General features: G+C 64.9%; 117 protein-coding genes, 1 pseudogene and 1 riboswitch (2 of these 119 cut by a window edge). Of the genes and pseudogenes, 61 read left to right on the top strand and 57 right to left on the bottom strand.

The features are described from left to right. From JYK05_RS21275 to JYK05_RS21290, 4 genes are all read left to right on the top strand, one after another. Positions 1-194: the 3' end of a FadR/GntR family transcriptional regulator gene (locus JYK05_RS21275; protein WP_206470456.1), read on the top strand. It extends 559 nt beyond the left edge of the window; the window shows 194 of its 753 coding nt (coding positions 560-753); the start codon falls outside the window, past its left edge; its stop codon occupies positions 192-194. Between the two features lie 395 nt (positions 195-589). Continuing rightward, positions 590-1,699 (top strand): sugar ABC transporter substrate-binding protein, encoded by a 1,110-nt coding sequence (locus JYK05_RS21280; protein ID WP_175943513.1) that lies wholly within the window; start codon positions 590-592, stop codon positions 1,697-1,699. Beyond that, positions 1,699-2,709 carry an ABC transporter permease gene (locus JYK05_RS21285; protein ID WP_206470457.1) on the top strand — a complete coding sequence of 337 codons (1,011 nt, stop codon included), beginning with the start codon at positions 1,699-1,701 and terminating at the stop codon, positions 2,707-2,709. The genes JYK05_RS21280 and JYK05_RS21285 overlap by 1 nt, the downstream gene beginning before the upstream one ends. Further along, complete coding sequence (locus JYK05_RS21290; RefSeq protein WP_206470458.1) at positions 2,709-3,506, top strand: ATP-binding cassette domain-containing protein; 798 nt, start codon at positions 2,709-2,711, stop codon at positions 3,504-3,506. Before JYK05_RS21285 ends, JYK05_RS21290 begins: the two co-directional genes overlap by 1 nt. 105 nt (positions 3,507-3,611) lie before the next feature. Here JYK05_RS21290 and JYK05_RS21295 read toward each other — a convergent pair whose 3' ends face one another. The 4 genes from JYK05_RS21295 to JYK05_RS21310 all read right to left on the bottom strand — a co-directional run bounded on the left by JYK05_RS21295 (position 3,612) and on the right by JYK05_RS21310 (position 8,071). Next, positions 3,612-5,354 (bottom strand): tannase/feruloyl esterase family alpha/beta hydrolase, encoded by a 1,743-nt coding sequence (locus JYK05_RS21295; protein WP_206470459.1) that lies wholly within the window; start codon positions 5,352-5,354, stop codon positions 3,612-3,614. Between the two features lie 433 nt (positions 5,355-5,787). Beyond that, entirely contained in the window at positions 5,788-6,465 is a 678-nt protein-coding gene (locus JYK05_RS21300; RefSeq protein WP_206470460.1) for an H-NS family nucleoid-associated regulatory protein, read from the bottom strand. Between the two features lie 148 nt (positions 6,466-6,613). Continuing rightward, positions 6,614-7,015 (bottom strand): hypothetical protein, encoded by a 402-nt coding sequence (locus tag JYK05_RS21305; protein ID WP_206470512.1) that lies wholly within the window; start codon positions 7,013-7,015, stop codon positions 6,614-6,616. A 90-nt stretch (positions 7,016-7,105) separates the two neighbouring features. Further along, positions 7,106-8,071: an NAD-dependent epimerase/dehydratase family protein gene (locus JYK05_RS21310; RefSeq protein WP_206470461.1), complete on the bottom strand. Its 966-nt coding sequence runs from the start codon at positions 8,069-8,071 to the stop codon at positions 7,106-7,108. A gap of 93 nt (positions 8,072-8,164) precedes the next feature. On the opposite strand from JYK05_RS21310, the gene JYK05_RS21315 reads away from it, so the two are divergent. From JYK05_RS21315 to JYK05_RS21325, 3 genes are all read left to right on the top strand, one after another. Beyond that, positions 8,165-9,058, top strand: coding sequence for a LysR family transcriptional regulator (locus JYK05_RS21315; protein WP_175943526.1), 894 nt, complete (start codon positions 8,165-8,167; stop codon positions 9,056-9,058). An 88-nt stretch (positions 9,059-9,146) separates the two neighbouring features. Further along, a complete protein-coding gene (locus JYK05_RS21320) occupies positions 9,147-9,971 on the top strand; it encodes an oxaloacetate decarboxylase (RefSeq protein ID WP_206470462.1) in 825 nt (274 codons plus the stop codon). Between the two features lie 17 nt (positions 9,972-9,988). Further along, positions 9,989-10,387 (top strand): RidA family protein, encoded by a 399-nt coding sequence (locus tag JYK05_RS21325; protein ID WP_206470463.1) that lies wholly within the window; start codon positions 9,989-9,991, stop codon positions 10,385-10,387. A gap of 17 nt (positions 10,388-10,404) precedes the next feature. On the opposite strand, the gene JYK05_RS21330 is transcribed toward JYK05_RS21325, so the two are convergent. Continuing rightward, on the bottom strand, positions 10,405-11,532 hold the full coding sequence (locus tag JYK05_RS21330) for a YbdK family carboxylate-amine ligase (RefSeq protein WP_206470464.1): 1,128 nt from the start codon (positions 11,530-11,532) through the stop codon (positions 10,405-10,407). Positions 11,533-11,765: 233 nt separating this feature from the next. Between JYK05_RS21330 and JYK05_RS21335 the strand changes: the two genes are divergently transcribed. Then, positions 11,766-12,251, top strand: a complete 486-nt coding sequence (locus tag JYK05_RS21335; protein ID WP_206470465.1) for an SLATT domain-containing protein — start codon at positions 11,766-11,768, stop codon at positions 12,249-12,251. Between the two features lie 12 nt (positions 12,252-12,263). On the opposite strand, the gene JYK05_RS21340 is transcribed toward JYK05_RS21335, so the two are convergent. Together JYK05_RS21340 and JYK05_RS21345 are read right to left on the bottom strand one after the other, a co-directional pair. Then, complete coding sequence (locus tag JYK05_RS21340; RefSeq protein ID WP_206470466.1) at positions 12,264-13,676, bottom strand: cytochrome-c peroxidase; 1,413 nt, start codon at positions 13,674-13,676, stop codon at positions 12,264-12,266. 117 nt (positions 13,677-13,793) lie between these two features. Then, positions 13,794-15,470 carry a phospholipase C gene (locus tag JYK05_RS21345; RefSeq protein WP_206470467.1) on the bottom strand — a complete coding sequence of 559 codons (1,677 nt, stop codon included), beginning with the start codon at positions 15,468-15,470 and terminating at the stop codon, positions 13,794-13,796. Positions 15,471-15,938: 468 nt separating this feature from the next. Here JYK05_RS21345 and JYK05_RS21350 point away from each other — a divergent pair, with 468 nt between their 5' ends. Continuing rightward, positions 15,939-17,045 (top strand): sensor domain-containing diguanylate cyclase, encoded by a 1,107-nt coding sequence (locus tag JYK05_RS21350; RefSeq protein WP_206470468.1) that lies wholly within the window; start codon positions 15,939-15,941, stop codon positions 17,043-17,045. A 379-nt stretch (positions 17,046-17,424) separates the two neighbouring features. Here the strand turns inward: JYK05_RS21350 and JYK05_RS21355 are convergent. The 4 genes and pseudogenes from JYK05_RS21355 to JYK05_RS21370 form a co-directional block, all read right to left on the bottom strand. Further along, positions 17,425-17,541, bottom strand: a pseudogene (locus JYK05_RS21355) (substrate-binding domain-containing protein); the annotation flags it as partial. Positions 17,542-17,921: 380 nt separating this feature from the next. Beyond that, entirely contained in the window at positions 17,922-18,233 is a 312-nt protein-coding gene (locus tag JYK05_RS21360; protein WP_175943541.1) for a hypothetical protein, read from the bottom strand. A gap of 67 nt (positions 18,234-18,300) precedes the next feature. Further along, complete coding sequence (locus JYK05_RS21365) at positions 18,301-19,314, bottom strand: NAD(P)-dependent alcohol dehydrogenase (protein ID WP_206470469.1); 1,014 nt, start codon at positions 19,312-19,314, stop codon at positions 18,301-18,303. A gap of 103 nt (positions 19,315-19,417) precedes the next feature. Then, entirely contained in the window at positions 19,418-20,422 is a 1,005-nt protein-coding gene (locus tag JYK05_RS21370) for an aldo/keto reductase (protein WP_175943545.1), read from the bottom strand. Between the two features lie 127 nt (positions 20,423-20,549). On the opposite strand from JYK05_RS21370, the gene JYK05_RS21375 reads away from it, so the two are divergent. From JYK05_RS21375 to JYK05_RS21385, 3 genes are all read left to right on the top strand, one after another. Then, positions 20,550-21,461 (top strand): LysR family transcriptional regulator, encoded by a 912-nt coding sequence (locus JYK05_RS21375; protein ID WP_206470470.1) that lies wholly within the window; start codon positions 20,550-20,552, stop codon positions 21,459-21,461. Positions 21,462-21,814: 353 nt separating this feature from the next. Further along, the gene (locus JYK05_RS21380) at positions 21,815-22,888 is read left to right on the top strand and encodes a glycoside hydrolase family protein (RefSeq protein WP_241270078.1); all 1,074 of its coding nucleotides are present in this window, start codon (positions 21,815-21,817) and stop codon (positions 22,886-22,888) included. A gap of 207 nt (positions 22,889-23,095) precedes the next feature. Beyond that, complete coding sequence (locus tag JYK05_RS21385) at positions 23,096-24,670, top strand: catalase (RefSeq protein ID WP_206470471.1); 1,575 nt, start codon at positions 23,096-23,098, stop codon at positions 24,668-24,670. Positions 24,671-24,722: 52 nt separating this feature from the next. Here JYK05_RS21385 and JYK05_RS21390 read toward each other — a convergent pair whose 3' ends face one another. Then, complete coding sequence (locus JYK05_RS21390) at positions 24,723-25,052, bottom strand: GlpM family protein (protein ID WP_175943551.1); 330 nt, start codon at positions 25,050-25,052, stop codon at positions 24,723-24,725. A gap of 78 nt (positions 25,053-25,130) precedes the next feature. Then, the gene (locus JYK05_RS21395; protein ID WP_206470472.1) at positions 25,131-26,309 is read right to left on the bottom strand and encodes a diguanylate cyclase; all 1,179 of its coding nucleotides are present in this window, start codon (positions 26,307-26,309) and stop codon (positions 25,131-25,133) included. A gap of 152 nt (positions 26,310-26,461) precedes the next feature. Here JYK05_RS21395 and JYK05_RS21400 point away from each other — a divergent pair, with 152 nt between their 5' ends. After that, positions 26,462-27,379 (top strand): LysR family transcriptional regulator, encoded by a 918-nt coding sequence (locus JYK05_RS21400; protein ID WP_175943555.1) that lies wholly within the window; start codon positions 26,462-26,464, stop codon positions 27,377-27,379. A gap of 6 nt (positions 27,380-27,385) precedes the next feature. Here JYK05_RS21400 and JYK05_RS21405 read toward each other — a convergent pair whose 3' ends face one another. The 10 genes from JYK05_RS21405 to JYK05_RS21450 all read right to left on the bottom strand — a co-directional run bounded on the left by JYK05_RS21405 (position 27,386) and on the right by JYK05_RS21450 (position 40,285). Next, a complete protein-coding gene (locus tag JYK05_RS21405; protein WP_175943557.1) occupies positions 27,386-28,084 on the bottom strand; it encodes a sterol desaturase family protein in 699 nt (232 codons plus the stop codon). Between the two features lie 79 nt (positions 28,085-28,163). Further along, positions 28,164-29,540, bottom strand: a complete 1,377-nt coding sequence (locus JYK05_RS21410) for an MFS transporter (protein WP_206470473.1) — start codon at positions 29,538-29,540, stop codon at positions 28,164-28,166. Positions 29,541-29,635: 95 nt separating this feature from the next. After that, on the bottom strand, positions 29,636-31,375 hold the full coding sequence (locus tag JYK05_RS21415) for a GMC family oxidoreductase (protein ID WP_206470474.1): 1,740 nt from the start codon (positions 31,373-31,375) through the stop codon (positions 29,636-29,638). Positions 31,376-31,399: 24 nt separating this feature from the next. Continuing rightward, positions 31,400-32,206: an enoyl-CoA hydratase/isomerase family protein gene (locus tag JYK05_RS21420; protein WP_206470475.1), complete on the bottom strand. Its 807-nt coding sequence runs from the start codon at positions 32,204-32,206 to the stop codon at positions 31,400-31,402. A 5-nt stretch (positions 32,207-32,211) separates the two neighbouring features. Next, positions 32,212-33,804, bottom strand: a complete 1,593-nt coding sequence (locus tag JYK05_RS21425; protein ID WP_206470476.1) for an AMP-binding protein — start codon at positions 33,802-33,804, stop codon at positions 32,212-32,214. After that, positions 33,797-34,309 (bottom strand): (2Fe-2S)-binding protein, encoded by a 513-nt coding sequence (locus JYK05_RS21430; protein WP_371826476.1) that lies wholly within the window; start codon positions 34,307-34,309, stop codon positions 33,797-33,799. Before JYK05_RS21430 ends, JYK05_RS21425 begins: the two co-directional genes overlap by 8 nt. A 20-nt stretch (positions 34,310-34,329) precedes the next feature. After that, complete coding sequence (locus JYK05_RS21435) at positions 34,330-35,151, bottom strand: xanthine dehydrogenase family protein subunit M (protein ID WP_206470478.1); 822 nt, start codon at positions 35,149-35,151, stop codon at positions 34,330-34,332. Then, positions 35,148-38,180, bottom strand: a complete 3,033-nt coding sequence (locus JYK05_RS21440) for a molybdopterin cofactor-binding domain-containing protein (protein WP_206470479.1) — start codon at positions 38,178-38,180, stop codon at positions 35,148-35,150. Before JYK05_RS21440 ends, JYK05_RS21435 begins: the two co-directional genes overlap by 4 nt. 4 nt (positions 38,181-38,184) lie before the next feature. Continuing rightward, positions 38,185-38,799: a UbiX family flavin prenyltransferase gene (locus JYK05_RS21445; protein WP_206470480.1), complete on the bottom strand. Its 615-nt coding sequence runs from the start codon at positions 38,797-38,799 to the stop codon at positions 38,185-38,187. Next, positions 38,792-40,285: a UbiD family decarboxylase gene (locus JYK05_RS21450; protein ID WP_206470481.1), complete on the bottom strand. Its 1,494-nt coding sequence runs from the start codon at positions 40,283-40,285 to the stop codon at positions 38,792-38,794. Before JYK05_RS21450 ends, JYK05_RS21445 begins: the two co-directional genes overlap by 8 nt. Positions 40,286-40,576: 291 nt before the next feature. On the opposite strand from JYK05_RS21450, the gene JYK05_RS21455 reads away from it, so the two are divergent. The 4 genes from JYK05_RS21455 to JYK05_RS21470 all read left to right on the top strand — a co-directional run bounded on the left by JYK05_RS21455 (position 40,577) and on the right by JYK05_RS21470 (position 44,832). Further along, complete coding sequence (locus JYK05_RS21455; RefSeq protein ID WP_206470482.1) at positions 40,577-41,500, top strand: LysR family transcriptional regulator; 924 nt, start codon at positions 40,577-40,579, stop codon at positions 41,498-41,500. Between the two features lie 13 nt (positions 41,501-41,513). Next, a complete protein-coding gene (locus JYK05_RS21460) occupies positions 41,514-42,953 on the top strand; it encodes an aldehyde dehydrogenase family protein (RefSeq protein ID WP_206470483.1) in 1,440 nt (479 codons plus the stop codon). A gap of 403 nt (positions 42,954-43,356) precedes the next feature. Next, positions 43,357-43,737 (top strand): hypothetical protein, encoded by a 381-nt coding sequence (locus JYK05_RS21465; RefSeq protein ID WP_175943582.1) that lies wholly within the window; start codon positions 43,357-43,359, stop codon positions 43,735-43,737. Between the two features lie 159 nt (positions 43,738-43,896). Next, entirely contained in the window at positions 43,897-44,832 is a 936-nt protein-coding gene (locus tag JYK05_RS21470) for a sensor domain-containing diguanylate cyclase (RefSeq protein WP_175943584.1), read from the top strand. Between the two features lie 15 nt (positions 44,833-44,847). On the opposite strand, the gene JYK05_RS21475 is transcribed toward JYK05_RS21470, so the two are convergent. The 5 genes from JYK05_RS21475 to JYK05_RS21495 form a co-directional block, all read right to left on the bottom strand. Further along, on the bottom strand, positions 44,848-45,774 hold the full coding sequence (locus tag JYK05_RS21475; RefSeq protein WP_206470484.1) for an NAD(P)-dependent oxidoreductase: 927 nt from the start codon (positions 45,772-45,774) through the stop codon (positions 44,848-44,850). 26 nt (positions 45,775-45,800) lie between these two features. Further along, positions 45,801-47,036 (bottom strand): alpha-hydroxy acid oxidase, encoded by a 1,236-nt coding sequence (locus JYK05_RS21480; protein WP_206470485.1) that lies wholly within the window; start codon positions 47,034-47,036, stop codon positions 45,801-45,803. A 24-nt stretch (positions 47,037-47,060) separates the two neighbouring features. Then, a complete protein-coding gene (locus JYK05_RS21485) occupies positions 47,061-48,365 on the bottom strand; it encodes an MFS transporter (protein WP_206470486.1) in 1,305 nt (434 codons plus the stop codon). Positions 48,366-48,432: 67 nt separating this feature from the next. After that, positions 48,433-49,356 (bottom strand): dihydrodipicolinate synthase family protein, encoded by a 924-nt coding sequence (locus tag JYK05_RS21490; protein ID WP_175943592.1) that lies wholly within the window; start codon positions 49,354-49,356, stop codon positions 48,433-48,435. 57 nt (positions 49,357-49,413) lie between these two features. Next, positions 49,414-50,988 carry a UxaA family hydrolase gene (locus JYK05_RS21495; RefSeq protein ID WP_206470487.1) on the bottom strand — a complete coding sequence of 525 codons (1,575 nt, stop codon included), beginning with the start codon at positions 50,986-50,988 and terminating at the stop codon, positions 49,414-49,416. A gap of 163 nt (positions 50,989-51,151) precedes the next feature. Between JYK05_RS21495 and JYK05_RS21500 the strand changes: the two genes are divergently transcribed. Both JYK05_RS21500 and JYK05_RS21505 read left to right on the top strand, forming a co-directional pair. Continuing rightward, the gene (locus tag JYK05_RS21500; protein WP_241270080.1) at positions 51,152-52,057 is read left to right on the top strand and encodes a LysR family transcriptional regulator; all 906 of its coding nucleotides are present in this window, start codon (positions 51,152-51,154) and stop codon (positions 52,055-52,057) included. Between the two features lie 67 nt (positions 52,058-52,124). Then, a complete protein-coding gene (locus JYK05_RS21505; RefSeq protein WP_241270081.1) occupies positions 52,125-52,607 on the top strand; it encodes a GNAT family N-acetyltransferase in 483 nt (160 codons plus the stop codon). 22 nt (positions 52,608-52,629) lie between these two features. On the opposite strand, the gene JYK05_RS21510 is transcribed toward JYK05_RS21505, so the two are convergent. Beyond that, positions 52,630-53,046 (bottom strand): organic hydroperoxide resistance protein, encoded by a 417-nt coding sequence (locus tag JYK05_RS21510; protein WP_206470488.1) that lies wholly within the window; start codon positions 53,044-53,046, stop codon positions 52,630-52,632. 277 nt (positions 53,047-53,323) lie between these two features. On the opposite strand from JYK05_RS21510, the gene JYK05_RS21515 reads away from it, so the two are divergent. Together JYK05_RS21515 and JYK05_RS21520 are read left to right on the top strand one after the other, a co-directional pair. After that, a complete protein-coding gene (locus JYK05_RS21515) occupies positions 53,324-54,031 on the top strand; it encodes an SDR family NAD(P)-dependent oxidoreductase (RefSeq protein ID WP_206470489.1) in 708 nt (235 codons plus the stop codon). Between the two features lie 24 nt (positions 54,032-54,055). Next, complete coding sequence (locus tag JYK05_RS21520; RefSeq protein ID WP_206469697.1) at positions 54,056-54,292, top strand: 4-oxalocrotonate tautomerase family protein; 237 nt, start codon at positions 54,056-54,058, stop codon at positions 54,290-54,292. Positions 54,293-54,296: 4 nt separating this feature from the next. Here the strand turns inward: JYK05_RS21520 and JYK05_RS21525 are convergent, their stop codons facing one another. Together JYK05_RS21525 and JYK05_RS21530 are read right to left on the bottom strand one after the other, a co-directional pair. Next, complete coding sequence (locus tag JYK05_RS21525; protein WP_206469699.1) at positions 54,297-55,229, bottom strand: LysR family transcriptional regulator; 933 nt, start codon at positions 55,227-55,229, stop codon at positions 54,297-54,299. A 33-nt stretch (positions 55,230-55,262) separates the two neighbouring features. Continuing rightward, positions 55,263-55,721, bottom strand: coding sequence for a MarR family winged helix-turn-helix transcriptional regulator (locus tag JYK05_RS21530; protein ID WP_206469701.1), 459 nt, complete (start codon positions 55,719-55,721; stop codon positions 55,263-55,265). 157 nt (positions 55,722-55,878) lie between these two features. Continuing rightward, a riboswitch (FMN riboswitch) is annotated at positions 55,879-56,045 on the top strand. A 70-nt stretch (positions 56,046-56,115) separates the two neighbouring features. Between JYK05_RS21530 and JYK05_RS21535 the strand changes: the two genes are divergently transcribed. Further along, positions 56,116-56,616, top strand: a complete 501-nt coding sequence (locus JYK05_RS21535) for a 6,7-dimethyl-8-ribityllumazine synthase (RefSeq protein WP_206469703.1) — start codon at positions 56,116-56,118, stop codon at positions 56,614-56,616. A gap of 180 nt (positions 56,617-56,796) precedes the next feature. Next, the gene (locus JYK05_RS21540) at positions 56,797-57,225 is read left to right on the top strand and encodes a diacylglycerol kinase (RefSeq protein ID WP_206469705.1); all 429 of its coding nucleotides are present in this window, start codon (positions 56,797-56,799) and stop codon (positions 57,223-57,225) included. Between the two features lie 17 nt (positions 57,226-57,242). Here JYK05_RS21540 and JYK05_RS26605 read toward each other — a convergent pair whose 3' ends face one another. Next, on the bottom strand, positions 57,243-57,659 hold the full coding sequence (locus tag JYK05_RS26605) for a rubredoxin (protein ID WP_175943612.1): 417 nt from the start codon (positions 57,657-57,659) through the stop codon (positions 57,243-57,245). A 142-nt stretch (positions 57,660-57,801) separates the two neighbouring features. Here JYK05_RS26605 and JYK05_RS21550 point away from each other — a divergent pair, with 142 nt between their 5' ends. Beyond that, complete coding sequence (locus JYK05_RS21550; protein ID WP_206469707.1) at positions 57,802-58,389, top strand: TetR/AcrR family transcriptional regulator; 588 nt, start codon at positions 57,802-57,804, stop codon at positions 58,387-58,389. A gap of 7 nt (positions 58,390-58,396) precedes the next feature. Here JYK05_RS21550 and JYK05_RS21555 read toward each other — a convergent pair whose 3' ends face one another. Continuing rightward, entirely contained in the window at positions 58,397-58,732 is a 336-nt protein-coding gene (locus JYK05_RS21555) for a hypothetical protein (RefSeq protein WP_175943616.1), read from the bottom strand. A gap of 146 nt (positions 58,733-58,878) precedes the next feature. Here JYK05_RS21555 and JYK05_RS21560 point away from each other — a divergent pair, with 146 nt between their 5' ends. The 3 genes from JYK05_RS21560 (at position 58,879) to JYK05_RS21570 (ending at position 60,226) form a co-directional block, all read left to right on the top strand. Next, a complete protein-coding gene (locus JYK05_RS21560) occupies positions 58,879-59,358 on the top strand; it encodes a DUF2244 domain-containing protein (RefSeq protein WP_206469708.1) in 480 nt (159 codons plus the stop codon). Positions 59,359-59,398: 40 nt separating this feature from the next. Beyond that, the gene (locus JYK05_RS21565) at positions 59,399-59,887 is read left to right on the top strand and encodes a hypothetical protein (RefSeq protein ID WP_175943620.1); all 489 of its coding nucleotides are present in this window, start codon (positions 59,399-59,401) and stop codon (positions 59,885-59,887) included. A gap of 105 nt (positions 59,888-59,992) precedes the next feature. Then, entirely contained in the window at positions 59,993-60,226 is a 234-nt protein-coding gene (locus JYK05_RS21570; protein WP_241270023.1) for a DUF2934 domain-containing protein, read from the top strand. A 37-nt stretch (positions 60,227-60,263) separates the two neighbouring features. Here JYK05_RS21570 and JYK05_RS21575 read toward each other — a convergent pair whose 3' ends face one another. Beyond that, positions 60,264-60,491 carry a hypothetical protein gene (locus JYK05_RS21575; RefSeq protein WP_206469710.1) on the bottom strand — a complete coding sequence of 76 codons (228 nt, stop codon included), beginning with the start codon at positions 60,489-60,491 and terminating at the stop codon, positions 60,264-60,266. Positions 60,492-60,662: 171 nt separating this feature from the next. Here JYK05_RS21575 and JYK05_RS21580 point away from each other — a divergent pair, with 171 nt between their 5' ends. Beyond that, entirely contained in the window at positions 60,663-61,562 is a 900-nt protein-coding gene (locus JYK05_RS21580; protein ID WP_206469712.1) for a LysR substrate-binding domain-containing protein, read from the top strand. Positions 61,563-61,577: 15 nt separating this feature from the next. Here the strand turns inward: JYK05_RS21580 and JYK05_RS21585 are convergent, their stop codons facing one another. From JYK05_RS21585 to JYK05_RS21600, 4 genes are all read right to left on the bottom strand, one after another. Next, a complete protein-coding gene (locus JYK05_RS21585; protein WP_206469714.1) occupies positions 61,578-63,689 on the bottom strand; it encodes a phosphocholine-specific phospholipase C in 2,112 nt (703 codons plus the stop codon). A gap of 29 nt (positions 63,690-63,718) precedes the next feature. Continuing rightward, the gene (locus JYK05_RS21590) at positions 63,719-64,036 is read right to left on the bottom strand and encodes a hypothetical protein (protein ID WP_206469716.1); all 318 of its coding nucleotides are present in this window, start codon (positions 64,034-64,036) and stop codon (positions 63,719-63,721) included. Positions 64,037-64,156: 120 nt separating this feature from the next. Next, entirely contained in the window at positions 64,157-64,891 is a 735-nt protein-coding gene (locus JYK05_RS21595) for a DUF421 domain-containing protein (protein WP_206469718.1), read from the bottom strand. Beyond that, on the bottom strand, positions 64,891-65,598 hold the full coding sequence (locus tag JYK05_RS21600) for a YetF domain-containing protein (protein ID WP_241270024.1): 708 nt from the start codon (positions 65,596-65,598) through the stop codon (positions 64,891-64,893). The genes JYK05_RS21595 and JYK05_RS21600 overlap by 1 nt, the downstream gene beginning before the upstream one ends. A gap of 145 nt (positions 65,599-65,743) precedes the next feature. On the opposite strand from JYK05_RS21600, the gene JYK05_RS21605 reads away from it, so the two are divergent. The 4 genes from JYK05_RS21605 to JYK05_RS21620 all read left to right on the top strand — a co-directional run bounded on the left by JYK05_RS21605 (position 65,744) and on the right by JYK05_RS21620 (position 70,586). Next, entirely contained in the window at positions 65,744-66,967 is a 1,224-nt protein-coding gene (locus tag JYK05_RS21605; RefSeq protein ID WP_175943634.1) for a DUF2252 domain-containing protein, read from the top strand. A 66-nt stretch (positions 66,968-67,033) separates the two neighbouring features. Then, positions 67,034-67,597 (top strand): DUF3005 domain-containing protein, encoded by a 564-nt coding sequence (locus JYK05_RS21610; RefSeq protein WP_175943637.1) that lies wholly within the window; start codon positions 67,034-67,036, stop codon positions 67,595-67,597. Positions 67,598-67,650: 53 nt separating this feature from the next. Next, the gene (locus tag JYK05_RS21615; RefSeq protein WP_206469721.1) at positions 67,651-67,890 is read left to right on the top strand and encodes a DUF3460 family protein; all 240 of its coding nucleotides are present in this window, start codon (positions 67,651-67,653) and stop codon (positions 67,888-67,890) included. Between the two features lie 317 nt (positions 67,891-68,207). Further along, complete coding sequence (locus JYK05_RS21620; protein ID WP_371826460.1) at positions 68,208-70,586, top strand: PAS domain S-box protein; 2,379 nt, start codon at positions 68,208-68,210, stop codon at positions 70,584-70,586. A 47-nt stretch (positions 70,587-70,633) separates the two neighbouring features. Here JYK05_RS21620 and JYK05_RS21625 read toward each other — a convergent pair whose 3' ends face one another. Beyond that, a complete protein-coding gene (locus JYK05_RS21625; RefSeq protein WP_175943641.1) occupies positions 70,634-71,041 on the bottom strand; it encodes an Hsp20/alpha crystallin family protein in 408 nt (135 codons plus the stop codon). 43 nt (positions 71,042-71,084) lie between these two features. Beyond that, positions 71,085-71,525 (bottom strand): Hsp20/alpha crystallin family protein, encoded by a 441-nt coding sequence (locus JYK05_RS21630; protein WP_175943642.1) that lies wholly within the window; start codon positions 71,523-71,525, stop codon positions 71,085-71,087. A gap of 231 nt (positions 71,526-71,756) precedes the next feature. Here JYK05_RS21630 and JYK05_RS21635 point away from each other — a divergent pair, with 231 nt between their 5' ends. The 8 genes from JYK05_RS21635 (at position 71,757) to JYK05_RS21670 (ending at position 78,839) form a co-directional block, all read left to right on the top strand. Next, positions 71,757-72,140 carry a hypothetical protein gene (locus JYK05_RS21635; protein ID WP_175943644.1) on the top strand — a complete coding sequence of 128 codons (384 nt, stop codon included), beginning with the start codon at positions 71,757-71,759 and terminating at the stop codon, positions 72,138-72,140. Positions 72,141-72,285: 145 nt separating this feature from the next. Further along, positions 72,286-72,726, top strand: a complete 441-nt coding sequence (locus JYK05_RS21640; RefSeq protein ID WP_241270025.1) for a YsnF/AvaK domain-containing protein — start codon at positions 72,286-72,288, stop codon at positions 72,724-72,726. Positions 72,727-72,810: 84 nt separating this feature from the next. After that, positions 72,811-73,692 carry a YsnF/AvaK domain-containing protein gene (locus JYK05_RS21645; RefSeq protein ID WP_206469725.1) on the top strand — a complete coding sequence of 294 codons (882 nt, stop codon included), beginning with the start codon at positions 72,811-72,813 and terminating at the stop codon, positions 73,690-73,692. 237 nt (positions 73,693-73,929) lie between these two features. Further along, positions 73,930-74,133 carry a cold-shock protein gene (locus JYK05_RS21650; RefSeq protein ID WP_159834819.1) on the top strand — a complete coding sequence of 68 codons (204 nt, stop codon included), beginning with the start codon at positions 73,930-73,932 and terminating at the stop codon, positions 74,131-74,133. Between the two features lie 245 nt (positions 74,134-74,378). After that, a complete protein-coding gene (locus JYK05_RS21655) occupies positions 74,379-74,597 on the top strand; it encodes a hypothetical protein (protein WP_206469727.1) in 219 nt (72 codons plus the stop codon). A 255-nt stretch (positions 74,598-74,852) separates the two neighbouring features. Next, positions 74,853-77,276, top strand: a complete 2,424-nt coding sequence (locus tag JYK05_RS21660) for an EAL domain-containing protein (protein ID WP_175943652.1) — start codon at positions 74,853-74,855, stop codon at positions 77,274-77,276. Between the two features lie 13 nt (positions 77,277-77,289). Then, the gene (locus JYK05_RS21665) at positions 77,290-78,024 is read left to right on the top strand and encodes a TenA family transcriptional regulator (RefSeq protein WP_206469728.1); all 735 of its coding nucleotides are present in this window, start codon (positions 77,290-77,292) and stop codon (positions 78,022-78,024) included. Between the two features lie 86 nt (positions 78,025-78,110). Next, positions 78,111-78,839, top strand: a complete 729-nt coding sequence (locus JYK05_RS21670; RefSeq protein WP_175943656.1) for an OmpW family protein — start codon at positions 78,111-78,113, stop codon at positions 78,837-78,839. A 43-nt stretch (positions 78,840-78,882) separates the two neighbouring features. Here the strand turns inward: JYK05_RS21670 and JYK05_RS21675 are convergent, their stop codons facing one another. From JYK05_RS21675 to JYK05_RS21695, 5 genes are read right to left on the bottom strand one after another with little or no spacing between them, the layout of a single operon-like run. Further along, positions 78,883-79,164, bottom strand: a complete 282-nt coding sequence (locus JYK05_RS21675; protein WP_206469729.1) for a DUF3072 domain-containing protein — start codon at positions 79,162-79,164, stop codon at positions 78,883-78,885. Positions 79,165-79,223: 59 nt separating this feature from the next. Next, entirely contained in the window at positions 79,224-80,609 is a 1,386-nt protein-coding gene (locus JYK05_RS21680; RefSeq protein WP_206469730.1) for a hypothetical protein, read from the bottom strand. Next, complete coding sequence (locus tag JYK05_RS21685; RefSeq protein WP_241270026.1) at positions 80,606-81,607, bottom strand: alpha/beta fold hydrolase; 1,002 nt, start codon at positions 81,605-81,607, stop codon at positions 80,606-80,608. The genes JYK05_RS21680 and JYK05_RS21685 overlap by 4 nt, the downstream gene beginning before the upstream one ends. A gap of 22 nt (positions 81,608-81,629) precedes the next feature. Next, on the bottom strand, positions 81,630-82,496 hold the full coding sequence (locus tag JYK05_RS21690) for an MBL fold metallo-hydrolase (RefSeq protein ID WP_206469731.1): 867 nt from the start codon (positions 82,494-82,496) through the stop codon (positions 81,630-81,632). Positions 82,497-82,533: 37 nt separating this feature from the next. Then, positions 82,534-82,725, bottom strand: a complete 192-nt coding sequence (locus JYK05_RS21695) for a hypothetical protein (RefSeq protein WP_206469732.1) — start codon at positions 82,723-82,725, stop codon at positions 82,534-82,536. A 284-nt stretch (positions 82,726-83,009) separates the two neighbouring features. Here JYK05_RS21695 and JYK05_RS21700 point away from each other — a divergent pair, with 284 nt between their 5' ends. From JYK05_RS21700 to JYK05_RS21720, 5 genes are all read left to right on the top strand, one after another. Beyond that, on the top strand, positions 83,010-83,759 hold the full coding sequence (locus tag JYK05_RS21700; RefSeq protein ID WP_206470517.1) for an OBAP family protein: 750 nt from the start codon (positions 83,010-83,012) through the stop codon (positions 83,757-83,759). A gap of 36 nt (positions 83,760-83,795) precedes the next feature. Next, positions 83,796-84,050 carry a hypothetical protein gene (locus JYK05_RS21705; RefSeq protein ID WP_206469733.1) on the top strand — a complete coding sequence of 85 codons (255 nt, stop codon included), beginning with the start codon at positions 83,796-83,798 and terminating at the stop codon, positions 84,048-84,050. A 49-nt stretch (positions 84,051-84,099) separates the two neighbouring features. Further along, on the top strand, positions 84,100-84,321 hold the full coding sequence (locus JYK05_RS21710; protein ID WP_175943669.1) for a DUF2795 domain-containing protein: 222 nt from the start codon (positions 84,100-84,102) through the stop codon (positions 84,319-84,321). Positions 84,322-84,392: 71 nt separating this feature from the next. Continuing rightward, complete coding sequence (locus JYK05_RS21715; RefSeq protein WP_206469734.1) at positions 84,393-84,854, top strand: DUF3597 domain-containing protein; 462 nt, start codon at positions 84,393-84,395, stop codon at positions 84,852-84,854. A gap of 101 nt (positions 84,855-84,955) precedes the next feature. After that, positions 84,956-85,255, top strand: a complete 300-nt coding sequence (locus JYK05_RS21720; RefSeq protein ID WP_241270027.1) for a DUF6723 family protein — start codon at positions 84,956-84,958, stop codon at positions 85,253-85,255. Positions 85,256-85,280: 25 nt separating this feature from the next. Here JYK05_RS21720 and JYK05_RS21725 read toward each other — a convergent pair whose 3' ends face one another. The 4 genes from JYK05_RS21725 to JYK05_RS21740 form a co-directional block, all read right to left on the bottom strand. After that, positions 85,281-85,988, bottom strand: a complete 708-nt coding sequence (locus JYK05_RS21725; RefSeq protein WP_206469735.1) for an MgtC/SapB family protein — start codon at positions 85,986-85,988, stop codon at positions 85,281-85,283. Between the two features lie 332 nt (positions 85,989-86,320). Next, entirely contained in the window at positions 86,321-87,460 is a 1,140-nt protein-coding gene (locus JYK05_RS21730; protein ID WP_206469737.1) for an L-dopachrome tautomerase-related protein, read from the bottom strand. Positions 87,461-87,477: 17 nt separating this feature from the next. After that, positions 87,478-88,503, bottom strand: coding sequence for an SDR family oxidoreductase (locus tag JYK05_RS21735; protein ID WP_206469738.1), 1,026 nt, complete (start codon positions 88,501-88,503; stop codon positions 87,478-87,480). A gap of 74 nt (positions 88,504-88,577) precedes the next feature. Further along, positions 88,578-89,483, bottom strand: a complete 906-nt coding sequence (locus JYK05_RS21740; protein ID WP_206469739.1) for a LysR substrate-binding domain-containing protein — start codon at positions 89,481-89,483, stop codon at positions 88,578-88,580. 100 nt (positions 89,484-89,583) lie between these two features. Here JYK05_RS21740 and JYK05_RS21745 point away from each other — a divergent pair, with 100 nt between their 5' ends. The 4 genes from JYK05_RS21745 to JYK05_RS21760 all read left to right on the top strand — a co-directional run bounded on the left by JYK05_RS21745 (position 89,584) and on the right by JYK05_RS21760 (position 93,288). Continuing rightward, positions 89,584-90,732, top strand: coding sequence for an FAD-binding oxidoreductase (locus JYK05_RS21745; protein ID WP_206469740.1), 1,149 nt, complete (start codon positions 89,584-89,586; stop codon positions 90,730-90,732). Continuing rightward, on the top strand, positions 90,725-91,018 hold the full coding sequence (locus tag JYK05_RS21750; protein ID WP_175943684.1) for a (2Fe-2S)-binding protein: 294 nt from the start codon (positions 90,725-90,727) through the stop codon (positions 91,016-91,018). The genes JYK05_RS21745 and JYK05_RS21750 overlap by 8 nt, the downstream gene beginning before the upstream one ends. Continuing rightward, on the top strand, positions 91,015-92,463 hold the full coding sequence (locus JYK05_RS21755; protein WP_206469741.1) for an NAD(P)/FAD-dependent oxidoreductase: 1,449 nt from the start codon (positions 91,015-91,017) through the stop codon (positions 92,461-92,463). The genes JYK05_RS21750 and JYK05_RS21755 overlap by 4 nt, the downstream gene beginning before the upstream one ends. Positions 92,464-92,535: 72 nt before the next feature. Beyond that, positions 92,536-93,288, top strand: a complete 753-nt coding sequence (locus tag JYK05_RS21760; protein ID WP_371826477.1) for an ABC transporter substrate-binding protein — start codon at positions 92,536-92,538, stop codon at positions 93,286-93,288. Positions 93,289-93,312: 24 nt separating this feature from the next. On the opposite strand, the gene JYK05_RS21765 is transcribed toward JYK05_RS21760, so the two are convergent. Continuing rightward, on the bottom strand, positions 93,313-93,726 hold the full coding sequence (locus tag JYK05_RS21765) for an NUDIX domain-containing protein (RefSeq protein WP_206469745.1): 414 nt from the start codon (positions 93,724-93,726) through the stop codon (positions 93,313-93,315). Positions 93,727-93,905: 179 nt separating this feature from the next. Here JYK05_RS21765 and glpD point away from each other — a divergent pair, with 179 nt between their 5' ends. Then, positions 93,906-95,453 carry a glycerol-3-phosphate dehydrogenase gene (glpD, locus tag JYK05_RS21770; protein ID WP_206469747.1) on the top strand — a complete coding sequence of 516 codons (1,548 nt, stop codon included), beginning with the start codon at positions 93,906-93,908 and terminating at the stop codon, positions 95,451-95,453. Here the strand turns inward: glpD and JYK05_RS21775 are convergent. Both JYK05_RS21775 and JYK05_RS21780 read right to left on the bottom strand, forming a co-directional pair. Continuing rightward, complete coding sequence (locus tag JYK05_RS21775; RefSeq protein WP_206469749.1) at positions 95,393-95,857, bottom strand: hypothetical protein; 465 nt, start codon at positions 95,855-95,857, stop codon at positions 95,393-95,395. The two genes, glpD and JYK05_RS21775, sit on opposite strands and share 61 nt — an antisense overlap. A gap of 26 nt (positions 95,858-95,883) precedes the next feature. Further along, on the bottom strand, positions 95,884-96,051 hold the full coding sequence (locus tag JYK05_RS21780; RefSeq protein ID WP_241270028.1) for a zinc ribbon-containing protein: 168 nt from the start codon (positions 96,049-96,051) through the stop codon (positions 95,884-95,886). 138 nt (positions 96,052-96,189) lie between these two features. Between JYK05_RS21780 and JYK05_RS21785 the strand changes: the two genes are divergently transcribed. The 3 genes from JYK05_RS21785 (at position 96,190) to JYK05_RS21795 (ending at position 98,222) form a co-directional block, all read left to right on the top strand. Next, positions 96,190-96,696 (top strand): ferritin-like domain-containing protein, encoded by a 507-nt coding sequence (locus tag JYK05_RS21785; RefSeq protein ID WP_175943696.1) that lies wholly within the window; start codon positions 96,190-96,192, stop codon positions 96,694-96,696. A 281-nt stretch (positions 96,697-96,977) separates the two neighbouring features. Beyond that, on the top strand, positions 96,978-97,853 hold the full coding sequence (locus JYK05_RS21790) for a manganese catalase family protein (RefSeq protein ID WP_175943699.1): 876 nt from the start codon (positions 96,978-96,980) through the stop codon (positions 97,851-97,853). A 114-nt stretch (positions 97,854-97,967) separates the two neighbouring features. Continuing rightward, a complete protein-coding gene (locus JYK05_RS21795; protein WP_175943701.1) occupies positions 97,968-98,222 on the top strand; it encodes a DUF378 domain-containing protein in 255 nt (84 codons plus the stop codon). A 51-nt stretch (positions 98,223-98,273) separates the two neighbouring features. Here the strand turns inward: JYK05_RS21795 and JYK05_RS21800 are convergent, their stop codons facing one another. Further along, positions 98,274-99,503 carry a phosphatidylserine decarboxylase family protein gene (locus JYK05_RS21800; RefSeq protein WP_206469751.1) on the bottom strand — a complete coding sequence of 410 codons (1,230 nt, stop codon included), beginning with the start codon at positions 99,501-99,503 and terminating at the stop codon, positions 98,274-98,276. A gap of 70 nt (positions 99,504-99,573) precedes the next feature. Then, positions 99,574-100,920 (bottom strand): MmgE/PrpD family protein, encoded by a 1,347-nt coding sequence (locus tag JYK05_RS21805; RefSeq protein ID WP_206469755.1) that lies wholly within the window; start codon positions 100,918-100,920, stop codon positions 99,574-99,576. A gap of 191 nt (positions 100,921-101,111) precedes the next feature. Between JYK05_RS21805 and JYK05_RS21810 the strand changes: the two genes are divergently transcribed. Both JYK05_RS21810 and JYK05_RS21815 read left to right on the top strand, forming a co-directional pair. Then, the gene (locus tag JYK05_RS21810; RefSeq protein ID WP_241270029.1) at positions 101,112-101,708 is read left to right on the top strand and encodes a hypothetical protein; all 597 of its coding nucleotides are present in this window, start codon (positions 101,112-101,114) and stop codon (positions 101,706-101,708) included. Between the two features lie 69 nt (positions 101,709-101,777). After that, positions 101,778-102,362, top strand: a complete 585-nt coding sequence (locus JYK05_RS21815) for a hemerythrin domain-containing protein (protein WP_206470519.1) — start codon at positions 101,778-101,780, stop codon at positions 102,360-102,362. Between the two features lie 121 nt (positions 102,363-102,483). Here the strand turns inward: JYK05_RS21815 and JYK05_RS21820 are convergent, their stop codons facing one another. The 3 genes from JYK05_RS21820 to JYK05_RS21830 form a co-directional block, all read right to left on the bottom strand. Then, a complete protein-coding gene (locus tag JYK05_RS21820; protein WP_206469757.1) occupies positions 102,484-102,981 on the bottom strand; it encodes a ferritin-like domain-containing protein in 498 nt (165 codons plus the stop codon). A gap of 84 nt (positions 102,982-103,065) precedes the next feature. Beyond that, on the bottom strand, positions 103,066-103,911 hold the full coding sequence (nadE, locus tag JYK05_RS21825) for an ammonia-dependent NAD(+) synthetase (protein ID WP_175943709.1): 846 nt from the start codon (positions 103,909-103,911) through the stop codon (positions 103,066-103,068). A gap of 22 nt (positions 103,912-103,933) precedes the next feature. Next, entirely contained in the window at positions 103,934-104,434 is a 501-nt protein-coding gene (locus JYK05_RS21830; RefSeq protein ID WP_206469759.1) for a CinA family protein, read from the bottom strand. 165 nt (positions 104,435-104,599) lie between these two features. Here JYK05_RS21830 and coxB point away from each other — a divergent pair, with 165 nt between their 5' ends. The 6 genes in view from coxB to JYK05_RS21860 are tightly spaced (at most 25 nt apart) and all read left to right on the top strand, a layout consistent with a single transcriptional unit that may run on beyond the window. Further along, positions 104,600-105,556 (top strand): cytochrome c oxidase subunit II, encoded by a 957-nt coding sequence (coxB, locus tag JYK05_RS21835; RefSeq protein WP_206469766.1) that lies wholly within the window; start codon positions 104,600-104,602, stop codon positions 105,554-105,556. Continuing rightward, positions 105,553-107,514, top strand: a complete 1,962-nt coding sequence (gene ctaD, locus JYK05_RS21840) for a cytochrome c oxidase subunit I (protein ID WP_206469768.1) — start codon at positions 105,553-105,555, stop codon at positions 107,512-107,514. Before coxB ends, ctaD begins: the two co-directional genes overlap by 4 nt. Next, a complete protein-coding gene (locus JYK05_RS21845; protein WP_206469770.1) occupies positions 107,511-108,155 on the top strand; it encodes a cytochrome c oxidase subunit 3 in 645 nt (214 codons plus the stop codon). The genes ctaD and JYK05_RS21845 overlap by 4 nt, the downstream gene beginning before the upstream one ends. A 9-nt stretch (positions 108,156-108,164) precedes the next feature. Then, a complete protein-coding gene (locus JYK05_RS21850) occupies positions 108,165-108,491 on the top strand; it encodes a hypothetical protein (protein ID WP_175943719.1) in 327 nt (108 codons plus the stop codon). Continuing rightward, positions 108,470-109,468 (top strand): cytochrome c oxidase assembly protein, encoded by a 999-nt coding sequence (locus JYK05_RS21855; protein ID WP_206469772.1) that lies wholly within the window; start codon positions 108,470-108,472, stop codon positions 109,466-109,468. The genes JYK05_RS21850 and JYK05_RS21855 overlap by 22 nt, the downstream gene beginning before the upstream one ends. Before the next feature lie 25 nt (positions 109,469-109,493). Further along, positions 109,494-109,981, top strand: partial view of a cytochrome c gene (locus JYK05_RS21860; protein ID WP_206469774.1) — the beginning only. It continues 811 nt past the right edge of the window; the window shows 488 of its 1,299 coding nt (coding positions 1-488); its start codon is at positions 109,494-109,496; its stop codon lies off the right edge, out of view.

Consider the following 109,981-nt stretch of genomic DNA (forward strand, 5'->3'; position numbering starts at 1 on the left):
TGACGAACGAAGTGCGCGAGCAAGGCGAATGGGGACGCCTGAAGCGCAAGTCGCTCACGCCCGAGCGTCGCAGTCAGTACGAGGCGCAACACCGCGCCATCGTCGATGCGCTTCGGGATCGCGACGCCGAGCTGGCTTGCGAGCTACTGACCGCGCACCTGCTTCAGATTCGCGAGAACCTTTTCGGACGTTAGCGCAGGTCCTCGCCGCCGCCCGCATCGCCACGCTTTTCGCGGACTCATTCACCGCATGAGTCCGTGCGTGCGTTTCATCGGGAAAGCTCTAATCGAAGCGCCGAAAATACCTGCATATAGTGGCTCTGTTCTTTTTCCCGCCTGTGCGCTGCATAAACCAGAATATGAGACAACCGCGCGATTCAGTGCGTCATGCCCGCCGCGATTCCCGTTTCTGAGCGCCAAGACGCGAATAAATAAGCCTTCACAGCTTCATCGAAACGCATCGAAAGAAAATCATCATCGACGTCTTTCCAATGTGAAAGCCGCTCTGAAGTGATTAGCAAGCGATCACCCATTATCTGGACGCAATCGACGACACGTCGACTCGCATCGATCAAGAAACGGAGGTGGACATGACGCAGAACCGGGACGACAAGACGAAAGACGATAACAACGGCATCAGCACCGCGCGGCGCGGCCTGATGCAGGGCGCGGGGCTCGGCGCGGCGCTCTCGCTGCTGGGCGGCGTCACGGGCGCCGGCGGACTCATTTCGAGCGCTCAGGCTGCCGAATCCGCATTTCCGCAGCACAAGAAGTGGAAGATCGTGTTCGTCAATCACGTCACCACGAATCCGTTTTTCGTGCCGACGCAATACGGCATACAGGACGCATGCTCGCTCTTCGGCATGGACTATCAGTGGACCGGCTCCGCCACGTCCGATGCCGGCGAAATGGTGCGCGCGGTGAACTCCGCGATCGCCGCGAAAGCCGATGCCATCGCCGTGCCGATCGTCGATCCGACTGCCTTCGACAAGCCGATACAGGCCGCGCTCGATGCCGGCATTCCGGTGTTCGCCTATAACGCCGACGCACCGCGCGGCAAGACGAGTCCGCGTCTCGCGTATATCGGGCAGGAGCTGTATCTCTCCGGTTATCAGATGGGCGAGCGCATTGCGAGTCTCGTCGATAGCGGCATGGTGGCGCTTTTCATCTCGACGCCGGGTCAGTTGAACATTCAGCCGCGTCTGGACGGCGCGAGCGACGCCATCAAGAAGTCCGGCAAGAAGATCGACATTCAGACCGTGGCGACGGGCGCGACGGTCAACGAAGAACTGTCCAAGATCAAGTCGTTCTATCTGGGACACCAGAACCTCAAAGGCATGTTCGCCGTCGATGCAGGCAGCACGCAAGGCGTCGCGCAAGTAATGAAGGAATCGAACCTGCCGTCGAAGGGCGTGCATGGCGGCGGCTTCGACCTGTTGCCGCAAACCGTCCAGCTGATTCACGAAGGCTTCCTCGATTTCACCATCGACCAGCAGCCGTATGTGCAGGGCTTCTATACCGTGGTGGAAGCGTTCACGTTCCTCGCGTCGGGCGGACTCGTCGGACCGGCGAACATCAACACGGGTCTCAAGTTCGTGACCAAGGCGACCGTCGAGCCGTACCTGAATACGTCGACGCGTTATGAAGGCAAGACCACCAAGCCGCAAATCGTTCCGATGAGCGGCGCGATCAAGTCCTGATGAATACGCTGAACGAGCCGGGCAAAACACACGGCGCCGCGCCGGTCGCGAGACCGCGCGGCGCGCTCTTCGCCCAATGGGCGCCCGAGTTGCGGATACTGCTCGTCGCGGTGCTGCTCGCCGCGTACTTTCAGATCGTCAATCACGACTTCCTGCTCTCCAACGCGAGTCTCGTCAACCTGTCGCAGTTCATCGCGCCGGTGGCGATCATCGCGCTGGGCGAGATCATGCTGATGATCGGCGGCGATATCGATCTGTCGGCGGGCATGGTGTTCGCGTTCGCGCCGTTCATGATGGTCTTCGCCAACGATGCCGGCGCGCCGATGTGGCTTGCGGTTATCGCGGGCCTCGTCGCGGCGGCCATCATCGGCTTCGTGAACGGCGCGGTGACCGTGTATCTGCGCCTGCCCTCCTTCGTCACGACGCTCGGCACGCTGTTCCTCATCAACGGCATCACGCTCACGGTGTCGCGCGGCACGCCGGTCGCGACGCCCGGCTCGCCGGAGTTCGCCGCCGTCATGGGCGCGTGGGGCTACAGCGAGATCATCTGGACGGTCGGGCTCGCGATCATCATGCATGTGCTGTTGCGGCACACCCGCTGGGGCCTGCATACGCAGGCGGCGGGCGCGAACCCGCTCGGCGCGGGCGAAGCGGGCATTCTCGTGAACCGGCTGCGTCTGGGTAACTTCGTACTCGCGGCGGTGCTCGCGGGCCTTACGGGCATACTCGAAGGCTTTCGCATCACGTCGATCGATCCGCAGGCGGGCGGCAATCAGATCATGTTCCTCGCGGTCGCGGCTGCCGTGATCGGCGGCACGCCGCTGACGGGCGGCTCGGGCACGATCGTCGGCGGCGTGATCGGCGCGGCGGTGCTCGGCATTCTGAACGACGGCTTCACGCTCATCGGCATCAACGCGTTCACGTTCAACATCATTCTCGGCGCCGCGATTCTCGCCGCGATGATCTTCAACATTCACGTCGGGCGCATTCGCCGCAAGGGAGCACGGTAATGGCTGAAGCGCAGACCGCCGCGCCCGATCTGGCCTTGCGCGGCGACAACCTCGTGAAACGCTTCGGCGCGGTGACCGCGCTCGACGGCGTCTCGCTTACGCTCGGCAAGGGCGAAATTCTCGGCGTGCTCGGCGACAACGGCGCGGGCAAGTCCACGCTCGTCAAGATTCTTACGGGCTTTCATCAGCAGACGAGCGGCACGCTGCACGTGCACGGAGAGGAAACGCTGATCCGTTCCGTCGATCATGCGCGCTCGCTCGGCATCGAATGCGTGTATCAGGACCTCGCGCTCGCCAATTCGCTCAGCATCTACCACAACATGTTTCTGAACCGCGAGATCGTGCGGCGCGGGCCGCTCAGTCTCATGCGGCTCGTGGATCACAAGCAGATGCGCGAGCGCGCGGCGCAATGTCTCGATGATATCGGCGTGCATGTGCCGTCCGTCGATTTGCCGGTGGAGCGTCTGTCGGGCGGTCAGCGTCAGGCGATCGCCGTGGCCCGCGCCGTCAATTCGAACGCGCGCATTCTGCTGCTCGACGAACCGCTCGCCGCGATGGGCGCGCGCGAAGCGGGACTCATCATCGACCTCGTGCTGCGGCTGAAGGAGAAAGGCGGGCTGTCGATCATCATGATCATGCACAACTACGCGCAGACGCTCGACATCGCGGATCGCATCATGTTGATGCAGCGCGGGCGCGTCACGTATGAGCAGCGCAGCGCGAATACGTCGGTGGCCGAGCTGATGGATATCGTGCGGCGTGAATATCGCGCGATGCGCGCGGCCACCGCGCATTGAACGCGCTTGGCCGATGCCCGAGCGTTACTCAACTTCCCCGCCCCGCCGATAAAACCGATGCCGCGAGCATGATGCAAGCCCGCGGCACCGGCCATCAACACGCCATTACTGCGCCGCGCACGTGAAGCTCGACGCGACGTTCACATCGCCCGAACCGTTATAGCGCGGGAAGGTCGGGTACTCGCACAGCGGGCGCGTGCGGCCCGGCACGCCGGTCTTGTCCGCGACCACTTGCGCAGGCGGCGTCACGCCCTTCTCGACCCAGTTCTCGAGCGTCGTCAGCGAGTCCCATCCCGCGTTGAAGATGCTGCTGGTCGAGTGCCCGTAGCCCGGAATCTCATAATAGCGCACGAAATTGCTGACCGTGGACGCGCCCATCGTCTGACGCAAACGCTGGTAATACTGCTCGGTGGCCTGCGTGCTCACCAGTGCATCGGCCATGCCGTGCGCCATCAGGATCTTGCCGCCCTTCGCATTGAACGCGGACAGGTCCGTCTTGTTCACGTCCTGCTCGGCCGTCAGCGCGCTGATGCGTGCCTGATACGCGCCCGGGTTTTGCGGATCGACCGTGAGCGAGTTGACGCTCGGATCGCGCGCCACGAAGTAGCGAATCCACTGGTCCCAGAAGACGCTGAAGTAAGGCGCGGTGGCAGGCATCGGGCTCGCCGGCTGCAGCAGATTCAAGGCGAGGGCGATGACGGTCGGCTGCACCGCCGATGCATTCACGACGCCCAGGTCCGCGCCCCACACGTTGAAGCCGGGATACTGCGTCTCTCCGCTGCCGAGCTGATAGTTGAATGTGATCGGCGTCGCGTACACCTTCAGCGCCGCGATCTGCGCATCGGAGAGGCAGGTGTCGCCCGTGTCCGCGCCGTTTGCGCATCTGAGCGGCGTGCCGTTCACCGTCGCGGTCGCCGGATCGAAGCTCGCATTGCAGGCGGCCACGTTGCTGATGAGACCGTCGGCCACGCCGTCGAGCGCATCGCAGGCGGACACCGCGGCATTGAGCAGCACCTTGCGCTTCGCCTGATTCGGATACGCGCCCGGCTGCGCGAGTGCGCGCGTGATGCGGCCGAATTGCAGGTCGAGGCTCGCCGCATTCCATGCCGGATATAGGACGATGGAGCCGTCCCAGTCTTGCGGCCAACGCTGCACGACCGCCAGCGCCTCGCGTCCGCCGGACGAGCCGCCGGCGAAGTAGGCGCGCTTGGGCTTGTCCACCGCATAACGCTTGCCGATCAGATAGACCGCTGCATCGCGCGTCTTCTTGAGCGCATCGCCGGAGAAGTTCGCGACGGCTTCGTCGTTGGTGCCGAACGAACCGTCGCGGCTGCCGAGCGCGCCGGCCTGATGGCCCGAATCGCTCGCGAATACCGCATAGCCGCGAGCGAGCGGCGCGGGCTGTGTCGTCGGGCCGGCCGGGACGTTGCCCGTCACGGCCGGTACGGTGCCATCGTAGCCGCCACCGCCGAACATCATCGCCTTGCTGTTCCACTGCGTCGGCATCGCGACCTGGAAGTTGATCTTCGGCGCGGTCTGATCGACGGGCGCAATCGATCCGCTCACGAGGCAATACTCGGGCGTCGCCGCGACGCCCGTTCCCGAAGCGGGCACGATCGCGGCGGCCGCGACGGTCGCGCCCGTCGTCGGCAACCCGATCGCGTTCGCAGGCACGCTCATTCCCGCGAGTTGCGCACAACTGAGCGCAGCGGTCGGCGGCGTGCCGTTATTGTTATCGTCGTTTCCGCCATGACACGCGGCAAGCGCCAGCGCGGCAAACGGTGCAGCCGCCACCGCTGCCTTGTTGACGTATCGAATAATGCGAGGCCTGCAGAATGCTTCGGGCATGTCTCCTTCCTCCTGGCAATTGAATCGCTCTCGTGAACGGCTCTTGTGAACGGCTTTGTCGTGCCGCGTCGTGCGGTGCGCTTTTTTGCGTCCGCGTAAGAATCGTTGACGGCGGCGCGATGGAAGTCAAGCGGGGCGTGTACCAACGCGTGGGATGGCAATCAATTCAATAAGACTTACTGCTTCGGCGGAAATAGGAGAGAGTTGCGAAGGTAGGCTTTACCTCGTCGATGAATGGCTCATCGACCCGCGTTTGCTTTGGATTGACTTTGCGATTGGCGGAAGGCCGTATGCGTCCCTTGCGCTCGCATGGGTTGGCGAATTGAGCCGATGATTCATCGCTCGCCATCGAAGGCGAGCGAGTAGCACGCTTCTTTGCCGTGCTTAAAGATGCGCCGGAGTCATTGACATGACGAACCGGCGCTTGCGTGACTTAACTGGCTTCAGCTGCATTCGCGCTGCCATTCTGCGCGGCCTCTGAGACCGAAGCGCGCTTGGCGGAAGCCTTCTTTGCAGCCTTCTTTGTCGCCGTTTTTTTGGTCGCGGCCTTTTTCGTTGCGGCTTTTTTGGTTGCGGTCTTTCTCTCTGACGCGCCGTTCGCCGCTGTTGCATCGATCAGAAATTTGGTCCTGTCTTTCGCGGACGCGAGCCACGCCGGCGCCTTGCCTCGGCCACTCCATTCCGCGCCTGACCTCGGATCGCGATACTTCGCGGGCTGCTTGCCGCGTACGTAATTGCCGAGAGGCTTTGCCGACTTCGCATCGGCGGACGAGGCCGTGCTCGCGCCAGCGTCGATGAGGAACCTGTTGCGGTTCTTCGCGTTTGCAATCCATCCGGGCGCGCGGCCGTGACCGCTCCATGTCGCCCCGGTCTTCGGATCGCGATATTTCGCATTCGACGCGCCGCCTTTCTGCGACCCGGTGCTCGCGCCGCGTTTCGTACTAGTGTTCTTGCCGGCAGCGTCCGCACGCAAGTCGTCGACAGTCAAACCATATTCATCCATCAACGAATGAATTCGGGCGATCACGCCGGCCGACTCTTTCTTCGCTATTGCTTCGGCTTGCGCCTGTAGCTTGGCTATCTTCGTCTGAATGTCTTTGAGCGTTGCCATAGGACTCCCCTTTTCGATTGCAATGCCCGCACTATGCCATATGCGTTGCCTGCGAAACACATTCATCGCGTGACACAATGGCCGACATCGATCGAATCAAACGCAATTTGACGATTTTTGCGGGGCGAATTAAGCGGCTAAACGCACGCTAGCCGAAGATACGCGCCCAAATGTCACGAATGCGGCGAGCGCGATCCTCGAATAGAAATGAAGCGATGAGCGCGAAGATTCCTGATACCACGCCCGTCAGAATATGTTCGACGTACGGATTGGAGTAATGACTTGCGTGTGAATACGCGTCGCCTAACGCAGTCAGCAGGCCGACCAGCAACGCATTGCCATATCGATTTCCATAGAGTTTCGTCGCCGGCGTGAAAGTCAGCAGCACCGCGAGCAATCCGGTCAGGAGACCGGTTTTGAATGCGATAGTCCAGTGCGCGAGACTCATCACATTGCTCCAGCTACCCGGCATGCAGGTCATGCATGCACTCGTCGGCTGCCAGAAACGCTGCACGAACAATCGGACGCGACGCTTCCACTCGGTTGACATGATCATTGCCCTCGGCAATCGCGACGCCGGATGACTCACGTTACGACGACGAGCGGCTATGCGCAATCCCTGTCTGCTTACGCCTCTCGTTCAAGACTCAACGCAGCCCAGACCCAGAAGCGTCGCTTTGATTGCATCGTCGAGCGGCGTATGCGGCTCATGACCGAGCGCATCGAGCAGCCGTGTGTTGATCATGCGCACCGGCGTTCGCCATAAATAACGCATTTCGCGCATTTCGCGAAAGGTCACGTTGAATGGCGATGCAAGCGTCAGCAGCCACCACGGAAAGGCGCCGATCGCAGGCGCTCGCCCGGTCTGTCGCGCGATCACGCGCTGAATGGCTGCGGCGAATTGCGTGCCGTCCTCATCCCAGTGGCCGCCCATATGAAAGCGCGCGAAACGATCCAGCGTATCGCGGCGCTCGAGCAGTTCGACCATGGTGCGCGCCACGTCCGGCAGATACGACCATGCGTGTCCGACACCGGCCGTCCCCGGATAGACGATCTTTTCGACCGGCTTTCCCGGCTTGACGAGCCCTTGCGAGAACCAGTTGTTACCCGCTTTCGGCCCGAAGAAATCGCCCGCGCGCACAATCAACGTCTGCACGCCGTCGCGGCTTGCACGTTCGAGCCGCGCTTCCATCTCCACGCGAATCGCGCCTTTCTTCGTGAGCGGATGTTGCGGCGCATCTTCGGCGATAACGGGAAACGCGTCCGGTCCGAAGTTGTACACCGTGCCCGGCAGCACGATCGTCGCGCGCTCGGTCTTCGCTGCCGCGATCGTGTTGTCGAGCATCGGCAGCACGAGATCGGCCCAGCGCCGGTAGCCGGGCGGGTTCACCGCATGCACGATGACCGTCGCTCCCTTCGCCGCGCGCGTCACGTCGGCGCGATTCATCGCATTGCCGTGCATCCATTCGATGCCGTCCGTCTGCTCGCTTGCCGCAGCGGAACGCCGCAAGCCGCGCACGTGCCAGCCTGCATCGCGCAACTGCCGCGCAACCTCGCCGCCGATGCCGCCGGTTGCGCCAAGCACCAAAGCCGTTTTCCGAGTCATGCCACGCTCCTTGTTATGTCGATTGGATGATTCTGCGCGAGACACGGCTGCAATAGAATTGCCTAACTACGTAGAGCGGATATACAAATTTGCATGGCCGACAACATAGGATGGGAACTGTATCGCACGCTATTAGCGGTGCTTCAGGAAGGGTCGCTGTCGGCGGCGGCGCGCGCATTGGGCATCACGCAGCCGACCGCTGGCCGTCACATCGAGGCGCTCGAACGGGCGTTGAACGTGAGCCTCTTCACGCGTTCGCAAACCGGCTTGCAGCCGACGGACGTCGCGCTCGCCCTGCGCGTTCATGCGGAGGCGATGCAGAGCACGGCTCTATCGCTGGAACGCGCAGCCAGTGGTCACGGCAATGGCGGCGACGTGCGAGGCGTGGTGCGCGTATCGGCGAGCGATGTGGTGGGCGTCGAAGTACTGCCGCCCATCATCGCCGCGCTGCGGCAACGGAATCCGCATCTCGTCGTAGAACTGGTGCTGTCCAATCGCGTGCAGGACCTGCTCAGGCGCGAAGCCGATATCGCCGTGCGCATGGTGCGGCCGAAGCAGACGCAACTCGTCGCGCGGCGTATCGGCAGCATCGAACTCGGGCTGCATGCGCATCGTGACTATCTTGCGATGCATGGCACGCCCAGGAACGCGGCGGCGCTGTGGAAACACGCGATCATCGGCTACGATCAATGGACGGCCTTTGTCCGCGAGGCGAGCAAGGCCTTTCCCGGCTACTCGCGCGGCGCGCTTTCGCTACGCACCGACAGCGATGTCGCGCAATTCGCGCTGATCCGCGCGGGCGCGGGCATCGGCGTGTGTCAGGTGCCGCTCGCCCGCCGCGACGCGGCGCTCGTCCGCGTGCTGCCCAAGCTCGTCGCGCTACAACTGGAAACGTGGGTGACCATGCACGAGGACCTGCGCGCGTCGCCGCCTTGCCGCGCGACCTTCGATGCGCTCGTGCAAGGGCTTCTGGACTATGTACGGTGATGCAGCCATGCTTCGGGCGCGCGTGAAACGACTCGGCGCGGGCCGGTGAGACAATCGTCGGCAGAAGCATCAACCATCGGAGAACGTCATGTCACGCAGCGTCGCAGAGAAACGCGCGGCCTTTCGCGCATTGCATGAGTCGGGTTGCTTCATGTTGCCGAACCCTTGGGACGCGGGCAGCGCGCGTTATCTCGCGAGCCTCGGCTTTCAGGCGCTCGCGACGACGAGTTCCGGCTTTGCCTGGTCCACTGGACACGCCGACAATCACGTCACGCGCGATCTCGTCCTCGCGCATTTGCGCGCGATGGTGGACGCCACCGATCTGCCCGTGAACGCCGACTTCGAGAACGGCTTCGGCGCGACGCCGGCCGACGTTGCCGCAAGCGTCGAGCTGGCGGTCGCGACCGGCGTGGCCGGCTTGTCGATCGAAGATTCCACCGGCGACGCATCCGCGCCGCTCTTTCCGCTCGACGTCGCCGTCGCGCGACTGCAAGCGGCCCGCCGCGCCATCGATGCGAATGGCGGCAACACGCTCTTGATCGGCCGCGCGGAAAACTTCTTTGCCGGAACGCCCGATCTGAGCGACACGCTCGCGCGCCTCACGGCCTACGCGGCAGCAGGCGCCGACTGCCTCTACGCGCCCGGCATCCACACTCGCGAGCAAATCGAGGCCGTGGTCGCCGCCGTCGCGCCCAAACCCGTCAACGTGCTCATCGGCGGACCGTCGGCCTTCACGCTGAGCGATCTCGCCGCGCTCGGCGTGCGGCGCGTGAGCGTCGGCGGCGCGCTGGCGCGGGCCGCGTGGGGCGGTTTCATGCGCGCGGCCGCGACGCTTGCCGACGGACGCTTCGACGGCTTCGAAGGCGCGGCATCCGGCGCCCAACTCAACGCGCTGTTCTCAGGCAACGCGTGACTTCGAAGGAGCCCGTCATGGCTCGTGAAATCATTCGCGTGGAACCGCTTTCCAGTTGGCTCGAACGAAGGAAGGCGCCGGTATCGGTCGTCACGCGTCATCGCGACACCGTGTATGTCTCCGGTCTTCCGCCCTTCGATCCCGAGACCGGCGACGTGCTCGATGCGCCTATCGAGCAACAGACGCAACGCGTGCTGGAGCAATTGAAGCTATGCGTGGAGACGGCGGGATCGTCGCTCGATCAGGTGTTGAAGTGCACTGTCTACTGCACGTCGGTGGAGATGTTTTCCGTCGTGAATGAAGTCTATGCGCGCTTCTTCGGGCATGAGCCGCCGGCGCGCATCTTCGTGAATGTGCCCGCGTGGCCGGGACGCTTCGACATCGAGATCGACTGCGTGGCGGCGGTGTCACGGTAGGCCAGCAAGAGCCGCGATCATTCCGGCGTCTGCGCGCCGCGCCAAACGCGGCATTGCTGGCGCACGACTTCGTGCAGCGAATCGTGCGCGCCGTAGATGCGGCGCAGCCACATCGCATCGGTCATTCCCTGCGTCACGGTGCGCCTGATCGCGTCGAGCGCTTCATCAGCGGCGAGCGCGTGGCCGTGCGGCGCGATGGCGTCGAGCGTGGCGAGAATGTCTTCGCGAAGCGGGCGACGATTTCCTGTCTCCGGATTCACGCATACGCCATCCAGTCCGAAGCGGCACGCCATGAACCGGTTCGCCCGATAGACTTCATAGTCGCGCTCGGTCAGGCGCAGAGGCAAATCGGTCAGCAGATAGCGCGCGAGCGACTGAATATACCCGGCAATGGCCGCGGCCCATTCGACGCGCAGCGGCGTATCCATCACGCGCACTTCGATGGTCCCGTATCCCGGACTCGGACGAATGTCCCAATAGAAGTCTTTCAGGCTTTTGACGAGACCCGTGTGCGTCATGCGCTCGAAGTACGCTTCGAACTCACTCCATTTCGTCACGAAAGGCGCTTGTCCTGACAATGGAAACGGCGCGACGGAATTCAGGCGGGCGCATTGAAACTGCGTGTCGCTGCCCTGCACGAACGGAGAAGACGCGGCGAGCGCAATGAAATGCGGCACGTAACGCGAAAGCGAATGCAACAGAACGAGTGCCGAGTCGGGGTCTGGGCAGCCGACATGCACGTGCTGACCGAAAATCGTGAATTGCTGATAGAGCGCGCCATAAAGCCCCATCAGATATTCCGAGCGCTCGCGTCCGTCGGAACGCTGGTCGTACCAGTTCTGGAAGAAATTCGTTCCGCCGCCGCACACGCCGACATTGAGAAAGTCGCCTGCCCGAACGAGCGTATCGCGAAGCACCTGCAATTCGCTTTTCGCCTGATCGTAGTTCTTGCAGATGCCCGTCGACAACTCGATCATGCCTTCGGTCGTTTCCGGATTGATCGCGCCCTCGAAGCGCTCTTCTCTCACGCGATTCAGGAGTTCCGTCGTCGCCTTCGTCAGGTTGTAGTCGTGCGTATTCACGACCTGAACTTCCAGTTCGACTCCAATCGTAAAAGGCTCTGACGATGCAAATGGCTGGAGCATGGAGTGTCCTGTTTCGCGGGAGACGAGACGAAGCGGCGAGTTCATTCTACGCGACGAGCAGGGCTTGGCGATGAGACGGCATGCGTCCCGTTCGGATTGAAATCGAACGATCGATCGTAATGCGCACAGAGTTTCGATAAGAAAGGCGTTGCGGTGCCAGCCTCTTTGTCCGAGACACGGTGTGTCTTATTCAGCAGGCATATTCACTATCAAGATCTCAATGCTTTTTGAACATGCCCACTACTATTAAGCACCCGCCCTACGACCCGCCGCACGACCCCGAATCGCTCGTTCTCACCTGGATAAGACGCGCCCGCGAAGCGCAAATACGTCACTATGCGATGGCCGACCGCCTGAGTGCCTGCGCGCGGCACCTTGGGCTAGCGGTCATCGCCATCACCGCGCTTACAGGCACATCGGCGTTCGTGTCGCTCGTGACGCTGGCCGTGTCGCCGGGATTGCGCGTGGTCGTCGGACTCACGAGCATGAGCGCTGCGGTGCTCGCCTCATTGCAGACGTTTCTGCGCTATAGCGAGCGCGCGGAGTTGCATCGCAAAGCCGGCGCGCGCTATGGCGCGGTGCGCCGGCGACTCGAGACCATTCACGTCGACGGTGCGCGCGAAGAAGCGATGTTCAGCATCGACGTCGTGCGCGACGAGCTCGACGACATCGCGCAAAACGCGCCGCATGTGCCGGGGCGTGTGATGCGAACCCCTTAGCGACCGCGCTGTTCAAGGCTTGTACCCATCGTTCAGCGTGTGCAGAAACGCGACGATATCGTGGATATCCTCTTGCGTCATCGCGGGCGTATCGCCGGGCTTGCGATCGAACGGCGCGTCCTTGTCGTCCACGTTCGCGTGGAATTGCGGCGGCAAGTCGTCGTACTTGCGCACCTCGCCCTTGGCGTCCTTCGGATAGAACTTTTGCGGCGCGGTGTTGCGCTCGTTATAGAACGCCATCACGTCGTCCAGTGAACGATAGATGCCGTTATGAAAGAACGCGTGCCGCGTCGCGACGTTGCGCAGCGTGGGCGTGAGGAACATGCCGCAATACTGCGTCTGTTCGCGCAGGTCTTCGCGGAACGGGCCGCACACGCCCATGTCGTAAAACGTCGGATCGCGATTGATCGCGAGCGCGTTGTTGCGTGGCACGCCCAGCGATTCGTATTGGAAGTCGGTGAACATCGGCGGCAGACCGTCGGGGCTCGGCTTCGACACATGACAGCCCGCGCAATTCGCCTTGTCCGGATCGTTGAAGAGGCGCAGTCCGTGCAGTTCCGCCTGCGTCAGCCGCGCCTTGCCTTCGAGCCAGTAGTCGTATTTGCTCGTGTACGGATGAAACGCCTGCTCTTCCACCTGATAACGGGCCACGGCGAACATCGCCTCGGATACCGCCAGATCGCCGCTATCGAAAATGCGCGGCCCGAAGAGCTTCTCGAAGTCCCCCTTGTACGACGTATGCGCGAGCTTGTCCGCGACTTGCACGAGGCTCGCGTTCGCCATTTCGACCGGGTTGACCATCGGCCCGCTCGCTTGCGCCTGCAACGTATCCGCGCGGCCGTCCCAGAAGAGGCCGCCTTGCGGCACCATCGCCGGGGCGGCGGGCGCCACGCCCGCGCTTTTCTGCGCGCGCGTCGTGCCGTTCGCCTGCGCGGCGAGTTTCGCGAGATCCGGCGCTTCGTCGGCATCGCCCTGATCGGGGCCGATGCTGAATGCCGGCTGCCGATACAGATACATGAGCGACGGCGGCGGCCGGTATCCCGGCAGCGTCAGATGCGGCCCGCCCTGTTGCACGGCGAGATCGTTCGGCGGGCCGAACGCATGCGCCGGATCGTGGCACGAGGCGCACGACTGCTGGCCCGACGCCGAAAGACCGCGGTCGAAGAAGATGCGCTTGCCGAGTTGCGCGACGGCGCTCAGCTGCACCGTCGGCGGACGTTGCAACACGACAGGATGCGCGTTCGCGCCGGTCAGATTCTCGACGATATCGCCGATAGCCGCGGGCACGCGCGACGGCGCGACGACGGCATACGCGCCGAACGCGCCCGCCGCGACGATGAGCAGAGCGGCCACGCGAAGCGCGCGGCGCTTCCGGTTCGGTAGATCACTGGACTGGCCGAGAGCCGGATCGACGGTAGTGGACATGAACTGAAGAATACGAAAGCTTCGATGAAAACGCGTTGTCGCCGACAAGCGGCGACAACGAAAAGGTGAAAGGCGCACGCACGCACGGACGCGCCGTGAGTGCGTGCATGGCCAGGCTTAGATGGCCGGCACGGAAGCCACCGGCGAGCCGAGGTTCGGATCGACGAAGAGCTTCGCGTTGTTGCCCTTGCCGCTGAAGTCGAACATGCCCATGATGCTGCCCGCGGTCGCATCGAATGAGCCGCCGCCCAGACGCGCCGAGCCAAGCCAGTTGTCTTCGATAAAGCGCACCACGGAAGCCTGGCTGATCGGCGTGTGATCGACGTAGTTCACCTTCGCCCACGGCGAGATCACGAGGAACGGAATGCGCGTACCCGGACCGCAGCGGCCATTCACCGCGCCGCCGTTCACGCCGATCGGCGCCGCGCCCGAGCCGCACTTGCCCGCGCCGTTCAGCTGGTCGGCCTGCGCGTCGAACGAAGACGCGGTGGGCGTGGCGTACGCGTGGTCGTACCAGCCGTCCGAGTCGTCCCATGCGACGATCACGGCGGTGCTGTTCCAGTCCGGCTGCTGCTGCAGGAAGTTCACCACCTTCGCCGTGAACGCCTGTTCGTCGAGGGGGTCCGAATAGCCCGCGTGGCCGTCCTGGAACGCGGGCGCCTTCACGAAGCTCACCGACGGATAGTTGCCCGCCTTCACCGCCGCGAAGAAGTCGTCGCTGTCGTACTGATGGTTCGCGGGCTCCGGCGTCTTGCCGTCCGCTTCCACGGACGAGCCGATGGCCGCCGTCGAGCTCGGGCGCAAGTGCTGCGGATTGGCCGTCGACGCGTAGTACTGGAACCAGTTGTGATGCGGGATATAGTCGGCCGTCGCCTGTCCGACCACCGGCGATACCGTGCTGCGCTTGCAGCCGGTCGTGCCGTTGCCGTTCACGGTCGCGAGGTTGAAGCCGCCCATGAAGCCGCCCCACGTGATGTTCTTCGCGTTGAGCAGATCGCCGATGTTCTTCGAGGTCATCATCGCCTGATCGGTCGTGCTCGAGCAGATGTCGTAGCCGGGATCGACGTCGTTGATCATCGAGTAGCCGCCCTGACCGTCCGCGACATAGTACGAACCGGAGGCCGTCGTCATATTGAACACGGGCTTGCTCGCCTTGACGATCTGCATGCCGTTGTTCTGGCCCGACACCACTTCGAGCGCGCCCGGCGTCGACGGGCCGTAGGTGTCGGTGTAGGCGTTGTCGCTCATCGCAAATTTCTGCGCGTAGTTCCAGAGCGCGGCGACGGTGTTGCCGTCGAAATAGCCCATCACCTGACCGGCCGTGCCGAACGAACCCGCGCCGCCGCTCGAACCCTTACCCGTGTACTTCGGGAACAGGTCCGCCGCGCCGTTGTTGTAGGCCTGCTGCTCGGCGGTGTACGCGTGATTCTGGTCGGCAGTGGCCGCCTGCGTGCGGTCGAGGCGGAACGGATTGGCCGCCGCTGCGCCGTTCAGCGTATTCGTGAAGTTCGGGTTGGCGGTGAGCAGCGTCCCGCTCAAGCCGTTGACTGCCGGGGTGCCCGCCGCCGCCGTGAAGGCCGGTTCGCCGGCCGGATTCGTGGCGTTCGGATAGGTCGCGAAGTAGTGATCGAACGAGACGTTCTCGTTGAAGATCACGACGAGATGCTTGATGGGCGTCGCCGTGGCGAGCTTGTTCTGCGCGCTTTGCGGGGTGTCGTTATGGTCGCTGCCGCAGGCGTACATGCCGATTGCGGCGGCGGCCGATGCGCCAACCATGAGGGCTCGACGAAACATGAAGGGGACTCCGGTGTCGTTTTGATAGTGGTTCGTTCGTTCGCGCTTCCAGGCGCCGCGAAAGCGAGAGCGCGCGCTGAGCACGCGCGACGGATTTAAGCATTCGCTGATGGCCTCATTAAGACAGTGCGCTTGCGACGGACTTACCTTGAGTTGACGATTCGTCGCGGCGGACTTTCGAAAGCGTTACGCGCCGACGCGCATGGACAAAAAATGAGCGGCATCGTGCGGGTAAATGCGCGGTTCGTCGTGCTAAAGCATCGCATCCACGCGACGTAAACCAGCTATCGCCTCGCGTGCGCCGCGCGGCCGGCCCTTTCGCTCGCTCATTCTTCACGCCCATGCTTCGTCACCTTCGATCGTTCACCCGCTGCATCGTCGCCCGTCGCGGCGATGCGCCGGGCATGCTCGGACGCGGACTTGGTTTCGCGCATCGCGCGGGCGTTGCATCGACCGAGGGCCGCCGCCATGACCTTCGCTGATGCGTCCGATCTCGCGCCCGACGAGCGGCCGGCGACGCATCGCCGCGGCGTCGGCTTTGTCCGGCGGGCGTACGGGCTGCGCTGCATCGGCCTGGCGATGGGCTTCGTGCTCGTGCAGACGGTGCTGTGGATGCAGCATGCATCGGCCGGCGCGCGACTGTTCGTGCTGGCGTATTGCTTCGGCTGGCCGCACCTCGCGTTTCTCCTCGCGCGCGCCGGCGCCTACCCGGACCGCAGCGAGCGACGCAATATCTACGTGGACAACCTCGCGGGCGCGATGATCGTCGTCGCGATGAAGTTCGCGTGGCTGCCGTCCACGCTCGTCCTCCTGATGTTCATGATGAACAACGTGGCGGCGGGCGGCGCGCGCTTGCTCGCGCGCGGGTCGCTCTTTTGTCTCGCGGGATTCGCGCTCGGCGCGCTCGTGTTCGGCGTCGGCTTCGACTGGGGCAGCGTGTCGGCGAGCACCATCGCGAGCGCGCCGATGCTGATCGTCTATCCGTTGTCGCTCGGCATCGTCACGCACCGCACGGCGATCAAGCTCGCCGACCGTTCCCGCGCGCTCAAGCATCTCAACGAACGCGACGTGCTCACCGGCCTACTGAACCGGGCGACGCTCGCGCGGCGTCTGGACGACACGCTCGCGCGGGCGCGGGCGGACGGCACGCGCGTGAGCGTGCTGTTCATCGATCTCGACGAATTCAAGGTGGTGAACGATTCGCTCGGCCATCACCACGGCGACGAACTGCTGGCCACGGTCGCGGCGCGGCTCATGGCGACGGCAGGCGTCACCGAGCAGATCGGGCGATACGGCGGCGACGAATTCGTGATGGTATCGACGCTGCCCGCGCTCGAAGCGGTGAAGTCGCTGGCCGCGCGGCTCATCGACGCGGTGAACGCGCCGGTGCGGCTCGGCAGCGACACTGTCGTTCCGCGTCTGAGCGTGGGCATCAGTACGTGTCCCGAAGACGGCGACGCAGCGCAGCCGCTTCTGAACAAGGCCGACGCGGCGATGTATGCGGCCAAGCACGGAGGAAGGAACCGGTGGGTCGTATTCGAGGAAGGGTTGGCCGAGGCCGAGGTGTACGGGTAGATCGGCGGCTGATATTCGTGGGCATCAGCACCTGCCCCGAAGACGGCAATGAAGCAAAGCCGCTTCTACGAAAGGCCGACGCCGCGATGTATGCGGCCAAGCACGGGGGAAGGAACCGGTGGGTCCTGTTCGAGGAAGGGTTGGCTGAGGCGGGGGTGTACGGGTAGATCGACGGCTTGCCCGTGCAAGGACTCACTCTTTGAAGTTCACCGCCAGACGGCGCGTGCGTCGCGGTCAGCAACGCGTTTGCTTCACAGCCCCGCCGTCCGCGCACTCTGCGTGGACGGCGCGTGCAGCTTGCTTGCACCGGCGAATCGCGCTTGGTCGCATGCAGCGACTGCCCGTGCTTCCAAGAAACCGCGCCGCTATCAACGCGGCTTCATTGCGCGACGGAATCGAGCCCGGTCTTCCGTACGGTCGGCTGCGCGGCGGGCGACGCGAGGAACCGCAGCAGCGCCCGCGCTTCGTCCGGATGCTTTGCGCCGACCGGAATGCCGGGGTCGCGAACGGCGACTATCGAACATCGCGAGCGTATCGACGGATGAGTTAAACGGAATGCGGCTCGCGATCCTTCGATACGTCCCGGCATAACGCGTCGCGCGATTGGCCCCAGCGCCGGTCGCGTCAAGTCGATGCGGCAAACGAGTGGAACTGCGAGTTGGGCAAAGCGCGCTTGCTCGCAGCGAGTCGAGCATCGGATAGAGGACGATGGTCATCGATCTCATATCGAGCGACGCGACTCCGGCAACAGCTTGCATGCAGCGCCTTGCGCGGCGGGGAACTTGCAACGTCAAGGCGTCGGCTCGGAGGCGACAAGCGCGAAGCCCGGCATCGACTATGCATGCTTGCTCGACCAATCCGCGCCGCCGCCACGCCCTACTTCCCACTTGCCCCCGACGCCCCGCCCGCCTTCCCATGCTGCCGCGCTGTCTCATCACGCTTCAGTTCCGCCGGGGGCGTGCCGGTCTGGGTCGCGCCGCCCTGGCCGCCCTGCGGACTCGCGCCTTGCCCGCTCTGTCCCGACTGCCCGCCGCGCACGCCGAGCCCTTCGTTGCGCTGCTGATTGCCCGGCGTCGCCTGCGCGAGCAGCAGGGCGGAGCCGCCCGCGTCGTTCGCCGAGGCGGGCGTCGCGGCGATTACCGCAGTCGTGAGCAACAGACCCAATGCCGCTGTGTACTTGCCAGTCATTGCAATCTCCTTCGATTATTCGACCAGCATCCGTGCAATGCGCATGCCACGGGCGGCATTGAGGCTCTTACCACTCGACGCAAATCTTCCCCAGATGCGCCGCGCTTTGCTGATAGCGGAACGCATCCGCGAGCGCATCGAAGTCGAAAGTCTTGTCGATGACGGGCCGTACCCCGCTCTGTTCGAGCGCGCGCACATACTCCTGCTGTTGCCGCCGGCTGCCGACGATTAGCCCCTGCAAGCGCGCCTGCCGCGCCATCAAGAGCGACGTCGGCACGGTGCCTTCGCGCCCCGTCAGGACGCCGATCAATGAGATATGCCCGCCCACGCGCACCGCCTCGATGGACTGGGCGAGCGTTCCCGGCCCGCCTACTTCGATCACATGATCGACGCCTCGTCCGCCAGTCAGCTCGAGCACTTGCGCCGCCCATTTCTCGTGCTCGCGGTAGTTGACGACCTCGTCCGCGCCGAGCACCTTCACGCGCTCCAGCTTCTCGTCGGACGACGACGTGACGATGACTCGCGCGCCCATCATCTTGCCAATCTGCAACGCCGCGATCGACACGCCGCCGGTGCCGAGCGCGAGCACGGTATCGCCCGCCTTCAGCGCGCCGTCCGCGACGAGCGCGCGCCACGCGGTGAGGCCCGCTGTCGTGATGGTCGCGGCTTCGGCGTGACGCCAGCCGCGCGGCGCGTGAGTGAAAGCGGTCGCCGCGCGCACCACATGCATCGCCGCCATGCCGTCGATGCCGTCGCCCGGTGTGCCCGCGAAGTTGCCCACCTCGGCTTGCGCGGCGCCGTCGATCCATTGCGGGAAGAAGCACGACACCACAGGGTCGCCGACAGCGAACTCGGTCACGCCCTCGCCGAGCGCCTCGACGACGCCCGCGCCGTCCGCCATCGGCACGCGGCCATCGGCGGTCGGGCTCTTGCCGCTCACCACGAGCAGGTCGTGGAAGTTGAGCGATGTCGCGTGTATCGCAACGCGAATCTGTCCCGGCCCCGGCTGGCCCGGATCGGCGATATCGCGAATCTCGAGCTTGTCCAGTCCGCCCGGCGCGCGGACGACGAATGCCTTCATCAGAATCTCCTTGGCCGCGCTGCGGCAGTGAATCGGTCGCGCGCCAAGAAGCGCGCGCGACTCACGCCGCAACTCGTGGACCCGCTCGTTCTTGCGCGCGCGGTCAGCCTCTCTCGCTATCGAGATGCGCCATCTGCACGGCCGCATAGCGGTCTCCGGCGGCGGCGCCCTTCGGCACCGCGGCCTCGATGGCGGCGATATCGTCCGCGTTCAGCGAAACATCGAGCGCGCCCAGCGATTCGACGAGCCGCTCCCGCGTGCGCGCGCCGATGACCGGCACGATGTCCTCGCCCTGCGCAAGCACCCACGCAATCGCGATCTGCGCCACGCTCACGCCCTTCTGCTGCGCAATCTGCGCGAGCGCATCGACGAGCGCGAGGTTGCGCTCGACGTTGCCCTCCTGAAACCGCGGGCTGTGCGCGCGCCAGTCGCCCGCTTGCGCCGATGCCTTCGTCCAGTGGCCGCTGATAAGGCCGCGCGACAGCACGCCGTACGCCGTGATGCCGATGCCGAGTTCCCGGCACGCCGGCAGGATCGCGTCTTCGATGCCGCGCGAAATCAGCGAGTATTCGATTTGCAGATCGCAAACCGGATGCACGGCCGCAGCTTTGCGGATGGTCGCCGCGCCCACTTCGGACAGTCCGACGTGGCGCACATAGCCCGCCTGGATCATGTCCGCGATCGCGCCTACGGTGTCTTCGATCGGCACCTTGGGATCGAGCCGCGCGGGGCGGTAAATGTCGATATGGTCGACTTGCAGGCGCTGCAACGTGTAGGCGAGAAAGTTCTTCACCGCATTGGGCCGCGCGTCGTAGTCGGTCCAGTTGCCCGCCGGGTCACGCATGCCGCCGAACTTTACGCTGATGATCGCCGAATCGCGGCGCGACGGCGGCGCGCTCTTCAGCGCCTCGGCGATCAGCAATTCGTTGTGGCCCATGCCGTAGAAATCGCCGGTATCGAGCAGCGTGACGCCTGCTTCGAGCGCGGCGTGAATCGTCGCGATGCTTTCCGCGCGGTCGGACGGGCCGTACATGCCGGACATGCCCATGCAGCCGAGTCCGATGGCGGATGACTGCGGTCCCGTATTGCCAAGTTGACGCACTTTCATGTTGATTCTCCCAACGAGATAGTCAGACGATGGAGCCCGCGAACCCGGGCTTGCGATGCATTATCCGAGCAAACCCCGCGTGCGATAATCCGCCTCAATGCGAATGGGCTGTGCGCCGAGGCGAACAATGAGCGAACCGGATCTGTCGGACCTGCATGCGTATCTCGCCGTGGCGCGCTCGCGCGGCTTCCGTCAGGCGGCGCTATTGCGCGGCGTGTCCGCTTCGTCTCTGAGCGACGCCATTCGCCGTCTCGAAGCGCGGCTCGGCGTACGACTCCTTAATCGCACCACGCGCAGCGTGACGCCGACGGAAGCAGGGCAGCGTCTGATCGAGCGGCTCACGCCCGCGTTCGCGGAGATCGCCGGCGCGCTCGACGCCGTCAACGTCTTTCGCGACAGTCCCACCGGCACGCTGCGTCTCAATGTGCCGACCATCGCCTCGCGGGAAATACTTCCGTCCATCATTCCGCGCTTTCTTGCCGCGCATCCGGGCATCTCGCTCGAAATCAGCGCAACCGACAACTTCATCGACGTGCTCGCCGCGGGCTTCGACGCCGGCATCCGCTACGACGAAAGCATCGAGCGCGACATGATCGCGGTGCCGATCGGTCCGCGCACGCAACGCTTCGTCGCGGCCGCCGCGCCTGCCTATCTCGAAGCGCATGGCGAGCCGAAGCATCCGCGCGAGCTCGTGAACCATGCGTGCATCGGGCATCGCTTCGAAAGCGGCGTGCTCGCGTCGTGGGAATTCAAGCGCGGCGGCAAGACGGTGCGCATCACGCCGCGCGGGCCGCTTGCCACGACGTCGATCGAACTGAGCCGCAGCGCCGCGCTCGCCGGACTCGGCTTGACCTATACCTTCGAAGAATTCGTCCGCGCGGAGATCGAGCGCGGCACGTTGGTTCCCGTGCTCAAGCCGTGGTGGCAGAGTTTTCCGGGGCCGTCCCTCTACTACCCGAGCCGCGCGCACATGCCGGGGCCACTGCGCGCGTTCGTCGATTTTCTTCGGGCCGAGAACGCCGCGCTAGCCGACAAGTAAGTAATACCGCCATCCGGAAACACGCGCGGTAGATTCTTTAGACAAAAGCTAAAGTCGGTCAGGCAGGGGTCGTTAAACAAGCAAGAAGAGCAACAACTGGTTACAAACACGGTAAGTTCTTCCTAAATCGATTTCCGCTGCAAACGTTTGCACGATGCGCTTCCGTAACGGAAGCGCATGAAAGCGCGCGTGCCGCGTCGAATCAGATCATCAGCTTTACCCGCCCGCAGGGATACGCGGGACACAGGCCCGTTGCCGACCCGCCCTCGACTGGCGCTCCGGACAGCACGCCTCTCCTTAACGATGCACGCTTGTCTATCAGTAGTACTTACCATACTAACCAACAAGAAATCATGACCCAGACCACCACACGACGCCTCTTCGCGCGCAAGGCCGCCCTCGCCGCCGCCATCACCACGGGATTGCTGCTTGCCGCTTGCGGCGGTGGCAGCGCCGCCGACTCCGCCTTCGATGCAGCCGCTACCGCGAAGGCCTCGACCGTGCCGGGCAGCATTTTCTACGGCATCAACGGGCACAATAACGAAGGCGGCGCGTACGACATCTCGACGCCCACGCTTCAGCTTCAGCAGGTAAAAGACCTCGGCGCCACGCTCTACCGCAACGAGGTGTACAACCTCGGCTCGGCGACCAAGCTCGCCGGCATCGCGAAGACGGCAGCAGCGGCAGGCGTCACGGTTTATCCGGTGTTGCTCATCGGCGTGAGCAGCTTCACGAACGAAACCGATGCCTACAACGCCGGCTTCACGCTCGGCAAGCAAACGGCGACGGCGTACAAGTACCCGTACTACGAAGTCAGCAACGAGCTCGACAGCAGCCTTCTGACCGGCAATGTGGACGGCGTATATCCGCAGCAGTTCGTCAACGCCAAGTTCCAGATTGCGCGCGGTATCGTGCGCGGCATGATCGCGGGCATCAAGTCGGTGGATACGAACGGCAAGATCATCATCGGCGGCGGCGCGTGGATGCACTACGGCTTCGACCAGATGCTGTGGAACGGCACGCAGCCGGACGGCACGTCGGGCTATCCGAAGGTGACGTGGGACATCACCGCATGGCACTGGTATTCGGATCAGGGCGACATCACGCATGCTTGCGGCGGCACCGGCTGTCACGACATCCTCGCGACGCTGCAACAGTTCGGCAAGCCGATCTGGATCAACGAATTCGGCGTGCGGCCGTGGCTGGGCACGGACGACCAGATCGCGGCGTACCTCGTGGGCAACAAGATGATGGCGCAGTTCGTCTCGATCGCCTCGAAGTACAACATCCAGTCGATCCAGGCGTATCAGCTGTATGACGATCCCGTGGGCGGCGAAGGCAACTACGGTGTCTTGAAGAACGACGGCAAGACCACCAAGGCGGCCTACAGTGCGTTCAAGAACTTCGTGGCGGCAAACCCGAAGTAAGCGGCACGCGGGCAGATCGACATGGCGATCTGCCCGCTCAACTCGACGAATGCTGGACGCGAACTCGCTTAACATAGACGCGCGTCGTCCTGTAACCGCACCGGCCACCGGTATGCGCGTTGCTACGACGAGACGAACCGGCGGACAAGAACGTGCCGCCGGCTCGACCACTCACCTGTGACTCTGGCACAGAGCAAGGAGCGCGCTATGAGCGACAAGGCATTTCTCACCACGCGACAGGGACATCCTGTTCCCGACAATCAGAGCATGCGCACCGTCGGCGAACGCGGCCCGGCGACGCTGGAAAATTATCCATTCATCGAAAAGATTACTCACTTCGATCGCGAACGCATTCCCGAGCGCGTCGTGCATGCGCGCGGCACCGCGGCTCACGGCTATTTCGAGCCGTACGGCAAGATTGGCAATGAACCGGCTTGCAAGTACACGCGCGCCAAGGTCCTGACGCAAACCGGCGTCAAGACGCCCGTTTTTCTGCGCTTTTCCACGGTGATCGGCGGCAAGGAGTCGCCCGAGACGGCACGCGATCCGCGCGGCTTCGCCATCAAGTTCTATACGGAAGACGGCAACTGGGACCTCGTCGGTAATAACCTCAAGATTTTCTTCATCCGCGATGCGATCAAGTTCCCCGACATGATCCACGCGTTCAAACCTGATCCTGTCTCGAACCGGCAGGAACCGTGGCGCTTCTACGATTTCATCGCGCATCATCCGGAATCGCTGCACATGGTGACGTGGGTCAAGAGTCCGTGGGGCATTCCCGCCGACTACCGCCACATGCAGGGTTCGAGCGTCAACACGTACAAGCTCGTGAACGATCAGGGCGAAGCCGTGCTCGTCAAGTTCTCGTTCGAGCCAAAAGCGGGCGTGAGGAATCTGACCTCGCAGCAGGCGTCCGACATTCAGGCGAAGGACGTGGGCCATGCCACGCGCGACCTGTACGACGCGATCGAACGCGGCGAGTATCCCGAGTGGGAAATGTGCGTGCAGATCATGTCGGACGACGAGCATCCCGAACTCGACTTCGATCCGCTCGACGACACGAAACGCTGGCCCGAGGACAAGTTCCCGCTCTTGCCGGTGGGACGTCTCGTACTCGACCAGAATCCGAAGAACGTGTTCGCCGAAACGGAGCAGTCCGCGTTCGGCACCGGCGTGCTGGTGGACGGCATCGACTTCTCCGACGACAAGATGCTGCAAGGACGCACGCTCTCCTATTCGGATACGCAGCGGTATCGCGTCGGCCCGAACTATCTGCAACTGCCGGTCAATGCGCCGAAGAACGGCGCGCGCACGAATCAGCGCGACGGGCAGATGGCGTACTACGTCGATCAGGCGGGCGAGAATCCGCACGTCAACTATGAGCCGAGCATGATGGGTGGCCTGAAAGAAGCGCCGAAGAAGGAGCACGACTACCACCAGTGGGTCGAAGGGCATCTCGGACGCTATCAGACGTCGCGCACGCAGGACGACTACAAGCAGGCCGGCGAGCGGTATCGCACGTTCGAGGATTGGGAGCGCGATGACCTGATCGCGAACCTCGTCGAAGACATGAAGGCGTGCCCGAAGCCGATCGCGCTGCGCATGGTGTGGCACTTCTGGCACTGCGATCCGGACTACGGAACGCGCGTCGCGCAGGGCGCGGGCATCGACCTCGAAGAAGCCAAGAAGCTGCCGCCGTTGGAAGGCAAGCCGCTTCCCGGCGGAGGCCGTGAAACGCCGGCTTACACGACTAACGAGCCGGAAGAAGAAGCGGCGCGTTGATCGAGGGACGGTTCGGGGCGCATACTGCAAGCGCTTCGAACCGTGCGCATGGCTAGAAGAATCGCGGCGCGAGAAAGATGGTCAGCGCCGCGATCAGCCATGCGGCGAGTCCGCCGAGTATCGCGAGCCGGTAGTCCACAAAATGCACGAGCACGTAACACGTTCCGAGGAACACGAGGTAGGCGGGAATCGTTTGCGCGCCCGAGAGGCATGCGGTTCTGAACCCGCCCGCATCTCCCTTCGCGCCTACCGCGAGCAGCGCGATGATCGCGAAGGTGGGCGCAAGCGGCAGAATGCCAGGCAGCACGTTGCCCCGTTTGGATGCCATCGCGATCAGCGCGGTGACGAGACCGCCGAGCAGACCCTTCCACAATACGTCCATCGAATTTCCGTTGATGCAGGTGCGAAGCGGGGATTATAGGGAGAGTGGGACGGGCGTGGGCGCTCGACCACCTTCCGCTCAAACCACCCCCTCATCACACCGCGCCTCGCCCCACTGCGCGAGCCGCCCCACTTCCACCCGATTCCCGCCGCCCGCCTTCGCCGCATACAAGGCCCGGTCCGCCGCGCCGAGCACATCGGCGAGCGCGCTCTCGGGCGTGCCGGACCGCGCGAGGCCGATGCTCACCGTCGCCCGCAATTCCGCGCCGTTCGCGCCGCGAGAGGTCGTCGCGGCGAAGCGTCTGACGACGTCCTCCGCGAGCTCTTTCGCGCGATCCCCGTGAGGCCCGGCCAGCACCGCAGCGAACTCTTCGCCGCCGATGCGCGCGAGAACCGCTTCCGGTCCCAGCACGCTTCGCGCGACGAGCGCGAACGTCTTCAGCACTTCGTCGCCGGCCTGATGGCCGTATCGGTCATTGATGGTCTTGAAGTGGTCGAGGTCGATGGCGAGCACCGACACGTCGCGCCCGGCGGCCGCGCGCGCGCCGTCTTCGAAGAACGAGCGGCGATTGCCGAGTCCGGTCAGATAGTCGGTCTGCGATTGCCGCAAAAGCTGCGCGTGAGCTTCGTCGCGGACGAGCCGCAGCAGCGTCATCGGCAAGAGGACGGAATAGAGAATGCCCTCGTACATCGTGATCTTGGCGATCAGCATCAAAAGCGGCGTGCCGAGCGCCGCCATCCACGGGAGAACGCACGCGCGCGCGGCGTAGAGGAGCGCATGCACGCCGCACACGATCACGGCGATGCGCCGCGCCTGTCCCCAGTGCATGCGGTCGCTGCGGAGCAGTTCGCGCGAGGTCATCGCGGCCGCGGCGGCGATGGGCAGGGCGCTCGCAAAGCTCCACACGGTCTCCTGCCAGCGCGCGCCGCCGATCGCCCACGCGAGCGCCTGCACGGCGAGCAGGCCGATGGAGAATGCGCGATAACGCCGCCCGTTCAACGCCGCGACGCCGCGCAGGATCAACAGATAGCCCGCCTCGATGACGAGGTTGCTCAACGCCGAGCCGAGCACGCCCGGCACCGCGTGCCGGAACGACGCCGCCGCGCAGCCGATGGCGAGCGTGCCGTAGCCCGCCGCGAGGATCTTGAGTTCCCTGCTGCGTCCGGGGTTCGTGCGATGTTCCCAAAACGTCATCCCGCAACTGACGAGAAGCGTTCCGACGACTAGGACATAGAAGGTGATGAGGTCGACACGCATGCGCTCGCTTGCCTGATATCTGCTGGAAATGACGATTCCATACGAGGGAGTTAACGGCTCGACGCATCGAATGCTGAAGGGCGCGTTGAACCGCGAAGCGCCGCCCGGCGGTACCATGTCCGTTTCGCCGCACGGCTGCGCACGCCTGTCACATGGAACTGAAGCAGATCCAGTACTTCATCGCGCTATTCGAAGAAGGCACCGTCACGCGGGCGGCCAAGCGCCTCAATATCGCACAGCCCGCGCTGAGCATGCAGATCGCGAAGCTCGAAGCCGAGCTGCGGCAGACGCTCTTCGAACGCGGGCCGCACGGCATGGCGCCGACCGAAGCCGCGCGCCTCATGTACCGGCTCTACACGCCGATCATGCGCGACATCGGCCACGCGCGCGAGCAACTGAGCCGGCGCGATGTCATCGTGACGGGGCGCGTGTCGCTCGGGATGGTGTCGTCGGAAGCGCAGAGCGTCTTGCCCGAATCGCTCGCGCGCTTCGACGCCCTCTTTCCGCAAGTGGAGGTATCGGTGGCGGACGGCTTCAGCGCGCAACTCATCGACGCGGTGGAATCCGGCCGGCTCGATGCCGCGATCATCAACAAGCCGCGCGGCCGTCTCGCGTTGGATGTCGAGCCGCTGCTCGTCGAAGAAATGGTGCTCGTGACGAGCGCGGCGCACGGGCCGGATCTGCCGGAGACGATCGACCTCGTCGCGCAGTCCGACATCGAACTCGTGCTGCCCACGCGTCGCAACGGCCTGCGCGGCGCGCTCGACGCCGCGCTGATGGCGGCTGACATCGTCATCAAGCCGAAGTTCGAAATCGACCTTCTCAGCACGATCGTGCAGTTCGTCGAGCAGAGCGGCGTCGCGACGATCCTGCCGCGCGTCGTCGTGCAGTCGAAAGTGGACGAAGGGCGGCTCTGCGTGCGCACCATCGACAAGCCGCCCATCGTGCGTCAAATCATTCAGGTCACGCATCCGAAGCGGCCCATCGGGCCGGCGGCGCAGGCGCTCATCGCCATCATCACCGAGGAGATCCGGCGCGTGACCACGGGCGCGCCGGCTCCTTCTGCATGATGCGAATTAGCCGCGGCGCGCGGTCGTTGGCACCGTGCGCGGCGCATCGCTGCGCGTGCCGAACAGCGTGTCGCAGATCGGGAAGGTGAGATTGAAGTTCTGCGTCGCCATCTGCTCGGGATCGTGATGCGTCACGTGCAGCCGGCGCACCGTGTTGACGAACGGCACGCGGTCGAGAAACGGACTATCCGTGACGTGCGAGAGCGTGTGCAAGCCTTCGTACATCAGGTAGTACGCCGCCATCGTCAGAAGCGCGATATAGCCCGCGTTGCGCGTGAACACGAAGCCGATCAGCAACGCGAGCGGCGCGGCCGCGAGCACGAACGCGACCGGCGCGAACGGCGGAAACAGCAGCGCGCGCCAGTGCTTGTGGCCTTTGTACTCCAGCGTCACATGCGTGAAGAAGCGATGATGCACCGCGCAGTGGCGCTTGTAGACCATGCTGAAGTACTTCGTCGGCCGATGCAGCACATAACGGTGCGCGGCCCATTCCGCCCAGTTGCCGAAGAGAAAGAGCGGCACGACCGCGAGCCATTCCGCAAGCGTCGGCGCGTGAAGCTGCATGGCGCAATACACGATCACCGCCGTCGTAAAGACGAGCGTGAAGCCCAGATGCATCTCTCCGCGATACCACTTCGGCGTCGCATCCACGTATTCGTCGCGAAACTTGTACGAGCGCGCGCGAACGTCCTCGTCATATTTCATGATGAGCGTCTCCAGTGTTTCTATCAGAGGATGCGGGCGCGTGCGTCGCGCGCCCGCAAGGACATGCTTCAGGACGGATTCAGGACGGATTGCGCGCCGCGCTGTTGTCCAGCTTGCCGAGCGTTTCCGGCACGACGAACGCGCCGACGAGGAAGATGATGCTGATGGCGCCGACGAAAATCGCGAGCGTCGACGGCAATTGGCTCGCGTCCTTCGCGACGAGCGAAACGAAGGTCGGCATCATTCCGCCGATGGCAAAGCCGATGTTCCATGAGAGACCGGTGCCGGTCGCGCGGATCGCGGTCGGGAAGCGTTCATTCAGGAAGATCAGAATCGGCGCATAGCCCGCGCTGCCGAGTGCGGAGAGCAGCACCGCGTAGACGCCGATCATCGTGATGCTCTGCGCCGTCGGCAGCAACAGGAAAAGCCCCGGCAGCGCGACCAGCCGGATGAGGCCGATCCACACGAACGCGCTCTTGCGACCGATGAACGTGGAGAGATGCCCCGCCGCGATCGATGCGATCACTACCGCTACGCTGCAGATCATCAGGATCGCGGCGGCCGCGCCGTTCGGCGCATGGCTCACGACCTTGAGGAACGTCGGCAGATAGCCCGAAGTGAGGTAATAGCCGCTGCCGCCGCCGATCGTGAGCAGCAGGTTCACGAACAACACCCCGCGATACTCGCGCGAAAAGAGCGTGCGAATGGGCGAGCGCACGACTTCGACGGGTCCCGTCTTGACTTGCGCCGCCGCCTTGGCCGCTTTCTCCGCCGCGAGCTTCTTCCAGAGCGGCGATTCTTCGAGGCTGTTGAACACGAAGAGGCCCAGCACCGAACTCACGATGCCGGTGAAGAACATGCAGCGCCAGCCCCACACATCGAAGAGTTCGCCCGGAAAGATGGACGACATCGCCAGATACGTGAGCGAGGCGAGCAACGCGCCGAGCCCCGCGCCGCCGCCGCCGATCAGCCCGGACACCGCGCCGCGATACTTCGGCGCGACCGATTCGGTGCCGATGGTGTGCGTCGATGCCACGACGCCGCCGACGAACACGCCCTGCACGAGACGCAGCAGCAGGAACAGGATCGGCGCGATAAGGCCGGCCTGCGCGACGGTCGGCAGCACGCCGAACGCCGCCGTCGAGATGCCGACGCCGACCACCGCGAAGATCATCGCGCCCTTGCGGCCGTGGCGGTCCGCGTACGAGCCGAACAGCGCGGAGCCGAGCGGACGCATGAGCAGCGTCACCGCGAACGACGCATACACCGCCGCAAGCGATAACATCGCGTGTTCGGAGGGAAAGAAAAGACGCCCGACCACCGGCGCGACGTACAACAACACGAAGAGGTCGAACAGATCGAGCGCCCAGCCCATGCACGAGGCCACCACCGCGCCCATGATCTGCCGCTGATTCACCGGAAGCGCGGCGGCCCCGTCTTGTGCAGCTACGGACATGTGTATCTCCTGGTTTGTCACTGGGCGGTCTTTCGATCGCCCCGGTTTCGCAGGCACGTTTCTTATTGCGTGCTCTTGTCGAGGTTAAAAAATCGTTAGTGGGCGGCGGCGAGCGGCGGCGAACCCGAGACGTCGAGTGCCGCGCGTTCGCGCCGCGCCGCGACCATCGCGTCGGCGATCTTCTCGGCGATCATGATGGTCGGTATGTTCGTATTGGCCGATGGCAGCTTCGGCATCAGCGACGCATCCACCACGCGCAAGCCTCGCGCGCCATGCACTCGCCCTTGCCCATCCGTGACGGCATCGCGGTCGTTTGCGCCGCCCATGCGGCAGGTGCCGCTCGCGTGCCACACGCCGAACACGTTCGCGCGAATGAAGTCCGCTAGCGCGCGGTCGTCGGCCAAGAGCGCGTTCATCTTCAGGCCGCGCGTGAAGAAGCGTTCGATCAACATCCGGCGCACGGGCGCGGGCGTGTCCAGCAGAAGCCCGAGCGCGGACGTAAGAAGCGCGTTGCCCTCGCCGACTCGGCTCAACGCCTTCACGCGCGGCGAAAACGCCGCCGGGAAGAAGTCGCGTGCATCACGGCTCAGACCCGACGCTTCCACGATGCGCGCCAGCATCCGCACGCCGACGGCGAGCCGCTCTAGATCGCGTTCGTCGTCGAGCAGATTGAGATCGACGCGCGGCGCGGCGGCGGCATCGGCGGAAACGAGCTGCACGCGGCCACGCGAATACGGCCGGTTGCACCACAGAAAGAACAGCCCGAGCCGGTTGCCGAGCGCATGCCATGCGGCGCGCGTCGCGCTCGACAGATACAGGTCCGACTCGTCGCAGCCCGCGACGCCCGAACTGAGACGCGCGGCCATCATGCTGGCGCGGCGTCGCGCGAGCGGCATGCGAAAGCGCCGCTCGAGAAAATGACAGAACGTGAGCGACGGATGATCCTGTAGATTGCGTCCGACGCCCGGCAGGTTCGCCGCGCACGTAATGCCGAGCGCCGCGAGCTCCCGCGCATCGCCGATGCCGGCGCGCATCAGAAGCGCCGGCGATTGCAGCGCGCCCGCGCTCAGAATCACTTCGCCCGCATCGAAACGCATGCGCTCGCCGTCTTCGTCCACCGCGATCACGCCGCGCGCCGTCGCGCCGTCCATCAGAATGCGCTCGACGCTCAGCTTCGAGTAGATCCGGAGATTCGGGCGCTTGCGCGTGGCCTCGTCCAGATAGGCGATAGCCGTCGAGACACGCTTGTCGTCCTCGTTCGAGAACGCGCCGGGAAAGAAGCCGTCGCCGAACTCGCCGTTCTGGTCCTGCAATTCGGCGACGCCCTGCGCCCGCAGGCCCTTGCCGAACGCATGACAGAACGCCGGCCAGTCCTTCGGCATGATGCGGCGGATCGGCACCGGGCCGTCGCCGCCGTGCAACTCGCCGCCGGGAAAGTCGAGGTCGCGTTCCAGCTTGCGGAAGTACGGCAGCACGTCGCGCCACGCCCAGCCGTCGGCGCCTGTGGCGGCCCAGTCGTCGTAATCGCGCGGCAAGCCGCGATTGGCCGACTGCACGTTGATGCTCGACCCGCCGCCCATCACGCGGCCCTGCTCGTACACGCGCGGCGCGGCCTGCTTCGTGGCTTTCGCCTTCAGGTCCGGCCAGATGTATGTGTCGCCGCAGAATACCGGCATCGGATAGCTGTCGAGGATGGCCTCGGGCACCGCGCCCGGCGGCGTGTCCGCGCCCGCCTCGATCAGCGCGACGCGCAGCGACGGCAACGCCGACAGCCGATGCGCGAGCACGCATCCCGCCGAACCGCCGCCCACGATCACGTAATCGAAGCGTCTCATGTCGTCTTCCTCTCTCTGCGTGGGTCAGGAGCCGCGGAACACCGGCTTGCGCTTGCCGTGGAACGCTTCGACGCCTTCGCGGAAGTCGTCCGACGAGCGCAGGCGGCTATAGCAATGCCCTTCCAGTTCGATCGCGATGGAAAGCGGCGCGTCTTCCGAATCGTTCAGCAGCTTCTTCGCGGTGCGCTGCGCAAGCGGCGAGAACGCGCGCAGTTCGTCGACGAGCGCGTCCGTCGCGGCTTCGAGCTCGGCGTTGGGCACGCAGTCCACCGCGATGCCCCACTCGTACGCCTGCTTGCCGGGAATGCGGCGCGAGCGCATCACGATGTCCTTCGTTCGGCCGATGCCAACCATCGCCTGCAAGCGCGCCGAGCCGCCCGAGCCGGGAATCTGGCCGAGCTTCTGTTCGGGCAGCGCGTAGAAGGTCGTGTCGGTGACGATGCGGAAATCGCACGCGAGCGACAACTCGAAGCCCACGCCGAAGCAGAAGCCGCGATTGGCCGCGATCACCGGCTTCGAGCAGCGCGCGGGCGCCGCGATGTTCCAGGCGAGCTTCGATACGTGTTCCGGCGATGCTTCCAGGAAGCCCTTGATGTCGCCGCCGCTCGAGAAGTGTTCGCCGTTCGCGCGCACGACGATCACGCGCACGCGCTCGTCGTCGTCGAGTGCTTCGAATGCGGCGCGCAACTGGTCGCGGGCGTGCATCGAAATGACGTTGAACGGCGGCCGGTGCAGGATGATGTCGGCACGTTCGCGTTCGGCGTCGATCTCGACCGAGAAGCCGTCGAGGTCTTGCAGCAGCGTCTGGCCGCGATGATTCAGATCAGTCATTCGAATTACTCCTTCGTGGTTTCTGTATGTTGTGCGGCCGGCGCAGTGTCGGGCACGTACTCGCCCGCCGAGAGCTTGCGGCGCAGGATCTTGCCGACCGGCGACTTCGGAATGTCATCGACGAACACGTAGTCGCGCGGGCGCTTGAAGTTGACGAGGTCGGACTGGCGGCACCAGGCGTCGAGCCCTTCGGCATCGACATATTCGCGGCGCTTGATGAAGGCGACCACGCGCTGGCCCCAACGCTCGTCCTTCACGCCCGCGACCGCGACTTCATCGACGGCCGGATGCAGCGAGAGCACCGACTCGATATCCACCGGCGAAATGTTCTCGCCGCCGCTGATGATCATGTCGTCCACGCGGCCGGTCACGTAGAGGTCGCCGTCGGCGTCGAAGTAGCCGGTGTCGCCGGTGAAGTACCAGCCGTCGCGCAAGGACTTCGCGTTCGCGTCCGGGCGGTTCCAGTAGCCTTCGAATGCTTCGTCGCCGAGCAGGTCCGCGATGATCTGGCCTTCCTCGCCGACGTTCGCCGTCTGGTCGGGCGAGACCGCGTCGAGCTTCACCACGCGCAGCCGCGTATTGATGCCCGCGCGCCCCGCGCTGCCCGGCTTTTTCGTCGCGTCCTGATCGATGCTGAACGTGTAGACCTCGGACGAGCCGTAGTGATTGACGAACAACTCCGGCTCGAACGCGGCCGAGAGGCGCTTGAGCAGCCCGTCATTCATTGGCGCGCCCGCGAAGCCGAGCTTTCTGACCGAGGACGTATCCGTGCTCGCGAAACCGCTGTCGGCGAGCAGATCGTGATAGAGCGTCGGCACGAGATAGAGACACGTCAGCCGATGCTGCGCGATGGATTCCAGCGCGAGCTTCGCGTTCCAGCGGCGCACGCAGACGAACGCGCCATCGACGAGCGCCATCGCGAGCAGCGAGCGCACGCCCATCGTGTGATAGAGCGGCATCACGCCGAGCGTGCGTTCGCCGCGCCGGTACAGGTTCTGCGCGACATGCGCGAGCGCGCCCGCGCGTTCGTGGCGGTGGCGGCGCGGCACGCCCTTCGGCTTGCCGGTGGTGCCGGACGTGTAGAGGATCAGCGAGATGTCGTCGGCGGTGGCTTGCGTGCTGTCGTCGATGCGCCCGGCTGTGCAGTCGCCCGCGCATTGCGGCGTGCGCTCGGCGGTCAGCGCGTCGAACGTCAGCGTGCCGCCGGACACGTCGTCGAGCCCGATGCGCGGCAGGTTCTGCGCCGACGCGCTCTGCATCACGGCATCGGCGGAAACGGGTTCGTAGACGATCGCCTTCACGCCCGCGTCCGTCACGCAGTATTCGACTTCCTCCGGCTTCGCGCGCCAGTTGAGCGGCACGATCACGATGCCCGCGAACTGCCCCGCCCAATGCAGCGTCGCCATTTCCCAGCGGTTCTGCAACACGACGAGCAGCCGGTCGCCGCGTCGCACGCCGAGCGCGCGCAGGCCATCGGCGACATTCAGGATCACGCGATGCCACGCCGCGTAGGTCAGTTGCAGGTCGCCGTCGACGAGCGCGAGCGCGTTGGGGCTGCGCTCGACGCTTTGCAGGAAAGTGCGGCCGAGATCAAGCATGTTCGGACTCCTTCGTGTTTGCTTTTCCCTGACGGCGCGCGGCGACATCGAGCACGGCCGCGACGATCGGCGTATAGCCCGTGCAGCGGCAGATGTGGCCCGACAGCATCTCGCGCACTTGTTCTTCTGTCGGGTCCGGCACGCGTTGCAGATAATCCGCGCACGACATCAGAATGCCCGCCGTGCAAAAGCCGCACTGCAGCGCGTGATGACGCTGAAACGCCTGCTGCAAGTCGCCGAGCGTCTGTTCCGGCGCGAGACCTTCGACGGTATCGATGCGCCGTCCGTCCGCCTGCACCGCGAGCATCAGGCACGACCGTGCCGCGATGCCGTCGACATGCACCGTGCATGCGCCGCAGACGCCGTGCTCGCAGCCGACGTGCGTGCCCGTCGCGCCGAGTTCGTGCCGGATGAAATCCGACAGCAGTTCGCGCGGCTCGCAATAGCCGCTGCGTTCGCGGCCGTTGAGCGTCAGCGTGATGCACTGCTGCTCGCCGTGCCGCATGATGTTGTCCGCCGTGTTGCTCACTTCGCCTCCTCGATCACGCGCCATCCCAATTGCCGGAGCAGATTCCGGCGATACTTCGCGCTGATGTGCGCGTCGTCCTGCGCGTTCAGTTTCCAGCTCAAGTCGTTCAATGCGCCGCGCAGGTCGTCGCCTGTCAGACGCGGCCACGTCTCGGCAACCGGCCGGTCCGCGACGCCGCCGACCGCGATGCGGATCGCGTCGTCCGTCACGACCGCCGCGCACGCGACCACCGCGAAGTCGCCGTGCCGCGCCGAGAACTCTGCGAACGCATGGCGCTCGCCGGGCTTCTTCACCGGAAAGCGCACGGCTTCCACCAGTTCGTCCGGCTCGCGCGCCGTCATCAGCATTCCCTGAAAGAAGTCCTGCGCGGCGAGCGTGCGGCGCTTCTTCTTCGAGCGCAGCATGACGTCGCCGCCGAGCGCGGCCAGCACGAGCGGCAGTTCCGCGCTCGGGTCGGCATGCGCGATCGAACCGCACACCGTCCCGCGATTGCGGATCTGAAAATGCGAGATGTTTGGAAACGCCATCGCGAGCAACGGCACTTCGTCGCGCAACGAGCGGCGCCACTCGACGCTGCCTTGCGTCGCCGCCGCGCTCACGACGAGATGGCCCGTTTTGTCATCGACACGCACGGCGTCCAGCTCGGCGGTGCGCGAGATATCGACGAGCACGCGCGGCTGCGCGAGCCGCATGTTGAGCACCGCCATCAGCGATTGCCCGCCCGCCAGCACGCGGGCGTCCTCGCCGTGTTGCGCGAGCGCGTCGAGCGCGTGTTGCGTCGTCATCGCGCGCAGATAATCGAACGGCGCGGGTTTCATGCATGCCTCCTGAAACGGCCGAGCAGCCGCGCGATCCATGATTCGCGCTGCGCCGCCGGCTTGCCCGCCGCCTGCCGGCCGAGCGATTCGAACAATTGCCTGAGCACCACCTTCGCCGCGCCTTCGAGCATGCGTCCGCCGACCGCCGCGACCTTGCCCGAAACCTGCGCTTCGTAGTCGTACGCGAGGCGCGTGCCGTTGCCGTGCGGCGTCAGTTCGACGAGACCGTTGCCGCGCGCGCTGCCGAGCGGCGAGATGCCCGCGCCCGCGAGACGCAGGCGGCGCGGCGCGTCGATCTCCGACAAGCCGATACGCGCTTCGAAACGCGCCTTGATCATGCCGACGCCCACGGTCACGTCCGCGCGATACTGATTCGGCGCGGTCTCCTCCAGCGCGTGACAGCCGGGGATGACGTTGGCGAGCGCCTTCGGATCGAGCAGCACGGCGAACACCGCTTCGGGCGTCGCGGGCAAATCGACCGTGCCTTGCGCCGTCAATGCCTTGCCGCCGCCCGGCGTCGCGGGCTTCGTCGCGGCTGCTTCGCGGTATTCGGGGCGCGACGGTTCCGGATCGTCGATGCCGATCAGCGCCATCACCTTTTGCGGTGTGAGCGGCAGGCGAATGTCGTCGACGCCGAGCGCGTCCGCCACTGCATTCGCGATGCACGGCGGCGTGCTCATGTTGTTGCCTTCGCCGAGCCCCTTCGCGCCGAGCGGCGTGAACGGCGACGGCGTTTCCAGATGCACGATCACCGGATCGGGCACTTCGCAGGTCGTCGGCATCAGATAGTCGGCGAGCGTGCCGGACTGAAAGCTGCCGTCCGCGCCGTAGCGGAACTCTTCCATCAGCGCCGCGCCGAGTCCTTGCGCGAACGCGCCGCGAATCTGGCCGTCCGCGAGCGCGGGATTCAGCAGCGTGCCGGCGTCGTGCGCGGTCACGTAGCGGTCGATGCGCACGCGTCCGGTCGCGCGGTCCACTTCGACGGCGCACATGTCGAACGCGAAGCCATACGCCGCCGACGTGTTGATGCGGTCCTCTTCATCAGGCGCGTCCATGTGCGGCGGCGACCAGAACACGGTCTCGCGCAAGCCTGGCTCTTCGCCTTCGGGCAGGAGCGCGGGCGCCCAGTGCGGCGCATTGCTCGCCGCGCGCGCGAACGGCAGCGCGCGGTCTTCGGCATCTTTCGGGAAGATGCGCGCGCGCTCGAAGCGCACGTCATCCACTGCGCAGCCGAACTGCTTCGCGAGAATGCGCGAGAGCTTGTCGCGCACGCGCGTCGCGGCGAGATGCACCGTGCCAGCGACCGCGCCTGCGAAGCGGCTCGAATAGTTGCCCGCCGCGACGGACCACGCGTCCTTGTGCGTGTCAAATTCCACGTTCACGACGATGTCCTTCGGGTCCAGCCCGAGCACATCCGCGACCACTTGCGCGCACACCGTCATGTGGCCCTGTCCCGCCGGCGTCGATGCGATCGTGACGACCACGCCGCCGAGCAGATCCACGCTCACGGTCGCGCTCGCGATCGCGCCGTTCTTCGGGCCGGCCTTCTTGCGCGCGTCGGGCGGCATGACGGTCGTGATATAGCCCATGTTCGACACGGACGGCTCGACGATCGCGGCAAACCCGATGCCGTAGAGACGCCCTTCCTTGCGGGCCGCGTCGCGCCGAGCGACGAGTTCCTCATAGCCGCCCTGCACGTTCGAAAGCCGCAGCGCCTCCTGATAGTTGCCCGAATCGAGCAGTGCGCCTGCTGCCGCGCGATACGGAAACGCATCCGCGGGAACGAAGTTGCGGCGGTACACGTCGAGCACATCGAGCTTCAGTTCGATGGCGATGCGCTGAATCAGCCGCTCCAGCGCGAAATACACCTGCGGTCCGCCGAAACCGCGCACGAGGCCGGTCGGCGTCTTGTTGGTCAGCACCACGCGGTTGCGCACGGCGAGGTTCGGAATCGCATACGCGCCCGTTAGACAGCCGTGCATCCGGTAGAACGTCGCGGGCTCGGGCGCGCGCACGTAGCCGCCCACGTCTTCCAGTTGATCGTACGAGAGCGCGAGAATGCGGCCGTCGCTTTCCACGGCGGCTTCGAGGGTGGACAGGCGCGCGGTCGCGGAAGTCGCGGCGCTCAGGTGTTCGAGGCGGTCTTCGACCCATTTCACCGGCGCGCCGGCCTTGCGCGAGGCGAGGCACATCAGCACGACATACGGAAACACCGCCTGCTTCACGCCGAAGCTGCCGCCTGAATCGCGCGGGGCCTTGTGGCGCAGACGGTTCGCGGGAACGTTCAGCGCCATCGCCATCACGGCATGCAGCGAGAACGGCCCCATGAAATTCGACGTGACGTCGTAGCCTTCGTCGCCCGACAGATACTCGGCGATGACCACACCGCATTCGATCGGCGCGCACGTATTGCGCGGATAGTGCGCGACGAGCTTCACGCGATGCGGCGCGCGCTCGAAAGCGGCTTGCGGATCGCCATAGCTGAAATGGCGGTCGCTGATCACGTTGGTGCCGACGCGCTCGTGCAGCACCGGCGAATCTTCATGCACTGCTTGTTCGATGGACGTGACCGGATCGCGCAACGCGTATTCGACCTTGATGAGATCCATCGCATCTTCGGCAATGGCGCGCGATTCCGCCATCACGACCGCAACGGGCTCGCCGACGTAGCGCACGCGGTCCATCGCGAGCGCCCACTGTTCCATCGGCGACTTTACGCCGACCACGAACGGCCGCGACCACGGACGCAAGTCGTCGCGCGTGAGAATGGCGCGCACGCCATGCAGTTTCGACGCGGCTTCGGTGTCGATGGACACGATGTCCGCATGTGCATGCGGCGAGCGCAGAATGGCGGCTTGCAGCGTGCCCGGCTTCACGGCGAGGTCGTCGCCGTAGCGGCCACGGCCCGTCAGAATCGCGGGGTCTTCGACACGCGGCATCGGACGGCCGACGTGGCGCTCGGGCGCGGCGGCGACGTTCTCAGCGACGCGTGCGTTGATATCCGCGAATCCTGTGTCGCGCTGATTCATGGCCTCACTCCTTGCTCTCGGCGCGGCTGCCGAATTCATCCGCGAGACCGCTCCAGCGGCGCGCGATCTCGCCGTGCTCGATGCCGAACAAATCCAGAATGCGCCCGACCGTGTGATCGACCACATCGTCGATGGTCTTCGGATGCGCGTAGAACGCGGGCACGGGCGGCATCACGATGGCGCCCATCTCGGTCGCGAGCGTCATGTTGCGCAGATGCGCGAGGTTGAGCGGCGTCTCGCGCGCGACCAGCACGAGGCGGCGGCGCTCTTTGAGCATGACGTCGGCGGCGCGCGTCAGCAGGTTGTCGGCGAAACCGTTCGCGACCGCGGCGAGCGTCTTCATCGAACACGGCGCAATCACCATGCCGTCGCTCAGAAACGAGCCGCTCGCCACCGCCGCGCCGATATCGCGCACGTTGTGCACGACGTCAGCGAGCGAGTCGAGGTCGGCGCGCGTGAGGCCGAGTTCCTGCGCCGCCGTGACCGCGCCCGATGCCGAGACGATCAGATGCGTCTCGTGCGTGCCCAGCCGGCGCAGCGCGGCGATGAGACGCACGCCGATCACCGCGCCGCTCGCGCCCGAAATGCCGACGACGATGCGCTTCTTTCGCTCAGCCATGATCGCGCGTGAGGTAGGCGTCGAGCGCGCTGTTGTCATTCGCGACGAGCGCATCGAGATCGACCGTGTCTTGCCCCGGAATCCGCACGCGCGTGAAGACGTGCGCCGGATAAACGACCGGGCGCGTGGCGTCGAGACCCATCTTCGCGCTCACGCCTTGCAGATGCGCGGGCGCGTCTTCAGGCAGGCCGACCGTCGTCGAAGGGTCGAGCGGCGAGCCTTGCGCGCCCGCCACCACGACGAGATCGCGGTCGGCCTGAAAGCGCGTGGCGATCGCCCATTCGATTTCGGCGGGATCATGCACGTCGACATCGGTATCCACGACGACGACCTGCTTGATGTCGTAGTGCGCGCCGAACGCGCAGAGAATCACATTCTTCGCCTCGCCTTCGCGTTTCTTGTCGAACTGCACCCACAGGTGATAGCGGCACACGCCGCCCACGGAAAGATGCACGTCCTTAACCGAAGGATGGCTGCGCTGAAGATGCGCGAGCAGCGTGGCTTCGCGCGGAATGGCGCCGAGCAGCAGATGCTCCATCTCGGCCGGCACGATCGTATGAAAGATCGGGGCGCGCCGATGCGTGACCGCCGTCACTTCGATGACTTCGCGCGATTCCTTTGCGCTGTAGTACTTCGGAAACTCGCCGAACGGGCCTTCGGGTTCGCGCACGTTCGGCAGAATGCGCCCTTCGATGATGATCTCCGCGAACGCCGGCACGTGCACGCCGTTCGTCACGCACGACACGACCGGCAGCGGCGCACCGTGCAGCGCGCCCGCGATTTCGAGCTCGTCGTGATCGATCGGCGTGATGGCTTGCGACGCGAGCATCGTCAGCGGATCGACGCCTATCGCGACGGCCACGTCGAGCGCATCGCCCGCTTCTTCGGCGGCGCGCTGGAATGCGTACAGATGGCGCGGCAGCAGCAGAATCGCCATGCGGTCGCGGCCATGCACCTGAATGCGGTTGATGGAGACGTTCTGCACGCCCGTGCGTGGATTGCGCGCAATCACGAGACCCGCCGTGATGTACGGGCCGTTGTCGTGTTCGCTGTGCGTGGGAATCGGCAAGAGCGCGTGCAAGTCAATGCCGTTGGTATGCACCACTTGCTGGCACGGCGCGTCGTCACGCTCGATCACTTTGGGCGCGAGCGGCGCGGCGGCCGCAGCGGAAAATCGCGCGAGCAGTCCGGCTTCTTCGACGCCCATCGCTTCGGCAATCCATGCGCGCTTCGCCATGAAGCCGCTCACGACCGGCACTGAATGTCCGCCCGGACGCGTGAAGAAGGCCGCCTGCGTGCCGTCGAGCCGCTTGGCGATGGCCGCGAGTTCATGTTCGAGCGCGACGGGCTTGTCGATGGTCGCGACACGTCCGGTCTTCGCGAGATGCGCGAGCCAGTCGCGCAGCGAGAGCGAGCCCGCATCGGCGCCCTGGCGGGCCCATGCAAATGTGGAAATGCCGTTCGTTGCGGCATCGCGTGAGTTCATTGGTGTCTCCATCCGTTGCCTGCCTTTGACTAGAAATGCCGCAGCAAGCGCATGGTTGAAGCGTAGCGAGATCACTCCATAAGTTCTAATACTGTTTTCTGATGCGCCGGATCATCGGGTCTTATATCGGTGTTAGCCCCGATGACAGCGTTCTTACGGTTACGTATCAATAGATGCCTTTCACGCGCCGTCCAGCGGGGCGCGGCTTCTCGTGATGCACTCAGGCCGCGTTTGACGCATAGTGATAACTCGACGCAGGCCTATTAGCGTTGCTGATGAGGATGGGATCGAATGGACCTCAAGCAAATCCAGTACTTCATCGCGCTCTTCGAAGACGGCTCGGTTACGCGCGCGGCCAAGCGGCTCAACATCGTGCAGCCCGCGTTGAGCATGCAGATCGCCAAGCTCGAAGACGAACTGCATCAGCAACTCTTCGAACGGGGCGCGCACGGCATGGCGCCGACCGCGGCGGGACGGCTCATGTATCGCCTCTTTCTGCCGATCATGCGCGACCTCGCGCACGCGCGGCAGCAGCTCGTGCAGCGCGATGAAGTCGTGACCGGGCACGTGGGCATCGGGCTGATCGCGTCGGTCACGGAAAGCGTGCTCGCCGACTCGCTCTCGCGTTTTCATGCGCGTTATCCGGATGTCGAAGTGACCGTCGCCGATGGCTACAGCGCGACGTTCATCGACTGGGTGGCGGGCGGCCAGCTTGATGCGGCGATCATCAACAAGCCGCGCGCGCGCCTGTCACTCGATTCGCGCCCGCTGCTCGACGAAGAAATGGTGCTCGCAACCAGCGCCGCGCATGGCCCGGACCTGCCGCACGCGATCGAACTGGCGCAGTTGCCGGAGCTCGAACTCGTGCTGCCGACCAAGCGCCACGGTCTGCGCGGCGTGCTCGACAGCGCCGCGCAACATGAAGACGTGCTGCTCGCGCCGCGCTTCGAAATCGACGTGCTCTCCACCATTCTCAAGCTCGTCGAGCACACGCGCTTTGCGACGATTCTTCCGCGCATCGTGGTGGAACGCGCCGCGCGGCACGGCACCTTGCGCGCGTGCCCGATTCTCGCGCCGCGCATCGTGCGCCATATCGTGTGCGTGAGTCATCCGCGCCGGCCGTTGAGCGCGGCAGCGGAGGCGCTGATCGCGATCATCGGCGACGAACTGCACCAAGCATCGGATACTTCGGTGTCCGATACATTACCCCAATGAAGGAACGAACACCATGAACGCATTGCACTGGATCGGCGGCGATTGGACCGGCACGCCCACGCTCGACAGCATCGACCCCGCGACGGGCGAAGCCATCGGCCAATACGCCGACGGCGGCGCGCACGAAGCGGACGCCGCCATTGCCGCCGCGCGCCATGTGTTCGACCGCACGACGTGGGCGCAGGACGCGCGTTTGCGTCAGGACGTGCTGCTCGCGTGGGCCGCGGCGCTCGAACAGCAGCGCGATTCCCTTGCGACGCTGCTCACGCGCGAGAATGGCAAAGCGATCGCGCAATCGCGCGGCGAAATCGCGGGCGCCATATCGGAGGTGCGCTATTACGCGGGGCTCGCACGGCATATTGCGGGGCACGTGCTCGAACCGGAACCGGGCACCCTCTCCACGATGCTGCGCGAAGCCGCTGGCGTCGCGGCGATCATCGTGCCGTGGAACGCGCCGGCCGTGCTGCTCGTGCGCTCGCTCGCGCCCGCGCTTGCGGCAGGCTGCACGGCGGTCGTGAAGCCGGCGGCGCAGACGTCGCTCCTCACGGCCGCGATGCTGCGCTGCTTCGAGCACACCGCGTTGCCGAAGGGCGCTGTCAACCTGGTGAACGAACAGGCGCACGCCGCCAGTCAGCGACTCGCGGATTCGCACGGCGTAGACGTGGTGAGCTTCACGGGATCGACCGCGACGGGCAAGAAGATCATGGCCGCAGCGGCGGACAGCATGAAGAAGCTCTCGCTCGAACTCGGCGGCAAGTCGTGCTGCCTCGTGTTCGACGATGCCGACATCGCCGCCATCGCGCCGCGACTCGCGCGAGCCGCGACCATCATCTCCGGTCAGCAATGCACGGCCGCGCGTCGCGTGCTGGTGCATGCGTCGCGCGCGGCCGAGATGCGCGAGCATCTCGCGGGCGCGCTCGCCGCGCTGAAAGTGGGACCGGGCATCGATCCGGCGACGGATATCGGCGCGCTCATCGATGCGCCCACGCGCGATGCGGTGGACCGCACGATCGAACGCGCATGCGACATGGCGGATCGCGTGCTCTTGCGCGGCGCGCGCTCGGGCCACGCGTTTCTTTCGCCGACGCTCGTTGAGCATAGCGACCCGAAGGCATTCTTCTGCCAGGACGAAATCTTCGGGCCGTTCGTCACGCTTGAAGTGTTCGAGAGCGAGCAGGAAGCGCTCGCGAAGGCCAATGACACGGTCTTCGGCCTGTCAGCGAGCGTGTGGACGCAAGACGGCCCGCGCGCCTTTCGCATGGCGCGTGCGTTGCGTAACGGCACGGTCTGGATCAACGACCACAACAAACTCTTCGCGGAAGCGGAAACCGGCGGTTATCGGCAAAGCGGCCTCGGGCGTCTGCATGGCTACGACGCGCTCGCCGACTTCACCGAGATCAAGCATATCTGCATGCCGGCGGGTGTCGCGGAAGGCATTGCTCCGTTGCGCTGACACGCTAAGGAAGCGATCGGCGTTCGCGCGCCTGGGCCTTGGTCATGACAGTGAAGCTCAGCAAATCAAAGACGCCCACAGGCGATTCATCGCCAGGGCCGCCTTTCGATCCGTCTGTACGTGAAATGGCCGGAATGGGAGCTCAAGTCTCGCCGGCCATTCCGCGGTTCAGCCGTACCGACCGTTCTCGGAAGAACGATCATCAGGTGGTGGAAACATTCGGCACCCGGCAGGAGGATGCGATCCACCGGAAGGTGGGACCGCCTCCACGGCTTTCCCGACATGACTGGGTACCACAACAGTACGCAGCCGCGTCGAACTCCGATCGCTTGAAATCGCTTTTCTGATCGCGGCACGACGCTTGCGCGCAATGCTTCTGTATGCATCCAGTGGGAGATCCGAAATGAAATCGAGACTTGCAGTGACTGCGCTCCTGATCGCGCTGTCAGGCGGCGCAAATGTGGCCAGCGCGGCCGGCGCGGGCGGTGGCATGATCGGCGGCGCGGCGGGCGGCGCCGTGGGCGGAACGAGCGGCGCGGGCACGGGAACGAACGGCGTCAACGGACTGTCCGGCGCGACCGGCGCGAACACGTCGGGGCCGAGCGACGGCGCCGGCATGACGCGCGGCGGCGGCATCGGCGGCGCGAATGACGGCACCATGAACGCTGCGCCGGGCAGGGGCGGCATGCAGCCGCCGGGCGCGACGCGCAACATGTCCTCAGGCGTGACGAGTCCGCAGAACACCCCTTCGCCGGGCGGCGGCGGATCACGCGGCGGATGGTAAGACGCGCATTCGCTTCCATGCATGAGACCAGCGCGGTTCGCGCCGCGCTGGCGTAGGGCATGTTCGCTTCATCGGGGTCTCAATAGCGAGCCATCAGCGGGTAGAATAGTCTGAAGTTCTCCCGCCCGCTCGGGCATCCGCAAGCCGTTGCCGACACCAATGCTTGTCCCTATTAAGCCTGCGAACGAAAGCGAGCGCATTGCCGCGCTCCGCGCACTGAATATCCTCGATACCGCGCCGGAAGAGCGCTTCGACCGCCTGACGCGGCTCGCTAAACGCCTGTTCGACGTGCCCATCGCGCTGGTGAGTCTCGTCGACGAAAATCGCCAGTGGTTCAAGTCATGCACCGGCCTCAAGACGCGTCAAACATCGCGCGATGTTTCGTTCTGCGCACATGCCATCGGCGGCAGCGACGTGTTGATCGTGCCCGATGCCCGCGCCGACGCGCGCTTCGATGACAATCCGCTCGTCGTCGGCCCGCCGTTCATCCGCTTTTATGCGGGGTATCCGCTGAGTTTGCCGAACGGCGCGAAGCTCGGCACGCTGTGTCTCATCGACCAGCAGCCGCGCGCATTCGGCGAGGAAGATCGGCGGCTCTTGCGCGACCTCGGCCGCATGGCGGAACAGGAAATGGCCGCGCTGCAACTCGCGACCATTGACGAACTCACGCTGCTGTCCAACCGGCGCGGCTTCGAGATGCTCGCGCAGCATTCGCTCAATGTCTGCGAGCGGCTTTCGCGCGACGCGACGCTGCTTTTGATCGACCTGGACGGGTTTCGCGACATCAACGATACGTACGGGCACGTCGAAGGAGACCGCGCGTTGCAGACGTTCTCCGACGTGCTGCGCGATGTGCTTGCCGAGAGCGACGTGATCGCGCGACTGAGCGGCGACGAGTTCGCCGTGCTGCTCACCGACACGAGCGCCGAGGACACCGACGATCTGATCGAACGGCTGCGCCACGCGCTGCGTCAACGGGAAGCGCGCGTGCATCGCGGCTACGCGATCGGCTTCAACGTGCGGCAGACGCAGTTCGATCCGGCGCTCCATCACAGCGTGGCGGACCTGCTCGCCGAAAGCGGCTTCGGCGAGTAAGCCCGCCGCAACCTGTCAGCCGTTTTGTTTCTTGCCGTTCAACTCGGCAACGACATCGAACATATGCGGCACGTATTCGTCGCCGTGGCCGAGGTTGATGCCGAGCACGTAGATCTGACGCACGGCTTCGGCCAGAATCGCAGTCGATGAATACGAAGCCGCAAGCTGGCTATACGAGCGCATGTCTTTCGCGGCATTTCGGATTGCGAACTGTTGTCCGCTGTCGTCGCCTTCGAGCAGATACGGAATAAGACGGTCGAACGTCTTGCTGTGCGCGCCGCTCAGACGGCACACCGCCGCGAATTCATGCAGGTTCAACTGGGCTTTCGCGGCCGTGCCGAACGCTTCAGCGAGAATCGCCCCGTTCGCCTGCGCAATGAAGTTGTGGATGAGCTTCGCGCGATAGCCCGATCCGTGCGCGCCCAGATGATGCACCGTCTCCCCGTACGCAGCCATGAGCGGCCGCACGCGATCCAGCACCGCTGCATCGCCGCCTACCAGCACGTTGAGCCGGCCTTCGCGCGCTTCCTTCGGCGTGCGGTTCACGGGCGCATCGAGGAACGCGGCGCCCTTCTCGGCGAATGCGCTGGCCGCTTCGGCGGCGAAGTCGGCATCGGCCGTCGTGCTGTCGATCACGATCAAACCGTCGTGCGCGCCCGCGAGCAGGCCGTCTTCGCGAAACACGGCATCGCGCACATGCGGTGTGCCCGTGACGCATACGATCACCACATCGACGTTGCGCGCAAGTTCTGCGGCGCTGCCGAGTTCCGTCGCGCCTTGCGCGACCAGTTCTTCGAGCGCCTGACGGCTGCGGTGCCCGACCACCGAGAGCTTGAATCCCTTTTTCATCACCTGCGAGGCGATGGCGCTGCCCATCAGTCCCAGTCCGATCATGCCGACGCGTTCGATGCGCGCGGCAGATGCCGTTTCGTTCAGGCTCATGTTGTTCGTGTCCATTGACGTTACGCTCAGAGGGTGACAGCTTCCTGCATCGGTCGCGGCTTGCGTGTTTGCATCGGCTCGGCGTTGCGCCGGGTCCATTGCAGATAGCGCGTGTCCAGTTCGGCCATGCTCTTGCAACCCAGTAGACCGATAACGCGATCCACTTCCGTCTTCAATATGTCGATGGCGCGGTCCACGCCCGCGCGACCGCCCGCCGCGAGACCCCACGTCGTCGCGCGACCGAGGAGTACCGCATCCGCGCCGAGCGCCATCGCTTTCACGATGTCGGAGCCGCGCCGGAAGCCGCCATCGAGCATCACGGCAAGACGCCCGTTCACTTCGGCGACGACTTCGGGCAGCACTTCCAGCGCCGCCACCGATCCGTCGAGTTGCCGCCCGCCGTGATTCGATAGCACGATGCCGTCCGCGCCCACGGACACGGCGCGCGCCGCGTCTTCCGGATGAATGAGCCCCTTGATGATGAGGCGTCCCGGCCAGCGATCACGCAGCCAGCGGATATCGTTCCACGACAGCGAAGGATCGAGTTCCTTCGCGAGCGCCGATGCCGCGCCGCGCACACTGTCTTGTCCGGGCGGCAGCAGGTCCCCGAGATTCGCGAACTTCGGCATGCCGCCGGGCCAGAGCACATCCATCATCCAGCGCGGATGCGCGAGCACGTCGAGCGTATTGCGCAGATCGAGCTTCAGCGGACGCGCGTAGTTGCGCAAGTCCCATTCACGCTTGCCATAGATCGCGCTGTCGGTGGTCACGACGAGCGCCTCGACTTGCGCTTGCTTCGCGCGTTCGGCGAGCTTCGCGACGAAGTCCCGCGTGCGATACATGTAGACCTGCATCCACACGCGCCCGCCAGCGCTCGCCACCACGCGTTCGAGCGGCACCGTCGAGGCATTGCTGAGAATGAACGGGATGCCTGCGGCAGCCGCCGCGCTTGCAAGCGCGATATCGCCTTCGCGCGAGAGTAGACCGCTGAAACCCGTCGGCCCGATCATGAACGGCGCAGCGCTGCGTCGGCCGAAGAGATCGATGCCGATGTCCCGCTTCGATACATCCACCAGCGAACGCGGCCTGAAAGCGATATCCGCGAACACCGAGCGATTGCGCAGCAGCGTGGCTTCCTCTTCCGCGCCGCCTTCCACGTACTCGAAACAGAAGTTGGGCACGCGCCGCTGCGCCATGCCGCGAAGCTCCTCGATGCTGTGCGCGCGGCGCGGATCGTTACCCGTATAAAGACGACGTTGCACGACTGCTCTCCTGCTGTGCTCTGCTTATACCGGCAGCTTGCGTTGATAGTTGATGTTGAGTACCGACACCACCTGGAACACGGCCACCGCCACGAAGAACATCAACGCGAGGAAATACGAGCCCGTCGTCTGCACGATATAGCCGATGAAGATCGGCACGAAGATGCCCGCGATATTGCCGACGAAGTTCATGATGCCGTTGAGCGTGCCGGTGCGGGCGCGCGTCGCGAGCATCGCGGGCGTCGCCCAGTTGCAGCCGCCGTTCCAGCGCAGGAAAAAGAGAGCGACGCACAGCAGCGTCACGACGAGGAACGGTGTCTTCACGAACGCGACGCCGAGCATCGACAACGCGACCGCCGCCGCGCCGATGATCATCATCGAGCGATACACGAGGTTCGCACTCGCACCCGATGCCTTCCACTTGTCGGCGAGCTGACCGCCGAGCACTTCGCCCACGAAGCCGCAAAAGAAGATCAGGAACGTCGCGCCGCCCAGCGACTTCAGATCGAAGCCGTGGACCTTGAAAAGGTACGTCGGCAGCCAGGTCATCAGCCCGAAGAAGATCAGGTTGGTGCAGGTATGGCTCAGGCACATGCCCCACACGGACCGGTACGCGAAGAAGCGAAACAGCGATCCGCCCGCCGCGACCTTCGGCTCGTTCGCGTCTTCCTCGGCGTGCGCGCGCTCGATGTACGCGGCCTCTTCCTCGCTGATCGACGGATGCTCGCGCGGCGTATTGCGGATGTACCACCACGCCCACACGCCGCACAGGATCGTGCCGACGCCCGCGACCACGAAGGCCGCGCGCCACGAGCCGAGCACCGTCATCAGCGTTGCCACGACGATCGCGCCGACGCCCGAACCGAGCGCGCTGCCGCCATCCAGCAGCGCCGCGCCGCGCGTCTTTTCGTTCTGCGTGAGCCACAGCGCGTTCAGCTTGCCGCCGCCCGGATAGATCGGCGCTTCGGTCACGCCGAGGCCGAGGCGCGTCAGCAACAGCAGGAACCAGCCGGTACTGAGCGCGCCGAGCGCCTGGAAGAAGCCCCAGCCGACGGTAGCGACCGCAATCAGCGCGCGCGGCTTCAGGCGGTCCGCCAGCATGCCCGACGGAACCTGCATGAACAGATACGTCCAGAAAAAGGAGCTCAGAATGAGACCCTGCCGTTCCGGCGTCAGGTCGAACTCCTGCGAGATGGCGGGCATCGCCACCGAAAGCGCCGCCCGGTCGATATAGTTGATGGACACGAGCATCAGCAGCAGAAGGAAAATTTTCCACCGCACATTCGTCATCTTCACGGCTTGCACACGACTACTGCTCGACACATCCATTGTCCGTCTCCTAACCAGTCTTATATTTCAGACGAGCGGAATCGCTCGCTCGTCATGCTTGAGTGCTTCAGTGGCCCCAGCGCAGCACCAGCGGGTCGAGCCGGCGCGCGACTTCGAGCAAGCCTTCGCGCGTCTTCGGGTGCACGGACGCGAACGGGTGACGCACCGCGTCCGAGCCGATCACGCCGCCTTCCTTCATCAGGATCTTGCAGGCCGCGAGTCCGCACTGGCGGTTCTCGTAGTTGATGAGCGGAAGCCACTGCTGATACAGCGACGCTGCCTGTTCCTTGTCGCCGCTCGCGTAGGCATCGACGATCTTGCGGATGCCGTCCGGATAGCCGCCGCCGGTCATCGAGCCGGTCGCGCCCGCTTCGAGGTCGGGCATCAGCGTGATGGCTTCTTCGCCGTCCCACGGACCCACGACGCTATCGCCGCCGAGTTCGATCAGCTCGCGCAGCTTCGAGGCAGCCTGCGCCGTTTCGATCTTGAAGTACGCGACGTTCTCGATCTCGCGCGCCATGCGTGCGAGAAACGGCGCGGAGAGCGGCGTGCCCGCCACCGGCGCGTCCTGAATCATGATGGGAATGCCGATCGCATCCGACACCTTGCCGAAGAACTCGTAGATGCCCTTCTCGGTCACGCGGATGGTCGCGCCGTGATACGGCGGCATGATCATGACCATCGCGGCGCCCGCATCCTGCGCGGCGCGGCTGCGGCGCGCGCAGACGTCGGTGCTGAAATGCGTCGTCGTGACGATCACCGGCACGCGGCCCGCCACGTGCTCCAGCACCACGCGCATCACCGTGTCGCGCTCTTCATCGGACAACGCGAATTGCTCGGAGAAGTTCGCCAGAATGCACAGGCCGTTGGAACCGGCATCGATCATGAAGTCGACGCAGCGCTTCTGGCCTTCGAGATCGAGCTGTCCCGCCTCGTCGAAAATCGTCGGAACGACGGGAAAGACACCGCGGTATGAGGTCGTATTATTCATAGTTAGGAATGCGATGGTTAAGGGTTGAGTACGGGATAACCGGACTTCCATGCGCCTTCAGGTGATCGCGCCGATTTGCCAGGGCACGAATTCGTTCTGGCCGTAGCCGTGAATCTCGCTGCGGGTGCGCTTGCCCGATGCCGTGTCGAGCATGAGCTTGAAGAGGGCTTCGCCCATTTCCTCGATGCTCTTCTCGCCGCTCAGAATCGGGCCGCAGTTCAGGTCCATGTCTTCCTGCTGGCGGTTCCAGAGCGCGTCGTTCGTCGCGATCTTGAGCGAAGGCGACGGCGCGCAGCCGTAGGCCGAGCCGCGTCCCGTCGTGAAGCAGATGAGATTCGCGCCGCCTGCCACCTGCCCTGTCGCGGAGATCGGGTCGTAGCCGGGCGTATCCATGAACACGAGGCCCTTCGCATCCACGCGCTGCGCGTATTCGTACACTTCGACGAGATTGGTATTGCCCGCTTTCGCGATGCCGCCGAGCGACTTTTCGAGCACGGTGGTCAAGCCGCCGGCCTTGTTGCCCGCCGACGGATTGTTGTTCATCGCGGCGCGGTTGCGCGCGCAATAGTCTTCCCACCAGTGAATGCGCGCGACGAGCTTTTCGCCGACCTCGCGATTGATCGCGCGGCGCGTGAGCAGATGCTCCGCGCCGTAAATCTCGGGCGTTTCGGAGAGAATCGCGGTGCCGCCGTGCGCCACGAGCAAGTCCACGGCTGCCCCGAGCGCGGGATTCGCGGAGATGCCCGAATAGCCATCCGAGCCGCCGCATTGCAGTCCGACGATCAGGTGCGATGCCGGCACCGGCTGGCGCTCCACGCGGTTCGCGGAAGCGAGCATGCCCTTCACCACCTCGATGCCGTGCGCGACCGTCTTCGCGGTGCCGCCGGTTTCCTGGATGCTGAACGTCTGGAGAAACGGCGCTTCGCTGAGGCCCTGCGTCTCCAGAATCCGCGAGATCTGGTTGGTCTCGCAGCCGAGGCCGATCACGAGGACGCCCGCGAAGTTCGCGTGCGTCGCATAGCCGCCGAGCGTTCGCTGGAGCATCGCGAGCCCTTCGCCTTCGGGGTCCACCGCGCAGCCGGCGCCGTGCGTCAACGCGACCACGCCGTCCACGTTCGGATAAGCTGCGAGGCTCGCGGGGTTCGTGTCGAGGCGAAAGTGATCGGCAATCGCGCGGGCGACGGTCGCCGAGCAATTGACCGAGGTCAGAATGCCGATGTAATTGCGCGTCGCCACGCGGCCGTCCGGACGCACGATGCCGTCGAACGTGGCGGGCGTCTTCGCGTATTGCGTGCCGCGGGCGCTTGCGCTGAACGCGTAGTCGCGATCGAATTCGCCCATCGCGACGTTATGCGTGTGAACGTGCTCGCCCGGCGCAATGGCGCGGCTCGCGAAGCCGATGATCTGGCCGTAGCGCCGCACCGCTTGGCCTTCATCGATGGCGCGCGTCGCTATCTTGTGGCCCGGCGGAATGAGTCCGGATACGGTGATGGCTTCGTCGGGGAGCCGCGCCCCGCCGACCAGCTGCTCTCGCGCGATGACGACGTCATCGTCACGGTGCAGGCGAATAACGGGGGATCGTGGCCGGGCTTCGTCGAGCCGGCCAGTGCTGTTCTGGCTTGTGTTCTGCATGATGTGAACCCGTGACGGGTTTCTCGAGTGTCGTCTCCGAGACCGACTATACGGTTGCCGGACGCGGCATGTATATTGAATTGTTTCCATCCCCCGATCACTTCTCCTACTTGCCCGCGACTCGCCGATGAACACGGTCCAGATGCTGCTGTCGAGACTCAGAATGAAACAGCTTCAATTGCTGATTGCGCTCGACGAACACAAGTCGCTGCACAAGGCCGCGGCGGTGCTGGCCGTCACGCAGTCGGCGGCGAGCAAGGCGTTGCATGAACTGGAGGCGCTATTCGACACGCCCCTATTCGAGCGCTCGGCGAGCGGCATGCTGCCGAATCAGTACGGGCATCGCGTGATTCAATACGCGCGGCTGCTGACCACCGACTTGACGCTCTTGTGTCAGGACATCGCGGAGATTCAGTCGGGGCGCGGCGGGCGTCTTGCCATCGGCGCGATCATGGGCGCGATTCCGGCTGTCGTCGTGCCCGCGCTCGATGCGTTGCACGCGGACCAGCCGCATGTGTCGGTGGAAATCGTCGAGGACACGAGCGCGCGCATGCTGCTGCAACTCGATGAAGGCGTTCTCGATCTCGTGATCGGCAGGTCCGCGGTCAGCGAACAGCCTTCGAAATACCGCTACTGGAAGCTCGCCGACGAGCCGCTCTCGGTGGTGGTCGGCTACCGGCACGCGACCAAGTCGCGCAGCCACGTGGAGATGCGCGATCTCGCGCATTGCCGCTGGGTCACGTACCCGAGCCAGATGCCATTGCGCGAACTGCTGGAACGCGAGATGGACCTCGCCGGCGTGGCCATGCCGGCCAACACGATCTCGACCGCATCCACGTTCGTCACGGTCGCGCTGCTCAACCAGAGCAAGGACCTCGTGTCCGTGCTGCCCACCGATATCGCGAACTTCTTCGCGCAGCACAAGATGCTGCGCATTCTTCCGGTGACGTTGCGCTCGCCGTCGCAGACGTACGGCATTGTGACGCGCAAGACCGGCGTGCTCTCGCCGATGGCCGAACGCTTCATCGCGCTGCTCACGAGTCGAACGCGCGTTTCAAACGCCTCGTGACGCGACGGCGGGACCGGAGCTTGCTCGGTTCGTTCGGCCCACTGTAGACAAGCCAAGGAGCCCCGCCGTGACGCCCTTTGAGACAGCCATTCTTGTCCGACGTGAAGACCCGTGGTCGCTGGAAGCGCAGTCCCTGCTCGACGAACTGAGCGCCATGCTCGCCGTGTTTTCCGGCGACGGCGGCCAGAGCCGCTTCTCCCCGGAAGATGCGTGTTCGGCGCGCGGCGCATTCGTCGTCGCGCGAACGACGCAGGGTCTCGCGCTCGGATGCGGCGCGTTCAGGCGCTTCGATTACGGTGTCGCGGAACTCAAGCGCATTTACAGCAGGCCGAATACGCGCGGCGTGGGCAAGGCGATTCTGTCGCAGCTCGAAGCGGATGCGGCGGCCGTCGGCTATCACACGCTGCTGCTCGAAACGCGCTCGTTCAACCGGCGCGCCATTGCGTTCTATCAGCGTAACGGCTTCACGCCGACGGGCCGTTACGGCATCTACGTTCATCAGCCCGACGCCTGCTGCTTCGAGAAGACCATCGGCGTCAAGGCTGATTAGTGCGCTGCTCGCCGCGCCTCGCTTAGACGAGATTGATTTCGACGTCGATGTTGCCGCGCGTCGCCTTCGAATACGGGCAGGTTTCGTGAGCGGCATCGACGAGCGCGCGTGCCACATCGGGTTGCACGCCGGGCAGGCTCACGTTCAGTCGTGCGCCGAGCAAGTAGGCGTCGCCTGTCATGCCGAGATCCACTTCCGCATCCACGGACACGTCAGGCGGCAGCGTCACCTTGAGCTTGCGCGCCGCGAGCCCCATTGCGCCGATGAAACACGCCGACCAGCCCGCCGCGAACAGTTGCTCCGGGTTGGTGCCCTTGCCCGCGCTGCCGGGCGACGACAAGTCGATATCCAGACGGCCGTCGGAGCTGCGCGCGGTGCCGTCGCGCCCGCCGGATGTGTGGGTCTTTGCCGTGTACAGGACCTTTTCGATCTTGGACATGATTTTTTCCTCAATGAATGAAAGGCCGCTATTTAGATCGCATACGATCTAATCGGTTGCGCCATACTGCATGATCGGTTCGGGGGTGTCAATTGCATTTGCTTAAGCCGGCAATAGCCGTCTCTTGTCCCTCTCGTTCCTCTTGTTCCCCACACGCAATAGTGTTTGTCCGCCGTGGGTGTTCGCCGCGCGGCGGCGCGCGCCTACAGTGAGCCTCCATCGGATCCGTCGATTCGAACGGCAAGACAGCCGACACTCACACCGTCAGAGGCTCATCATGAATGCAAGCAAAGTGGTCATCGTCACCGGCGCGTCGCAAGGCATTGGCGCCGAAACCGTGAAGGCTTTTCGCGAACGCGGCCATCGTGTCATTGCGACTTCGCGTTCCATCGGCGAATCAGCCGACGAAAATCTCGTCACCATTGCCGGCGATATCGCCGATGCCGGCACGGCCCAGCGCATCGTCGCGACCGCCATCGAACGATTCGGGCGCATCGATACGCTGGTCAACAACGCGGGCATTTTCATCGCCAAGCCGTTCACGCAATACACGCCGGAAGACTACGCAGCGATCCAGCGCGTGAACGTGGACGGCTTCTTTCACATCACGCAGCGCGTCATCGCGCACATGCAGGAAGCAGGCAGCGGGCATATCGTCACGGTGACGACGAGTCTCGTCGATCACCCGATCAGCGGCGTGCCTTCGGTGCTCGCTTCGCTCACGAAAGGCGGCCTGAACGCGGCGACGAAATCGCTCGCCATCGAGTACGCTCGTTCGGGCGTGCGGGTGAACGCGGTATCGCCCGGCGTGATCAAATCGCCGATGCACTCCGAAAAGACGCACGCCGCGTTGTCGGCGCTGCATCCGGTGGGCCGCATGGGCGAGATGAGCGATGTAGTCAATGCGATCCTCTTTCTCGACGATGCCCCGTTCGTCACGGGCGAAATCCTGCACGTCGATGGCGGCCAGAGCGCGGGGCATTGAGTCGTCATTTCACAGGAGTCTGATATGCCTATGGTCACCATTCAGGTCACGCGCGAAGGCACGCAGCCCGGCGCGAATGCGATTACCGCCGACGAAAAGGCGCGGCTGATCGCGGGCGCGAGCCAGCTATTGCTCGACGTGTTGCACAAGCCGCTCGAAGCGACGTTCGTCGTGATAGAAGAAGTCGAACCGGATAACTGGGGCTGGGGCGGACTGCCGGTGCAGGACTACCGCAAGAAGCTCGCGGACAAGGCCGGTTGACGCTTTACTGCGGCGCTCGATCGCCGCGTGCACGCGGCAGGTGTTCGAAGAGAAAGTCGACGAACACCCTGACGCGCGACGACAGGTGGCGCGCGTGCGGATAGAGCAGGATGAACGGACGCGTGGTGCGGTAGCCGGAGAGCACTTCGATAAGACGTCCCGCGCGCAGGTCCTCTTCGACGATGAAGCGGTACGTCTGAAAGAGGCCCGCGCCCGCTCGCGCGAGCGTGACGCCCGCGAGCGCGTCTCCCGACGAGCCATAGGCGCCTCGCGTGACGATATCGGTATCGCCCGATGCATCGCGAAACGTCCAGGCGATATTGCGCCCGCTGCTCGGCCGCTCGAACTGGATGCACTCGTGCGCTGCAAGATCGCCGGGCGACTCGGGCACGCCCTTGCGCTTCAGATATGCGGGCGTCGCGACGACGACCATCTCCGCGTCTTCGAGCTTGCGGGCAATGAGCGAGGAATCGTCCGGCGCGCGGCCGCGTATCGCGAGATCGAAGCCGTCGTCCGCAAACTCGATGTTGCGGTTGCTCAGATGCGTCTCGATGCTGACATCCGGATAGCGCTCGCGAAACGCAGGCAGAAGCGGCAAGACGCGGTAATGCCCGTACGGCGTCGGCATGCTGATGCGCAGCACGCCAGCGGGCGTGGTTTGTTGCCCGGTCACTTCGCGTTCGGCATCGACCAGTTCGCCGAGCGCTTGCCGACAGCGTTCGTAGTAACGCCGGCCGGAATCGGTCAGGCGGATCTGCCGTGTGGTGCGCACGAAAAGCCGTACGCCGAGACGCTCTTCGAGCCGAGCGACCGACCGGCTCACCGCGGCCGGATTCACGCTCGCGGCATTCGCGGCGAGCGTGAAGCTTTCCAGTTCGGCAGCGAGGCAGAAGAGCTCGATACTGCCGAGCAGCAGGTCGTCGAACCTTCGTTGCATGCGTGCTCTTTTCCGGTAGGCGCCGGCGCTATGTCAGGCCGTTTCGTTGACTGAGCGGATGAGGTTCTCGCGCAGCGTGACGATCGCCTTCTGGACCTTCACGAATTCGGCGGGCTTGAGACCGGTGGCTGCGACGAGATCCATTTTGCCGCCCTTTTCCCGCAGCCGGCGCCCTTCCCTGGTCAGGCTCACGCGCACCTGACGCTCGTCGGCGGGGTCGCGCTGTCTTTGTACATAGCCCATCGCTTCGAGCTTCTTAAGGATCGGCGTGAGCGTGTTGGATTCGAGAAAGAGCTTCTCGCCGAGTCTGCCGACGGTCTGATCGTCTTCTTCCCACAGCGCGATGATGGTGATGTACTGCGTGTAGGTCAGGCCGAGTTCTTCGAGAATGGGCTTGTACGCCTTGCCGAACGCGAGATTCGCCGAGTACACGGCAAAGCAAAGAAAGTCCGACAGCGACGGTGCGCAAGACGACGGTTCCGTCGATTTCATGATGCTCTCCGGAGCGAGACTTCGATGCAGGCATTATAGATCGCGCGCGATGGAATCGCTTCCGTTGAATCCCGCATTACCCTCGAGCGGTAAGGGAAATTTCGCGCTGCGGTTTGGTCTCGTGTTACCGTACCTGCGTTCTTCGATCATACGAAGGACCCGTTCTCGGGGCGGGGTGCAATTCCCCACCGGCGGTAATCGTCCCATGCGGACGTAGCCCGCGAGCCGCTCGGCCAGGATCATCGGAAGATGGCATTGGGCGATGTCGGCAGACCCGGTTGGATTCCGGGGCCGACGGTATAGTCCGGATGAAAGAGAACAGGACGGTGCGCGCGCCTTCTTCGGGAGACGCGCGGCCGTCCTTCGCCCTGTTCACACAAACAGGCAGAAGTCCATGAACACATCCATTTTCAACGAATCACAGGCAGTACAGGCTGCGGGCGCTCGCCGTCCTCGCATTGCGTTCGTTCAGGCTTGCTGGCATCGCGATATCGTCGATCAGTGCAAGACGTCCTTTCTCCACGCAATTGAAGAACACGGCTATGCGCGCGACGACATCGATCTCTTCGAAGTCGCCGGCGCGTTCGAAATTCCGCTGCACGCGAAGCGGCTGGCGCAGAGCGGGCGCTATGCGGGCATCGTGGCGGCGGGACTGGTGGTCGATGGCGGCATCTACCGGCACGAATTCGTCGCGCAGGCGGTGATCAACGGGTTAATGCAGGTGCAGCTCGAAACCGGCACGCCCGTGTTTTCCGCCGTGCTCACGCCGCATCACTTTCATCACGGCGAGGAGCACGTCGGCTTCTTCCGCGAGCATTTCCTCGTGAAAGGCCGAGAAGCGGCGCATGCGTGCGCGGATACGATCGGCAAGCTCAGCGCGCTGGCGGTTCTGTAAGCCTCGGCGAAGTGGCGGTCATGGGCGCCCGGCCCGTGACCGCTTTGTGGATGCGGTTTCGGGAGACCGTTAGTTGCATCGGCAGGCGTAAGTAGATGTCGCTTGCAGGCCAACGCTGTATTCTTGTGACGCGAGCGGTCGAGCGCAGCCGCTCGCACGCTTGTCTTCCCCTAAACCCCGATGGCCCGACGCAACTCCCCCTCTCCGTGGACGAACTCCACGCCGCACAAGCGCAGCGGCCCATTGCGCGGCCTGTTCGCGCTGCGGCACTCGTGGAACGGCCTCGTCGTGACCTGGCGAGAGGAAAGCGCGTTTCGCCAGGAGGTCGGCCTTGCAGTCGTCCTGCTGCCGGTGGCGTTCATCGTGCCTGTGAGTGCGGCCGAGCGCGTGCTGCTGGCCGCATCGGTACTGCTCGTGTTGTTAATCGAACTGATCAATTCGAGCATCGAGGCGGCCATCGATCGCATTTCGCTCGAACGTCACGAACTCTCGCGCCGCGCGAAAGATGGCGGCAGCGCGGCCGTCACTGTCGCGCTCGTCATCTGCGTGCTGACGTGGGGCATCATCTGCGGGCCGATGGCGTGGCATTGGGCGCGCACGCTGGCATAGAGCGGCAGCACCGAGTATCAAAACTCCACGAGCGCGAAGTCGTCTTTGCCGACGTCGCAGAGGGGACAGCGCCAGTCATCCGGCACGTCGCGCCAGCGCGTACCCGGTGCAATGCCGTGTTCCGGGTCGCCCGCGGCTTCGTCGTAAATCCATCCGCAGATCAGGCAGACCCATTGGGTGAACGCGGACGCCGCGGGTTCGGGCGCGACGGCTTGCGCACTCGGACGAAGCGATTCACCGTGCACGTCTTCGTCCAGCGAGACGATGAGCGGCCCCGCCTGCGCATCGATGCCCTTTGCCAGAAACGCGCCGAGTTCGGCGTGCAGCCGCATGGCTTCCTGCGCAGTCAGATCGATCCAGTACGGATCGCCCGCGCCGTTATTCAGCCGCGCCGATGAGAACTGCAATTCGAGCGCGGCGCCCTTCTTGTACATGCCTTCGGCCTCTTAGTGATTAGCATACTCTTCGGTTTTCGGATACCGGAGAGTATCCGGATGCTAACACGAATCTTTCCGGCGCTGCCCTTACTTGCTAGTATCGGGCGTCGGCGAAATTCAACATCGAGAGGACTCGAACATGGCAAGGCTTTCGCGCGAGGAAACTCAGGCGCTTACGCGGCAGCGGTTACTGTCGGTCGCGAAAGAGCACTTCGCCCGCGATGGCTACGCCGCCGCCTCGCTCGACCGCATCGCCGACGAAGCGGGGTTCAGCAAGGGCGCGGTCTATTCGAATTTCGCGGGAAAGGACGAGCTTTTTCTCGGTGTGCTGGAAGAACACGGGCGCGTCAGTCTGGATCAGATACTGGCCGATTTGCAGGGCGCGCAGAGCATCGAGAAGGCCATCGACCGTATTGCGGCATGGGCCACGCGCAGTTCGCGGCTTGGCAACTGGCCGATGCTGATCCTCGAATACTCGCGCGTCACGAAGCCCGCGGACGCCTTTCACAAGTCGCAGGAGAAGGTGCTGCGCGCGCAGTGGAAGGCGCTCGGCGAGGTGCTGCTTCAGTTCGATCCCGAGCTCGACGTCAAGCCGGAAGTGCTCGGCGCGCTCGTGTTCGAACTGACCTATGCGCCCGCGATGAGTTTCGTCAGCAAGCCCACATCGGGCGATTTGTTGCGCACAGCGCTGCGAGGTCTCTTCGGTACGCTGCGCGCTTCCGGTTGATCCGGGCTTACCAACCCTGCGAGCCACCGGCATCGTGCTTCGTCACGGGCGAGGGCTTGCCGCTTTGCGCGCCGGACGGCATCGCGCCGCCCATGTCGCGGCTCATGCCGCTTCCCTGCCCGCCCTTCGATACCGTCCCCGGCGATACGTTCGACGATCGCTGCGTGCCGGACGCATCGGCCGATTGTCCCGCCGAAGTGCCCGCGCCGCCGGACGTGCTGCCGCCCTGTCCGTTGTTCACGCAGCCGCCTCCGCCGCAGCCGAGTCCTCCGCCGGCCGCATGGACATTGCCGGCTAATGCGAGCATCGAGCCCAGGATGATATTGCGTGTCGTTGCGTGCATGGCGACTCCTTTCTTCATCGAGGTTCATGCAGACGATGCAATCCACATGCCCCTCCGCCATGCCGAGCCGGCCAGAGCGGCCTCGCCGCGGGACTGTGGATTGCTCCTTCGCCACGCCGACATCGCAACGTGAAGCAGGAGTCCTCATGCTCGCCCATCCGTCCCCGAAGCAATGGTCGCTCGTGCGGCGCGCGTCGTGTTCTCCGGCGTGCCTCGCGAGCGTCTGCGCGAGCCTCTCGATCATCCCGCTTGCCTTCGCGACCGCGATGCACGCGATCAACGGCAGCATCGTGTTCTACGCGTTAGCACTCCTGCACGCGTGCGTCATCTGGTCGTGCTTCTTCTGGCACGCAAGGCACGCGCTGGACGGCGACATCGTGACCTTGCACGGCCAGACGCTCGTGATCCAATCGGCGCGCGGGCTCCACACGCGCACCTGGCGAATCGACGCGCGCTGGGCGGTGCTTCTCGTCACGCAGACAGGCGCGCGCACGCGCTTGTCGCTGCGCGTTGCCGGCGAGACGCTGGAACTCGGACGCTTTACCACGCAGAGCCGCCGCCTCGGATTCCTCGCCGAGTTTCAGCGCATCGCGCGCTGCGAGATGCACGCGCTGGCTCGCGAGTGACAAACCCGCACCGGACTCACCGAATTTGCAGTCGAGCATCATGGACACCTCCCTCGTTTTATTGAAGGCGACCGCGGCGCCAGGAAAGCCCGGCCGCGTGACGCTGGCCGTCGCGAATCGGAGCGACGCGCGCATCGAAATCGTACGCAGCCTGTTCGAACTGAAGCGAACGTATCGCGACGCGCGGCACGCTTTGCCGAGAGCGGGCTGGGGCTATACGGTCACCTCCGTCATCACGAAAGGCACGCTGCTCGACGCCAACGCCGAGTGGTGGGCCTGGTTCGACGGCGATACGCGCACGACCTTCGGCGGCGCCATTGCCGCGAACGCCCCGGCGCCCGCCGAGCCGCAGTTGTATCTCGCGGGGCGCATTTTCTATCGACGCACGAAAGGCGAATTGATGGAAACCGCGTTCTATCGCCGGCTGGACTATGCGGACATGTCGTTCAGCGGAATCGAGCCGCTCGATGACGCGCTCAACTACGCCGGCAAGGTGCTGATTCCCGGCGCGCTCGAAGCGCAGCATTAGGTCGGCTCGCGCCGGCACGGCGAATGCAGTGGACAACTTCCAAGGCGGGCGTGGCGGCCCTAGAATCGAACTGCGCGCAGCGCGCCCACTTCACAGGACGAGAGAATGTCGAGCACACCGGACCACGAGGACGACGATGCACGCGACGCGATGACGCGTGAAGCCCTCGAACAGCGCATTCGCACGCTGGCCTATTACATGTGGGAGGCCGAAGGCCGGCAAGCCGGCCGGGCCGACGAGTACTATCACCGCGCGCGCGAGCAGTTGAACGCGGACAATCCGGATGCGGCTCGCGAACGCTCGGTCAATTCGAAGAGCAAAGGCAAGCCGCCGTCGTGAGCACGACGGCGGGCATCGCGGGCTCTCGTGCGTTCGTTCAGAGCGCGAGCGCCTCGTGTTCGTCGACCCACGCCATCGCGCGTTCGCGTGCGAAGGCAATCGCCTCGTTTTCATCGACGAAGGCGAGATGAAACTCCATGTCGTGCGATTCGAGGTCGTCGCCTTCGTTCGCGGGCGGCATATAGATGCGCGCATTGCCGACGATGCTTCCGTCCTCGATGCTCGCCGACGTGTGAATCTTGCATGAACGATACTCGAATTCCATGGTGTGCCTCCGCGTATGGGTGTGATGTTTGAAGGAGGGCACAGCATGTAGCGTGCCGCGCGCGGCGCTCGCGCGTTGCAGACGAAAATCGGATAATGCGGGCCGGCGCTTCACCATCAGCCACAATCGACCACAACCGACCACAACCGACCACAACCACACTCAACACCTATGCGTATTCCGCCGCTCAAGGCCATCGTCGCGTTCGAAAGCGTCGCGCGCACGAAAAGCGTGAATCGCGCGGCAGAGGAGATGGGCTTGTCGGCGTCGGCGGTGAGCCATCAGATCGCGAATCTGGAAGGCATCATCGGGCAGCCGCTCTTTCAGCGTTCCGGACGAGGCCTCGTGCTCACGCCCGCCGGCGAACGCTATCTATCCGACGTCACCGGGCTGCTCGCGGACCTCAGCCGCGCGACCGAGCGCGCATCGAGCCAGAAGGAAGTGGACATTCTGCGCGTGCATTCCAGCCCGAGCTTCGGGCTCATGTGGCTCTTGCCGCGCCTGTCGTCGTTTCAGGAGGACAACGGCGATATCCAGCTCAATCTCGCGTGCTCGTACGAGAACGTGTCGTTCTCGAACGGCTATTACGACATCGACATTCGCCACGGCTACGGCAACTGGACCAATCTCGAAGTGCGGACCTTGCGCGGCGAGTTCATCGCGCCGCTCGCCTCGCCGAAGTACCTCGAACGCCATCCCGTGAAGACGCCGGACGACCTGCTCTCGCATCGTCTGATCTATTCGGAGACGCCGCTCGTGCAGTGGAAGCAATGGTTCGGCAGAACCGGCGTGTCCGCGCCGCAGAAGACTTTCGACTTCTCGTTCGACCGCTCGTACATGTCGATCGAAACGGCGGCGCTCGGGCTCGGCATCGCGCTCGAAAGCCTGATGCTCGCGTCCGTCAAGATCAGCGAAGGCGTGCTCGTGCCGGTGTTCGACGCGAGCTTCGCGGTCGAAGTCGGCGCGCATCATCTCGTCTATCCGAGCCAGAACGCCGACCTGCCGCGCGTCGAGCGGTTCCTCGCATGGATCGAGCGCGAGGCCGCGCGCGACATTCAGCCCGCGCGCTAGCCTCGCCGGTACCGCTTACGCCGACAGCGCGGGATCGCTCATGCTGTCGCAACCGGTCTCGACGTGCCCCGCGAAACGGCGCGCGAACGCGCTGTCCGTATCCACCGTCACCCGCACGTCGTACCAGCCGTGCGACGCGCGCAGGTCCAGATACAACTGCGCGGTCTCGCCGCCCGCCACGCGCCGCGTCACGGTCTTCGAAGGCTCGTAGTCGTTCGTCACGCTGAACGTGCACGGCCCGCTGCCGTTGTTCTTCAGGCGCAGTTGCAGATTGCCGTTCGCGACGTCGTAGCCTTCGGCGACTTCGGGCAGCGCCTCTTCGCGCGACCACCCGCTATGCGATGCCGTCGCCTTGCCCGCCACCCGGCGCAGGAACCCGTTCGGCCCGTGCACGACGAAGTCGTAGCTGCCGTCGGCGTTCGTCGCGAGGTGATCGGCGAGGCGCTTGTTGGCCTCCACCGTGTAGGTGCGCGGCGCATCCGTGCTGCCCTGCCGATACAGCAGGAACACCGCGCCCGCCGCGCCCGTATTCACGAAGTCAAAGGCCACCGTGCGCTGGCTCGCGTTCGCGTGCGTGCGCACGAAGAGTTCGTACGGCAGCGCGCGGGCGGGACGAACGCCCGGCTCCTGCTTCGGCATCGCGCCGACGACGGGCGGCACCGGCACGTAGTCGGGATGGCGCGCCTTGTCGGGCGGCGCGTACGACGACGTGCCCGGCAGCGTCGGCAGGCCGCGATTCGGATTGCGGAAGTCGAACGCGGAGGTCAGGTCGCCGCAAATCGCGCGGCGCCACGGCGTGATGTTCGGCTCCGGAAGCCCGTGCGACGCGCCGAAGCGCTTCTGAATGAAGCGGATGACCGAGGTGTGGTCGAACGTTTCGGAGCACACCCAGCCGCCGCGCGACCACGGCGACACGACGATCATCGGCACGCGCGCGCCGAGGCCGTACGGACCCGCCGCGTACTTCTGGCTGCCGGGGAAAATTTCGAGGCTGGTATCGACGGTCGAGAGGCCGTTCGCGCTCGATGTCGGCGGAAACGGCGGCACGATGTGATCGAAGAAGCCGTCGTTCTCGTCGTAGTTGATGAGGAGCGCCGTCTTGCTCCAGATGTCCGGGTTGGAGGTGAGCACCTGCAACACCTGATCGACGTACCACGCGCCGTAGTTCGCCGGCCAGTTCGGATGCTCCGAGTACGCTTCCGGCGCGACGATCCACGAGACCTGCGGCAGCGTCCCCGCCTGCACGTCTTGCCTCAGCTTCGTGAAGTAGTCTTCACCCGCCGCGGCGTTGGTGCCGCGACGCGCCTTTTCGTAGAGCGGGCTGCCCGGCTGCGCGTTCTGATACTGCGTGAAGTAGAGCAGCGAGTTGTCGCCGTAATTGCCGATGTACGGGTCCTGCGTCCAGCCCCACGAGCCCTTCGCGTCGAGCCCCGTACCGATGTCCTGATAGATCTTCCACGAGATGCCCGCGCGCTCCAGCACTTCGGGGAACGTGGACCAGCCATAGCCCGCTTCCGCGTTGTCGACCACCGGACCGCCGCCCTTGCCGTCGTTGCCCACGTAGCCGGTCCACATGTAGTAGCGGTTCGGATCGGTCGACGTGTTGGTCGAGCAGTGGTAGGCGTCGCAGATCGTGAAGGCATCCGCGAGCTGATAGTGGAACGGGATGTCGTCGCGCTTCAGGTACGCCATCGTCGTCGTGCCCTTGAACGGCACCCATTGATCGTAGCGGCCGCCGTTGAACGCGCCCTGGCCGCTCACCCAGTCGTGCGGCAGGTCTTGCAGAAACTGCATCCCGAGGTTGGATGCGCCCGGATGAAACGGCAGCACGTCGCCCGCGCCGGTGGCAATCGGCTGGTGATACACCGTCTTGCCGTTCGCGAGCCGCACGGCGCGGGTATCGCCGAAACCGCGCACGCCGCGCAACGTGCCGAAGTAGTGATCGAAGGAGCGGTTTTCCTGCATCAGCACGACAATGTGCTCGATATCCTCGATCGAACCGTGACGGTTGTTCGCGGGAATGGCGAGCGCCTGGCGAATGCCGAGCGGAACGATATTGAGTGCGGTGGCCGCGCCGGCGGTCTGCATGGCCGCGCGCAGGAAGTCACGTCTGTTATGGGTTGTCATCCGTGTGCCTGGGGAAGAGAGGGAAGGCGTCAGTCGACCGTGTGAATGACCGGCGGCGCGAGCGCATCGGACGATGCCTGCGCCGAGACGGCCTGCGCGGACTGCGCTTGCGACGGACGGGGCGCGCCGGTGGACGTGGCCGAGATCGCCCAGTTCTCCAGTTCGCTCGTTCCCGCGGTCGCGGCATCCGCTTGCGCGCTCGCGCGTGCGGGCGCGGCCGCGGCAGGGTCGACTGCCGTATCGCTATTGGTGTTGCTGTTGCTGTTGCTGTTGCAGCCGCCAACGGTTGCGCACGCGAATACGGCGATGCCCGCCGCTACGTGGCGGCGTCTTTCGGCTCTCTTCATGCGTCCTCTCGGGCAAGTGGGCAGTTGCACTCAGCGCATGAAAGCGTATCGGGGGGATGTGTAAGCAATGTGACCGGCGCGCGCGGGCCGGCGCATGGCGACCGCAAGGCGATGCGGCGTTTAGCTAGCCGCGGTCTGTTCGGTGTCTGCGGCGGCGCCGGTGTCCGTGGCAGTCGACCGCTCGACGGGCACGCGCACGGCGGATTCCCACCGCTCATAACCGCATGCCTCGCACGGCCGGTCCGGACGCTCGTCCGACTGCACCGTGACGCCGCAGCTCCAGCACGAGAAATAGCCCTTCGCGCCGATGGCGTCGAGCAGCGACCGCTCCATGTCCGGCCGCACCGTGAGCCCCGGCAAAGGCTCCTTTCGCCACACGATGCTGATGGACCCGGACGCCTCCATGTACACGCGGCGCAGTTGCCCAAGATGCGCGACGTTCGCCGCCCTCAACTCGGAAGCGAGCATCTCGCGCGAGACCTGGCTGGCCTTCAGTTCATCGAGCAGTATGCGGCCGTCTTTCACGAGGATCGTGACGTCGCCCTGCTCCAGCACTTCGAACCTGCGCCAGCGCAGCCCCGCCCTCGCGCTGAGGCGTTGTAGCGCGACCACCGCCAGCAGCACGACGGCGGCCGGCAGCACGCCTTGCGACGACACCTGAATCGGCACGCCGATCGCCGCGCCCAGCATCAGAATGACGGCGAGTTCCGTGATGCTCAATTGCGCCGCGACGCGCTTGCCCATCATGCGCATGGCGACGAGCAGCATCAGATACATGACCACCGCTCGCGGTATGACTTCGACGAGAAAAGCCCACGGCCCGTCGCCGATCAGCAGTCGCTCGATGAATGGCATCAGCGCTCCACTTCCGTCACGGCGTACGTCCACTCGCGCGATCCGCAGTTGTCGCAGCGCAGATCGCCGGCGTGGCCGCTCTCCTCGGTCTTCACCGTATTGCCGCAATGCAGGCACGCGGAGCAGCCCGGCACGCGGGCTTCGTCGCGCAATTCCTCGTCGATGGCGGGCAGCACCGACAAGCCCGGCTTCGCGGGCCGCGCGGGGATGAACGAGAACGCGCCGGAAGGCTCCATGTACAGGCGGCTGATCTGGCCGAGATGCTGCCAGCCCGCGAGCCGCATCGCTTCGTAGACCTTCTCGCGGGGCATCGCGGCGCGCGCCAGCTCGGCGTGTTCGAGCCGCCCTTCGCGGGCGAGCAGCGTGACATCGGTCGATATCATCGTCTCCACGCGCCGGTGCGTGATGCCCGCCGCCGCGATGACGCGCTGAAGCGCGACCGCGACGAGCGCGATCAGAAACGGCGGCAGCATGCCGCGATTCGCGGCCTGCAACGGCACGCCGATGGCCGCCGCAAGCGTCACGACGATCGAGATTTCGAAGAGCGTGAACTGCGCGGCGACGCGCCGGCCCAGCAAGCGCATCGCGATGACGAGCAGCACGTAAGTCGCGCAGGTTCTGAGCAGCACTTCCAGCAGAAAGTGCCATGACGCGTTGCCGAACAGGAAGCGATGCCAGTCGGTCAGTCTGAACGGAGGGGATTGCAAAGCGGCACCTGACAGCATGTCGAGTGCGAAGCATCGCGCATTCAGCGTGCCTGATGCGCGCGCGACACAAAGTCTTCACAGCGGCAGGCACATCTTGTGCGATGCACGAGAAAAGCCCGCGCGACACTATCCCGCAAGACGATTCATGCCCAAGCCATCCAAGCAAAAAGTACCCGAATTCGAGAGCCGGCAGGAAATACTCACGGCCCGACGCAATGCCAAGATGGCCCGCTCGACGCACGCCTATGTGCGCGGTAACACGTCCAAGTTCTACGACTGGCTGGAACAGGCCGAGATACGCGGCTTGCCGCAAGGCCCGGCCATCTGGATTTGCGGCGACTGCCACACCGGCAATCTCGGCCCTGTGGCGGACGCCAACAAGCGCATCGAGATTCAGATACGCGATCTGGACCAGACGGTCATCGGCAATCCGGTGCATGACCTGATCCGGCTCGGCCTCTCGCTCGCGACCACGGCGCGCGGCTCGGCGCTGCCGGGCGTCACGACCATCAACATGATCGAAGCGCTGTTCGAAGGCTACGCGCTCGCGTTCGACAGCGACGCCGACAGCGACGCCGACGACCTCTGCCGCAAGCCCGAAGTCGTGCGCGTGGTGATGCGCGAAGCGGTGCGCCGTTCGTGGAAGCATCTGGCGCTCGAACGTCTCGACGACACGCAGCCGACCATTCCGTACGGAAGCCGCTTCTGGCCCGTCAACAAGGACGAGCGCGCGGAGATCGAAGCGCTCTTCCAGAAGGAGACGCTCGCCAAGCTCGCGACGAGCCTGCGCGGTCGTCCGGATACCGGCAAAGTCACCGTGCTCGACGCCGCCTATTGGGTGAAAGGCTGCAGTTCGCTCGGGCGCCTGCGTTACGCGGTGCTGCTCGATGTGGACGGCGGCGTCGTCGAAGGCGACGACCTGTGCCTCATCGACATCAAGGAAGGCGTGAAGGCCGCCGCGCCGCGTTATCCTGGCACGAACATGCCGCGCGACAACGCCGAACGCGTGGTCGAAGGCGCGCGCAACCTGTCGCCGCATCTCGGCGAGCGCATGCGATCCGCGACCTTGCAGGGACGTCCCGTGATTTTGCGCGAACTGCTGCCGCAGGACCTGAAGCTGGAGATCGAACACATCGGGCCAACGGAAGCGATGGAAGTGGCGCGCTATCTCGCGTTCGTCGTCGGTCAGGCGCACGCCCGGCAGATGGACCGCGCCACGCGCAAGAGCTGGCTCGCCGAACTGAAGCGCACAAAACCGAAGTCCATCGACGCGCCGTTGTGGCTGTGGAGCAGCATCGTGGAACTGGTCGGCAGTCACGAGGTCGGCTATCTCGAACACTGCCGGCGCTACGCGCTCGCGGCGGCCTGACGCGCGCCCGGGCACGCGGAATGCATCGCAGCATCACATTGAGCAATTGAATTAGACGAGGACGCAATGCAGAACGCAGAAGGCAATCCGTCACAGCAACAGCAAAAGGAAATGGCGGCCAAGAGCCCCGCCAAGACGCCCGCAACCGGCACCGCTTCGCCCGACGCCGCGACGCAGGCGAAGGAGTTCGGCAGCACGAAACACGCGGGCTCGGCCGAACCGGGCCCGGCCGACGAGAATGGCGCGCTGCCGTCGATAGACGATCGCGCGGCCAGCAACGGCTCGTCCGATCCCGTGCAGGAAGCGGCGAGCCGCATCCGCGCGGTCGACGACGAAGGCATGGAGTCCACCGACGACACCGTGGACGCCGATGCGAAGTCGATCGAAGCGAGTCGCGATATGTCCGGCTGGCACGACAACGTGATCTCGTCGAACGCGACGCTGTCCAATAACGTGCGCGCGCCGGCGCGCGGACTCGGCGGCATCGACAGCCGTCCGACCGGCAACGTGCCGCCGATTCTGCCCAAGCGCGGCTATCGCGTGGTGTTCAGCGAGACGCTTTACGAGCAGGAGATGAACGGGTCGAAGACATCGCATGTGTTCAGCTTCGAGCGCATTGCGGATGCATGAGCCGCAACGAGCGCGGCTCTTGCAACCATCGACTTTGGTGAAGGAGAAAGAAAGTGGGCTTGTTCAAACGTCATCGTGAGCATAGCGGCGTCTCGACCGGCCTGTATGTATCCGAGTTCGAGCAGTTCCTCAACCGGCTGAAAGAGGACCATCCGGAGATCGACCGGAACCAGATGCTCGGGCGCGCGCTCCTGTGGGACAAGCTGCCGCGTCTGCCGGACTCGCCCGATTCGGTCGGCAAGGAAGGTAAGCTGCGGCAGCCCTCGTATGTCTACTACAGCGACCTGGACTAGCGTCCGGCGAGCCTGAAGCCACCATGCGCGGGCCCTGATTCGTCTAGGGCAACGCGCAGTCGCTCGACGCGCTTTTCCGACGTCCGGATGCGCGTCGAGCGCGCGTTTATTACTCGCGCACGCCTGCCTGCGCGCAACCTCTGTTGCGCGTCTTTGTCTCGCAATTTCCGCCTGCATTTCGCGCTTTTCCGCAGCCGGTCGGGCCTTGTTCGACGCCGGGCGAGCAAGCCGCTAGAATGGTCCGTTCGGAGACGCCCCATCAAAATCATGCTCATTGCCGCTTATAGGCCAGCCGGGTCAGCGAGCCAAAAGAACCGATGACGAATGTCATGCGCAATAGCGAGAACACGCCAGCCGGCATGCGCCCCGACTGGGCACGCGTTTGGATCGACTCCACGGCGAATCTGGCGGCGTTCTGCCTGACGCCCGAAGGTTATGTCTCGACCTGGAACCCGGGCGGCACGGCCATTTACGGCTATGCGGACGAAGAAATCGTCGGACAGCACTACTCGGTCTTTTTCCCCGAAGACGGCCGCGAGAGCGCGACGCTCGAAAGCGAACTGCGCGAAGCACGCGCGCACCGCAGTTTTGAAACCGAAGGATGGCGCAGGCGCAAGGACGGCTCCGTGTTCTGGGCGAGCGTGCTCACCACGGCGCTCGTCGAGGCGGACGGGTCGCTCATCGGCTTCGTGAAGATTGTCCGCGACGAAAGCGACAAGCGAAAGGCGCACGACGCGGTGATCGAAAGCGAGCGGCGCTTTCGTCTGCTCGTCGAGGGCGTGACGGACTACTCCATCTTCATGCTCTCGCCCGAAGGGCTCGTGACCAACTGGAACAGCGGCGCGCGGCGCATCAAGGGCTATACCGCCGAGGAGATCATCGGCTCGCACTTTTCGCGCTTCTATTCGCCGGAAGATGCGGCGGCCGGCTTGCCGCAGCGCGCGCTGCGCATCGCGGCCCGCGAAGGACGCTTCGAATCCGAGGGCTGGCGCCTGCGCCGCGACGGCACGCGCTTCTGGGCGCACGTGATCGTGGACGCCATTCGCGACGAAACCGGCACGCTGATCGGCTTTGCGAAGATCACGCGCGACGTCACCGAGAAGCGCGAAGCGGATCAGCTTCTCGAAGAGACGCGCGCCGCGCTGTTGCAGGCGCAGAAGATGGAAGCCATCGGCAAGCTGACGGGCGGCGTCGCGCACGACTTCAACAACGTGCTGCAAGTGCTGCGCGGCAATCTCGAACTGCTGCGCAGCCGTTGCATGGGCGACAACTGGAGCATGGACCGCCTGAGCAATGCGATCGATGCCGTCGAACGCGGCGCGAAGCTCGCATCGCAATTGCTCGCGTTCGGCCGCAGGCAAGCGCTGCGGCCCGTGTCCGTGAATCTCGCTTCGATGGTGCGCGGCATGGACGACCTGCTGCGCCGCGCGCTCGGCGAAACCATTCAGGTGGAGACGGTGGTCTCCGGCGGGCTATGGAACGCATACGTCGACTTGCATCAACTGGAGAACGTGCTGCTGAACCTCGCCATCAACGCGCGCGACGCCATGCCCGACGGCGGCAAGCTCACGCTCGAACTCGCGAACGCGATGCTCGACGACCGCTATGTGCGCACGCTTTCCGACGTGCCGGCGGGACAGTACGTGATGCTCGGCGTGACCGATACGGGCGTCGGCATGCCGCCCGAAGTGCTGGAGCGCGCATTCGATCCTTTCTTCAGCACGAAGCCGGAAGGCGAAGGCACCGGGCTCGGCCTCAGCATGGCGTATGGCTTCATCAAGCAGAGCGGCGGGCATATCCGCATCTACAGCGAAGTCGGGCACGGCACCACGGTGCGCGTCTACTTGCCGCGATCGCTGGTGGAGGCGCTCGAACCCACGCCGTGGCGAAACGCGCCGGTGACGGGCGGCTCGGAAACCATACTCGTGGTGGAGGACGACCAGAAGGTGCAGTCCACCGTCATCGAAATGCTGACGGACCTCGGCTACAACGTGCTCAAGGCCGACAATGCCGATCAGGCGCTCGTCGTGTTGAGCAGCGGCGTGCACATCGATCTGGTCTTTACCGATGTCGTGATGCCCGGCTCGCTCAAGAGTCCCGAGATGGCGCGCCGCGCGGTGAAGATGCAGCCGAATCTGCGCGTGCTCTTCACGTCGGGCTACACGCACAATGCGATCGTTCACGGCGGACGCCTCGATCCGGGCGTGGAACTGTTGAGCAAGCCCTACAGCCGCGAAGATCTGGCCTCGAAGATCCGGCAGATGCTCGGCACTCCGAATCAAGCACCTCAAACAAGCGAAGCCAAACCGGAGCCTTCGCCCGCGCCCGCTGCTGCAAAACGCGTGCTGGTGGTGGAAGACGATCGCTTCGCGCGCGAAGCGGTGAGCGAGCTGCTCGTGATGCTCGGCCATCGCGCGGTGAGCACGGCCAACGCAAGCGGAGCGCTCGAAGTGCTGACGCACGACGCTTTCGACGTGCTGCTGACCGACGTGAATCTGCCCGACATGGCGGGCACCGAACTCGCGCGCCGCGCTGTCGAGCGTTGTCCCGGCATGCGCGTGATTTTCGCGTCCGGTGACAGCGTGCTGGATGACGAAGCGCAGGGCTTCGAGTGGCAGGCGCTGCGCAAGCCGTACACGCTCGAACAACTCGAAGAAGCGTTGCGCGACGAAGGCCGCGCGAGCGGCCAGCAATAAGTTGAGCGGGGCCAGCGTCGCGCCGGCCCCTTCACCGCGTCACGACCTCACGCGGCCGTGACTTCGATGCGTCGCGGCTTGGCTTCCTCGCGGCGCGGCAGCGTGAGCTTCAGCACGCCGTCCTTGAGCGTCGCTTCGACCTTCGACGTATCGAAGTCTTCGCTCACGGTGAACGTGCGCGAGAAGTACGGCGCGCGCACTTCCGCATGCGCGAGGCGCAGATTCGACGGCACCGGCACGACCGACTCGCCTTCGATAATGAGACTGCCGTCGTGCACCTTCACGTCGAGCCGGTCCTTCGATACGCCCGGCAGGTCCGCCCACAACGTGACGGCATGCACGTCCTCGACGATATCGACATTCGGCGCGAGCGTCGTGCGGCGCCGTTCCTGGCTGGACTCCTGACGAGCCACAGCGCCTTTTTCGCGTTCCGCGATTTGAGTGTTGTCGCTCATGATGTCACCTCTTTCTTGCTCATTGCATGGGTCATTCCGCAGGTCATTGAACCGTGATCGCGCGCGGCTTCGATGCCTCGCGCTTGCCGACCGAGATCAGCAAACAACCATCGACATAACGCGCCTGCACCTTGTCCGGATCGGCCTGCTGCGGCAGTTCGATCACGCGACGGAAGGTGCCGTTGAAGCGCTCCTGCGCGTATTCGCGCGCGCCTTCGGGCAAGTCGCGCTCGCGCGTCGTGCGTTCGCCGGCGATGTTGAGCAAGCCCTTGTCGATGGACACGTCGAGCTTCGTGGTGTCGAGGCCCGGCGCGAACGCGACGATCTCGATGGTGTCATCGGTCGAACCGATGTTGACGGGCGGGAACACGCCGGGACGGCTCGATCGCAAACTTCGCGGGAAGCCGTCGAACACGCTGGACAGTTGCCGCTGCAGTCTCTCCAGTTCGCTGAAGAGGTCGGCCCCAGTGAATGCTTCGTTCATTTTCGCTCTCCTCCGGCGGCAAGAGGGAAGCTCAGTGCGCTTCAGCTTTAGCTGCCCCAAGCCGCGGACAATTAAGGTTGAAACACGCAGCGCTCATGGCGAGCGGCTGCCTTTACGAGGCCAATATATGAAACGCCGCGAGAATTTCAAGGGGCGGGGCGTGCGCTTCGCGCGCTTGAAAACGGACGCGCCGCCCATACCATCCGCGCACCAGGTCACAAGGAGAATGTCGTGGAATTCGATACCGACTGGAGAACGCTCGGACGGCATCGCATCAAACTGCGTTCAACCCGGGGCTTTCCCACCGAGATCATGAATCAGCTCGCCGAAGTGGCGCGCCTCGCGGTGGATCACAACATGAGCGCCCGGGCGAGGATCGTCGAGATCGTCTTTCGGCACGAGAAGGTGTACGACATCACCGTCGGAACGACGATCGCCGAAGACCGTGTCTGCGCGCCGCAACTGGAAGCTGCTATCGCCGCCGTGTTCGGACTCATGCCGGAACAGATCAATCTCTTTGTGCAGACGGTCACGCAGGAGGAAGTCGACCTTCATTTCGGCGTCTACGAAAGAATGCTTGCGGAGAAGCTCGGGACCGTCGCGCCGATACATTGAGTGACTGCGCATCGGCTTGCGCTCGCTCGCGAGCGGCACGGTGCTTGCGCGATCCGTTGCTCGGATGGCCATTGCGCAACCCGCGCGAGGCGGCTGTCTTCGAGCGGACGAATCAGCGTTCCGCGAATCTGCGATGGAGAAGCCGATGAATTCAGACGATACCCCGGCCGATGTCACGCCGCCGTCGGAAGAAGTGCGCCTGTCCGCGGTACAGGAAGAACTCGCGGTCGGCGTGCGTACGACCGAGACCGGCTCGGTGCGCGTGCGCAAGGTCGTGCATGAGGAAATGCAACCCGTTTCGATGCGGCTTTCCACGCAGCAAGTGGACGTGAGGCGCGTGGCAGTGAATCGGCCTGTCGAGGAGCGCAGCGAACCGCGTCGCGAAGGCGATACGCTCGTCATACCGGTATACGAATATGTGCCGGTGGTCAGAATGCAACTGACGTTGAAAGAAGAGGTGTACGTGCAGACGACCGAGACGCAACAGGACGTGGTGCACCAGGTTCTTGTGAATTCTGAGGAACTCGTCGTCGAGCGGCGCGAGGGGCCGGACGGCGAATGGAAGCGCGATCCGCAGGCAGATTGACCACGCTCGGGAACGCCCGTTGCGATCTCGATCGCACGCGCTTTATCCCCGGCTTGCGTACGCCTTTTTCTCGGAGATGCTGCTATGACTCAGACTATCATTGGTGTATTCAATACGCTTCAGGACGCCGAGCTCGCTCAGACCCGCCTCGAAGCAGAAGGCATCGCGCGCGCGGACATGAGCGTGCATTCGAATGATGCCGGCTCGTCGATGACGACCGGCGCCGCCACGAGCGATGTCGCGACGGACCGTCCCGTCGGCGAAGCGCACGAAGGCGCGATGGGCCGCATCGAACACTTCTTCAAGAACCTCTTCGGCGAGAACGACCGCCCCGAAGAGATCGGTCATTATCAGGAAGCGGTGCGCCGCGGCAGTGCGCTGCTGTCGGTGGACGTGCCGGACGGTATGGAGACCGAACGCGTGCGCGACGCGCTGTATGCAGCCGGCGCAATCGACATCGACTCGCGCGTGGCTCAATGGCGCAATACGGGCTACACGGGCTATGACCGCAACGCGCCCGCCTACACCGCGGATGAAATCGCAGCGGAACGCCAGGCTTTCCCGGTCGTGCAGGAGTCGCTCGAAGTCGGCAAGCGTGAAGTGCAAACGGGCGGCGTGCGCGTGTACTCGCGCCTGACGGAAACGCCGGTCAGCGAGTCCGTGAATCTGCATGAAGAGCACGCGAGCATCGAGCGCCGCGCAGTGGACCGTCCCGCGACGGCGGCGGATCTGAAGGAAGGCTTCGTCGAGATCAAGGAAACGGCTGAACAGCCGGTCGTCGCGAAGACGGCGCGCGTCGTCGAGGAAGTGGTCGTCGGCAAGGAAAGCTCGAACCGCACGGAGACGATCACCGATACGGTTCGCGGCACCGAAGTGGAAGTGGAACGCACCGCAGGCGTGGAAGGCACGACCACGGGCCTCGAAGGGACCACGGGCGTGACCGGCACGAAGAAGACGCCGCTGTAACTGCAGCATGATGTTCGGCCCGGCCGCGTCATGCATGCGGCCGGGCGTCCTTATCGAATTCGATCGAAGAAATAGTTGACTGATTCGATTGGGATTGGCATAATGACGCTTGAAGTACAAGAAGTCGATTGCTGCTCATCAATAGTCCGATTTTCCTCCGGTATTCGTTGTCCACTCCCTCCTTGCCGCTTCACCCCGCTCGATTCGAGCATCTTCAATTTTTATTTCAGGATTTTCATGGACACCGGTACCGTCAAGTGGTTTAACGACACCAAGGGCTTCGGCTTCATCACCCCCGACAATGGCGGCGACGACCTCTTCGCGCACTTCTCGGAGATTCGCGCCGACGGCTTCAAGACCCTGGCCGAAGGCCAAAAGGTGAGCTTCGAAACGAAGCGCGGCCCGAAGGGCATGCAAGCTTCGAACATCAAGCCGCTGTAAGTCTTGATTCAGTAGTTCGCAGTAATCTGCAGCATGCACGGGGGCCACAAGGCCCCTGTGTTTTATCCGCGTTTTATCCGCGTTTTTTCCGCTTCCCTCGCTTCGCCTCTCTCCGTCCCCCGCTTATCTCTCGGCCATCTCCGGCCAGATCTTTCGGCCCAGACGATTTTTCCTGGCGTCTATCGAGGGCGCATTGTCCTCCGGCTTCTTCCGCATCGACGGAAAGCCCCGACCTTAAAACTAAAATGAACACGACTCAACACTACCGCGGTTATGCGGTGCACGCGTTCGCGCATCCGCTTCGCGACAAAACCTTCTCCGCCGATCTCCTGCTCGAACGCGATTCCGCGAGCGAGAACGACGCGCAATATCGCTTCTACTCGCTGGATTACTTCGCCAACGAATCCGACGCTATCGAGTACTCGCGCCAATGGGCGCGCGAGTGGATCGACACGCGCGGCTGATCCTTTTCTTTCCGATGTCCCCCGCAGCAAGCGCCGCTTTTTACCTCACAGACTTTTATCGCCCGCCGCTATTCGATAATTAACATTCAACGCGCCAAACGTTTGCAGGCGACTCCACGCCCTCAAGGCCGGACGGCTTCTGCCGATATTCCGGAAGAGGGTGGCTTAACCGGATAGTCCGGTCGGCGTGGTCGTGAACTCGGGCCAGCAGTCGCATCGCTCAAGTCGTTTCAAGCGAACAACAAGAAGGTAAACATGCGCGTTGCCCCTAAGACGACAAACCGGCAACTGTTCAACACGATCTGGCCGTTTCTCGCGGTCGTCATCTCCCTTTTGGCGATGGCGGCGACGAGTCTCGCCATCATGTCGTCGGTGCGCGCGTATATCGGCGGTGAAAGCACCTGGTCCAAAGGACAGAAGGACGCCGTTTTCTATCTCGCGCGTTATGCGCAGACCGGCGACGAACAGGCGTTCCGTCAATACGAAGACGCGATCGCGTATCCGCTCAGCCTGAAGCGCGCGCGGCTCGCGCTCGACCGGCCGGACCCGAACGTGCCCGAGGCGCGCGCCGCGCTGCTCGCGAGCGGCGTCTATCCCGCCGACGTCGGCGCGGTGATCTGGGTGTTCCGCACGTTCCGGCGCGCGAGCTACTTCCAGGAAGCCGTCGCGTACTGGACGGCGGGCGATCTGCTCGTCGACCAGCTCGCCGATGCCGGCAGGAAACTGCGCGCCGCCGTCAAGCGCGGCCCTTCGGCACGCGCCGAAGTAGACCTCCTCACCAACGAAGTGTGGAACATCAACGGTTCGATCGCGCCGATCTCGCGCGCGTTCGCCGACGTGCTCGGCTCGGCGTTCCGCCAGACGGCGATGCTGCTGTTCACCGTGAACGTCGTGGTCGCCGTGCTGCTCGTCTGTCTGTCGGCCTGGTATGCGCGACGCTTCATCACGGCGCGGCTCGAAACCGAGAACGCGCTGCGACGAAGCGAGGCGCGCGCGAAGGCGACGCTCGGCTCCATCGGCGAGGCGGTGATCTCTGTGGGGCCGTCGGGCCTCGTCGAGTTCATCAACCCCGCCGCCGAGAAGCTCTTCTGCCGCGAAGCCGCTGCGTGCGTGAACCGGCCGCTGGGCGCGCTCGTCACGGTGGCGCGGGAATGGGATCGCCGCCCGGTCGATGTGATCGACGAAGCGCTCAAGGGCGCGGAACCGGAGGAAGCCGGCGGCGACCTCATTCTCACGAACGCGCTGGGCAAGGATATCGTCGTACAGGCGATCACGTCGCTCGTGCGCGACACGTCGGACACGTTGACCGGCGTCGTGCTGCTGCTCAGGAACATGACGCGCGAGCGCGAGTATGTCTCGAACCTCGCGTGGCAGGCGACGCACGACGGCCTCACCGGACTCTTGAACCGCACCGAATTCGAACGGCGCCTCAGCACCGCGCTCGATCCCGAGTCGGATGTAGACGACTCGCATCGCGCGCAGATGCTGATGATGCTCGACCTCGACCAGTTCAAGGTCGTCAACGACACCTACGGTCACGCGGCCGGCGACGCGATGCTGCGCGAAGTCGCGCTCTTCATCGAACAATGCCTGCGCGAAGAAGACGTGCTCGGGCGCCTGGGCGGCGACGAGTTCGGCGCGCTGCTCTGCAATTGCGACAAGCATCGCGCGATGCAGATCGCGGAGCGCTTGCGCAAGGACGTCGCGGCGTTCGAATGGTCATGGGAGACGCATCGCCTGTCGACGAGCGTGAGCATCGGCGTGGTCGATCTGCGGCAGACCGGGCTCGACGTGGAAACCGCGATGCGCTACGGCGATATCGCCTGCTATCTCGCGAAGGAGCGCGGCCGCGACCGCGTGCATCTGGCCGTGCCCGGCGACAAGGAACTCACGCGCCATGCGAGCGAAATGTCGTGGTGCGGCCGCATCAAGGACGCGCTCGCGAACGACCGCTTCTGCCTCTATGCGCAGGACATTCAGGCCACCGACCCGCGAGCGGGCCGACACGAAGAACCGGAGCAGCACGTCGAAATCCTGTTGCGCATGGTCGGCGAACGCGGCGATATCGTGCCGCCCGGCCTTTTCATGCCGGCCGCCGAACGCTACGGCCTCATGTCGGCCATCGACCGCTGGGTCGTGCGCGCGGTCTTCTCGACGCTCGCGAACACGCCGCCGTCCGATCGCATGCAGTACGCGATCAACCTGTCGGGCGCGTCGATCGGCGACGAACGCTTCCTCCAGTTCCTCAACGAGCAGTTCGCCATCAGCGGCGTCGCGCCCTCGGCGATCTGCTTCGAAGTGACCGAAACCACCGCCGTCGCTAATCTCGCCGCCGCCGCGCGTTTCATCCGCGAGTTGAAGAAGCGCGGCTGCAAGTTCGCGCTCGACGACTTCGGCGCGGGCATGTCGTCGTTCGGCTATCTGAAGCACTTGCCGGTCGACTACATCAAGATCGACGGCGGTTTCATCAAGGACATGCTCAAAGATGCCGTTAATCGCGACATGGTCGCCGCGATCAACGACATCGGCCATTCGATGGGCCGTCTGACGATCGCGGAGTATGTCGAAAGCGAGGCGATTCTGCGCGCGTTGCGCGAGATGGGCGTCGATTTCGTTCAGGGGTTCCATGTTGGGCGCCCCGCGCCTTGGGCACAGCATGTCGAACCTATCAACATCTAATCAGGAGAACACGTTGGATCCGACTTTTCAGCGGGTGGGCGATTTGAAAGACATCGCAAGTTACCCGGCCTGGCTCGGCGATGTGCTGGCCGAGACCAAAGAAGCAAAGCTGGCCGTCGTCTCGCACCCCATTTTCGCGGCGATGCGCGAAGCCAAGCTCGAGCCGCGTCAGGCGGAAGCGTTCCTCGTCAACGGCTGGCCCGTCGTCGAGCAGTTTCCGCAATACATGGCGATGAACCTGCAAAAGGTCCGCTACGGGCACTCGCGCGGCGAAGACCTGGCGCGGCGCTATCTGACGCGCAATATCCGCGTCGAGCAGAACCACGCGGACTACTGGGTCGACTGGGCTGCCGCGCACGACGTGAGCAAGCGCGACCTGATGAAGGCCAACGGTCCGTCGCTCGCTTACGCGCTCAGCCACTGGTGCTGGAAGAGCAGCAGCACGGACGCGCTCGCGGCGAGCATCGCGGCGACGAACTTCGCGATCGAAGGCGTGACCGGCGAATGGTCCACGCTCGTGTGCAGCACGGACACGTACGCGAACAGCTTCCCGGTGTCGATCCGCCGCAAGGCGATGCGCTGGCTCAGCCTGCACGCGCACTACGACGACGCGCATCCGTGGGAAGCGCTCGAAATCGTCGCGACGCTGCTCGGCAATGCGCCGGGCGTCGACGAAGTGCACGCGGTCAAGCGCAGCATCGCGATGAGCTACGAGTACTTCAAGATGAGCCTCGACTGCTGCCTGTAACGCGAGCATCGCGGTTGCGGCAAATGATGGCCCGCGCAGCGCGAAGGCGCGCTGCGCAGGACCGGTACCCTATTTGGACAAGAAGAATGAAAACGAAGCAAATCGCGTGTGCGGCGGCCGCTGCCTTATGTGTCGGCGGCGCTCACGCACAGGCGGCGGGAAATATCGTCGTCAACGCGGGGTGGATGCACTTCTCGCCGCAGGATTCCAGCGAGCCGTTCAAGATCAACGCGCTCGGCCAGACGATGACGGAGCCGAACGCGGGCGCCTCGGTGAGCAATGCCGACACCTTCGCGGTCACGACGACCTACTTCTTCACCGACCATATCGCCGCTGAAGCCGTGCTCGGCGTGCCGCCGAAGTTCAATCTGGACGGCACGGGCACGCTCGGCGCCATCGGCAAGCTGGGTTCGGCGCGCGAATGGAGCCCGACGCTGTTGCTGAAGTACTACTTCGGCAGCGCGCAAAGCCGCTTCCGTCCGTATATCGCGGCGGGCGGCGCGTACGTGTGGTTCTCGGATACGAAACTCACCTCGCCGATGGCGAACGGCGCTTTCCTCTATTCGAGCCAGTTCGGCAATGCGCTGACCGGCCCGACGACCGTGAGCCTAAGCAGTTCGTTCGCGCCCGTGGCCAACGCCGGCTTCACGTACAACTTCACGGAGCACTGGTCGGCGTCGTTCTCGCTGTCGTACATGTGGCTGTCGGCGCGCGCGCGTCTGGAGACGCAATCGGCCGTCGGCACGGTGCGCAGCGAATCGAAGATCAAGCTCAATCCGATCGTGAGCTTCCTCTCGGTCGGCTATAAGTTCTGACGACACGCCGCCGCGCTCTCGCGCCGGGCGGCGCTGCGGGCGGTCAGGACTTCTGTCCCCTGCCCGTTTTCGCCTGAAGCTCGTCGATCCGGCGCGACGCATCCGCTTTCGACAGCGACGCGTCGAACGGCTCCTTCGCCTCTTCGGAAAGCGTCTTCAGATACGACGCCTGCGCGCCCGTCATCGGCTCGTCGCCGGTCACCCATTCGTCGGGGTCCTTCTCGGCATTCGATGTTGGCGACGCCTTCGGGTTGTCGATACGCGGATCGCTCTGATCGTCCTGAGCATCCTGACGCTCTGCGTTTCCGGTCGGTTGTCCTTTCATGGCCGCTTCCTCCTGCGATGTCTATTAGCGCGTCTTGTCCATGCAAGCTGCGTGCCCCGTCACAGCGGGCGCATCTGCACGCCGTGAAGCGGGCCGTGCGCGCGCAGGCCGGCTTCGAATTGCGATAGCGTCATCGGCGGCGGCGGTTCCATTTGCGGACCCAGTTCGGCAAGCGCCCGGCCGAAGCGCGCGAACGTCGCGAAGTCGCGTGGATAACGGCGCGTATCGACGCCCAGAAACCGCCCTTCTCGCCTGCTTCGTTCGATCAACGCGCGCCACGCTGCGATCGGCGTCACGCCGACGCCTTCGGTGCCGTGCGAGAACAGCATCAGGTCGATGTCATCGAATGATTCCGTCTCCAGAAAGCGCCGCAGCGTTTCAGCGGACGGGTCCGTGCAGAACACGAGCCACAGCGGAATCGCGCGGAGGCGCAAGGTGGTGTACGGGTCCATCAGAATGAACGAATCGACGACGAGCCGCGCCGCTTCCACGTTCATACTGCGATACCAGTCCCGAAACATCCGCGCCGCGACGAAGCTCAACGACTCTGGCTCGTCGAAGCGCATTTCCACCAGACGCCAGTTTTTCTCGCGGGCGAGCGCCACGATGCTCTCGGTCAGCGCGGCATCGAAGCCCCATTCGGCCTCGGGCGCGCGCTCGGTCGGCGCGGGCGGTTGCCATCGCGGCCAGCGCGAGCGGTAGCGACGCAGATACTCGGTCACGCGCGGACTGCCTTCGAAGTACTCGGCCTCGTTCGCGCCGCCGAGTGCGCCGAACTGATACACGGAGCGCTCGCTCGTGCGCGTGACCGGCCAGTCGCGCGTGCAGGTGTCGATATAAATGGTCGCGTTCGGCGCGAGGCTGCGCAGCAGGAACTCGCGATACGCCAGCGGCAACGCGCGCATCTTCAGCCGGAAGTAGCTCATCGCGGACAACATCAGCCGGTCCTGATTCGGGTCCTGCATGTGATGCACGGCGATGCGCGGATCGGCGGCGAGCAAGTCCTCGACGATGCGCAAGCCATCGCGAAAGCCGCGCTCTGCGTCGTCGGGATCGGAAAACGGCGCGCGCACCGGACACATGAACGTCTGCGGCAGCCACGGCACGCCCATCGCGGCGGCCAGATGCATGAGCGCGCCATTCGACGAGCCGATGAACGCCGCATCGAAGGTCCGTTGCGGATACAGTCCCGCGATCCATTCGCCGATGCCTTCCACATCCAGCTTGCGGGCCGCGCGCGGCGCGATGCCCTCGGTCATGCCGCCGATCGAATACGCCCATTCGCGCGGCCGACGCGGCAACTGGTTCAGCGCGGGCATCAGGCTGTCGAAGAGCGGCGACTGGCTCGGACTCGTGAACCGCTCGCCGTGCAGCGAGGCCGCGAGCGCTTGCACCATGCCGGCGGCGGAATCGAAACGCGCGATGCCGGGTGGAGGTCTCGTCATGCGCGCGCGGCTCCGTTGTCGCGATCGACGCCATCGACGCCACCAAGCAGAAACGGGCGAATGGCGAGCGCCATGCTATGCGGATATACATAGTTGAGCGTATGCGTGCCGCCTTCGATGACGAGCAACTCGCCATGCGGCAAGCGTTCTGTCACTTCGCGCGCCCATGCGAGCGGCACCACTGGATCGCGCGAACCCACGACGACGAGCGTCGGCGCCTGCACGCGCGAGAGCTTGTCCTCGATGCGGTCGCGCACGAGCTCGCGCATCGTCGCGAAGGCGCGCAAGAGTCCGGCTTTCGCATAGTCGATGCGCCCGAGCGCCGCCGCCGACCGCGCCCGTTCCAGCCGCCCGTTGCGCCAGTCGCGCAGCATCTGCGCGGGCAGAAACCGCGCCGCGCGATCCACGGTCGGCCCTTGCAGCACGAGCTTGTCGACGCAGCCGGGAAAGCGCGCCGCGAACTCCGCGAGTATCTGACAGCCGAACGAATTGCCGATGAACACGGCCTTGTCGATGCCGCGCGCCGCGAGCCACAGGCGCAGCGCATCGGCGAGTTCGGGCACCGTGAGCGCGCGCTCGCGCGTCGGGCTTTCGCCGAAGCCGGGAAGATCGGGCGCGTGAACATCGAGGCCGTCGATGGCATCGCGCAGGGTGAGCGCGAGCGGCTCCATGTAGCGGCTCGAAATCACGAGGCCGTGTACCAGCACGACCGGCACGCGCGAAGCACGGCCTTCGTGTCGCGCCTGCCGCGAAAACATGCGGTAAGGACCGGCTTGCGTCGTGCGTACGGTGATGCCTGCGTTCGCGCTGGCTTCGGAAAGCGCGGGCGTGCGCTTGAGCCGCTTCCATTCGACGGCCGCCCAGGCCGCAAGCGCGCAGGTGCCCGCTACCGCGAGCGCAGGCCAGGCGGAGCGTGCGGATCGCGCAACGTGTGCGGATGCGTGTGATCGAACGCGTCGTGTCATGCCCTCGACGAGCGAATCGCGTGCCCGCTTCACGTCATCGCTTCACGTCATCGCCTCACGCCATCACGAGATGCTCCGCCGGAATGCCGGGCGAGCGTCCGGCGAGGCGCTCGAATTCGAACGGATCGTGGCTGCAAAACACCGTCAGCTCGGAACCGGCCGTGCGGCACAGTTCCCGCAGTCGCGCCTGATTGCGCAGGCGGGCCGCGCGGTCCTTCTCCAGCATCCACTGATAAAACGCGAGGCCGGGCGTGCAGCGCGGCCGCTCGGCATCCATCTCGGTGTGGAAGAAATACGCATCGGCGGCGAGCAACAGCCACCGGTCATCCTTGCGCACGGCAATGCCCGCGTGTCCGAACGTGTGACCGGGCAGCGGCACGAAAGCGATGTCGTCGCGAAAGCCGGGCAGCGGCCGCACGCTGTCGAAGCCGCGCCACTTCTCGCCGTCCGCGCGATGCACTTTCCAGTTGCCGCGCGTCGACCATTGCTGCGGACGAAACCGCTGCCGGTCGAGCCACGTCTTCTGCGCGAGCGCATAGTCGCGCTCGATTTGGAGCATATGAACCGTCGCTTGCGGGAAGTCGTCGAGTCCGCCCGCGTGATCGAAGTCCAGATGACTCATCAGAATGTGACGGACATCGCTCGCCCTGAAGCCGAGCCGCTCGATCTGCCGCACCGCCGTCATTTCCTCGCGGAAATCGGGCTTCAGCATGAACAGGAAGAACGTGCTCAGGCGGCTCTGCGGATTGGCGACATCGCGCAGGCCGAAGCCTGTATCGACGAGCACGAGGCCGTCGTTCGTTTCGATCAGCAGGCAATGGCAGGTGAGTTCGCCGCGACGCAATAGGCTCGGCGTGCGCCCGTCGAAGAGCTTGCCGCCGAGCGGACAACTCGAAATGCAATTCAGATGATGAACGCGCATGGCGGCTCGATCCCTGCGTTGACCGGTCGCGCGGCGCTTAAGACTGTCCGCCGCCCGAGGGTTTCACTTCGGACAAGTCGTCCGCCTTGACTTCGGCTTCGCGCACGGTCGTGCCTTCGTCGTCGGTTTCGGAGATATCGGTCGTGAAGGTTTCGTCGCTGCCGCTTTGCGCTTCATCGTTGTCCTTCTGTGACTGTTCCGGCTTGCCGTTTTGCGATGACGTGCTCATGTCGATCTCCTGATGATTCGGTGTCGGGAAGTGCTTGTTGCAGCGAGCCGTCGCGGCGCGCTTGGTGGCGTCGCGCGAGCGGCCCGCGCCGCACGGCCACCATCAAGCAATCGGGGTGCCTTAGCTCGCAGCGGGCGCGACGCATCGCGCCGGAACGGTGATTGCTTCGTTCACCCGAGGAGCAACGCGAGCGAACGGAGGCATCGATGCGCAACCGGCGTGAACTGTCGAACGAATTGAGCGGAGCATGCGAATCGTGCGGATCGCGTGGCTCGGACGCCTTCATGCCGCTCGCGGCGGGCGTCGTCGCCGGTCTCGCGGCGGCGGCAGGCGTTCTGATCGGACGCCGCGCGAATGCCATCGCGCGCGTGGGCGAAGGTCATTCCGCCAAGCATCGACTGCTCGATCTCGCATCTGGCGTCATGCAGCCGAAGTATCCGCTTCAGGCCATGAGTACGTGGCTCAACGGCTTTCACATGTATGCGGACGACATGGGCCGTCAGGTCGAGGCGCATCACTTCTGCATTCATCTCCGGCACGACCTGCATCAATGCGTGATCTTCGATTCGAACCGGCCGGACGCGCGTCTCATCGGCATCGAATACATCATTTCGGAAGAGCGGTTCCGGCAGTTGCCGGCGGAAGAAAAACGCCTGTGGCACAGCCACCACTACGAAGTGAAGTCCGGCACTCTGATTGCGCCGGGCATTCCGGAACTCGCCGAGCGCGCCTATTTTCAGGACCTCGTGTCGACGTACGGCAAGACGTTTCATACGTGGCAGATCGATCGCGACGAATTTCCGTACGGCCCGCCGCAACTGATGATGGGCTTCACGCAGGACGGTCAGGTGAACGAGGCGATGGTCGCCGAACGCGACGCGCGTCTCGGCGTCTCGTCCGAAGACCGCAAGCGCAGACGCTACGGCATTCCGGTGCCGGACATCGCGGAAGGCGCGAATGCGTGGGAAAGCGGCACGTCGGTGCAGACGACGCTCGCCGAAGTCCCGTTCAGGGACGTGAGCGGGTCGTCGTGATTCCATAACGCAGCACGAAGCACGGAGGACGAAAGCATGGTCAGGAACAGCACAACCCGGGTTGCAACGCTCGCCGCGCTGCTCGTCGCATTGTCGCTCACGGCGGGCTGCAAGCGCGGCGGCGACGCGGGCAGTGGAGCAGGCAGCACAGCGGGCGGCGGCGCGGCAAGCGATACGTCGGCGGCGGCCGCATCCGCGTCGATGGGTTCCGCGCCGATGGCGTCGGCGCCGGCCGCGGCGAGCTTCCCCGCCACCGCCGCGAGCGACGCGCCCGCAGGCGCGAGCCAGTAGTCAGGCGCCGCGGCGTCAGTCGCGGCTGCCAACACACTTCACAGGAGAGATGAGAATGGCGAACAACCAGTCCGGCGGATCGAACAGCATGTTCATCGACATGCAGAAGGCGCTGAAAGGCATCGACTATCCCGCCGACAAGCAGACGCTCCTCGACACCGCTCGCAGCAACGGCGCGAGCGAGGAGGTCACGAACGCGCTCGACGCGTTGCCCGATCAGGAATACGAAAGTCCCGCAGCCGTATCGAAGGCGGTGGGCCAGGAGAGTTGAAATTCTTTCCGTCGCGGCGGCCGCGGCAGCGCGGCCGGCGCGCATTTTCATTCTTTCGATAGGAGAACCTGATGAGCATTTTTTCGACCATTCTGAACAAGATTTTCCCGCACGATCACCCGGCCGCCACCGCATCGGGCGGCGCGACACCGCCTGCCGCGAACAATGCCGCGGGCGGCGCGACGGCAGCGGCGCAGGCCAGCCCGACCGCGACGTCGGCGGCGCCGGCCACGTCGGGCGCCGAACCCGCGCGTCCGCCCGTCACGCCGATGCCTGAAGTCGATGTCGAAGCCATCCTCTCGCAGAAACAGCAGCAGCACGGCGCCAATCTCAACTGGCGCACGTCGATCGTCGACCTGATGAAACTGCTCGACCTCGACAGCAGCCTTCAGGCGCGCAAGGAACTCGCAACCGAGCTGCACTACACGGGCAACACGGACGACTCCGCATCCATGAACATCTGGCTGCATAAGGAAGTGATGAAAAAGCTCGCCGAGAACGGCGGCAAGGTTCCGGACGACCTGAAGAGCTGACGCCTCTCGCGGCCGGTTCCGCACTGCGCCGCGTGATCATCGGAGTTCGGCACAGCGAATGCTTAAGACCTGCGTCGACTCCTTTCTCAATGATCCCGGCCATGAAAGAACCGGTCTCGCGACGCGCGAAGCTCGTCTTGTTCCCGTGGAAGAAGGACCATGCGGCCAAGCCCGGCCTCAACGAAGACGACTACGCGGTGTACGCGTCGTATCGGCCGCACGTGAGCGGCGGCTTCGTCGGCACGCTGAAGGTGGTGCGGCTGACGGATGCGCGCCTGCTCTATCCCTTCGACGGCGCCGAGGAACTCGGTCCGTTCGATTCGAAGGATGCCGCGAAGAACGCGGCGCAGACGCGCGGCAAGCAGATCGTCGACGCGGATCTCAAGACGCCCGAACTCTGAACGACGCCGCGCGGCGCGTGGTGCATCATCGCGTGAGGGACCATTCGGTCTGCGCCGCGCCCGCCTTCATCGCCCATTCGGCGAACGGCGGCAATTCGCGCGCATTGGGCGCGCCGTACCAGCGCACCTCGTAACGCTCCTCGACGCGATTTCCCGGCTGTCCCGACGCTCCCGCCACGGCGGCGAGGCGGCAACCGCGCGCGCGCATCGATTCGATGAGCGCTTCCTTCGAGAAGCGTCCGGGCTCGTAGGTGATCTTCAGTTGTGCCTGATTTTCGCGCGGAATCCGCACTTCGATTGCCTTCATGAACCACAGCACGACGATGCCGAGCACGACGCCCGCGACGCCGAGCCCGAGTTGTCCGCCGCCGAAGCACAGGCCGACCACCGTCACGAACCACAGGGTCGCGGCCGTCGTCACGCCTTTGACGAGTCCGTCCTTGCGCATGATGGCGCCCGCGCCGATGAATCCGACGCCCGACAGGATGCCGAGCGGCAGGCGCATCACGTCCATCTGAACAAAGGACTCCGGCGTCTTGCCGGACTGGGACAGCAGCGCGTTGACTTCGAGCATGGAGAGGCACGCGGCGAGGCAGACGAGCAGCGTCGTGCGCAGGCCCGCGACCTTGCCGGATTCGCCCCGGTCGAAGCCGATCAGGATGCCCGCCACCGCGGCTAGCAGCAGGCGTGTGAAGACGTCGCGCCATTCGAGGGTGAGCGGCATCAGCCCCATGGTCGTTCTCCGTTTTTGTTGTGGTTTGGGCCGGGCTTGTTGATTGACACGGTCTTCGCGGCCCTATGCGGAGGATGTCAAGCAAATGTCGAACCAGGGGTGTTTCGGGCGTTCGGCGGTCGTGCTTTGACTTGTGGGCGGCTGGCCTTGCTGTCGTGATTTAGTACGCGAGCTTTTGAAGCGACGCGACGAGCAGACGGCGGCAATGCGGGGGGGCCGTGGCCGAGCACACTCGCGTGCGAGCGGACAGGACGCGCGGAAGCAAACAGAGTGCGACGAATGCGGCGATCCATGCAACCCGCCGCCATCCGCCGATCTATAAGCGCACCGACTCACCTCCGCCGAATCGCATACAGCGAAGTCGGCAGCGCGATCGGGTTATCGGGCTTGAACCAGCTCATGTCCGGTATGCGCGAGTCGGTCACGTACACGGTGCCGTCCGGGCCTTGCGTGAACGTGTCGGGCCAGCGCAACTGCGGATCGCGCAGCAGCGTCCAGAGCCGGTCGCCCTCGCGCACGCGCACCGCGTGATCCTCGACGCCCGACACATACAGCCGGCCGCGCCGGTCGAAGAGCAGGCCGTCCGCCGGACCGTCGATGCCCACCGTCTCCACGCGCGACGACACCTGCTGCGCGCTCAGTTGCGGATTCTGCAGCGCGTCGGTGGCAATGCGATACAGCGTCTTGCCCTTCACCGCCTGCCAGTACAGGTAGCGGCCGTCGGGCGTGAGCGCGATGCCGTCGGCGGAGAAGTTCACGCCGCGGCCATCGGTCTGCCGCAGCGGCTTGCCATCGACGGTCACGGTCACGGTCTTGTCCGACTGCGTGCTCGGATCGCCGTCGAGCAGGCGCCGCGCGACGCCCGTCGTCCGGTCGATCACGACGATCGCGCCACGCGCCCCGGAATCGGTGATGTAGACGAAGCGGCCGTCCGGGCTCAGGCGCACGTCGTTCAGATAGCTGCCTTGCGGCGCGATGCTCTCATCGAAGTGAAACACATGCGCGATCTGGTTCGTCGAAAGATCGATCTGCGCGAGCTTCGGCGCGCCCGGCACGACGAGCGACTGCGCCGGCGCGCCGGGGTCCAGCACCCAGAGATTGCCCTGCTTGTCCGCCACGACCGACTGCACGCACACCCAATGATCCTCGGGCGAAATCTCGTCGCGGCGCGCGTTGCGCCACGCGTTCCACTCGGCATCCGGGAACGGCCGCAGGTCGCCGCTCGCGCCCAGCTCCGCCACCGAGATCGGCGCGTCCTCCGTCCAGCGCGGGAAATTGACGAAGGTGCGGCCCGTCGGCGAGACGGTCACGCCCGTGACCTGATGTTCAAAACGCGCGACGAGTTGCAGCCGCCCGCCGCCGTGACGCTCGCTCGCGGCGACATCGCCCGATGGGTCCTCTGCGAGCGCGGATTGCGCGACGAATGCAAATGCGAGGCTTGCGGCGGCGACACAGCGGCTCAGTCGGTACATGGTCGACTCCTGGTTAGTCAATAAGCGTCGCGCGTCTGGCGCACATAGCGCCGCGCCATCATCACGAGCAGCACCGCAGCCGCGCCGGTCAATGCCGCGCGCGCGCCCGCCGGTTGCAGGCGCGCGCCGGTGTAGAGGCTGAATTCGCGCACGCGGCCGTTCTTGCCCGAGCGCTCGCGCAGATCGCCGCCGCCTTCGTAAAGCGCATCGCCGCTTTGCTTCGGTTCGCCCTTGGATTGCGCCTTCACGCCCAACAGGCTCGCGATCGCGTCGTAGAGACGCGGCGCGCTTTGGCCGAAGCTCGCCATCGCCCGCGACGCGCCGCCGACATAGATATCGCGCTCGGGACGCACGGCCGCGTAAAGAATCGCCTTCGCGACGACGTCCGGCGCATAGACCGGCGGCGGCAGCTTCGGCTCTTCGTCGAGATAGTTTTTCGCGTGTTCGACGAAGAGCGTGTCGATGCCCGCGGGCTTGATGAGCGTCACCGACACCGGCACCTTCTCGTTCTTCAGTTCGAGGCGCAGCGAGTTCGTGAAGCCCTTCACCGCGTGCTTCGATGCGACATACGGCCCTTGCAGCGGCACCGCGACATCCGATAGTTCGCTGCCCAGATTGATGAGCGCGCCGCCGCGTTCGCGCAAGTGTTTGACCGCCACGCGCGAGCCGTTCACGACGCCCCAGTAGTTGGTGTCAAAGAGCTTGCGCTGGTCTTCGAGCGAGACATCGGCGATGCGGCCGTAGACCGAGACGCCCGCGTTGTTGATCCACGTATCGAAGCCGCCGAAGCGATCGATGGCGGCATCGGCGGCGGCCTGAAGCTGGCTTTCGTCGGCGACATCGGCGGCCGTGTACGCGACGGCGGGCGCGCCGCCGCTCGTGAGTTCGTCAGCGAGCACTGCAAGTGCGGTCTCGTCGCGCGCCACGAGCATGAGACGCGCGCCGGCCTTTGCCGCGCGCCGGGCGGTGGCAAGACCGATCCCGCTCGTCGCGCCGGTGAGGACAATCGTCTGTTGATCGAGAGGCTTGAGTTTGATTCGCATGGCATGTCCGGAAGGTTGAATATCCGGTTGCATGCAGCATCCCGCGTTCCTTGGCACGTCTGACGGTTGGCGCGTCAGCCCGCAACGAGTGCTGAGAACGCTTCGCGCACGTCGCCGACAAATGCATCGCATGCGACGGAGAGCGGCTGCGACGCGGGCGTGACAATGTAGAAATGATCCGGCACGGCGGGCTCGAACGGCTTCACGGCCACGCGCTGACGCGCATACGCGGCGGTCACCGGGTCGATCAGCGCGACGCCTGCGCCGTTGGCCACCAGCGCGACGATGGCTTGCGAAAGCTGCGCCTCGACGACGAGATCGCGGCTTACGTCGTGATCGACGAAGACGCGGTCGATCGCGCTTCGCGCATCGAAGCTCAGCGGAAACGAAATAAAGCGCTCGCCGCGCAGATCGGCGGGGCGTAACGCAGGCTTGCGCGCCAACCGATGTCCGCGCGGCACGATGCAGCGCATGACGGCATCGGCAAGACGCTCGCTGCGCACCGCGTGATGCGGAATCGGCTCCGCGATAAGCCCGACATCGCACTGTCCGGACGCCACTTTGTCGACCACCGTGGTCGCGCTGTGCGCAAGCAGCGTCACGTCGATGCCGGGATGCGTCTCGACGAAGCGCGCGATCACGGCGGGCAGCAAATCGAGCGCGACCGCCGGCGACCCGGCCACGCGCAGCGACCCGCGCCGCATCGCGCGAATCTGCTGCGCCGCCTGCGTGATGCGGTCCAGTCCGACGAAGGCGCGCTCGACTTCTTCGAAGAGCACGCGCGCCTCGGCGGTCGGCACGAGCCTGCCCTGCTGACGCTCGAACAGCACGAACCCGACGCGACTTTCGAGATCGGCGATCAGGCGGCTCACGGCGGGCTGCGACACATGCAGCGATGCCGCGGCGCGCGTCACGGTGTGGCGCAGCATCACGGCGCGAAAGGCTTCGATCTGGCGCAGTCGGAGGTCGGAGGCGGTCATAACATTGGATTATAGATGACGAAAGATTCCTCATTTGACGCCGCTTTTTGCACGCAGCACCCTTGCGTCGACACATAAAACATGCGGGAACGAGCAGCGAATGCAGGAATCAACACGCCATAACACCGGACGACTCGCCTTCGATGTCGTCGTGATCGGCGGCGGACTCGTCGGCATGGCGATCGCCTACGGGCTCGCGCGTGGCGGCCAGCGCGTCGCCGTCTGCGATGGCGCGGATGCCGCGTATCGCGCGGCGCGCGGCAACTTCGGCCTCGTGTGGGTGCAGGGCAAGGGCGGACGATGCCTGCCGTACGCACAGTGGTCGCGCGAATCGTCCGAACGCTGGGGCGCGTTCGCCGCGCAGTTGCGCCGCGAAACGGGCGTCGAGACGGGTTTCGAGCGGCCCGGCGGCATCGAGCTATGCGAGACGGTGGAAGAACTCGAAGCCGGCCAGCGCCTGCTCGAATCGCTGCGCGCGCAGGACGCCTCGCTCGACTATCACGTGCTCGACTGTCACGCGCTCAAGCAGCGCATTCCCGCGGCATCGAGCGCGCTGGCGGGCGGCCTCTACTCGCCGAACGACGGCCACGCGAGTCCGCTTTACACGCTGCGCGCGATGCAGCAGGCGTTTCAGCGCCACGGCGGCGTCTACCTGCCGAGCAACGAAGTGCGCGAGATTCGTCCGCGCGCGAGCGGGTTCGAGGTCGTCGCGGCGTCGGGCGTGCTGGACGCGGGGCGCGTCGTGCTCGCCGCGGGCCTCGACAATCTGCGCCTCGCGCCGATGGTCGGCATGCACGCGCCGATCACGCCGTTGCGCGGACAGATCATGGTGACGGAGCGCCTCGCGCCGTTTCTCGATTATCCGACGCTCGTCGTGCGGCAGACGCCCGAAGGCTCCGTGCTGCTCGGCGACTCGGCCGAGCACGCCGGCTTCGACGACGGCCAGACGCGCGCCGTCATGGCCGACATCGCTCGCCGCGCCCGCACGGCGTTTCCGGTGCTCGCGCACGCGCGCATCGTGCGGGCGTGGGGCGCGCTGCGGATCATGACGCCCGACGGCCTGCCGGTCTACGAGGAATCGCGCGCGCATCCCGGCGCGTTTCTCGCCATCTGCCACAGCGGCGTCACGCTCGCCGCCGCGCACGCCGACGTCATCGCGCCGTGGATCGCGGGCGGCGCAAAGCCGCCCGTCTTGCAGCCGTTCGTCGCCACGCGCTTTTCGAATTCGACCGATGCACACCATGTTTGAACCTCTCACCGCTCGCCCTGCCGCGACTGTCCGCATTCATATCGACGGCGCCGCGCGGCACGTTCCGAGCCACTACTCCGTCGCCGCCGCGCTGCTGGAGAGCGGGCAGGCCACTTGCCGCGCGACACCCGTCACCGGCGCGGCGCGTGGCCCGTTCTGCATGATGGGCGTGTGCTTCGACTGCCTCGTGGAAATCGACGACGTGCCGAACCAGCAGGCGTGCATGACGCGCGTGCGCGAAGGCATGCGCGTGCGCTCGATGGCCGGCCGCGCGAGGCTCGCATGACCCAGACGTCCTGCGATCTGCTGATCGTCGGCGCGGGGCCTGCCGGCATGGCCGCCGCCATCGAAGCCCGCGCGGCGGGCCTGTCCGTCGTCGTCGCCGATGAAGGCGAAGCGCCCGGCGGACAGATTTATCGCAATGTCGCCGAATCGCCGCTCGCCGACGCGCGCGTGCTCGGCGACGACTACGCCGCCGGACGCGCGCTCGTCGAGCGTTTCGTGGCAAGCGGCGCGCGGCATCTCGCGCGGTGCGTCGTCTGGCAAATCGCGTTCGAAGAGGGCATCGTCGCGATGCTCACGCGCAGCGCGAGCGGCGCGGAAGCGGGCGGCACGTTGGAACTGAAGGCGCGCGCCGTGTTGATCGCGACCGGCGCGCAGGAGCGCCCGTGGCCGGTGCGCGGCTGGACGCTGCCGGGCGTGATGGGCGTCGGCGCGGCGCAGACGCTTCTGAAATCGGCGGGACTCGCGCCTTCGCAAGACGCGGTGCTCGCGGGCAGCGGACCGCTGCTGTGGCTCTTCGCTTCGCAACTGATCGCGGCGGGACGCAGCGTTCGCGCGATTCTCGATACGGCGCCCGCGGGCGCGTTCAGGCGCGCGCTGCCGCACGCCCTGCCCGCGCTGCGTGCCGCCGACTATCTCGCCAAAGGCGTGCGCATGATGCGCACGGTCGCGAAAGCGGGAATCGACGTGCATCGCGGCGTGAGCGAAGTGTCCATCGAAGGCGAAACCGAAGCGCAACGCGTGCGGTTTCGCGACGCACGCGGCGCGCGACATGCCATCGATACATCGCTCGTGCTGCTGCATCAGGGCGTGATCCCGTCGACGCAACTCGCGCGCTCGCTCGGCTGCGAGCACGATTGGGACGCGGCGAGCGCCTGCTGGCGTCCGCGCACCGATGCAAGTGGCCGCAGCAGCATCGACCGCGTGTGGATCGCCGGCGACGGCGCGGGCATCGGCGGCGCGAAGGCGGCCGCGCACGCGGGCACGCTCGCGGCGCTCGACATCGCGCGCCGGCTCGATGCCATCGACGACGCCACGCAGTCCGCGCGCTGCCGCCCGGCCCAACGCGCGCTGCGCCGCCATCTCTCGGTGCGCCCGCTGCTCGACGCGCTCTACACGCCGCCCGCCGCGCTGCGCCGTCCCGCTGACGACGACGTGATCGTCTGCCGCTGCGAGGAAGTGAGCGCGGGCGAGATCCGCCGCATCGCCTCGCTAGGCTGCCAGGGACCGAACCAGATGAAAGCGTTCTCGCGCTGCGGCATGGGGCCGTGCCAGGGCCGCTGGTGCGGCACCACCGTGAGCGAGCTCATCGCAGAGGTGCAGCAGCGCAGCGTCGCCGATGTCGGCTACTACCGCATCCGCGCGCCGATCAAGCCGGTCACGGTCGAACAACTGGCCGATTCCATCACGCTCGACGACGACTTCGCGCGCGGCGACTTTCCCAGCTAGTCAACCACACCACACGGAGCCAACACGATGACCCCACACTCGAGGAAGATTCTCGCCGCCACAGCGCTCACCATGATGGCGGCAGCCGCCTCGCTTTCCGCGTCCGCGAAGGAATGGGGCACCATTCGCATGGGCGTCGATCCGACTTATCCGCCGTTCGAATCGGTCGCGAAGGACGGCGCGGTGCAGGGCTTCGACATCGACCTCGGCAACGCGCTCTGCGAGCGTCTGAAGGCGAAATGCGTGTGGGTGCAAAGCAGCTTCGACGGCCTGATTCCCGGCCTGCAGGCGCGCAAGTTCGACGTGATTCTCTCGTCGATGGCGGCGACCGCCAAGCGCCGCGAGCAGATCGACTTCACCGACCGGCTGTATCGCAATCAGACGCGCCTCATCGCCCGCTCCGATGCGCACCTGCTTCCCGAAGCCGCGAAGCTCGCGGGCAAGCGCGTCGCGGTCGAGCAAGGCACCGTGCAGGAAACCTATGCGCGCGAGAAATGGGCGTCCGCCGGCGTCGAAGTGGTGCCGTATCCGAGCTACGATCAGGCGTACGCCGACCTGGTCGCGGGCCGGGTCGATGCCGTGTTGATGGACGCCGTGCAGGGCCAGTTGGGATTTCTCGCGACGCCGAGCGGCAAGGGCTTCGCGTTCGCGGGCGACGTGGTGTATGACCCGAAGATCATGGGCGACGGCGACGCCGCCGGCGTGCGAAAGTCCGACGCCGACCTGCGCGACGCGCTCAACGGCGCGATCGCCGGCATGCTGCGTGACGGCTCGTATCGCAAGATCGAGGCGAAGTACTTCGACTTCGACATGTACGGCAAATGAACCGGCGCGGCGCGCGTGGCGCGTTCAGGCGCGCGCGCCGCTCTCCCCGAACCCGACCTGCGCCCGCCGCGGGCCGCCTGCGCGCTGCATCGTCAGCGCGACGATCTCGCGCGTCGGAATGCTGGTCGCAAGCGTCGCGACCTGTCTCGCGCTGAACCAGTCGCAGCGCGTGATCTCGTTGCGCGGCACCGGAATCGCCAGATCGCCGATAACCGCGCCGAATACGTGATGGTGCTTGTTCACGCCGCCGAACAGAAACAGGTACTTGAGTTCGTCGACAACCAGTCCCGTCTCTTCCTCCAGCTCGCGCCGCGCCGCCTCTTCCGGCGACTCCTTGCGCCAGATCGTGCCGCCCGGCAACGCCCAGCGGGAACGCTTGCGCGCGACGAGCAGAATCTTCGTGTCGCGCGTGCAGATGATGGTCGCTCTCTCTTTCATCGTCGTCGACGTTCCGGCTCTCCAGCAACGCGCGGCAGCGCATTGGCACCCGTGCGGATTTCGTTGCAGAATCCGTTAGCCATAACCATGCCGCGACGCGCGGCGTCTGACTGAACGGGCCGCAAGCCATCGGCCGCGCGCCGGCTCGGACTAAACTAGCTGCATCATACGGAGACAGCATGGTCGAGCCTTCGCAGTGTGACGTTCTCGTAGTGGGCGGCGGCATCAACGGCGCGGGCATCGCGCGGGATCTGGCCGGGCGCGGCGCACGCGTGATGCTCGTCGAACAGGACGACCTCGCGCAACACACGTCGTCCGCAAGCACCAAGCTCATTCACGGCGGCCTGCGCTATCTGGAATACCACGAGTTCGGGCTCGTCCGGAAGGCGCTCAAGGAACGCGAGGTACTGCTGTGCATCGCGCCGCATCTCATCGCGCCGCTGCGCTTCGTGATGCCGCACGTTCCCGCGCTGCGCCCCGCGTGGATGATCCGCGCGGGCCTCTTTCTGTATGACCACCTGAGCCGCCGCGCCGTGCTCGAAGGCTCGCGCGGCGTCGACTTGCGCACGCACTTCGCGGGCGCGCCGCTCGTCGATTCGATCAAGCGCGGCTTCATCTATTCCGATGCCGCCGTCGACGACGCGCGGCTCGTCGTCCTCAACGCGTTGGATGCGCAAGAACGGGGCGCGCAGATCGCGACCAGGACGCGCTTCGTCGGCGCAACGCGGGGCGAGCGCGAATGGCGCGTCGAACTGAGCGATGCGTCCGGTCAACGGCGCGACGTGGCGGCGCGCGCCATCGTCAACGCGGCGGGTCCGTGGGTCGGCGCGCTCGCCGCCGGGGATTCCACCGCGCGCCCGATGCGGCTCGTGAAGGGCAGTCACATCGTCACGCGCAAGCTGTTCGATCACGATCACGCGTACATTCTCCAGAACGACGACCGGCGCATCGTGTTCGCGATTCCGTGGCAACGCGACTACACGCTGATCGGCACGACGGACGTCGACTATCAAGGCCCGCTCGCGGACGTGCGCATTGCGGATGACGAGATCGAGTATCTGTGCGCCGCCGTGAACCGCTATTTCCGCGAGCCGGTGACGCCCGCGGACGTCGTCTGGTCGTATGCAGGCGTGCGGCCGCTGCTCGCGGACGGCGCCGACGACGCGGCTTCGGCCACGCGCGACTATCGGCTGGAATTGGATGCGCGTGGCGCGCCGCTCGTCACCGTTCTGGGCGGCAAGATCACGACCTATCGCCGGCTTGCAGAAGAAGCGGCCGAGCAGCTCGCCGCGCCGCTTTCGCTGACAGCGCCGGCCTGGACGCACGCCGCGCCGCTTCCCGGCGGCGACATGCCGAATGCGGACTTCGCGCGTTTTTTGAAAGCGTTTCGCGAGCGGCATCGCTTTCTGTCGGCGGAACTGGCCCAACGCTATGCGCGCGCATACGGCACGCGCGCCGACGCCATGCTCGATGGCATCGAGACGATGTCCGCCATGGGAACGATGCTCGCGCCGGGACTCTATGAGGCCGAAGCCGCGTATCTCGTCGCTCACGAATGGGCGCAAACGGCCGACGACATTCTCTGGCGCCGCACGAAGCTCGGCATGCGCGCGAGCCCGGCCGACGTCGAGCGGCTGAACGCGTGGCTCGCCGCGCGCGATCGAGCTCAGCGCGATGCGCGGCGCAACAGTCCGGCGAGCGCGAAGCCCGCGCCAAGCGCGACGTAAGTGAGCGCGAGCCCCTGATTCGACAAATGCGCTTCGTAGCCCGGCGTCAGGCGCTTGGGCACGACATGGTAGTCGACGACATACGCGACGGCGCTCGTCGTCACCGCCGATGCCGCTATCTTGGCCGGCGACGGACGGCGGCCGCAGAGCGTCTCGAATAGCACGCCCCAGAAGACCGCGCTGCCCAGGTGAATGCCCGCGCCCGTTGCCGTGTATCTCGCGCTCAGACGCTCCTCGCGCGGCGCGGAATCGGGCCATAGACAATGCGTGACCGCGTTCATCACCGCATAGGGACGGTGCCCTGACTTCGCCGCCAGCGCCGCCGCGATCGCAGCCGACGCCAGTCCCGCCACGCCGCCCGACGCGAACGCGCGCATCAGTGCGCTATCGGATGTGGAATTCATGCGCTTCGCCTCCGCTTTAGGCGTGTCTAGCTGCTCTTGTTGCCCGGCTCGCGAACGCGCGTCGAGTAGGTATCGTTGCCGCATTTCGGGCACTTCGGAATGGTGTGGCCCTTCGCGACATGCGTCGAGTGATGGCACTTGGCGCAGCGGAAATCACCGGTTTTCTCGGCCTTCTCGCCTGAATGAGCTGACATGCGCGCCTCCGCTTCGGACTCCATTGTTTCTATGTGCGCAGCAAGCGTTATTCCGAGCGGATGGAGCCTCGCGGCACAGCGATTGCGCGTCAACGGATACGCGCGGTGAAGCGCGTTTCTCTCGACAAGGAGCACGTGATGACCGAACCCGCTGAACATTTGTTGGACTGGCTACGCGACGCACACGCCATGGAGCAGCAAGCCGAACAGATGCTGCGCGCGCAATCCGGCCGCCTCGAAAACTATCCGCAACTGAAGGCTCGTATCGACCAGCATCTGGAAGAAACGCTCGGGCAGCAGAAGATCGTGCAGGAATGTATCGAGCGCCTAGGCGGCTCGACTTCCATCATGAAGGACCTGACTGCGAAGATGATGGCGTTCGGGCAGGCCGCTGGCGGCATGACGCAAACCGACGAAGTCGTGAAGGGCGCGATCATGAGCTATGTGTTCGAGAACCTGGAGATCGCGTCGTACACGTCGCTGATCGCGGCTGCCGAGCGTTGCGGCGACGCGCAGACCAAGGCCGCCTGCGAGCGCATTCTTCCGCAGGAGCAGGCCATGGCGCAGTGGCTGCTCGAACATATTCCGTCCATCTCGACGCAGTATCTGGAGCGTTCCGCCGCAGGACAGGAAGCAAAGAAATAAGTGACGCGTATCGCGACGGCTTAAGTGGCACGCCCGTTGCTGAAAAGAAAACGCCCGCCCGTTCGTATGTCCGAGCACACGGCGGGCAGGCTTTCCGATACCGCGGCATTCAGCGCCGCATCACGCCAGCGCGATTCTTCTGCGCTGAGGCTCGCAGCAGCACGACTGCAAGTGACGTCACGACGCCCTCACTGTCGCTGCGAGTTAGAAGCCTCTTGAAACCTCGTTCGGGTGCCGCTTGCGCCGCAAGCGCTGCTCGTCCATAACCAGGAGCCGTTGATATGTTCGTACATAACAAACGCCTGCAATATACCGTCCGCGTGGCAGCCCCGAATCCCGGCCTCGCCAATCTGCTCCTCGAGCAGTTCGGCGGCCCGCAAGGCGAGCTTGCCGCCGCCATGCGCTACTTCACGCAAGCAGTGACCGAAGACGATCCGGGCCGCAAGGACATGCTGTTCGATATCGCGACCGAAGAGATGAGCCACCTCGAAGTGATCGGCAGCATCGTCGCGATGCTGAACAAGGGCGCGAAGGGTGCGCTCGCCGAAGCGGTGGAGCAGGAAGCCGAGCTGTATCGCTCGATGACGGGCAATGGCAACGATTCGCACACGACCGCGATTCTGTACGGCGCGGGCACGCCGCTCACGAACTCGGCCGGCGTGCCGTGGACGGCGGCGTATATCGACACCATCGGCGAGCCGACGGCTGACTTGCGCTCGAACATCGCAGCCGAAGCGCGCGCGAAGATCGTCTACGAGCGCCTGATCAACGTGACCGACGATCCCGGCATCAAGGACGCGCTCGGCTTTCTGATGACGCGTGAAATTGCGCATCAGAAGTCGTTCGAGAAGGCGCTGCACTCGATTCAGCCGAACTTCCCGCAAGGCAAGCTGCCGGGCGTGCCGGAGTTCACGAGCGTGTACTTCAACATGTCGAAGGGCGATGACGCACGCGGCCCGTGGAACGAAGGCGGCGACTGGAAGTTCGTCGAAGATCCGCAGCCCGCAGTGGATGGCGGCGACGGCACGGCGACCGTGCAGGTGTCGGAGCAGGACGTTGAGGCGCTGCAGGCAATGGCTGCGCGCACCGCGTCCGACCCGACCGCCGATCCGACGACCGGCGCGGACCTCGGCGCAGGACAAGCTGTAACGAAGTAACGATTCTTGCAAGACGCCGGGCGCCGCCAGAGAAGCGGCGGCGCTGGCGAGAACTCAACGCCGTTCGCGGACGGCGCATTCAACGTAGCACTTTTGTCAACGTGGAGTTTAGTTATGCCAACTGTCACCTCAAAAGGAACGGTCGCCGTTCATCGCAGCCCGGTGGACTGGCTTGCGGGCGCGCTCGTCATCATCGGCGCGCTGAACTGGGGCCTCGTCGGTCTGATGAATTTCGATCTGGTCGCGGCCATCTTCGGCGCGGGATCGCCAGGCGCGCGCATCGTCTATGTACTCGTGGGACTGGCAGGACTGTATTCGCTGATCCGGGCTTTCATGCCGGCGCGCGAGCATGGCCTTGCACATCACTGAACGGCGCGCCGCGCGTGAGTCAGCGCGCGGCGCACCTTTCGCGTCACTTCGTCATCGCGCGGTGCAGAGATGCGCGTTGACCTTGACGGGCGCCGCATTCTTCTCGAAGGGCGGCTGCGGCACGAAGCTCTGAATCACGCCGGGTCTGAAAATCAGGCAGTACGTGGAGCCGCCGTACTGGAAGTAGCCTAGTTCCTCGCCTTTTTTCACGCGCTGGCCGGGCAGCGCCTCGATCATGCACGAGGACACTTCCGCCATGCCGATGAACACGCATGCCACTTCGCCGATAGCGGGGTCGTCGCTCTCGATCACGATTACCGCCCGCGCCGCCACCGCGCTGATATAGCCTTGCGAGTCGTTCAGGCTGCTCGGCTCTTCTCCTTCGGATTCGGCGTCGGAATAGTAGGTGCCGTCCACCAGATACGACTTCTTGATGGTGCCGCTCACCGGCGCGTGCCAGCGGTGATAGTAAAAGGCGCTCAGGTACGCCTGATAGATGGTGCCGCCGACGAAGCGCTTCGCCAGTTCCATCTCCTTCGCGGTGAAGATTTCCTGTAGCGAGTAAGGCTGCGACTTGATCCAGAACGAGTCCTGGAGCTTGACGTCGTGCTTGATCGCATAAGGCGATGCCTCGCACGCGCTCACGATGACTTTGTCGTTGTCCGGCTCGGCGACGGGCCGCGCGCCCGGCTTGAACTCACGCGTGAAGAAGTGGTTCCACGAAGAGAAGCCCCAATACGGCTTGTCCGGATCGCACAGAAACTCCGACAGACCGATTTCCTTGTCCGCCTCGGGACTGAACCAGCCATTCGGCGATGACGTGTTCAGATGCGTGCGCGAATAAGGCCCGCTGAGAAAGCCGGACCACACGTTCAGAATGCGCTTCAGATGCTTGTTGAACGCGGGATCGCGAAAGAGCGAATAGCCGGAAGGCATCACCATCGGCCAGTCGAGCAACGCGTTCACCGGGCAGTGAATCAGGCTCTTTTCGCTGAACGGCGGCGCGTAGGTGAGCATGGCATCGAGCAGAACCACGAATTCGTCGATATTCGCGTAGGCGAGTTCGAAGCCTTCGTTTTTGGCCTGCTCGATGGCGCTCGTGAACTCCATCCGCACGACCGGGTCCTCGCGTATGAAGGCGGCGAATTCTTTCACCACGCTATGCATCTCGGCCTTGCCGGCGCGCTCGCGTGCATAGGCGGCGAAGTTCCTGCGAAAGCTCGCGATCGCTTCCTCGCCGTCGGGCAGCCAGCCGCCCAGTCGTTGCTTCTCTCTGCTCATGTGTCTTGCCTCCGTGGCTTGCTGTGAGTCTTCGCGACGCAGCACCTCGCATGCCGCAATCTTTCGAGGCTTACCACGCAAGCAAACCGGTCAGCTCGCGCAAGCGGATGGTTTCGAGTTGGCGGACTGCTTGGCGGATCGCGGAGGATCGGCCGGCGTCCAGTCGGCCCGCCGTCAGGCGCTCGAACTTGGCATCGATCGCGCTCCAGTCCATCGGACGCGTATGAAAGCCTTCGTAGTCCGCTTGCTCGCCGTCGATGATCGCGCCATTCGTCATCACGATCTGCATCGAGACCGGCATTTCATCCGGGATGCGGTTCGTATAGTCCGCGTTCGGCGCGACATTCACGCGTCGCAGAAGGCTTTGCACGTCGTTGCGCCGTATGCGCTCATCGGCGAACTGCCCGGGCCATACTTCGCCGTCGAGCAAAGCAACGGCGATCAGATACTTCAGGTTGTGATCGGCCTGCTCCTTGGTCCAGCATTGATCCTTCGGGCCGTATGCGCCGCCGCCCAGCACTTGATACGCGCCGTCCGAGACCTGCACGTTCACCTCCGCGATTTTTTGCGCGTCGATGTCATGCTGGTTGCGCAAGCGGATGGCGAGATCCACGGCGCTCTGCGACTGAAATTCGGCGTTGTGCTTCTTGATGGACACGCGATGCGGCACGTCGAGCCGTTCGCGGCTCCAGTCGAGCGACGGCTTCGCGCCCGCGAGATGAAAGAGTCCCATCGGTCCTTCGAAGACGCCCATCGGTCCGGTAACGCCATTGCGCGCGAGAAGAGTGTTGAGAAGCGCGCGGCTCGCCGCTTCGCCCGAAGCGAGCCCCTTCCACTCCGATACCGGCTCGGCCTGAATCGCCGCGAGCGACACCGCGCCGACGCCCGCGAGCGCGAGCGCCTGCGCGCAGCGCCATTCGTCGAGCGCGAAAAGGCTCGATGCACCCGCCGCGACCGAGAAAGCCAGCGGCGTCGTGTAATTGATGCCCGCACGCATCGTCGGTATGTCGAGCAGACGCGTCTGCACCTGATACGCGATGGCGAGCGCCGTGAGAAACGCGGCGCCCGTCGCGTCCGCATATTCCCCGGCTGCGACGAGCGCGCCGATGTTGTCCGCGGGATGGCACACCTCGCCGCGAATCGCCGTGTTGTCCATGAAGTCGAGATAGCGGACGAGGCAGCCGTTATACAGCGCGGCGCGGTCCGGCGCGCCGCTTCCGCCGCCGATGAACGTGACGAGCGGCGGCCCGCCGAACTCGGTCGCGAGGCGGCGCACCTTCAGCATCGGCGGATGGCCGATCGCGCCGATCGCGCAGCCGAGCGCATCGACGATGCTGCGCTTGAGCCTGTCGAGCGCCGCGTCGCCGAGATCGCCGATATGCACGCGGCCGATGAACGCGGCAAGCTGTTCTGTCATCGACGGTTGCTCTTCTGTGTCGTGCGCCGTCGCCACCATGACGGTTCCCCTCATCCTCTTGGCAATGGCTGCGTTCGAGCATTGCACGTACCACTGGGTACGGCGGAATGCGGTTTGCTTGAATGTTCACGCTCAGGCGCGCCCGCGCCCGGGCGTCGTACCTTCCTTCGCTTCTCAAGAAGAGGTAAATCATGAGTGACCCCTTCCCCTTTCCGAAGTCTCCCGCCAACGACGTCTCGCGACGAAGCAAACCCGCCGCTATCGCGCGCGGCCTCGGCTGGTACAGCCTGGCGCTCGGCGCTGCTCAGCTGCTCGCGCCGAATTCGGTCGCGCGCGCGGCCGGCGTGCGAACGGGCTCGACGCTGATGCGGCTCTATGGCCTGCGCGAAATCGCATGCGGCATCGGCATTCTCGTTTCGCGCGATCCCACGCCGTATCTGTGGGCGCGCGTCGGCGGCGACGCGCTCGACCTCGCGACGCTCGTCACCGCATCGGACAGAACGAGCCCGCGCGCGCTGACCGCGCTGCTGAACGTGGCGGGCGTCACCGCGCTGGACATTCATTCGGCCACCGCCCTCTCCTCGCACGCCGAAGACGAGCGTCGTGAAGCTCAGCTTCGAGGGCAGCGGTTCGCCTCGATGTATCGCAACCGCAGCGGCTTTCCGCGCTCGCCCGAAGCCATGCGAGGCACGGCGCTGCGCGACTTCGAAACGCCGCGCGACATGCGCGCGCCCGACGAGATGCTGCCGTACACGCATGCGCAGTACAAAAAGGCGAAAGGCGCCTGACGCCCGCCGGCAAGACAACTTTCCCCACCATCGAAGCACGCGCGAATACGCGAAGGAGTCATCGTGGACATGTCATCCTGCTCGCCCTCCATCACGACGATGATCCGCATGGATCACACGCACGTCATGGCGGCGTTCCATCGTTACCATGCCGATAGTGCGTGGTGGCGCAAACGCGCCATCGTCGAGCTGGCCTGCACGGCGCTCGAAATTCACGCGCAACTCGAAGAAGAGATCTTCTATCCCGCGCTCGCCGAAGCGATTCCGGGCGACGACACGCTGGAGAAGAGCAAGCCCGAGCACGACAAGATGCGCGAGGACATTGCCAAGCTGCGCGCGATGGGTCCGGACGACGCCTCCTACGATGCCCGCTTCATGCAGTTGATGCGGGAAGTCATTCACCACGTGGCGGACGAAGAGACCGTGTTGTTGCCGACGGCCGAGCGCGCGCTGGCTTCGCGATTGTCGGAACTCGGGCAGCAGATGACAAAGCGCAGGATGCAACTGGTCGGACAGAAGCGTCCCGCGTCGATCGCGGTGAACACGATGGGCACGTTCCCGCTGGCTTCGCTCGCGCTGATATCGCTCGGCGCGCTTGCCGTCGCGCAAGTGCTGCGGCCCTCGCCCTCGCGGCGGGCGAGGGAGTACGCGTAGAGCGTTAGGCCTGAGCCGCGCGTCGGCCGGGCGCGCGGCGCTCGAGAGATAAAAAAAGCGCGCCGGGGGATGCGGCGCGCTCGTTCCTGCTCGGGTGGCGACGACGAGTGTGGGGGTCTCGTCAGCCAGCCGCCTTCGCTTCCTCGGCCATCTGCGTCTTCGCGAGTTGCGTCAGCTTTTCGTCGGTGGACTTTTCTTCCTGCAACGTCTCGAGCAGCAGGTTCATCGCTTCTTCCTGGCCGAGCTGCTTCGCCAGCGTCGCGAGCGTGCCGTACGTCGCGATCTCGTAGTGTTCCACCTTCTGCGCTGCTGCGATCAGCGCGGCATCGCGAATCGGGCCTTGCTCGAAGTCTTCGATCTGCTCCTGCCCTTCCTCGACGAGCCCTTCCATCGCCACGCACTTGATGCGCTTGAGCTTGACGCCGCACAGTTCGACCACCTTGTCGATCCGTTCGATCTGACCGTTGGTTTCTTCCAGATGCTGCTGGAATGCCTGCTTCAATTGCTCGTTGGTGCTCGCGCGTGCCAGCTTCGGCAGCGCCTTCGTCAGTTGTTTCTCTGCGCTATAAACGTCGGACAGTGCGTGAATGAACAAGTCCTGCATAGTCTTCGATGCCATCGATGCCTCCGTTTCAGGGTGAGTGGGTTCGCACCGGCCGGTGGGCCAGCCGCGCATGTCTATCGCGCAATCGCCATTCCAGTCTCAGACGCGCGGCACTTCGAGCGGCAGCGCGCGCTTGTGGCGCGTCGCCATGTAAAAGCGGCGTATGGTCGTAAGCACGTCTTCGCTCACGTCCTTGCCTTCCAGAAAATCGTCGATGTTCTCGTAGCTGATGCCGTAGCTGTCTTCATCCGGCTTTTGCGGCGTGAGCGTTTCGAGGTCCGCCGTTGGCACCTTCATCACCAGACGATCGTCCGCGCCCATCGAACGCGCGAGCGCGCGCACGCGGCGCTTCGTGAGTCCGGAGAGCGGCAGGATGTCGGCGCCGCCGTCGCCGTACTTGGTGAAGAAGCCCATCAGCGATTCCGCCGCGTGGTCCGTGCCGATCACGACGCCGCGCCGTGCGCCGGCAATCGCGTACTGCGCGATCATCCGCTCGCGCGCCTTGATGTTGCCGAGAACGAAGTCTTCCTGGAAATCGTCGGTGTATTGCGCGCCGCCTTGCTTGAGCGCCGCGATCATTTCATCCGACGGTCCCTTCACGTTGACCGTAAGAGTCTCGTCCGGGCGCACGAATTCGAGCGCGGCCTGCGCGTCGTCTTCGTCGCGCTGCGAACCGTACGGCAGCCGCACCGCGACGAAATGCGCCTCGTAGCGGCGCGCGCGCAGCCGCTCGACGGCAAGTTGCGCAAGACGCCCTGCCGTGGACGAATCCACGCCGCCGCTGATCCCGAGCACGTAGGTTCGCAGTCCCTGCGACGTCAGATAGTCGGACAAGAAGGCGACGCGCCGCTCGCGCTCGGTGTCGGCATCGAAGTCCTGGCTGACGCCGAGTTCCTGAGCGATTTGCTGTTGCCACTGCCTCCATTCGCTTTGGCTCTGATCCATGTTCGTCCCCCAACGGTTTTGATCAATGTCTCGGCAGACGGTCGAAGTAATGCTCGAGGCGCGAGATGGCGTAGAGCGCCGCCGCGCGCCGGACTTCGTTGCGTTCGCCATCGAAGACCTTCGTCTCGCTGAACGTGACGATCTGCCCGTCGCGCAGCTTGTACGACCATGCAAAGCATTGCGTGCCCGCCTCGGGGCCGTCGCCGGGCGGGGCATCGGCCACGCCCGTGTTCGAGACCGAGACGGTCGCGGAGCAGCCCTCCTGCTTCAGCGCGCCTTCCGACATTTCGCGCGCCACCTCCTCGCTCGTGAGGCCGTATTGCTTCATCGTGTCCTCGCGCACGCCGAGAAAGCCGGCCTTGCCCGAAGGCGAATAGGTGACGAAGCCCACGTCGAGGCAACTGCCGCTGCCCGGCACGGACGAGATGAGCGACGCGATGTAACCCGCCGTGCACGATTCGGCTGTCGCAAGCACCAGGCCACGCGAGGTGAGAAAAGAAACGACTTGTCGTGGTACGTCCATGTCTACTGTCTCCTTGTTCTCGCTGCCAATGACCTTGCAGGCGAGTCCAAAGCAATCGCTGCACCAAAGAGCAGCGGTCCGTCCATGGAATGTCTATTGCTTGAACGGACGAATACGTCCCGAGCCGTATGAAAACCATAACTCCGCACAAACAAACAAACGGCCATGCAGAGCGCTCTTAGTCCGGCAGGCATCCAGGCAAGTCGCGTCCTGGAGCTATGGCACATCACGCTGACTGTCTGCTGCGTAGTGTTCGCCTGCGTGCTCCTCGCGTGCATGTTCGCGCTCTTGCGCGCGCCGCGCGGCAACCAGACGACGCCCGCCGACATGACGAAGCGCGAGCGGCCCGAGCGCGGCATCCACCGCTTCGTGATCGTGGGGACCGTCTTGTCGGCGCTGGGGCTCGTCAGCCTGCTGGTCGCCGACGTCGTCACCGATCGCGCCTTGTCGCGGCTTCCGGTCGACAACGCGCTGCACGTGGAAATGACCGGCTATCAATGGTGGTGGCAGGCGCGCTACGCGCCCGAAGGCGGCGCCGATGGTTTCGCGGTCGCAAACGAGCTTCATGTGCCGGTCGGCCGGCCGGTGGTCGTATCGTTGAAGGCCGCGGACGTTATACATACATTCTGGGTGCCTAATTTACATGGCAAGAAGGACATGATTCCCGGCCAGGACTCGACCATCACGTTTCGCGCCGACCGCGCGGGGACGTATCGCGGGCAGTGCGCGGAATTCTGTGGCTACGAACACGCGATGATGGCGTTCTCGGTCGTCGCCGACCCGCCCGAGCAATATGCAGCGTGGGCCGCGCAACAACGGCAGACGGCGAGCACGTCGAGCGACGCACTCGCGATGCACGGACGCGACGTCTTTCTGAACGGCGACTGCGCCCGCTGCCACACGGTGCGCGGCACGCCGGCCAACGGCTCGGTAGGCCCGGACCTCACGCATCTGGCGAGCCGGCAGACGATTGCGGCCGGCACCTTCGTCAACAACGCGCACAACCTCGCGGCGTGGATCACCAATCCGCCCGCCCTCAAGCCCGGCGTCATGATGCCGGCGACGCAACTCGCCCCTGGCGATCTCCAGGCCCTCGTCGTCTGGCTCGGAACTCTCAAATGAGCGCGCCCGCTTCTTCCCGCTTCGGCCCGGCCGATGACAACGGCTCCCGTCCCGTCGACGGTCCGCACGCCTCGCCCGCCGTGCGCGAAACGCTTGCCGCGACGTGGAGCGATCCGCCCGGCTTCATCGGCGCGCTGTCGGCGATCAATCACAAGACGGTGGCGCGCCGCTTCATCGTGACGACGTTCGCGTTCTTCGTGCTCGCGGGCCTGCTCGCGCTCGCCATGCGCATGCAGCTCGCGCGGCCCGATCTGCGGCTGATCGGCCCGAACCTGTACAACGAACTCTTCACGATGCACGGCACGACGATGATGTTTCTCTTCGCCGTGCCGGTGATGCAGGCGGTCGCGGCGTACCTCGTGCCGCTCATGATCGGCGCGCGAAGTGTCGCGTTCCCGCGCATGAACGCGTACGCGTACTGGGTGTTTCTCTTCGGCGGCATCCTGCTGTTCGCCTCGCTCGCGGTGAACAGCGCGCCGGCCGCCGGCTGGTTCAGCTACGTGCCGCTCGCGGGCCCCGACTACTCGCCGGGCAAAGGCTCCGACATCTGGGCGCAGATGATCACGTTCACCGAACTCTCCGGCCTGATCGAAGCGGTCATCCTCATCAGCACCATCTTCAAGATGCGCGCGCCCGGCATGTCGCTCAACCGCATGCCGCTTTTCGTGTGGGCCACGCTGGTCACGCAGTTCATGGTGATCTTCGCGATGCCTTCGGTCATGCTGTGCAGCACCGCGCTCATTCTCGACCGGCTGGTCGGCACGCACTTCTATAACCCGGCGAAGGGCGGCGACGTGCTGCTCTGGCAGCATCTCTTCTGGTTCTTCGGACACCCGGAGGTCTACCTCGTCTTCATCCCGCCGCTGGGCTTCATCTCGTCGATCATTCCGACCTTCGCGCGCCGCCCGGTGTTCGGCTATCCCGCGATGGTGCTCGCGCTCATCGCCACCGCGTTTCTCGCGTTCGGGCTGTGGGTGCATCACATGTTCGCGACCAATCTGCCCGAGCTCGGCAAGAGCTTCTTCACGGCGGCGAGCCTCTCCATCGCGATTCCATCGGCCATTCAGATCTTTTGCTGGATCGGCACGCTCTGGACCGGCCGCCTGAACCTGCGCACGCCGCTGCTCTTCGTGCTCGCGTTCTTCTTTATCCTCGTGATGGGCGGCATGACCGGCATCATGGTCGCCTCCGTTCCGCTGGACCTGCAAGTGCACGACACGTACTTCGTCGTGGCGCATCTGCACTACGTGCTACTGGGCGGCGCCGTGTTTCCGCTCTTCGGCGCGTTCTTCTACTGGTTCCCGAAATTCGCGGGCCGCATGCTGTCCGAGCGGCTCGGGCGCTGGCAGTTCTGGCTCTTCTTCATCGGCTTCAACGTCACCTTCTTTCCGATGCATCTGCTCGGTCTGCACGGCATGCCGCGCCGTGTCTGGACGTATCCGCACGGGCTCGGCTGGGACGGCATGAATCTCATGTCGACCATCGGCGCATGGATCATCGCGGTGAGCGTGCTGCTTTTCATCGTCAATGTGGTGCTGACGCTGCGAAGCAAACAACCGGCGCCTGCCGATCCGTGGGGCGCGGGCACGCTCGAATGGAGCGTGCCGTCGCCGCCGCCGCCGCATAACTTCGACGCGATTCCGGTCGTGCACGGGCGCGATCCGCTGTGGGAACCGGCGAGCGAGCCGCGCTTCGTCGGCGGACTGGCGGCCGATGCGCGCGAAGTACTGATGACGAGCGTGCTCGATGCGAAGCCGGACCATCGACCGCTCTTTCCGTCGCCTTCCATCTGGCCGTTCATCAGCGCGGTGGTGACGACGATTCTCTTCATCGGCTCGATCTATTCGCCGTGGGCCATCGTGTGGGGCTCGCCGCCGGTCGCCGCGGCGATGATCGCGTGGTTCTGGCCGAAGCGGTCGAGCAATGCGTTCGCAGCCGCACGGGAGCAGCGCCCATGAGTACCGCCAGCAACCTTCGGAACGCGCAGACGCGCCCCGACGAAGCGAACGTCACCGAACTCGACGTGCGCGGGCTCCCGACCTTCGCGTTCGGGCATCGCAGCGTCATGTGGTGGAGCACGGCAGGGCTGATGCTGATTGAAGGCACGGTCTTCGGCATCGCGGTGATGATGTACTTCTATCTGCGCACGCATGCGCCCGCCTGGCCGATGGCCGCGTCCGCGCCCGAATTGCGCTGGGGCACGCTCAATACGGTGGTGCTGCTCGCGAGCATGCTGCCGAACCAGCTCGCCAAGCGCGCCGCCGAACGCTTCGACCGCGGACGCGCGAAGCTGTGGATGACCGTGTGCCTCATCGCGACCATCGTGTTCATGGTGTTGCGCGGCTTCGAATTCGCGACGCTCAACGTCAGCTGGTACACCAATGCGTACGGCTCGGTGGTGTGGCTGCTGCTCGGCCTGCACACGACGCACCTCGTCACCGATTTCATCGATACCGCCGTGCTGACCGTGCTGCTCTTCACCGGCCCGTTCGAGGGCAAGCGCTTCGTGGACGTCAGCGAGAACGCCGTGTACTGGTATTTCGTCGTACTAAGCTGGCTGCCGATTTACGGCGTCATTTACTGGGCGCCCCGCTTTTGAATCCCGATCATGCTGACCTGGCCCGCCCTCCTCTTCGCACCGTCCGTCCTCCTCGGCTTGTTGAGCCTGAACTACGCGCTCGTCGAGCCGTCGTGCCATTTGCAAAGCATGCTTCTGATGCACGGCATAAGCGTGGCGAGCCTCGCGGTAAGCGTCCTCTCGACACTGCTCGCCTTCGGCCGCTGGCGCAGCGCGGGGCGCGAGGCCGATCCATCCTCGCCCGCGCTGCGCTCGCGCGCAGGCTTCATGGCCGTCGTGGCGACGGGAGTGGGCACGCTCTCGTCGATCGGCATCATCTTCATCTCGCTACCGCAATGGCTGCTTTCCGCTTGTTGACAAGGACGGCCGCGGGCGTCGCCGCCGTCACGTTCGCCGATGCTGCGTGCGCTCACGCGGTCTCGGCCGGCGCGAGCAGCGTCCCGGCGAGCTTCGGCTGGACGCTCGAGCCGTGGGTCGTCGCGTGTCTCGCGTTGAGCATCGGGCTCTATCTCGCAGGTTATGCGCGGCTTCGCGTGCGCGGGGCGCGCGGGCGGCGCGACCGCGCGCTCCGTCTCGTTTCGTTCGTGACCGGCTGGATCGCGCTCGTCATCGCGCTCGTGTCGCCGCTGCATAGTCTGAGCGAGGCGCTCTTTTCGGCGCACATGCTTCAGCATGAGATCTTCATGCTCGTGGCGGCGCCGTTGCTCGTGATTGGCAGGCCGCTCGCGGTGTGGCTGTGGGCCTTTCCTCCGCGTGCGCGGCAAGCGATCAGCGCCGCGACGCGCAGTGCGTGGATCAACACGCCGTGGCGCTGGCTGACCATGCCTGCCGTCGCGTGGGTCCTGCATGCGGCGGCCTTGTGGTGCTGGCATGCGCCGCGCTTTTTCGAAGCCGCGCTCGCCAGCGAAGGGATTCATACGCTGCAACACACGAGCTTTCTCGGCACCGCGCTGCTTTTCTGGTGGACCGTGTTTCGTCCCGCCTCGGAGGACGGCTCGCGTTCCCACAGCGCGCACGCGATGCTGTCGCTCTTCACCACGATGGTCCACACCGGCGCGCTCGGCGCGTTGCTGACGCTCGCGCCCGAGGTCTGGTATCCGTCGTGCATCGAAAGCACGCTCGCGCTCGGCTTCGATCCGCTGCAGGATCAGCAACTCGGCGGACTCGTGATGTGGGTGCCGGGCGGTCTCGCCTATCTCGTCGGCGGGCTGCTGGTCGGCGCGCGCTGGCTCGCGAGGCGGCCGGCATCGACGCTCGCGCCCGCCACGTCCGTCACGCCCGCCGCGCGCCCGGCGGCGTCAACCACTCGCCTGCGGGCGCACGAGGAGTCCTGACATGCGCTCGTTCACGAGAGCCCGCATGCGCGCATCGCTTTCGATGGCGGGCATCGCGGCCGTATCGCTTTTCATGGGCATGGCGGCAAATGTCGCGGAGGCGGCGGAACAGGCGCCCTCGCCCGAACTCATCGCACGCGGCGCGTATGTCGCGCGAATCGGCGACTGCGCCGGTTGCCACACCGCGCCGAAAGGCGGCGCGCCGTACGCGGGCGGCCTCGGCGTGAATTCGCCGTTCGGCACCATCTACAGCAGCAACATCACGCCCGATCCCGAGCTCGGCATCGGTAAATACAGTTATGAAGATTTCGTCCGCGTGATGCGCGAAGGCGTTGCGCCGGGCAACAAGGGACTCTATCCCGCGATGCCTTATGCGTCCTTCGTGAAGATGAACGAAGACGACTTGCGCGCGCTCTACGCGTACATGATGCACGGCGTGCCGCCAGTGCATTACAAGCCGCCGCCAACGGACGTGTCGTTTCCCTTCAATCAGCGTTGGGCGCTGCGCGTGTG

This window comes from Caballeronia sp. M1242 (genome assembly GCF_017220215.1).
Lineage (GTDB): Bacteria > Pseudomonadota > Gammaproteobacteria > Burkholderiales > Burkholderiaceae > Caballeronia.

Coding starts and splice junctions, on each gene's coding strand:
- JYK05_RS21280 (WP_175943513.1), top strand. CDS start 590: ATGACGCAGAACCGGGACGACAAGACGAAAGACGATAACAACGGCATC.
- JYK05_RS21285 (WP_206470457.1), top strand. CDS start 1,699: ATGAATACGCTGAACGAGCCGGGCAAAACACACGGCGCCGCGCCGGTC.
- JYK05_RS21290 (WP_206470458.1), top strand. CDS start 2,709: ATGGCTGAAGCGCAGACCGCCGCGCCCGATCTGGCCTTGCGCGGCGAC.
- JYK05_RS21295 (WP_206470459.1), bottom strand. CDS start 5,354: ATGCCCGAAGCATTCTGCAGGCCTCGCATTATTCGATACGTCAACAAG.
- JYK05_RS21300 (WP_206470460.1), bottom strand. CDS start 6,465: ATGGCAACGCTCAAAGACATTCAGACGAAGATAGCCAAGCTACAGGCG.
- JYK05_RS21305 (WP_206470512.1), bottom strand. CDS start 7,015: ATGTCAACCGAGTGGAAGCGTCGCGTCCGATTGTTCGTGCAGCGTTTC.
- JYK05_RS21310 (WP_206470461.1), bottom strand. CDS start 8,071: ATGACTCGGAAAACGGCTTTGGTGCTTGGCGCAACCGGCGGCATCGGC.
- JYK05_RS21315 (WP_175943526.1), top strand. CDS start 8,165: ATGGCCGACAACATAGGATGGGAACTGTATCGCACGCTATTAGCGGTG.
- JYK05_RS21320 (WP_206470462.1), top strand. CDS start 9,147: ATGTCACGCAGCGTCGCAGAGAAACGCGCGGCCTTTCGCGCATTGCAT.
- JYK05_RS21325 (WP_206470463.1), top strand. CDS start 9,989: ATGGCTCGTGAAATCATTCGCGTGGAACCGCTTTCCAGTTGGCTCGAA.
- JYK05_RS21330 (WP_206470464.1), bottom strand. CDS start 11,532: ATGCTCCAGCCATTTGCATCGTCAGAGCCTTTTACGATTGGAGTCGAA.
- JYK05_RS21335 (WP_206470465.1), top strand. CDS start 11,766: ATGCCCACTACTATTAAGCACCCGCCCTACGACCCGCCGCACGACCCC.
- JYK05_RS21340 (WP_206470466.1), bottom strand. CDS start 13,676: ATGTCCACTACCGTCGATCCGGCTCTCGGCCAGTCCAGTGATCTACCG.
- JYK05_RS21345 (WP_206470467.1), bottom strand. CDS start 15,470: ATGTTTCGTCGAGCCCTCATGGTTGGCGCATCGGCCGCCGCCGCAATC.
- JYK05_RS21350 (WP_206470468.1), top strand. CDS start 15,939: ATGACCTTCGCTGATGCGTCCGATCTCGCGCCCGACGAGCGGCCGGCG.
- JYK05_RS21360 (WP_175943541.1), bottom strand. CDS start 18,233: ATGACTGGCAAGTACACAGCGGCATTGGGTCTGTTGCTCACGACTGCG.
- JYK05_RS21365 (WP_206470469.1), bottom strand. CDS start 19,314: ATGAAGGCATTCGTCGTCCGCGCGCCGGGCGGACTGGACAAGCTCGAG.
- JYK05_RS21370 (WP_175943545.1), bottom strand. CDS start 20,422: ATGAAAGTGCGTCAACTTGGCAATACGGGACCGCAGTCATCCGCCATC.
- JYK05_RS21375 (WP_206470470.1), top strand. CDS start 20,550: ATGAGCGAACCGGATCTGTCGGACCTGCATGCGTATCTCGCCGTGGCG.
- JYK05_RS21380 (WP_241270078.1), top strand. CDS start 21,815: ATGACCCAGACCACCACACGACGCCTCTTCGCGCGCAAGGCCGCCCTC.
- JYK05_RS21385 (WP_206470471.1), top strand. CDS start 23,096: ATGAGCGACAAGGCATTTCTCACCACGCGACAGGGACATCCTGTTCCC.
- JYK05_RS21390 (WP_175943551.1), bottom strand. CDS start 25,052: ATGGACGTATTGTGGAAGGGTCTGCTCGGCGGTCTCGTCACCGCGCTG.
- JYK05_RS21395 (WP_206470472.1), bottom strand. CDS start 26,309: ATGCGTGTCGACCTCATCACCTTCTATGTCCTAGTCGTCGGAACGCTT.
- JYK05_RS21400 (WP_175943555.1), top strand. CDS start 26,462: ATGGAACTGAAGCAGATCCAGTACTTCATCGCGCTATTCGAAGAAGGC.
- JYK05_RS21405 (WP_175943557.1), bottom strand. CDS start 28,084: ATGAAATATGACGAGGACGTTCGCGCGCGCTCGTACAAGTTTCGCGAC.
- JYK05_RS21410 (WP_206470473.1), bottom strand. CDS start 29,540: ATGTCCGTAGCTGCACAAGACGGGGCCGCCGCGCTTCCGGTGAATCAG.
- JYK05_RS21415 (WP_206470474.1), bottom strand. CDS start 31,375: ATGAGACGCTTCGATTACGTGATCGTGGGCGGCGGTTCGGCGGGATGC.
- JYK05_RS21420 (WP_206470475.1), bottom strand. CDS start 32,206: ATGACTGATCTGAATCATCGCGGCCAGACGCTGCTGCAAGACCTCGAC.
- JYK05_RS21425 (WP_206470476.1), bottom strand. CDS start 33,804: ATGCTTGATCTCGGCCGCACTTTCCTGCAAAGCGTCGAGCGCAGCCCC.
- JYK05_RS21430 (WP_371826476.1), bottom strand. CDS start 34,309: ATGCGGCACGGCGAGCAGCAGTGCATCACGCTGACGCTCAACGGCCGC.
- JYK05_RS21435 (WP_206470478.1), bottom strand. CDS start 35,151: ATGAAACCCGCGCCGTTCGATTATCTGCGCGCGATGACGACGCAACAC.
- JYK05_RS21440 (WP_206470479.1), bottom strand. CDS start 38,180: ATGAATCAGCGCGACACAGGATTCGCGGATATCAACGCACGCGTCGCT.
- JYK05_RS21445 (WP_206470480.1), bottom strand. CDS start 38,799: ATGGCTGAGCGAAAGAAGCGCATCGTCGTCGGCATTTCGGGCGCGAGC.
- JYK05_RS21450 (WP_206470481.1), bottom strand. CDS start 40,285: ATGAACTCACGCGATGCCGCAACGAACGGCATTTCCACATTTGCATGG.
- JYK05_RS21455 (WP_206470482.1), top strand. CDS start 40,577: ATGGACCTCAAGCAAATCCAGTACTTCATCGCGCTCTTCGAAGACGGC.
- JYK05_RS21460 (WP_206470483.1), top strand. CDS start 41,514: ATGAACGCATTGCACTGGATCGGCGGCGATTGGACCGGCACGCCCACG.
- JYK05_RS21465 (WP_175943582.1), top strand. CDS start 43,357: ATGAAATCGAGACTTGCAGTGACTGCGCTCCTGATCGCGCTGTCAGGC.
- JYK05_RS21470 (WP_175943584.1), top strand. CDS start 43,897: ATGCTTGTCCCTATTAAGCCTGCGAACGAAAGCGAGCGCATTGCCGCG.
- JYK05_RS21475 (WP_206470484.1), bottom strand. CDS start 45,774: ATGAGCCTGAACGAAACGGCATCTGCCGCGCGCATCGAACGCGTCGGC.
- JYK05_RS21485 (WP_206470486.1), bottom strand. CDS start 48,365: ATGGATGTGTCGAGCAGTAGTCGTGTGCAAGCCGTGAAGATGACGAAT.
- JYK05_RS21490 (WP_175943592.1), bottom strand. CDS start 49,356: ATGAATAATACGACCTCATACCGCGGTGTCTTTCCCGTCGTTCCGACG.
- JYK05_RS21495 (WP_206470487.1), bottom strand. CDS start 50,988: ATGCAGAACACAAGCCAGAACAGCACTGGCCGGCTCGACGAAGCCCGG.
- JYK05_RS21500 (WP_241270080.1), top strand. CDS start 51,152: ATGAAACAGCTTCAATTGCTGATTGCGCTCGACGAACACAAGTCGCTG.
- JYK05_RS21510 (WP_206470488.1), bottom strand. CDS start 53,046: ATGTCCAAGATCGAAAAGGTCCTGTACACGGCAAAGACCCACACATCC.
- JYK05_RS21515 (WP_206470489.1), top strand. CDS start 53,324: ATGAATGCAAGCAAAGTGGTCATCGTCACCGGCGCGTCGCAAGGCATT.
- JYK05_RS21520 (WP_206469697.1), top strand. CDS start 54,056: ATGCCTATGGTCACCATTCAGGTCACGCGCGAAGGCACGCAGCCCGGC.
- JYK05_RS21525 (WP_206469699.1), bottom strand. CDS start 55,229: ATGCAACGAAGGTTCGACGACCTGCTGCTCGGCAGTATCGAGCTCTTC.
- JYK05_RS21530 (WP_206469701.1), bottom strand. CDS start 55,721: ATGAAATCGACGGAACCGTCGTCTTGCGCACCGTCGCTGTCGGACTTT.
- JYK05_RS21535 (WP_206469703.1), top strand. CDS start 56,116: ATGAACACATCCATTTTCAACGAATCACAGGCAGTACAGGCTGCGGGC.
- JYK05_RS21540 (WP_206469705.1), top strand. CDS start 56,797: ATGGCCCGACGCAACTCCCCCTCTCCGTGGACGAACTCCACGCCGCAC.
- JYK05_RS26605 (WP_175943612.1), bottom strand. CDS start 57,659: ATGTACAAGAAGGGCGCCGCGCTCGAATTGCAGTTCTCATCGGCGCGG.
- JYK05_RS21550 (WP_206469707.1), top strand. CDS start 57,802: ATGGCAAGGCTTTCGCGCGAGGAAACTCAGGCGCTTACGCGGCAGCGG.
- JYK05_RS21555 (WP_175943616.1), bottom strand. CDS start 58,732: ATGCACGCAACGACACGCAATATCATCCTGGGCTCGATGCTCGCATTA.
- JYK05_RS21560 (WP_206469708.1), top strand. CDS start 58,879: ATGCTCGCCCATCCGTCCCCGAAGCAATGGTCGCTCGTGCGGCGCGCG.
- JYK05_RS21565 (WP_175943620.1), top strand. CDS start 59,399: ATGGACACCTCCCTCGTTTTATTGAAGGCGACCGCGGCGCCAGGAAAG.
- JYK05_RS21570 (WP_241270023.1), top strand. CDS start 59,993: ATGTCGAGCACACCGGACCACGAGGACGACGATGCACGCGACGCGATG.
- JYK05_RS21575 (WP_206469710.1), bottom strand. CDS start 60,491: ATGGAATTCGAGTATCGTTCATGCAAGATTCACACGTCGGCGAGCATC.
- JYK05_RS21580 (WP_206469712.1), top strand. CDS start 60,663: ATGCGTATTCCGCCGCTCAAGGCCATCGTCGCGTTCGAAAGCGTCGCG.
- JYK05_RS21585 (WP_206469714.1), bottom strand. CDS start 63,689: ATGACAACCCATAACAGACGTGACTTCCTGCGCGCGGCCATGCAGACC.
- JYK05_RS21590 (WP_206469716.1), bottom strand. CDS start 64,036: ATGAAGAGAGCCGAAAGACGCCGCCACGTAGCGGCGGGCATCGCCGTA.
- JYK05_RS21595 (WP_206469718.1), bottom strand. CDS start 64,891: ATGCCATTCATCGAGCGACTGCTGATCGGCGACGGGCCGTGGGCTTTT.
- JYK05_RS21605 (WP_175943634.1), top strand. CDS start 65,744: ATGCCCAAGCCATCCAAGCAAAAAGTACCCGAATTCGAGAGCCGGCAG.
- JYK05_RS21610 (WP_175943637.1), top strand. CDS start 67,034: ATGCAGAACGCAGAAGGCAATCCGTCACAGCAACAGCAAAAGGAAATG.
- JYK05_RS21620 (WP_371826460.1), top strand. CDS start 68,208: ATGACGAATGTCATGCGCAATAGCGAGAACACGCCAGCCGGCATGCGC.
- JYK05_RS21625 (WP_175943641.1), bottom strand. CDS start 71,041: ATGAGCGACAACACTCAAATCGCGGAACGCGAAAAAGGCGCTGTGGCT.
- JYK05_RS21630 (WP_175943642.1), bottom strand. CDS start 71,525: ATGAACGAAGCATTCACTGGGGCCGACCTCTTCAGCGAACTGGAGAGA.
- JYK05_RS21640 (WP_241270025.1), top strand. CDS start 72,286: ATGAATTCAGACGATACCCCGGCCGATGTCACGCCGCCGTCGGAAGAA.
- JYK05_RS21645 (WP_206469725.1), top strand. CDS start 72,811: ATGACTCAGACTATCATTGGTGTATTCAATACGCTTCAGGACGCCGAG.
- JYK05_RS21650 (WP_159834819.1), top strand. CDS start 73,930: ATGGACACCGGTACCGTCAAGTGGTTTAACGACACCAAGGGCTTCGGC.
- JYK05_RS21655 (WP_206469727.1), top strand. CDS start 74,379: ATGAACACGACTCAACACTACCGCGGTTATGCGGTGCACGCGTTCGCG.
- JYK05_RS21660 (WP_175943652.1), top strand. CDS start 74,853: ATGCGCGTTGCCCCTAAGACGACAAACCGGCAACTGTTCAACACGATC.
- JYK05_RS21670 (WP_175943656.1), top strand. CDS start 78,111: ATGAAAACGAAGCAAATCGCGTGTGCGGCGGCCGCTGCCTTATGTGTC.
- JYK05_RS21675 (WP_206469729.1), bottom strand. CDS start 79,164: ATGAAAGGACAACCGACCGGAAACGCAGAGCGTCAGGATGCTCAGGAC.
- JYK05_RS21680 (WP_206469730.1), bottom strand. CDS start 80,609: ATGACGAGACCTCCACCCGGCATCGCGCGTTTCGATTCCGCCGCCGGC.
- JYK05_RS21690 (WP_206469731.1), bottom strand. CDS start 82,496: ATGCGCGTTCATCATCTGAATTGCATTTCGAGTTGTCCGCTCGGCGGC.
- JYK05_RS21695 (WP_206469732.1), bottom strand. CDS start 82,725: ATGAGCACGTCATCGCAAAACGGCAAGCCGGAACAGTCACAGAAGGAC.
- JYK05_RS21700 (WP_206470517.1), top strand. CDS start 83,010: ATGCCGCTCGCGGCGGGCGTCGTCGCCGGTCTCGCGGCGGCGGCAGGC.
- JYK05_RS21705 (WP_206469733.1), top strand. CDS start 83,796: ATGGTCAGGAACAGCACAACCCGGGTTGCAACGCTCGCCGCGCTGCTC.
- JYK05_RS21710 (WP_175943669.1), top strand. CDS start 84,100: ATGAGAATGGCGAACAACCAGTCCGGCGGATCGAACAGCATGTTCATC.
- JYK05_RS21715 (WP_206469734.1), top strand. CDS start 84,393: ATGAGCATTTTTTCGACCATTCTGAACAAGATTTTCCCGCACGATCAC.
- JYK05_RS21720 (WP_241270027.1), top strand. CDS start 84,956: ATGAAAGAACCGGTCTCGCGACGCGCGAAGCTCGTCTTGTTCCCGTGG.
- JYK05_RS21725 (WP_206469735.1), bottom strand. CDS start 85,988: ATGGGGCTGATGCCGCTCACCCTCGAATGGCGCGACGTCTTCACACGC.
- JYK05_RS21730 (WP_206469737.1), bottom strand. CDS start 87,460: ATGTACCGACTGAGCCGCTGTGTCGCCGCCGCAAGCCTCGCATTTGCA.
- JYK05_RS21735 (WP_206469738.1), bottom strand. CDS start 88,503: ATGCGAATCAAACTCAAGCCTCTCGATCAACAGACGATTGTCCTCACC.
- JYK05_RS21740 (WP_206469739.1), bottom strand. CDS start 89,483: ATGACCGCCTCCGACCTCCGACTGCGCCAGATCGAAGCCTTTCGCGCC.
- JYK05_RS21745 (WP_206469740.1), top strand. CDS start 89,584: ATGCAGGAATCAACACGCCATAACACCGGACGACTCGCCTTCGATGTC.
- JYK05_RS21750 (WP_175943684.1), top strand. CDS start 90,725: ATGTTTGAACCTCTCACCGCTCGCCCTGCCGCGACTGTCCGCATTCAT.
- JYK05_RS21755 (WP_206469741.1), top strand. CDS start 91,015: ATGACCCAGACGTCCTGCGATCTGCTGATCGTCGGCGCGGGGCCTGCC.
- JYK05_RS21760 (WP_371826477.1), top strand. CDS start 92,536: ATGATGGCGGCAGCCGCCTCGCTTTCCGCGTCCGCGAAGGAATGGGGC.
- JYK05_RS21765 (WP_206469745.1), bottom strand. CDS start 93,726: ATGAAAGAGAGAGCGACCATCATCTGCACGCGCGACACGAAGATTCTG.
- glpD (WP_206469747.1), top strand. CDS start 93,906: ATGGTCGAGCCTTCGCAGTGTGACGTTCTCGTAGTGGGCGGCGGCATC.
- JYK05_RS21775 (WP_206469749.1), bottom strand. CDS start 95,857: ATGAATTCCACATCCGATAGCGCACTGATGCGCGCGTTCGCGTCGGGC.
- JYK05_RS21780 (WP_241270028.1), bottom strand. CDS start 96,051: ATGTCAGCTCATTCAGGCGAGAAGGCCGAGAAAACCGGTGATTTCCGC.
- JYK05_RS21785 (WP_175943696.1), top strand. CDS start 96,190: ATGACCGAACCCGCTGAACATTTGTTGGACTGGCTACGCGACGCACAC.
- JYK05_RS21790 (WP_175943699.1), top strand. CDS start 96,978: ATGTTCGTACATAACAAACGCCTGCAATATACCGTCCGCGTGGCAGCC.
- JYK05_RS21795 (WP_175943701.1), top strand. CDS start 97,968: ATGCCAACTGTCACCTCAAAAGGAACGGTCGCCGTTCATCGCAGCCCG.
- JYK05_RS21800 (WP_206469751.1), bottom strand. CDS start 99,503: ATGAGCAGAGAGAAGCAACGACTGGGCGGCTGGCTGCCCGACGGCGAG.
- JYK05_RS21805 (WP_206469755.1), bottom strand. CDS start 100,920: ATGACAGAACAGCTTGCCGCGTTCATCGGCCGCGTGCATATCGGCGAT.
- JYK05_RS21810 (WP_241270029.1), top strand. CDS start 101,112: ATGAGTGACCCCTTCCCCTTTCCGAAGTCTCCCGCCAACGACGTCTCG.
- JYK05_RS21815 (WP_206470519.1), top strand. CDS start 101,778: ATGTCATCCTGCTCGCCCTCCATCACGACGATGATCCGCATGGATCAC.
- JYK05_RS21820 (WP_206469757.1), bottom strand. CDS start 102,981: ATGGCATCGAAGACTATGCAGGACTTGTTCATTCACGCACTGTCCGAC.
- nadE (WP_175943709.1), bottom strand. CDS start 103,911: ATGGATCAGAGCCAAAGCGAATGGAGGCAGTGGCAACAGCAAATCGCT.
- JYK05_RS21830 (WP_206469759.1), bottom strand. CDS start 104,434: ATGGACGTACCACGACAAGTCGTTTCTTTTCTCACCTCGCGTGGCCTG.
- coxB (WP_206469766.1), top strand. CDS start 104,600: ATGCAGAGCGCTCTTAGTCCGGCAGGCATCCAGGCAAGTCGCGTCCTG.
- ctaD (WP_206469768.1), top strand. CDS start 105,553: ATGAGCGCGCCCGCTTCTTCCCGCTTCGGCCCGGCCGATGACAACGGC.
- JYK05_RS21845 (WP_206469770.1), top strand. CDS start 107,511: ATGAGTACCGCCAGCAACCTTCGGAACGCGCAGACGCGCCCCGACGAA.
- JYK05_RS21850 (WP_175943719.1), top strand. CDS start 108,165: ATGCTGACCTGGCCCGCCCTCCTCTTCGCACCGTCCGTCCTCCTCGGC.
- JYK05_RS21855 (WP_206469772.1), top strand. CDS start 108,470: ATGGCTGCTTTCCGCTTGTTGACAAGGACGGCCGCGGGCGTCGCCGCC.